The sequence below is a fragment of the Streptomyces sp. NPDC001513 genome (genome assembly GCF_042894695.1).
Taxonomy (GTDB): Bacteria; Actinomycetota; Actinomycetes; order Streptomycetales; family Streptomycetaceae; genus Streptomyces.
In genome coordinates, this window is sequence record NZ_JBIAVU010000008.1 from 227,131 (window position 1) to 342,473 (window position 115,343).

Sequence of the window (115,343 nt, forward strand, 5' to 3'; positions counted from 1 at the left end):
CGCCGATGCCGACGATCTTCTGCAGGTGCTTCGGGCCCGCGAGCGTGCCGGAGACCGAGACCTCCTGACCGTCCGACAGGGTGCCGCGCACGGTCACCACGTTGCGGTGGTCCGGGGACTCCGAGCTGGTGGTCAGGCGCACCTCGACCCCGCGCTCCTGTGCGAACAGGGGGGCGTTGACGTAGGAGACCGTCTCGTCGACGACGTCCTCGAAGACACCCTTGAGCGCGGAGAGTTCGAGCACCTTGACGTCGTGCTGGGTGATCTCGCCGCAGACCTCGACGTCGAGGCGGACCGCGACCTCGCCCGCGAGGGCGGTGAAGATGCGGCCGAGCTTCTCGGCGAGCGGCAGGCCCGGACGGACGTCCTCGGCGATGACGCCGCCCTGGACGTTGACCGCGTCCGGCACGAGCTCGCCGGCGAGGGCCAGGCGCACCGACTTGGCGACCGAGACACCGGCCTTCTCCTGGGCCTCGTCCGTGGACGCGCCGAGGTGCGGGGTGCAGACGACCTGGTCGAGCTCGAAGAGCGGGGAGTCCGTGCAGGGCTCCTTCGCGTACACGTCGAGGCCGGCGCCGGCGACGCGGCCCTCCTTGATGGCCGAGTACAGCGCGGCCTCGTCCACGATCCCGCCGCGGGCGGCGTTGACGATGCGGACGGAGGGCTTCACCTTGTGCAGGGCCTCGTCCCCGATGAGACCGAGGGTCTCGGGGGTCTTGGGGAGGTGCACGGTGATGAAGTCGGCGACTTCGAGGAGCTCGTCCAGCGTCAGCATCTTGACGCCCATCTGGGCGGCGCGCGCCGGCTGCACGTAGGGGTCGTACGCGACGATCTTCATGCCGAAGGCCGACATGCGCTGCGCGACCAGGACGCCGATGCGGCCGAGGCCGACGACACCGAGGGTCTTCTCGCTGAGCTCGACACCCGTGTACTTGTTCCGCTTCCACTCACCGTTCTTCAGGGCGGTGTTGGCCTGCGGAATGTTGCGGGCGGTGGCGACGAGCAGACCACAGGCCAGCTCGGCGGCCGTCACGATGTTCGAGGTCGGGGCGTTGACGACCATCACGCCGGCCTTGGTGGCGGCGGCGACGTCGACGTTGTCCAGACCGACGCCGGCGCGCGCGACGACCTTCAGCTTCTTGGCGACGGCGATGGCCTCGGCGTCGACCTTGGTGGCGGAGCGGACGAGGATCGCGTCGACGTCGGCGATCGCGGGCAGCAGCTCCGCGCGGTCGGCACCGTTGACGTGCCGGATCTCGAAGTCCGGACCGAGCGCGTCCACCGTGGCGGGCGACAGCTCTTCGGCGATGAGTACGACAGGTTTCGAGCTCACGTGGGTCATCCTCACAAGTCCAGTGCGGACGGCCGTCCCGACGGCCGCAGGCGGTGGAGGGGGTAGCCGCGTGGAAGACGCACGACACTGTGGGCCTGACGCGTATGTGTTGAGCAGTGTAGTGGCGCTGACGGACCGGATTTCCGCCTGTACGGAAGGATCACCCTTCCGGGGTTGGCCGTGTTGGACAAGCGACGCGCGGCGGGGCCGGGACACACCGTCCCGGCCCCGCCGTCCACGATCAGCTCTCGTCGCTGTCGACCCAGCTCATCAGCTTGCGCAGCTTCTTGCCGGTGGTCTCCAGCAGGTGCGCCTCGTCGGCCTTCTTGTACTCGTTGTACTTCGGCAGACCGGCCTTGTACTCGGCCATCCAGGTGTTGGCGAACTCGCCGTTCTGGATCTCCGCGAGGACCTGCTTCATCTCGGCCTTGGTGGCGTCCGTGATGATGCGGGGGCCCGTGATGTAGTCGCCCCACTCGGCGGTCTCGGAGACCGACCAGCGCATCTTCTCCAGGCCGCCCTCGTACATGAGGTCGACGATGAGCTTCAGCTCGTGCAGGCACTCGAAGTACGCGATCTCCGGCTGGTAGCCGGCCTCGGTCAGCGTCTCGAAACCGGCCTTGACCAGGGCGGACGCGCCACCGCAGAGGACGGCCTGCTCACCGAACAGGTCGGTCTCGGTCTCCTCGGTGAAGGTGGTCTTGATGACGCCGGCGCGGGTGCCGCCGATGCCGGCCGCGTACGAGAGCGCCAGGTCGAAGGCCTTGCCGGTGGCGTCCTGCTCGACGGCGGCGATGCACGGAACGCCGCGGCCCTCCTCGTACTGACGGCGGACCAGGTGGCCGGGGCCCTTCGGGGCGACCAGGGCGACGTCGACGTTGGTGGGGGGCTTGATGAAGCCGTACCGGACGTTGAAGCCGTGGCCGAAGAAGAGCGCGTCGCCCTCCTTGAGGTGGTCCTTGATGGACTCCTCGTAGATCTCGGCCTGCAGCGGGTCCGGGGTGAGGATCATGATGACGTTCGCCCACTCGGCGGCCTCGGCCACGGGGACGACCTTCAGGCCCTGCTCCTCGGCCTTGGCCTTGGACTTCGAGCCCTCCTTCAGGCCGACGACGACGTCGACGCCGGAGTCACGGAGCGACAGCGCGTGGGCGTGGCCCTGGCTGCCGTAACCGATGACCGCGACCTTGCGGCCCTGGATGATGGACAGGTCGGCGTCGTTCTCGTAGAACAGCTCGGCCACTGGGATATCTCCTTGGTGCGCTGGTGTTGCTCCCACCGTACGGCGGGGAACGGAATCTGCGTTTCCCGGTCTCGCCATGCGAGCCGAGCGTGTCTGAAGCGGCTTGGGTGTCCGCTGCGCCGGGCGGGTCAGGCGCTGCGGTCGAGCGCGCGCAGACTGCGGTCCGTGATGGACCGTCCGCCACGCCCTATGGCGATCGTGCCGGACTGCACGAGTTCCTTGATGCCGAAGGGTTCCAGCATCTTGAGCATCGCGCCGAGCTTGTCGGAACCGCCGGTGGCCTCGATGGTGACGGCCTCCGGGGAGACGTCGACGGTCTTGGCGCGGAACAGCTGGACGATCTCGACGATCTGCGAACGGGTCTCGTTGTCGGCGCGGACCTTCACCAGGACGAGTTCGCGCTCGATGGCGTTGTGGGACTCCAGCTCGACGATCTTGAGCACGTTGACCAGCTTGTTCAGCTGCTTGGTCACCTGCTCCAGCGGGAGGTCCTCGACGTTCACGACGATGGTGATGCGGGAGATGTCGGGGTGTTCGGTGACGCCGACCGCGAGGGAGTCGATGTTGAACCCGCGGCGGGAGAACAGGGCGGCGATCCGGGCGAGGATGCCGGGCGTGTTCTCGACCAGGACGGAGAGCGTGTGCTTGGACATGTGGGGCGTTCTCTCTCTCGGCTCTCTCGGCTCAGTCGTCTTCGTTGTCGCCGAAGTCGGGACGGACGCCCCGGGCTGCCAGGACCTCGTCGTTGGAGGTGCCGGCGGCGACCATCGGCCACACCATGGCGTCCTCGTGGACGATGAAGTCGACCACGACGGTACGGTCGTTGATCGCGTTGGCCTCGGCGATGACCTTGTCCAGGTCGGCCGGGTCCTCGCAGCGCAGCGCCACGCAGCCCATGGCCTCCGCGAGCTTGACGAAGTCCGGGACGCGCGTGCCCTTGCGGGGCGCGATGGACTCGCCGAGCTGGGAGCCGACGGTGTCGTGGCCGGTCTCGTCGGCGTGCAGGACGGTGTTGGAGTACCGCTGGTTGTAGAACAGGGTCTGCCACTGGCGGACCATGCCCAGCGCACCGTTGTTGATGATCGCGACCTTGATCGGGATGTTGTTCAGGGCGCAGGTGACCAGTTCCTGATTGGTCATCTGGAAGCAGCCGTCACCGTCGATCGCCCAGACCGTGCGCTCGGGCATGCCGACCTTGGCACCCATCGCGGCCGGGACCGCGTAGCCCATGGTTCCGGCGCCGCCGGAGTTCAGCCAGGTGCGGGGCTCCTCGTACTTGACGAAGTGCGAGGCCCACATCTGGTGCTGGCCGACGCCGGCCGCGAAGATCGTGCTCTTCGGGGCGAGCGCGCCGATCCGCTCGATGACCTGCTGGGGCGAGAGGCTGCCGTCGGCGGGCAGGTCGTAGCCGAGCGGGTACGTGTCGCGCCAGCGGCTGAGGTCGTTCCACCAGGCGGTGTAGTCCCCGGCGTTGCCCTCGGTGTGCTCGGCCTGGACGGCCTGGATCAGGTCGGCGATGACCTCGCGGGCGTCACCGACGATCGGGACGTCGACCGCGCGGTTCTTGCCGATCTCGGCCGGGTCGATGTCCGCGTGGATGATCTTGGCGAAGGGGGCGAAGCTGTCCAGCTTGCCGGTGACGCGGTCGTCGAAGCGGGTGCCGAGGGCGATCAGCAGGTCCGACTTCTGCAGCGAGGTGACGCCGGTGACGCTGCCGTGCATGCCCGGCATGCCGACGTGCAGCGGGTGGCTGTCGGGGAAGGAGCCCAGCGCCATCAGGGTGGTACAGACCGGGACGCCGGTCAGCTCGGCGAGGACCTTCAGCTCGGCGGTCGCGCCGGACTTCATGACGCCGCCGCCGACGTACAGCACCGGGCGCTTGGCCTGGCAGATGAGCTTGGCGGCCTCGCGGATCTGCTTCGCGTGCGGCTTGGTGACCGGCCGGTAACCGGGGAGGTCCTGGGCGGGCGGCCACGAGAAGGTGGTCTTCGCCTGCAGGGCGTCCTTGGCGATGTCGACCAGGACCGGGCCGGGGCGGCCGGTGGAGGCGATGTGGAAGGCCTCGGCGATCGTCCGCGGGATGTCCTCGGCCTTGGTGACCAGGAAGTTGTGCTTGGTGATCGGCATCGTGATGCCGACGATGTCCGCCTCCTGGAAGGCGTCGGTGCCGATCGCCTTGGAGGAGACCTGGCCGGTGATCGCGACGAGCGGGACCGAGTCCATGTGCGCGTCGGCGATCGGGGTGACCAGGTTGGTGGCGCCGGGGCCGGAGGTGGCCATGCAGACGCCGACCTTGCCGGTGGCCTGCGCGTAGCCGGTGGCGGCGTGGCCGGCCCCCTGCTCGTGGCGGACCAGGATGTGACGGACCTTCTTGGAGTCCATCATCGGGTCGTACGCGGGGAGGATGGCGCCGCCCGGAATCCCGAAGACGGTGTCGCACCCCACCTCTTCGAGAGAGCGGATGAGGGACTGCGCACCCGTGACGTGCTCAACTGCGGCGGACTGGTGTCCGCCGGAACGGGGCCGCGGCTGCGGATGGTGGGCCCCGGTGGCCTGCTCGGTCATCGGCATTCTCTTCTCGAAGCTGAGGGTTCTACGCGGATTCGACTCTGTGCCAGTGCAACAAAAAACCCCTCGTGCCAGGAGGCAAGCGAGGGGAGCGCGTCGGGGGTGTTGAGCAGGGACATGCAGGTCCCAGCTTCAGCCGACGCGCTTTCCAAGTACGAGAATTCGGGTGCGCATGGCATTGACCCTCCCTCTGGCGGGAGGGTGATGTCAAGTAGGTGGGACGGGCGTCTCATTATGTGAGCCTCTGCGGATGGCCATCGAGCCCCCGGGGGAGCCACCGGCCAGAGCCGGCTGAGCCGCTCCGCCCGGTACTGGGAACGTACCGCGCACCAGCGCACGGCGCAGCCTGTACTCGTCGAGGGGGCCTGAAAAGGCCATTCCCTGACCGTGCGTGCACCCCATCGCGCGCAGGGCCATGACCTGCTCGGGGAGGTCGACCCCGTCGGCCACCGAGCGCATGCCCAGGTCGTTTGCGATCCGCAAGAGACCGGCGGTGATCTTGTGCAGGCGGGCCGACTCGACCACGCCCTCCACCAGGCCCCGGTCCAGCTTGAGCATGTCCACGGGGAGCCGGCGCAGGGCGCTGATGGCCGCGTAGCCGCTGCCGAAGCCGTCCAGGGAGATACCCACCCCGAGCCGGTGCAGGGCCGTCAGGCGGCGCTCCAGGTCGTCGAAGGGCACTCTGGGGTCGGATACGGCGAGCTCCAGCACCAGGGCTCCGGAGGGCAGGCCGTGCCGGGTCAGCAGGGCCTCCACGGAGCCGAGCGGCATGGCGCGGTCCAGGAGCCGCTGGGCGGTCATCCGCACGGCCACCGGTACGTCGTGCCCGGCCCGGTGCCGGTCCGCGGCCTGCTCCACGGCCTCCTCCAGCAGCCAGCGGCCCAGCTCGGCGGTGCGCGAGGCGTCGGGGCCCGCCGCGCCGGAGCCGCCCGAGCTGCCGGGGCCGCCCGCACCGCCCTCGCTGTACTCGGCGACGCGGAGGAACTCGGCCGGGGTGAAGAGGATCCCCTGGGCGGAGCGCCAGCGGGCCTGCGCGGCGACGGCCGCGACCTCGCCGGTGGCCAGCGAGACCACGGGCTGGTGCAGCAGCGCGAACTCCCCCTCGTGCAGTGCGGTCCGCAGCCGGCCGGCGAGCTCGGCCTTCCGCACGACCTCGGCCTGCATCTGGGGGGCGTACATCTCGACGCGGTCCTTGCCGCCCGCCTTGGCCCGGTACATCGCGAGATCCGCGTTGCGCATCAGGTCCGAAGGGGTGATGCCGGGGTCGGCGAAGGCCACGCCGATGCTGGCGGCCACCCGCACCTCGCTGCCGCCGATCCGGTAGGGCTGGGAGAGGGTGGTGCGCAGCCGGTCGGCGATCTCGCGCACCTGGTACTCGCGTGCGCTGGGGTCGCGGTTGCCGTCGCCGAGGATCAGCGCGGCGAACTCGTCGCCGCCGAGCCGGGCCGCGGTGTCCCCGGCGCGGACGGAGTCCTGGAGCCTGCGCGCGGCCTCGATGAGCAGCTCGTCGCCGGCCTGGTGGCCGATGGTGTCGTTGACCGCCTTGAAGCCGTCGAGGTCGATGAAGAGCACGGCGGTGCTGTGGTCGCCCGCGCGCCGGCCGGTCAGGGCCTGGCGCACCCGCCGGGTGAAGAGGGCGCGGTTGGGCAGGTCGGTCAGCGGATCGTGCTCGGCGCTGTGCTGGAGCTGGGCCTGGAGGCGGACCCGCTCGGTGACGTCCCGGCTGTTGAGGATGAGTCCGCCCTGGTGCCGGTTGACGGTGGACTCCACGTTGAGCCATTCACCGCCGCCGGACTTGAAGCGGCACTCGATGCGGGTGGTGGGCTCCTCGGTCGGCGGTGCGGCGAGGAAGCGGCGCACCTCGTGGACCACCCGGCCGAGGTCGTCCGGGTGGATGAGCGTGGCGAGCTCGGTGCCGACCAGCTCCTCGGCCTCGCGGCCGTAGACCCCGGCGGCGGCGGGGCTGACGTAGCGCAGGGTCCCGGTGGGCGCGGCGATCATGATGACGTCGCTGGAGCCCTGGACCAGGGAGCGGAAGTGGTTCTCCTTCTGGGCCAGTTCCTGGGTGAGCGCGATGTTGTCGAGGAGCATGATGCCCTGCCGGATGACGAGGGCGAGCACGACCGTGCAGCCGGTGAAGACGACCATCCGGTCGACCTTCCGGCCGTCCACGACGTTGTAGAGGATGCCGAGGGTGCACACGGCGGCCGCGAGGTACGGGGTGAGGGCGGGCAGCGAGCCGGTGATCGGGCGGCTGTGCGGCCGGTCCCCGCGCGGGTGCCCGGCCGGCTCGGGGCCCGGGTGGAGGCGCCGGGCGCCCCAGGGTGCGTACGCGAGCAGCAGCGAGCCGGCGAACCAGCCGGCGTCGAGCAGCTGTCCGGACTGGTACTCGGCGCTCAGCAGGGGCGAGGTGAACAGCGCGTCGCTGAGCACGGTCAGGGCCAGCGCCGCGATGGCGGTGTTGACGGCGGAGCGGTTGGTCTCGCTCCGCCGGAAGTGCAGGACCAGGACCATCGAGACGAGCGCGATGTCCAGGAGCGGATAGGCGAGGGAGAGCGCGGCGCGCGGGACGCTGCCGGGGGCGCCGGACTGGGCGGTCCGCGCCGCGTGGGCCAGGGCCAGGCTCCAGGACAGGGTGAGCAGGGAGCCGCCGATGAGCCAGGAGTCGAGCCCGAGGCAGACCCAGCCGGCGCGGGTGACCGGGCGTTTGGCGAGGACGAGCAGGCCCACGATGGCGGGCGGGGCGAAGCAGAGGAAGGCGAAGTCGGCGAGCGAGGGCTTGGGCACCTCCTGGCCGAGGATCACCTCGTACCAGCCCCAGACCGCGTTGCCGCCGGCGCCCATGAGGGAGGAGAAGGCGAAGAGCAGCCAGGCGGGGCGTTCACGGCTGTCGATGGCGCGCGCGTACGTGTAGCAGGAGACGGCGGCGAGTAAGCCGGCTGCGCTCAGTCCGAAGTCGCCCATGATCTCGGCGACTTCCTCCGAGCCCCAGTTGAGGGCGGCGCCGACGGCATAACCGCCGCTGACCACCGCGAGGAGCAGCTGCATCGCCAGACCCCTGCCTCCGCCCGAGACGGACGGCCGGTTCAGGAGCGCCGCCCCCGGGGCACTCACCGGCCCCCCTCGCCGGCTGGTTCCGGTGCAGCCCAGTCTCGGCAGCGTCGCCTCCGGCGGCTGTGCCGCATCGGATCCTTCGTCCATTGGCCGTGCATCGCCCGTCGCCCCCCAAAGTGTCCGATCACTCCCCAGCGCCAGACGTTCCTGGCGCAGCCCCTTGTTCCGGACGATACACCACTTTCGTCACTCAGGGACATAGTCCCTCTACTCTCTGTTACCGATCGGGGAGTTGTGCCCACGGTGCGCGTCCGGGTGAATGCGGAGCGTGTGCACGGCCGGTCATTCGGTGATCAGTACCGTGTGCTCCAGGGGATCTCCGGCGGCGAACCGGCCGAGCTGGCGGGCCAGCAGGCGCTTGGCGCGTGGCTCGAACGCCGTGCTGCTGCCGCCGACATGAGGCGTGATCAGGACGTTCGGGGCGTGCCAGAGCGGGTGGCCGGCGGGCAGCGGTTCCGGGTCGGTGACGTCGAGCGCCGCGCGCAGCCGGCCCGATTCGACCTCCGCGAGCAGGGACTTGGTGTCGACGACGGGGCCGCGGGACACGTTCACCAGCAGGGCGCCGTCCTTCATGCGGCTCAGGAAATCGGCGCCGGCCAGGCCCCTGGTGGCGTCCGTCAGCGGCGTCACGAGGATCACCACGTCGGCCTGCGGCAGGAGGCCGGGCAGGTCGGCGAGGGCGTGCACGGGCCCGCGCCCGGTGGTCCGCGCCGTACGGGCCACGCGCGCGACCGGCCCGCATTCGAACGGTACGAGGCGGTCCTCGATGGCCGAGCCGATCGATCCGTAGCCGATGATCAGAACGGACTTGTCCGCGAGTGCGTCGTAGAAGCCGGAGCGCCACTCCTCGCGGTCCTGTCCGCGGACCATGCCGGGGATGCCGCGCAGGGAGGCGAGGGTCAGTGCGAGGGCGAGCTCGGCGGTGCTGGCCGTGTGGACCCCGGCGGCGTTGCACAGCCGGACGCCGGGGCGCAGGTCGCCGAGGCGGCCCAGCACGTCGTCGATGCCGGCGGTCAGGGTCTGGACGACCCGGACCGCGGTCATCGCGGCGAGCGGGCGCACGGTGACCTCGGCGGGCTTCATGTAGGGGGCCACGTAGAAGACGCAGTCGGCTGGATCGGCCGGGTAGGCGTCCTCGCCGTCCCACCGGCGGTACCGGAAGGAGTCGGGGAGGCCGGCGACCTCCTCGGCGGGGAAGGGGAGCCAGACGTCCTGGGGCGTAGCAGTCATGATCACGAGGCTATGCCAAGCCGTCTTGATCAAGCCGTTAGTTTGGTGGCCGGAGCGTGAGGGGGACCCAGGGGTGGAGCGCAGGTCGATCGGGGCGGGGGCGCTGACCGTGGGCGCCGTCGGCCTCGGCTGTATGCCGATGAGCTGGGCGTACGCGCCTTCGCGGCGGCGGGGGCCGGAGTCGCTGGCGGCCGTGCACGCGGCACTGGACCTGGGGTCGAACCTGCTGGACACGGCCGATGTGTACGGGCCGTTCACCAACGAGCTGCTGCTGGGGCGGGTGCTGCGGGAGCGGCGCGCCGAGGCGTTCGTCTCGGCCAAGGTGGGTCTGCGGGCGGGTGACCAGCACGTGGTCGCCGACGGGCGGCCCGGCTATCTGCGGCGGGCCTGCGACGCCTCGCTGCGGCGGCTGCGGACCGACGTCATAGACCTCTACCAGCTGCACCGGGTGGATCCGGACGTGCCCGTGGAGGAGACCTGGGGCGCCATGGCGGAGCTGGTGGGTGCGGGGAAGGTGCGCGCCCTCGGCTACTGCGCGCTGGGCGCCGGGGCCGGGCCGGGGGCGGGGCGCAGCGGGGACCGGAAGTACCGGACGACGCTGCGGCACCTGGAGCGGCTTCAGCAGGTGTTCCCGGTGAGCGCGGTGCAGGCGGAGCTGTCGGTGTGGTCGCCGGAGGCGGCGTGGCAGCTGCTGCCGTGGTGTGCGGCGCGGGGGGTGGGCTTCCTGGCGGCGATGCCGCTGGGCAGCGGGTTCCTCACCGGGACGCTCACTCCGGGTGAGGGCTTCGAGCCGCAGGACGTGCGGGCCCGGCATCCGCGGTTCACGGCGGAGGCGATGGCGTCGAACCAGGTGCTGGTGGCGGGGCTGCGGCGGGTGGCGCGGCGGCACGGGGCGGAGGTCACGGCGGCGCAGGTGGCCCTGGCGTGGGTGCTGGCGCAGGGGCCGCAGGTGGTGCCGGTACCGGGGGCCGACCGGGCGCACTGGGCGGCGGAGAACGCGCGGGCGGCGGAGGTGCGGCTCTCGGCCGGGGACCTGGCCGAGATCGCGGCCCTGCCGGTCGAGGTGGGAGCCTGGGACTGAGCGACAACCACTCGATCGAGTGTACGAGTGGTGGAACTTCGGGAACTGCCGCCGCTGTTGAGTCTGGTGAAGGGCACGATCGGAGGACCGGAAGGGAGCAGGGCGATGCGATACGGAAGTTCTCCCGGGCAGGTGGGGTACGGGGCGCCGGGCGCGCGGCACCGGAGCGTGCTGGCGGTGGCGGCTCTGGCGGGGTGCGGCGCTCTGCTGGCGGCGGGATGCTCGCCGGCCGGCGCCCCCGGATCGGGGGGCGGGAGCTCTCCACCGGGCACGGCCGCGGCGGGCTCCGGGCCGGCGGGTCCGTCGGGGAGCGCGTCCGCCTCGCCGGAGCCCAGCGGGCCGCCGGCCAAGGGCTCGGTGACGGTGACCGGCGAGGTCGCCAAGGGCCTGGAGTCGCCGTGGGGCGTGGCCGAGCTGCCGGGCGGGGACCTGCTGGTCGCCTCGCGGGACAAGGGGACGATCAGCCGGGTCGCGGTGGGCTCGGGCACGGTGACACGGATCGGTGAGGTGCCGGGGGTGGCCCCGGGCGGTGAGGGCGGGCTGCTGGGCCTCGCGCTGTCGCCTTCCTTCGCCTCGGACCGGCTGGTGTACGTGTACTTCACGACCGAGTCCGACAACCGCATCGCCCGGCTGCGGTACGACGAGCACAGATCCCCCGGCCAGCAACTGGGCGCGCCGGACACCGTGTTCCGGGGCATCCCCAAGGGCCTCGTGCACAACGGCGGCCGGATCGCCTTCGGCCCGGACAAGATGCTCTACGCGGGGACGGGCGAGACCGGTGACAAGGGGCTCGCGCAGGACAAGAAGTCGCTGGGCGGCAAGATCCTTCGGATGACCCCGGACGGGGATCCGGTGCACGGCAACCCGGAGGCGGATTCGGTCGTCTACTCCTACGGGCACCGCAATGTGCAGGGCCTCGCCTGGGACAAGGACAAGAGGCTGTGGGCGGCCGAGTTCGGCCAGAACACCTGGGACGAGCTGAACCTGATCGAGCCCGGGGCGAATTACGGCTGGCCCGAGGCCGAGGGGAAGGCGGGCAAGCCCGGCTTCCGGGATCCGGTGGCCGTGTGGAAGACCGACGAGGCCTCGCCGAGCGGGATCGCCTGGGCGGAGGGTTCGGTGTGGATGGCCGGGCTGAAGGGCAACCGGCTGTGGCGGATACCGCTGGCCGGGGCGGAGCCGGTGGCGGAGCCCGAGGCCTTCCTGGAGGGGCAGTACGGCCGGCTGCGGACGGTGGTGGCGCTCGGCGGTGACCGCTTGCTGCTGGTCACGAGCGAGACGGACGGCCGGGGGTCGCCGGAGGCGGGCGACGACAGGATCCTGACACTGACGGTGCGGTGACCGGCACGTTTCCGCACGGGGACCACAGGGACGGTGGGCACGTTGTTCAACATGATCGAGGAGCTGTTCAACCCGGGTCGCAAGCACACGAACGAGGAGAAGAAGCGGCTGGAGCTGTCCCGGACCGATGTGAATGACAACGATCCGGGACGGGGGCCGATAGACCTCGAGTCCGGCAGAGTGCTCATACGCCTTGCCGAGCAGCCTCCGGAGGAGGACTGACCGGGCCGGGTCCGCCCTGGACGGGCGGGGCGAAGAGCCGTAGCCGGTGGGCGAGGGCGGCTGCCTCGCCGCGGCCGGCGACGCCCAGCTTCGCCAGGATGTTGGAGACGTGCACGCTCGCCGTCTTCGGGGAGATGAAGAGCTCCTCGGCGATCTTGCGGTTGGTGCTGCCCGTCGCCACCAGGCGCAGGACGTCCCGTTCGCGGCTGGTCAGGCCGAGCGCCTCGACCGGGTCGCTCTGGGGGGCGGTCGGGGCCGTGGACGTGTCGGCGTCGCTCAGCGGGAGCCGGGCGCGCTGGGCGAGCAGGGCCAGATCCTCGCGCAGCGGGCGTGAACCGATCTCCTCGGCGGTGGCGTAGGCCTCGCGGAGCAGGGCGGCCGCGGGTTCCCGGTCGCCGCCGGCGGCCAGCAGGGCCTCGGCGAGCCGGTGGCGGGCCCGGGCCAGCAGGTACGGGCGCTCCAGCGGGCGGACGGCCGCCTCGACGGCGGTCCAGTCCGCGGGGGTGTCCCGGGCCTCGGCCCGGAGCAGCTCGACGCGGAGGTACTCGGCGTGGGCGGCCCACACCGGGACGGGGGTGGCGAGCGTGCGCGCGGCACCGCGCAGCACGGCCAGGGCGGCGTCCCGGCCGGCGTCGGCGGCCGGGAGCCCGCGGGCGTCCGCTTCGGCGGAGGCGGAGGCGAGCAGCAGCGGCCAGGCGTAGCGGTGCTGGCCGAGCGGGAACCCGTAGGCGACGGCGGCGGCGGTCTCGGCGCGCACGTCGGCGATCCGGCCCTCGCCCGCCGCGATGCCGATGGCGAGGCGGTACAGCGGGATCCGGTGCTGGGGCTGGGTGTCGTGGGTGCCGAAGTGGGCGTGGGCGGCGGCGAGCTGGTGGGCCGCCTCGGTCAACTCGCCACGGGCCAGGGCCAGGTGGGACAGCCGCGTGGTGGCGGAGCCGCGCGGGGCCGCGCTCTGGCCGACGCGCAGGGTGCGCCGGGCCGCCTCGGCGGCCTCGTCCCAGCGGCCGAGGCTGTAGAGGCTCTCGGCCATGTTTCCGCAGACCCAGGCCTCGCTGTCCATCAGCCGGGATTTCCGGACCAGTTCGGCCCCTTGTTCGGCCAGTTCCACGGCTTCGCGGGACCGGCCCATGCTTTCCAACTGAGAGGTGAGATTGACATGCGTACGCCCTGCCAGCCTGGTGAGTCCGAGCTTCGCGGCCCGTTCCCTGACCGCGTGCAGTTCGGCGAGGCCGCCGGAGCCGTCACCGGAGTCGGTGAGCAGGCAGCCCACCGTGATCCGGGCATTGAGCTCGGTGTCCTCGGCGCCCAGCATGCGCGCGTACTCGACGGCGCGTTCGGCGGCGGCGAGGTTATCGGGACCCGGCTTGTGGAGCATGCCCCAGCTCGCGGCCCGGACCAGGACCTCGGCGTGCACCTGGGACGGGGGCAGCCCCCGGACGAGTTCCTGCGCCTTGGCGATCTCCTCCCAGCCGTCGCCGCGGCCGAGGCTGGCGACCAGCCGCGAGCGCTCGGTCCAGAACCAGGCGGCCCGCAGCGAGTCGCACTCCTCCTCCAGCAGGCGCAGCGCCATCTTCGTGATCTTCAGGGCGCGCTCGCGCTCGCCGCCGTAGCGTGCCGCGACGGTCGCCTCGGCCAGCAGGTCGATCCGCCGGAGCGGGGGCGCGCCGGAGCCCTCGTAGCCGCACGGCGGGTACACCTCGGTGTAGTCCGCCGGGCGCAGCGCCTCGCGGACCTCCTCCGGAGCGCTGTCCCACAGGTCCATGGCCCGCTCCAGCAGGCGCAGCTGCTCGGAGTAGGCGTGCCGGCGGCGGGCCGCCACCGAGGCGGCCAGTACGGCGGGCAGCGCCTTGGCGGGGTCGTTCGCCTGGTACCAGTAGCTGGCCAGCCGGATGACCCGCTCCCCCGAGCGGATCAGCGACTCGTCGGCCTCCATGGCCTCGGCGTAGCGGCGGTTGACGCGGGCCCGCTCACCGGGCAGCAGGTCGTCGCTGACGGCCTCGCGGACCAGCGAGTGCCGGAAGCGGTAGCCGTCGCCGTCGGGGGTGGCGAGCAGGATGTTGGCCCCGACCGCGGCCCGCAGCGCTTCGATCAGCTCGTCCTCGGTGAGTCCGGCGACGGCGCGCAGCAGCGGGTACTCCACGGTGGAGCCGCCTTCGGCGACGATCCGCACCAGGCCCTGGGTCTCCTCGGGCAGTACCTCGACGCGGACGAGGAGCAGGTCGCGCAGGGATTCGGTGAGGCCGGTGCGGCAGCCGCTCTCCCGGGAGGCGACGAGCTCCTCGACGAAGAACGCGTTGCCGTCGGAGCGGTCGAAGACGGAGTCGACGAAGTCCTCGTCGGGCTGCGCGGCGAGGATGCCGGTGAGCTGGCGGCGCACCTCCGCCCGGTTGAAACGGGCCAGTTCGATGCGCTGGACGGTGCGGAGCCTGTCGAGTTCGGCGAGCAGGGGGCGCAGCGGGTGGCGGCGGTGGACGTCGTCCGCGCGGTAGGTGGCGACGACGACGAGCCGGCCGCTGCCGAGGGTACGGAAGAGGTAGGAGAGCAGGTGCCGGGTGGAGGTGTCCGCCCAGTGCAGGTCCTCCAGGACGAGGACGACGGTGCGGTCGGCGGCGAGCCGCTCCAGCATCCGGGCCGTCAGTTCGAAGAGCCGGGCGGTGCTCTCCTCGTCGTGCGGGCCGCGCGGGGTGTCGCCGAGTTCGGGGAGGATCCGGGCGAGTTCGTCCTCCTGGCCGGCGGTGGCGGCGGCCAGTTCCGCGGGGAGGAGGCGGTGCAGGGTGCGCAGGGCCGTCGAGAAGGGGGCGAAGGGAAGTCCCTCCGCCCCGATCTCCACACAGCCTCCGACGGCGACGACGGCGCCGCGGCGCTCGGCCGCGCAAATGAACTCCTCGGTGAGGCGGGTCTTTCCGACCCCGGCCTCGCCGCCGATGAGCATCGCCTGCGGCTCCCGGCCGGCGGCGCGGGTCAGTGCGTCGGTGAGTACGGCCAGTTCGTCGGCTCGGCCGACGAACACCGGGCTGACAGATCTGGTCTCCACGTCGCCGAGCATCGCACAGTCGTCCGGTGCGACGGCACTCGATATCGGTGCGCTTCTCATTGCGTGTCGGTTCAGGCGGTGCGGGGCGCGTGGCCCTCGGTGCGGGCGAAGCGGCTCCGGAGTGCTCTCACCGACCCTCGCGGTTCGAGGCTGTGCAAGGAGGCGCGGCGCGCCCCGGCGTCCCGGCCCGTGCGGTACGCGGCGGCCTCGCGGAGGAGGTCGGCGGTGCGTGCGGTGGCGGCGATCTCGTACTCGAACATCTCGTACTCCCTGGTGGCGTTTCTCGGGCACCTCGGTCGGTGTGATCCAAGATTCGCGTCCCAGGGGGTGGCGGCACATCGGTCGCATGCCGCATCTGCCGGGGGCGGGGGGCCTTAGTCCGGGCCGGGATGTGCCCGGACCAGGCCGAGTTCGCCTAAGGCAGTACCTAGCTCGCCGCCTTCGGGATGGCGAGGAGGAGGTCGAAGTACATGAGGACGAAGAGGAGTACGCCGAGGGCGCCCAGTCCGATGCCCGCCCAGGAGACGGACCGCACCCAGGTGGGGAGGACGCGCTCGGGGGTGCTGAAGGCGGGGAGGGCCAGCACGAAGGTGGCGATGATCAGGGCGAGGGCGGAGAAGACGCCGTTCACCATCGCGGTGGTGTGCCACGGGTCGACGAACTGGGCGGCGATCTGCGCGTTGGCGTCGGCGGCCTGGCTCAGCTCCAGCCGGGCGGCGATGCTGGCGCGCTCGGACACGATGCCGGCGACCCAGCTGCCGCTGAGGGCGACGATGCCGAGCCCCGCGGCGACGATCGCGGAGGCGGCGGACCCGACGTGGCTCGGCTGCGCGGCCTCCGCCTCGTCCTCGTCCCCGTCCTCGACGAAGGTCTCGTCCTCCGGGTCCGCGTCGGTGCGTACGGAGTCGGCTTCGGCCTCGGCGGGCTGGGCGGCCTCGGTCTTGTCGAGGTCGACCGGGGTGGCGTCCGCCTCGGTGGCGTTCGCGGCGGGGGTCTTCGTGGTGTCCATGCGGGGCACCGTAGGCGCCCTGTCTGAGAGTTTTCTGAGAATCCGCTGGTTGTGGCCACAAAGGGCCCCGCGGTCGGCGGGGCCCGGACCGGCGGCCGGCCGAGCGGGTCTAGGCGGAGCGGGCCGCGGACCATTCGTGGGCGAGGAGCGACCAGACCTCGGTGTCCTGGCGGACGCCGCGGTGCAGGTAGTTCTGCCGCATGACGCCTTCCCGGGTCATGCCGAGGCGCTCGGCGACGGCGAGGCTCTTCTTGTTGCCGGTGGCGGCGTGCCACTCGACGCGGTGCATGCCGCGCTCGCCGATGGCGTAGTCGATCAGGACCTGGCAGGCCTTGGTCACCAGGCCCCGGCCGGCCCCGGCGGGCTCCAGCCAGCAGCCGATCTCGCAGTTGCCGCCGTCCGCGTCGAAGGCCGGGAAGAGGACCCCGCCCACGAGGGTGCCGTCGAGCCGGATGCCGAAGAACCGGGGGCCGTCCTCCCCCGCCTTCACGGCGTACTTGGCCAGGAAGGCCCTGGCGGAGTCGAGGTCGGGCGAGCGGTCCGGGAAGCCGACGTACTGGCCGATGAACTCCCGGCCGCGTTCGATGTGGGCGAAGAACTCCTCGGCGTGCCGGGCCTCAAGCGGGAACAGCTGGGCGTCGTCGGCGAGGTCTATCGAGAACATGCGCGGTCTTCCTTGGGTCTCGGACGGCGGGTGGCCGGATCACCGGGAGGTGGTGGCGGGCTCGGCGCCGTCCTCGCTCGTGGCGGGGACCGCGGCGGGCCGCTGTGCCGGAAGTTTCGCATGCGGGCGCCGTACGGGGGGCTCGATGCTGATCCTGGGGAGCCGCCTGTCGAGCCAGGCGGGCAGCCACCAGTTGGCGCCGCCGAGCATGTGCATGAGGGCCGGCACGAGCAGGGTGCGCAGCACGAAGGCGTCGAGGGCCACGGCCGCCGCGAGCGCGATCCCGAACATCGCGATGACCCGGTCGCCGCTGAGGACGAAGGCGAGGAAGACGGAGATCATGATCACGGCGGCCGAGTTGATGACCCGGCTGGTCTCGGCGAGGCCCACGCGCACGGCCCGCCGGTTGTCGCCGGTCTCCAGCCATTCCTCGTACATCCGGCTGACGAGGAAGACCTGGTAGTCCATGGAGAGTCCGAAGAGGACGGACACCATGATCACGGGGAGGAAGGGTTCGATGGGTCCGGCGCTGCCGAGACCCAGCAGTTCGCTCCCCCAGCCCCACTGGAAGATCGCGACGACTACGCCGAAGGAGGAGGCGACGGCGGCGACGTTCATGGCGGCGGCCTTCACCGGGATGCCGATGGACCGGAAGGCCAGCAGCAGGAGCACGCAGCCGAGGGCGATGACCACGCCGACGAAGAGCGGCAGCTTGCCGATGACGACCTCGGCGAAGTCGTCGTAGGCGGCGGTCACACCGCCGACGTGGACCTCCATGGAGTTCCCGTGCCCGGCGCGCGGGATGACGTCCTGGCGGAGGGTGTCGACGAGGTCGCTCGTGGCCCGGGACTGGGGGGCGGAGTCCGGTACGACGGTCAGGACGGCGGTGTCCCCGCTGCGGTTGAGGACGGCGGGGCCGGTGGAGGCGACGCCCTCCGTCGTACGGAGCGCCTGCGCCAGGTGGTCGACGGCGACCCGGTCGCCGGCGCCGTCCAGCCGGGCGACGACGGTGAGCGGGCCGTTCGTGCCGGGCCCGAACCCGTCCGCCAGCAGGTCGTAGGCCTTGCGGGTGGTGGAGGTGGCCGGGTTGTTGCCCTGGTCGGAGGTGCCCAGGTGGAGCGAGAGGGTGGGCAGGGCCAGCACCAGCATCACCGCGGTGGCGACGAGGCCGAGCAGCTTGGGGTGGCGTTCCACGAAGACGGACCAGCGGGCGGCGAAGCCGGAGGGCTGCGCGGGCCTCGGGCCTTCGGCGGCGAGCCTGCGGCGTTCGCGGCCCGAGAGGGCGCGCGTGCCTATGGACGAGAGGAGGGCGGGCAGCAGGGTGACCGAGGCGGCGACCGTCAGCACGACCGTCACGGAGGCGGCTATCGCGACGCCGTTGAGGAAGTTCAGCCGCAGCACGAGCATGCCGAGCAGGGCGATGCAGACGGTGGCTCCGGCGAAGACGACGGCCCGGCCGGTGGTGGCGACGGCGTGCTCGGCCGCCTCCTCGACGGGGAGGCCGCGCGCGAGGCCCTTGCGGTGCCGGGTGACGATGAAGAGCGCGTAGTCGATGCCGACGCCGAGGCCGATGAGGGTGCCGAGCATCGGGGCGAAGTCGGCGACGGGCATCGCGTGCCCGAGGAGGGTGATGCCGAAATAGGCGGTGCCCACGCTGACCAGGGCGGTCGCTATGGGCAGCAGGCTCGCGGCGAGCGAGCCGAAGGCGAGGAAGAGGACCAGGGCCGCGACGGCCACGCCGATGACCTCGGCGAGGTGTGCGGTGGGGGCCTCGGTGAGCTGGATGGCGCGGCCGCCCAGTTCGACCTGGAGCCCGTCGGTCTCGGTGGCGGGGTTCTTCACCGCGTCGACCACGGCCCTGGCCTGGGCCTTGGGTACGGAGTCCGCGTGCTGCCCGAAGGTCACCACGGCATAGGCGGTGCGCCCGTCGGAGCTGATCCGTGCGGCGCTCTCGGGGCCGGGCCCGTAGGGGCCGGCGACGGAGCCGACGCCCGGGAGCGCGGCGACGGCGTCGAGTGCCCGGGTCATGCGCCGCTCGATGTCCGGGGTGCGCGCGCTCTGATGGTCCGGGGCCCGCCACACGATGGTGTCGGTGTCGCCGCCCTGGCCGTGGAAGCCCTCGCGGAGCAGGTCGTTCGCCTTGCCGGACTCGGTGCCGGGGACCTCGTAGTCGTTGGAGAACGCCGTTCCGGCGGTGACTGCGGGCGCCGCGGTCCCACCGAGTGCGAGCAGCCAGATCAGGACGGTGAGGAGACGATGGCGCATGCACCAGCGTGCGATTCCTGCCAACGGACGTGCTCCCTGATGGTTCGGATCTTCACCGGGAGGCGGCCCGTCGCAAAGAACGCATGAACTCGTGAGGACCAGGGCCGGGCCGACGGCCCGGGGGATCGCCCCGAGGGATCGGCCCAGATGGTCTACACCTACACGATCTCAGCGTTTCGTGATCGTTGGCCCGTTTCGTGTGCATCGTCACAGGAGGACCGGGAAGGCTCGTCCACCCGGTAGCCGGGGATCGAGGGCCAGCGGACGGTGAGCACCACCGCGTCCTCCTCGGCGTACCAGGAGTGGTCGACGCCGCGGCCCCAGAGCACGTAGTCCCCCTGCTCGGCGAGGACGACGGTCCGCTCCGGGAACTCCAGCCGGAAGCGCCCGCTGATGAGGACCAGCAGTGCGGTGCGCCGCTCGGCGGTCGCCCACCGCTCCCGTTCGTCGCCCTTCGGGTGGACACCCCATTTGATCTCCACGTCCTCGCTGTGACGGGGATCGGAGGGGTCCTTGAAGTGGCCCAGCAGCCAGCCTCGGTCGGCGGCGGCATCGGGGGTGGCCTTGCCGGTGTAGATGGTGGAGTCGTCGTTCACGGGGTGAGGCTAATGCAGTTGTGGTGACCGGCCGGACACTGGTGAGCTGGGACGATGACGATGGATCTTGACGAACTTCTGAAGGTGCGCGCCCGCTACGACGCCGAGGTGCGCGAGGGGGCGCAGTCGGACAGCGCCCAGGCCCGGGTGGAGCGGGCGGGGCGGGTCGTCCGGCAGAGCGCGCCCGGGCTCGGGTGGAACTGCGTGCTCTGGTCGGACCTCGACGAGGAGAGCGCGGACGCGGAGATCGCGGCGCAGGTGGCGTTCTTCGCGGGGCTCGGATGCGCCGAGTTCGAGTGGAAGCTGTACGACCACGACGGGCCGGCCGATCTCGGTGCACGGCTGCGGGCGGCCGGCTTCGTGCCGGAGCCGCCGGAGACCCTGATGGTGGGGCGGGCGGCCGAGCTCGCCCGGCTGCCGGTGGAGCCGCCCGAGGGGATCACGCTGCGGGTGGTGACGGACGAGGCCGGGGTCGACCTGATGATGGAGGTCCACGCCAGGGCCTTCGGAACCGAGCGGCCGCGGATCCGCGAGCAGCTGCTCGACCAGCTGCGCAACGAGCCGGAGGGCATCGCCGCGGTGCTGGCGATGGCGGGTGACACCCCGGTGAGCGCGGCCCGGATGGAGATGCAGCCGGGGACGGCCTTCGCGGGTCTCTGGGGCGGCGGCACGGTCCCGGAGTGGCGCGGCCGGGGCATCTACCGCCTGCTGGTGGCCCACCGCGCCCGCATCGCGGCGGAGCGCGGCATCCCGTACCTCCAGGTGGACGCGTCGGACGACAGCCGTCCGATCCTGGAGCGGCTGGGCTTCGGGGTCCTGGGCGTGACGGTGCCGTACCTGTGGACGGCCGCCGACGAGGCCTGACCCGAGGCGGGGGCCGGTCCACCGCCGGCCGGGGCGGCCCGCCGGGCAGGTGATGCTCCCGTACGGGGTTCCCCGTCCCGGGATCAACGGGCAAGATCGCCCGCATGGAACGCATCAGCCCGCCCCTGACCGGCAACGAGCGCGAGACCCTCCGGGCCTTTCTCGACTACCACCGGGCCACCCTCGCCTGGAAGTGCGAGGGCCTCACCGACGAGCAGTTGCGACGGAGCTCGATGCCCCCGTCCACGCTGTCCCTGCTGGGGCTGGTCCGGCACATGGCCGAGGTCGAGCGGCACTGGTTCCGCCGCGTCCTGAACCACGAGGAGCTGCCGCACCTGTGGTCGGACACCCACGACTTCCAGGCCGCCTACGACGCCTCCGGCTCCAGCCGCACCGAGGCCTTCACCGCCTGGCGGGACGAGGTCGGGCACGCCCGCCGGATCGAGTCCGCCGCCGAGTCCCTGGACGTGACGGCGTACGTGCCGAGCTGGGAGGAGGAAGCCTCGCTGCGCCTGGTCATGCTCCACCTCATCCACGAGTACGCCCGCCACAACGGCCACGCCGACTTCCTCCGCGAGGCGCTCGACGGCGCCACAGGCGCATAGACAGCGCCGCCGTCCGGCCCTGCCCGGGGCCCTGCTCGGGCCGGCTCAGCCGCCGGTGCCCGGCCGCCAGTAGCCGAGACCGTTCACCCGGTGCTTCGGCAGCGCGAGGTCCTTGCGCAGGTACGCCGTCAGGGCGCGCGTCGTCACCGTGTCGCAGGCCAGCCAGACGAAGGCCGACTCCGGGTCGCCGAGCAGCTCGGGGAGTTCGGCTCGGACCCGGTCGGCCAGCGCCGTGCCGCCCCGCGGTACGCGGCGGACGTCGCGCAGTTCCGCGTCCCCGCGCACCGGGAGTTCCGCGTCCGAGGCGTGCTGCGTCTCGAACCAGAGGGTCGCCGGGGTCTGCGGATAGGCGTCCATCAGCGAGTTGACCGCCGGGAGGGAGGCCGGGTCGCCGATGACGAGCAGGCGCTCGGGGGCCGGGACCGGGCCGGTGAATCCGGTGCCCTGGACGGTGGCCTCGACGGTGTCGCCCGGCCGGGCGCCGCGCGCCCAGGCGCTGGCGACCCCGTCGTGCAGGGCGAACTCGAAGCAGAAGGTGCCCGCTTCGGGATCCGGGTCGACGAGCGTGTAGGCCCGCTGGTGCGGGCGGCCCGCGCCCTCGAACCAGACCCGCACCCACATCGTCGGGTGCAGCGATTCACCGGCGGCCGCCAGCAGCCCGCCGTCGGTGAGGTACACCCGGCGGTAGTGCTCCGTGACGTCTTCCGCCCCCGTGACCGTGAACGTGAAGTCCTTGCCCCGCATGAGCTTCAGGACCACGCCCTCCCAGCCCTTGCCGACAGCCATGTCCAGCCCCTCCCCCGTGCGCGTCTATAGTTAGGGCAGCCTAACCTAATGCACCCTGGGGAAGAGTGTGAGCAGCGTGAGCAGCAGTGTCAGCAGCGAGAACGACTCGGAGACCTCCGAATCGTACGAGGTCTTCCGCGACCCCTGGGGCGTCCCCCACCTCCGCGCATCCGACGAGCTCCGACTCGCCTACGCGCAGGGCCGCGTCACCGCCTTCGACCGCGCCTGGCAGCTGGAGGTCGAACGGCACCGCGCCCAGGGCTCCAGCGCCTCCTTCCTCGGCGCGGACTCCGTCGGCTGGGACCGCTTCGCCCGCCAGTGCCGCCTCGCCGACACCGCCCGCCTCTGCCACGGGGCCCTGGAAGCCGACGATCCCGCCACCGCCGCCTGGGTCCGCGCGTACGTGGACGGCGTCAACGACGGACTCGCCGCCGGCGCCGCCCGCGACGAGCGCTTCGCCCGCACCGGCCTCACCCCCGCCCCCTGGGAGCCGTGGGTCCCGCTCGCCATCTGGGTCGCCACGCACATCCTGTTCGCCGGCTTCCCCACCAAGCTGTGGCGCGAGCGCGTCGCCCGCTCCCTCGGCGACGAGGCGGTCACCCTCTTCGCCACCGACGGCCCCGGCACCGCCGGCAGCAACGGCTGGCTGGTGCCGGGCGACCGCACCACCTCCGGCTCGGCGATCATCGCGGGCGACCCGCACCGGTTCATCGAGGACCCGGGCGTCTACCAGCAGATACGTCTCTCCTGCCCGGACTACGACGTCCTCGGCCTGGCCGTCCCCGGCGTCCCCGGCCTCGGCCACTTCGGCCACACCGGCACCGCCGCCTGGGCGATCACCAACGCGATGTCCGACTACCAGGACCTGTACGTCGAGCAGGTGCGCCGCAGTGCCGACGGCGCCGTCGAGGCCCTCGGCGCGGACGGCGTCTGGGAGCCCGTAGCCCGCCACACCGAGACCATCACCGTGGCCGGCGGCGAGGACGTCGAGGTGGAGGTCCTGGAGACCGCCCGCGGCCCCGTGATCATCCACGCGGACGGGGACACCGGGGCCGACGCGCACGCCGCGGCCCACGCCGACGGCAGCGCGCAGACCCTCTCCCTCCGCTACCCGCCCCGGGTCCGCCGGGACCTCGGCTTCGCCACCCTCCCCGCCCTCCTGCGCGCCCGTACGGTCGCCGACATCGACCGCGCCTTCGACGGCTGGGCCGAGCCGGTCAACGTCGTCCACGCCGCCGACACCGAAGGCGGCCTGCTGCACCGCGTCGCGGGCGCCGTGCCGCTGCGCCACCGCGCCAACCGGCTGCGCCCCGTGCCCGCCTGGGACCCGCAGCACGCCTGGCAGGGCTGGGCCCCGACCCCCGCCGAGCCCGTGCAGGGCTTCGCCGTGATGGCCAACGCGCGCGGGATCGCCTCCCCGCTCGGCGTGGAGTTCGCGCCCCCGCACCGCGCCAACCGCATCCGCGAGCTGCTCAGCGGCTCCGCGGACTGGACCCCGAAGGCGATGGCCGACGTACACCGCGACACGTACCTGGCCTCGGCCGCGCCCCTGCTCGCCCTGCTGCCCGCCTTCGAGGACCTGACCCCGGCGGCCCAGGCCCTGCGCGCCCGGCTGCTGGCCTGGGACCGGCACATGGCGGCCGACAGCACCGACGCCACCGTCTTCTCGGCCTTCCGCAGCGCGACCGTACGCCGCTTCGCCGCCGACCCGGTCTTCGAGGGGCTGTGGGGCGCGCCCTCCGGCCCGGCCGTCCTCCACCCGTGGCAGTACCTGGTCCCGAAGATCGGCTACGCCCTCGAAGGCCTGCTGACCACCACCCTCGTCCCCGGCCTCGACCGTGCGGCGCACGTCCGGGCCGCCCTGGAGGAGACGGCCGCGGCCGACACCCCCGACACCCCCTGGTCCGAGGTGCACCGCCTGACCCCCTGGCAGGCCGTGCCGGACCTGGAGGCCACGGAGTGGCCCGGTCTCGGCGGCGACCACGACTGCGTGAACGCCACCTCCACCGTCCCCGGTTTCACCGACCTCACCGCCCGCGCGTCGGCGGCCCGTTACGTCTGGGACCTCGCCCGCCGCGAGGACAGCCTCTGGGCCGTCCCCCTGGGCGCGGACGGCGTCACCGGCTCACCCCACCACCGCGACCAGCTCCCCCTGTGGGCCGATTGCGCACTCGTCCCCGTCGTCACCGACTGGACCCGTCTCACCAAGGAATCGATATGACCTCCGCCCCCTCCGCCCCCTCCATCGGACAGCCCGTGCACACCCAGGTCGTCGAGGGCTTCGGCACCGTCACCATCACGCCCGTCGACCCGGCCGCCGACTCCGCGCTGATCCACAGCTGGGTCACGCAGGAGCGGGCCCGCTTCTGGGGCATGGGCGAGGCCAGCCGCGAACTGGTCCAGGAGATCTACGAGGACGTCGACCGCCGTTCCACCCACCACGCCTTCATGCTCAGCCGCGACGGCGAGCAGGTCGCACTGTTCCAGACGTACGACTGCGCCGAGGACCGCATCAGCGAGTGCTACGAGGTCCGGCCCGGGGACGTCGGCATGCACCTGCTGATCGGCCCGACCGAGGGCGTCGCCGAGCGCGGCTTCACCGGGGCCCTGATGGCCGTCTTCATCGGGTTCGTGCTCTCCGACAGTGCCGCGCGGCGCGTGGTCGTCGAACCGGACGCCCGCAACACCATCGCCATCGCCCGCATGGAGCGCACCGGCTTCGTGCTCGGACCGGAGGTCGTCCTCCCGGAGATCGACCTGCCCGAGGTCTACCTCCCGGCGAAGCCGGCCCGGCTGGCGTTCTACGACGCGCCGGCAACCCGCTGACGGCTTCGCCCGCTCGGCCGGGCGTCCGGCGAACGGAACGTGCCCCACGGGCAGTTCCGCGCGCAGGGCGCCCGGCCGCGCTTCTCGCGGGGATTTCCGATTCCGATTGACCCCGCACGTATCCCCCGGGAAGCTGATGCCCTCTCAAACTGTGTTGAGGTGGGGGACATTGACCAGTCAGAACCTGCACATCGGACCGGACTCGGCGGCGGACCGGTACCGCCTGCTCCGGTCGATCGGGCGTGGCGGGGAGGCCGTGCTCTATCTCGCGGAGATCGAGCTCGCCGGCGGATCCGAGCCCGTGGTCGTCAAGGTGCTCGACTCCAAGACGACCATCACGCCCGACATCTTCGACCGCATCAGCCAGAAGTGGAACGAGCAGGCCGAACTGCTGCGCTTCGTCCACCGGCCCGGCGTCGTGGGCGTGCGCGAGCACTTCGAGGGTCCGCCGATCCACCGGCCCGGGGAGTCCTCGACCCTGACGGGGCGGGCGCTCGTCCTCGTGATGAACCACGTCGACGGCCTGGACCTGCGGGACTGGCGGGCCGAGCGGACGCTCGCCACCGCCGCCGAGCGGCGGGAGGTGATGCGCACGCTGGAGCAGCTGGCCGACGTACTGGACTGGCTGCACTCGGGGAAGGCCACCCCGTCCGGGCGCCAGGTCGTCCACGGCGACCTCTCCCCCGGCAATGTGATGGTCGATGCCCACGGGCAGGCCACGCTGGTGGACTTCGGCCTCAGCAAGCTGACCGCCGACCACCAGACGGCGGAGGTCTGGTTCACCCCGGGCTACGCGGCACCCGAGGTCTTCGACGGCAAGCGGACGCCGGGCACGGACCGGTACGCCTTCGGGGCGATCGCCTACTTCCTGCTGAGCGGGCAGTCGCCGCCGGCCACGCCGGAGCAGCTGGCGCACGCGCTGACGGCGCTGCCGCAGATCGCCGTGCTGGACGCCGAGCAGCGGGCGCGGATCGCCTCGATCTACGCGGCCGACCCGGGGAAGCGGCCGGTGAACCTGGCCGGCTGGATGAAGGACGTCCGCCACGCGGTGGTGTCCACGACCACCTCCACCTCGCAGCGGGCCGCCCCGGACACCCCGCCGCGCCCGGCCGCCCCGCCCCAGCCCGCGAGCCCGCCACCGATGGCGGCACCGCCCGCGTACACGCCGCCCGCGTACACGCCGCTCGCGCACGCGGCTCCGGCGGCGCCCCCGGAGCCCGCCCCGGTACCGGACCGGGTTCCGGCCCCGGAGACGGTGCCGGAGCCGGCGCCGGCGCCGACGGCCGTGCAGGAGCCGGTCCCGGCGGCCGTCCCCGCCGGGTACGGGCCGACGTACAACCTGAACCCGGCACCGGCCCCGGCCCCTGAGCCGGTGCGCCCGAAGAAGCGGCGGACCGGCCTGGTCCTGGGCTCGGTGGCCACGGTGCTGGTACTGGCCGCCCTCGCGGTGGCCGGCGTACAGCTCCTGGGCGACAAGGACAAGGACAAGAGCGGGGGCGTCAAGGCGGGCGGCTCCACCCCGAGCGCCGGGGGCGCCACCAGCGCTCCCGCCGATCCGACGCCGTCCGCCTCCCGCGCCACCCCGTCGGACCCGACGGACAGCGGGTCCGGCCCGTCGGGCAGTACGGGGCCGAGCGACCCCGGCACCGCGCCCGCGAGCAACGCGGCGGACCTGACCAACCTCCAGCCCATCGACGGGCTGAACGGCCTGCGGGTGGCGGCCGCCACGCTGAACACCAAGTCCTACGGCAGCTCCTTCGTCGCGGACTGCTCGCAGACCTCGTCCGCCGAGTTCAACCTCAACCGGGCCTGGTCCCAGCTGGAGTTCACGGCCGGCATCGCCGACAACTCGCCCGTCGAGCGGGGCCGCATCTCCGTCTCCATCGACGACCAGCCCGCCCTCTTCAACGAGGAGGTCGCCCTGGGCAAGCCGGTCTCCAAGACGGTGGAGGTCAAGGGCGCCCTGCGGCTGCGGATCCGGGTGGAGGACACCTGCGGCCTCAAGGACGGGTACGTCGTCCTCGCCAGCCCCACCCTGAAGCGCTGAGCCCGGGTACACGCAAGGGCGCCCCGCACCGGTACGGAACCGGTGCGGGGCGCCCTTCGTTCACTCTCAGCCCTCGGAGACGCCCAGGCGCTCCAGGATGAGCTCCTTGACGCGTGCCGCGTCGGCCTGGCCGCGGGTGGTCTTCATGACCGCGCCGACCAGGGCGCCGACGGCGGCGATCTTGCCGCCGCGGATCTTGTCCGCGATGGCCGCGTTGCCCGCGATGGCCTCGTCCACGGCCGCGCCGAGCGCGCCCTCGTCCGAGACGACCTTCAGGCCGCGCTTCTCGACGACCTCGTCCGGGGTGCCCTCGCCGGCGAGGACGCCTTCGAGGACCTTGCGGGCCAGCTTGTCGTTGAGCGAACCGTCCGCGACCAGGGCCGCGACCCGGGCCACCTGGACCGGGGTGATCGGCAGCTCGTCGACCACGACGCCCTGCTCGTTGGCGTTGCGGGCCAGCTCGCCCATCCACCACTTGCGCGCGGCGGCCGAGTCGGCACCCGCCTCGATGGTGGCGACGATGGAGTCCACGGCGCCCGCGTTGAGGATCGACTGCATGTCGTGCTCGGTGACGTCCCACTCCTCGCGGAGCCGGTTGCGGCGCACGCGCGGCATCTCGGGCAGGCCGCCGCGCAGCTCCTCGACCCAGTCGCGGGCCGGGGCCACGGGCACCAGGTCGGGCTCCGGGAAGTACCGGTAGTCCTCGGCGTTGTCCTTGATGCGGCCGGCCGTGGTGGAGCCGTCCTCCTCGTGGAAGTGCCGGGTCTCCTGCACGATCGAGCCGCCGGAGGTCAGCACGGCCGCGTGGCGCTGGATCTCGAAGCGCGCGGCGCGCTCGACGGAGCGCAGCGAGTTGACGTTCTTCGTCTCGCTGCGGGTGCCGAACTCGGACTCGGGGGTCGGGCGCAGCGACAGGTTCACGTCGCAGCGCATCTGGCCCTTGTCCATGCGGGCCTCGGAGACGCCGAGCGCCTTGATGACCTCGCGCAGCTCGGCGACGTACGCCTTGGCGACCTCGGGGGCCCGCTCGCCCGCGCCCTCGATCGGCTTGGTGACGATCTCGATGAGCGGGATGCCGGCGCGGTTGTAGTCGAGCAGGGAGTGGGACGCGCCGTGGATACGGCCGGTGGCGCCGCCGACGTGCAGCGACTTGCCGGTGTCCTCCTCCATGTGGGCGCGCTCGATCTCCACGCGGAAGATCTCCCCGTCCTCCAGCTGGACGTCCAGGAAGCCGTTGAAGGCGATGGGCTCGTCGTACTGGGAGGTCTGGAAGTTCTTCGGCATGTCCGGATAGAAGTAGTTCTTCCGGGCGAAGCGGCACCACTCGGCGATCTCGCAGTTCAGCGCGAGACCGATCTTGATGGCGGACTCGATGCCGATCGCGTTGACGACCGGGAGCGAGCCGGGCAGGCCGAGGCAGGTGGGGCACGTCTGCGAGTTGGGCTCGGCGCCCAGCTCCGTGGAGCAGCCGCAGAACATCTTCGTCTTGGTGCCGAGCTCGACATGGACCTCAAGGCCCATGACGGGGTCGAACGAGGCGAGAGCGTCCTCGTACGACAGCAGTTCGGTGAAGGTCACGGTGAAACTTTCCCTCTCAGCCCAGCAGGACGTCGTCGTCGCCCAGGCGCTTCAGCTCGCGGTACAGGATCGCGAGGCCGGTGACGATGGCGGCGGCGGACACGGCGGCGTCGATCAGCTTGAGCGTGTCGTGCTCGCTGCGGGCCTTCTTGACCTGCTTGATCACGCTCAGGGCGCCGAAGGCGGTGGTGCCGATCGACAGGTAGGTCCCGGTCTTGGACTTCTTGAAGCCCTTGGCCTTGGACAGTGCACTGGTGCTCACAGCGACGGTGCCTCCTCAAGCAGCGGGTGACCCCAACGCGCGACGAAGGCGGCCTCGACGGCGGCACCGACCTTGTAGAGCCGGTCGTCCTTCATCGCCGGGGCGATGATCTGCAGCCCGACCGGGAGACCGTCCTCCGGTGCCAGGCCGCAGGGGAGCGACATGGCGGAGTTGCCGGCCAGGTTGGTCGGGATGGTGCACAGGTCCGCGAGGTACATCGCCAGCGGGTCGTCGGTGCGCTCACCGATCGGGAAGGCGGTGGTCGGGGTCGTCGGGGAGACGATCACGTCGACCTGCTCGAAGGACTTCTCGAAGTCCTGCGAGATGAGGGTGCGGACCTTCTGGGCGGAGCCGTAGTACGCGTCGTAGTAGCCGGAGCTGAGCGCGTACGTGCCGAGGATGATGCGGCGCTTGACCTCGTCGCCGAAGCCGGCTTCGCGGGTCAGGGCGGTGACGTCCTCGGCGGACTTGGTGCCGTCGTCGCCGACGCGCAGGCCGTAGCGCATGGCGTCGAAGCGGGCCAGGTTCGAGGAGCACTCGGACGGCGCGATCAGATAGTACGCGGCCATCGCGAGGTCGAAGGACGGGCAGTCCAGCTCGACGATCTCGGCGCCGAGCTCCTTGAGGAGCTCCACCGACTCGTTGAAGCGCTGGACGACGCCGGCCTGGTAGCCCTCGCCGGCGAACTGCTTGACCACACCGACGCGCATGCCGGCGACCGAGCCGTTGCGGGCTGCCTCGACGACCGGCGGGACCGGGGCGTCGATGGAGGTGGAGTCCATCGGGTCGTGGCCCGCGATGACCTCGTGCAGGAGCGCCGCGTCCAGGACCGTACGGGCGCAGGGCCCGCCCTGGTCGAGGGAGGACGAGAAGGCGACCATGCCGTAGCGGGAGACGCCGCCGTACGTGGGCTTCACGCCGACCGTGCCGGTGACGGCGGCGGGCTGGCGGATGGAGCCGCCGGTGTCCGTGCCGATGGCCAGCGGGGCCTGGAAGGCGGCGAGGGCGGCCGCGGAGCCGCCGCCGGAGCCGCCGGGGATCCGGGTGAGGTCCCAGGGGTTGCCGGTGGGGCCGTAGGCGCTGTTCTCGGTGGAGGACCCCATGGCGAACTCGTCCATGTTGGTCTTGCCGAGGATGACGACGTCGGCTTCCTTCAGCTTGCGCGTCAGGGTGGCGTCGTAGGGCGGGATCCAGCCTTCGAGGATCTTCGAACCGACGGTGGTCGGGACCCCGACGGTGGTGAAGATGTCCTTGAGGGCGAGCGGGACGCCGGCCAGCGGGCCGAGCTTCTCGCCGCGCTCGCGCTTGGCGTCGACGGCGCGGGCCTGCGCGAGGGCGCCCTCGCGGTCCACGTGCAGGAAGGCGTTGACCTTCTCGTCGGTGGCGTCGATGCGGGCCAGGTGGGCCTCGGTCACCTCGACGGCCGTGAGCTCGCCGGAGGCGATCTTCTCGGCGGTCTCGGCGGCCGTGAGCTTGATGATGTCGACCATGGCTGTTAGTCCTCCCCCAGGATCTGCGGCACCTTGAAACGCTGCTGCTCCTGGGCGGGAGCACCGGAGAGCGCCTGCTCGGGGGTGAGCGACGGACGGACCTCGTCCGCGCGCATGACGTTCGTCAGCGGCAGCGGGTGGGAGGTCGGCGGGACGTCTTGGTCGGCGACCTCGGAAACGCGGGCGACCGCGCCGATGATGTCGCCGAGCTGTCCGGCGAAGTGATCCAGCTCGTTGCTGGACAGCTCAAGGCGCGCCAGCCGAGCGAGGTGGACGACCTCCTCGCGCGTAATGCCAGGCATGCAGCGATCCTCTGGGGGTGGGCGGATGTTTGGTTTCGGACCCAATCCTATGGGGCCCGGCGCCCGGCCTGCGAAACGGTTTGGCCCGATGCCTGCACGGGGCCGCCGCGGGTCCGCTGCCCGAGCCGCTGCGCGGAGCCTCCCGGGCGCCGCCCGACCCCTCCCCCGGACTTCGTCCGGGGGGACCCCCACTCGATCGCCGGCGCGGCTCAAAGACCGGGGCTCCGCCCCGCAGCCCGCTCCTCAAACGCCGGAGGGGCTGGATGGTGCCGGGCCGACTGCGGTCAGACCGCTTCGGCCTCGGCCGCGGCGAGTTCCGCCGAGATGTCGGCCGGGCGGCGCCAGCCGCGTTCGCCGCGGGCCAGCAGCCAGGCGGTGGCCTCCTGCGGCGGCATCGCGGCGGCGACCAGCCAGCCCTGCACCGCGTCGCAGCCCAGGTCCCGCAGCCGCTCCCACGTCTCGTCGTCCTCCACGCCCTCGGCGACGACCAGCAGGCCGAGCGAGTGCGCGAGGTCCACGGTGCAGCGGACGATCTCCGCGTCCTGGGCGTCGACCGCCAGCCGGCCCACGAAGGAGCGGTCGATCTTCAGCTCACTGACCGGCAGCCGCCGCAGGTGGACCAGCGAGGAGTAGCCGGTGCCGAAGTCGTCCAGGGACATCTTCACGCCGTGGCCGGTGAGCCCGGCCATGGTGTCGGCGGCCCGCTGGGGGTCCTCCAGCAGGACGTGTTCCGTTATCTCCAGCTGGAGCCCGCTCGCCGGGACCCCGTGGCGGGCCAGTCGCGCGGCCACCGCACCCGCGAAGCCCGGGGTGTGGACGTCGCGCGGCGAGACGTTGACGGCCACCGGGACCTTCAGTCCCTGGGCCCGCCACCGTGCCACCTGGGCGAGGGCCGTCTCCAGGACATACTCCGTCAGGTGCGGCATCAGCCCGGAGGTCTCGGCGATCGCGATGAACTCGTCCGGGGACACCCGCCCGCGTTCCGGGTGGACCCAGCGGACCAGGGCTTCGAGCCCGGCCACCTGGCCGTCGAAGCGGACCTTCGGCTGGTAGTGGAGTTCCACTTCGCCGGCGTCCAGGGCCCTGCGGAGGTCGCCGAGGAGGCCCAGGCGGTCGGGGGTGTTGCTGTCCCGCTTGGACTCGTACACCTCCACGCCCGTCCGGTCGCGCTTCGCCTGGTACATCGCCACGTCCGCGCGCCGCAGCAGGCCCTCCGCGTCCAGCGCGTGGTCGGGGAAGACGGCGAGGCCGGCGCTGGCCTCCAGGACGAGGGTGAGACCGTCCAGGTCGAGGGGGGAGCTGAGCTCCGCGACCAGGTGGCGGGCGACGCGCTGGGCGCTCGTGGTGGAGTCGGTGACGGGGAGCAGCACGGCGAACTCGTCGCCGCCGAGCCGGGCCGCCTCGGCGTCCTCGGGCAGGGCCTGGCGCAGCCGGTCGGCGATCTGGAGGAGCAGCCGGTCGCCCGCGAGGTGGCCGAGGGTGTCGTTGACCGCCCGGAAGCGGTCCAGGTCGATCAGCACGAGAGCTGCCCGGGTGCCCAAACGTTCAGCCTCGTCCAGGGCGGACCAGGCGCGCTCCAGCAGCCACTGCCGGTTCGGGAGCCCGGTCAGCGGGTCCCGCAGCTGTTCCTCGGCGCGCGCCCGGGCGATCCACAGGGTGGAGTCCAGCGCGATCAGCGGTACGGCGAACAGCGGCAGCAGGACCGGCTGGGTGACCGCGACGACGCAGATCAGGGGGGCGATGCCGAGCAGTGCGACCGCGACTAAGGCCTGCCGGAGCAGGGCGGTGCGGGCGACGGTGGGCAGGCCGCCGCCGCGCGGGGCGAGCGCGATCCAGAGCAGGACCCGGGTGACGAGCAGGTAGGCGACGGCGACGAGGACCACCTCGGGGACCGCCTCCAGCGCCCAGGTGGTCGGCAGCCAGGGGGTCTCGACGGAGGGGTCCACCCCGAAGGCGGCGAGGACGAGGGCCCCGGCGCCGATGCCGAGGATGTCCACGGAGCCGTGCAGCAGTCCCTGCCGCCAGCGGTGCCGGCGGGCGGCTCCGACCAGGGAGACCACCGCCAGCGAGACCAGGCCGGCGGGTACCCACCCGTAGAGGAGGAGCACGCCGAGGGTGAGCGCGGCGCCGGATCCGGTGCCGCCCCACCAGCGGTCCCGGCCCAGGGCGACCAGGTGGCCGACGATGATGCCGGTGAGCAGGGCCAGCGCCCAGCCGACCGTGCCGCCGGGGAACAGTGCGTGACGGCCGGTCAGCGCGGACGCGATGCCGGCGCCGAGTGCCACGACCGAGAGGCCCACGACCAGGAAGGGCAGCACGCCGCGCCGCTCCTGTCCGCCCGCGTCGGTGTCGATCGGTCGGGTCTCCGGCGTCCTGGCACCCAGGACACCGAGCCTGCCCGCCCGCATGGACGGGAGTTCCCCGCCGAATTCAGGTGACGGGTCGGCGCTTTCGGTGGGTTTCATGCCCGTACCTCTCACAGCCGGCGATGCCGATGTCACGCGATGGCCCCGATGTCATGCCACCACGGCCGGATCGCATCCTGCAGCCGTGCACGACAGGCGCACCCCTCAACAGTAGGACGCGGGAGGCTCCCAGGGGCAGCGGTCGGCAGTGGTTGCCCGAATGCGACCCAGCCATCCTCATCAGTACGGTATCCGCCGAACGGGTGAGTTTGGACCAGGACCCCCACGTCACCCATCCGATGATCCGACAGGTCACCGCCCTGCGACCAGCCTTGTACCAGCCGTTTACCACCGGCTGCCGCGCCTGGCGTGCGCCCGCCCGTACGGCCGCACGCCACGCATCCGTTCGCCTTCGCTACTCCCCCTCGGCGATTCCCCTCACGGGCTTTCCCCGGTACTACCCGGTATTACTCCCCTTCGCCCTCGCCGTCCACCGGGAGGGCGGCCTCCCGCGCCGCGTCCGGGCCCTGCTCCAGCAGCACGGCGAAACCGGCGTCGTCGAGGATGGACAGCTTCAACTGCACGGCCTTGTCGTACTTGGAGCCCGGGTTGTCGCCGACGACGACGAACGAGGTCTTCTTCGACACGGAGCCGGTGACCTTGGCGCCGCGGATCTGGAGGGCCTCTTTCGCGCCGTCCCGCGTGTGGCTCTGCAAAGTGCCGGTGACGACGACGGTCAGTCCCTCCAGCGGCCGGGGCCCCTCCTCCTCGGCGGAACCTTCCTCCTCCATCCGTACCCCGGCCTCCCGCCACTTGCGCAGGATCTCCTGGTGCCAGTCGACGGCGAACCACTCCTTGAGGGAGGCGGCGATGATCGCCCCGACCCCGTCGGTGGCGGTCAGTTCCTCCTCGGTGGCCTGCTCGATGCGCTCGATCGAGCGGAACTCGCGGGCGAGGGCCTCCGCCGCGACCGGGCCGACGTGACGGATCGACAGGCCGTTGATGACGCGGGCGAGCGGGCGCTCCTTGGCGGCGGCGATGTGCTCCAGCATCGCCAGGGCGTTCTTCTTCGGCTCGCCCTTCTGGTTGGCGAAGACCGTGACGATCTTCTCCTCGCCGGTCTTCGGGTCCCGCTTGGGCAGCCCGCTGTCCGGGTCCAGGACGTACGCCTTGATGGGCAGCAGCTGCTCGATGGTCAGGCCGAAGAGGTCGCCCTCGTCGAGCAGCGGCGGCCGGGCCGGCTCCAGCGGGGCGGTCAGCGCGGCCGCGGCCACCATGCCGAAGTTCTCGATGTCCAGGGACTGCCGGCCGCCCAGGTAGAAGAGGCGCTCGCGCAGCTGGGCGGGGCAGGTCTGGGCGTTGGGGCACCGGACGTCGATGTCCCCCTCCTTCATGGGCCGCAGCTCCGTCCCGCACGCGGGGCACTCGGCCGGCATCACGAACTCCCGCTCGCTGCCGTCCCGCAGGTCCACCACCGGCCCGAGGATCTCGGGGATGACGTCGCCCGCCTTGCGCAGCACGACGGTGTCCCCGATGAGGACGCCCTTGGCCTTGACGACCTCCTGGTTGTGCAGGGTGGCGAACTCGACCTCCGAGCCCGCCACCGTCACCGGCTCCACCTGCGCGTACGGGGTGACGCGCCCGGTGCGGCCGACGCCGACCTTGATGTCGATCAGCTTGGTGTTGACCTCTTCGGGGGCGTACTTCCAGGCGATCGCCCAGCGCGGGGCGCGCGCGGTGGAGCCGAGCCGCCCCTGGAGGGCGATCTCGTCGAGCTTGACGACCACGCCGTCGATCTCGTGCTCCACCGAGTGCCGGTTCTCGCCGAACTCCGCGATGAACGCGCGGACCTCGGCGAGGGAGGCGACCACCCTGTTGTGCCGGGCGGTCGGCAGGCCCCACTCGCGCAGCAGCTCGTACGCCTGCGACTGGCGCTCGATCTCGAAGCCCTGGCGGGCGCCGATGCCGTGGACGACCATGTGCAGCGGGCGGCTCGCGGTGACCTTCGGGTCCTTCTGCCGCAGCGAACCGGCCGCGGCGTTGCGCGGGTTGGCGAAGGGCTTGCCCTCCGCCTCCACGAGCCGGGCGTTGAGCTCCTCGAACTTCTCCATCGGGAAGTAGACCTCGCCGCGGATCTCGACGAGGGCCGGGATCCGGTCGCCCTTGAGGCGGTCCGGGATCTCGGCGATGGTGCGGACGTTGGGCGTGATGTCCTCACCGGTGCGGCCGTCGCCGCGGGTGGCGGCACGGGTGAGCCGGCCGTTCTCGTAGGTGAGGTTGACGGCGAGGCCGTCCACCTTCAGCTCGCACAGGTAGTGGTAGTCCGAGGTGTTCACGTCCCGGGCCACCCGCTCGGCCCAGGCGGCCAGTTCCTCGTCGTCGAAGGCGTTGTCGAGGGAGAGCATGCGCTCCCGGTGCTCGACGGAGGCGAAGTCCGTCTCGTACGCCCCGGCCACCTTCTGGGTGGGCGAGTCGGGCGTGCGCAGCTCGGGGTACTGCTCCTCCAGCGCCTCCAGCGAGCGCAGCAGCTTGTCGAACTCGGCGTCGCTGACGACCGGCTGGTCGTTCACGTAGTACCGGAAGCGGTGCTCCTCGATCTGCTCGGCGAGCAGCTGGTGCTGCTCACGCACCGCCGCCGGTACTGCCGTGTCCTGCTGTTCGGCTGCCATGCCGTGTCCTCCCGTGCCCCGTCTCGACCGTCACTCAGGGTTGTCGGCGAGCGACCTCGCCGCCCTGACGCAATGCGCCTGCACCGCGCGGGCGTAGGCGGGCGAGGCGCCCGCCAGACCGCACGACGGAGTGACCACCACGGACTCCGCCAGAGTCCCCGGGGCCAGCCCCAGCCTGCGCCAAAGCTTCCTGACACCCATGACGCTACCGGCAGGGTCCGACAACGGGCCGTCCGTGCCCGGCACCACTCCGGCGAAGAGTTTCGCACCGCCTTCGACGGCCTCCCCGATGGCGTCATCCTCGCGCTCGGTGAGCAGCGAGAAATCGAACGACACGCCTGCGGCCCCGGCCCGGCGCAGCAGGCCGAAGGGGACCTCGGGCGCGCAGGAGTGCACGATCACGTCCCCGTCGTGCACGGCGAAGAGTTCGCGCAGCGTGCCCTCGACGACCTGCCGGTCGACGGCGCGGTAGGTGCGGTAGCCGCTCGCGGAGCGGACCCGGCCGAGGAGCACGGCCGTCAGGGACGGCTCGTCGAACTGCAGCACGACCTCGGCGCCGGGGATCCGCTTGCGTACGTCGGCCAGGTGCTCCCGCAGCCCCTCGGCCAGGGATCCGGCCAGGTCGCGGCAGGCCCCCGGGTCCTGGAGCATGGCCTCGCCGCCGTGCAGTTCCAGGGCGCCGGCCAGCGTCCACGGCCCGACGGCCTGGACCTTGAGCTTCCCCGTGTACCCCTGGGTGAACTCCTCCAGGGCGTCGAGGTCCTCGCCGAGCCAGGACCGGGCCCGCTTCGAGTCCCGTCCGGGGCGGTCGCTGATCCGCCAGCCGCTGGGCTCGACGTGCGCGTACATGTCGACGAGCAGTCCGAGGGAACGGCCGATCATGTCGGCGCCGGGTCCCCGGGCGGGCAGCTCGGGGAGGTACGGGTACTCCTCGAAGGACCCGGTGACGGTCTTCGCGGCCTCGCGGGCGTCGCCGCCGGGCAGCGAACCGACGCCGGTGGCGCTCGCGGTCACCGGCCCGGCCTGACGCTCAGGTCGTTGACCTCGGCGTCGCGCGGCAGGTCGACGGCCATGACGATGGTGGTCGCCACCGACTCGGGGTCGATCCAGTCGGCCGGGTCGTACTCCTTGCCCTCCTGGGAGCGCACCTTGGCCTGCATGGGGCTGGCGGTCCGCCCCGGGTACACGGAGGTGACGCGGACCCCGTGGGGCTTCTCCTCCTCGCGCAGTGAGTCGGCGAGGGCCTTCAGCCCGTGCTTGGAGGCGGCGTACGCGCTCCAGTCGGCGTGGGCGGTCAGGCCGGCGCCGGAGTTCACGAAGACGATGGTGGCCTTGGAGGCGCGCAGGGTGGGCAGCAGCAGCCGGGTGACCTCGGCGGGCGCGATCAGGTTCACGTTGAGCTGCTGGTGCCAGGTCTTGGGGCGGAGCTCACCGACCGGTCCGAGGTCCACGATCCCGGCGACGTGCAGCAGGGAGTCGATGCGCTCGGGGATCGCCTGCTTGGAGAAGGCCCACGAGAGCCGATCGGGGTCGGCGAGGTCGCCCACGAGGACGCGCGCCCCGGGGTACCGCTCGACGAGCTGCTTGCCGCGGCCGGCGTCGCGGGCGAGGAGGACGAGGTCGTCGCCACGGGCGTGCAGGCGGGCCGCGACGGCCGCGCCGATGCCGGATCCGGCACCGGTGATCATGTGAGTAGCCATACCGCCCATGCTCGCACCCCTGGACCCGCCGTCGGCCCGGAGGTCAGAGACCCGTGGCCGCCGCGTGGGCCCGTTCCACGGCGGCGCGCGCGGCGGCCGCCTGCTCCGCCGTGACGGCGGGGGCGAAGCCCTGGCCGATCACGGCGTGCGGGAGCGCCGCGACGAGCCGGGCCCGTACGTCGCCCCGCGGCCCAGCCCACCGCTCCAGGGCCTGGTCGCGTACGTCGGCCAGCGCGGCGGCGCGGTCCGGCGCGGGCGGGGCGAAGCGGCCGCCGCAGGCCCGCTCGTGCTCGGCCCAGCGGTCCTCCCAGAACTCCACCGTCCAGCCGGGCCAGCGGGAGGCAGGGGTACGGCCGCGGGCGCGGGCCGTGTTCAGCCACCAGCCGACCCGGCGCCGCTCGGGATCCACGTGGATGCCGGCGTCCGCCCGCAGCCGGTGGCTCCCGTGGTCCGGGGCGTCCCGGAGCCGCTCCAGCAGGGCGGGCCCCTCCTCGACGGGGTGGTCGTTGATGTCGGCGAGCACGTGACAGCGGTCCGCGCCGATGGTGACCACGGCGACCAGCGGGTCGGCTTCGTCCAGCACCTCGTCGTCCGGCTCCAGTGCGGGACCGGGGTACACGGCGGTGTCCGCCTCTTCCGGATCGAGCCCGAGGTGGGCGCGCAGCCCGCTCTGGCCGTCGTAGAGCCAGCGCACCTCCCATCCCGGCCAGGCGCACCGCAGCAGCTCCAGGGTGGCGGCCCGGGTGCGCTGGGAGGCGATGGCCCCCTCCCGCGCGAAGACCAGCAGGAGCCGGCGGGCCTCGTCGGCGAGGACGCCCGCCTCGACCATGTCGTCGGGGTACCAGTCGTCCTCCCGAGCATGGCCGCGCAGGTACGGGAGCGCCGCCCCGGGCCCGGCCAGCAGGTCGAGGTCCAGGTCCACGGCGCCGTGGGAGGAGCGGTGACGGGGACGGCCCCGGGAGCCCGAGAGGACGAAGACGGCCCGGTTGCCCATCGTCAGAGCCCTGCGGCTGCGCGCAGGCCCGCGGCTGTCTTCGAGGCGTCGTAGTCGGCGGGGACGCCCTCGACGAGGATGACCTCGCCCGCCATGTGGCGGGTGCGCAGCGGGAGGATGGCCCGGTAGGCGTCGGAGGCGTACCAGGCGCGGGCCCGCTCGATGTCCGGGAAGCCGATCACGACGACGGTGCCGGGGAAGGGGCCCTCCAGGACCTCGACCTCCTTGCCGTGCACGAGGAAGCGGCCCTCGAAGGGGTCCATGGTCGACTGGATCCGCTCGATGTACTCGAGGATGTCCTCGTTCATCGTCTCGGGGCGGATGTGGGCGATGGCGTACGCGGTCATGGTCTGCTCCCCTGTCCACCGGCCCGTCGGTCCGGACCCGTTGATCCGATCCTGTCAGGGCGCGGCCGCCGCGGCGATTACCTCCCGGGTCATGCCTCCGCGGGCTGGAAGGTGCGCCGGTAGGCGATCGGGGAGATGCCGAGGGCGGCACGCATGTGCTGGCGCAGGGAGTTGGCGGAGCCGAAGCCGGAACGGTGGGCGACCAGGTCGACCGGCAGGTCGCTGGACTCCAGCAAGTGGCGGGCCACTTCGAGGCGTTGGGCGGTCAGCCACTGCACCGGGGTCATGCCGACCTCGTCGCGGAAGCGCCGGGTGAAGGTGCGCAGGCTCATCCGGGCGTGGGCGGCCAGTTCGGCGAGGGTGACCGGTTCGGCGAGGCGTTCCAGGGCCCAGGCGCGGGTGGCGGTGGTGGTGGCCACGGTGGGTTCGGGGACGGGCCGGTCGATGTACTGGGCCTGCCCGCCGTCGCGCCACGGCGGTACGACGCACAGGCGCGCGGCCCGGTTGGCCACGGCCGTGCCGTGGTCCTGGCGGATCATGTAGAGGCAGAGGTCGACGCCGGCGGCCACGCCCGCCGAGGTGAGGATGTCGCCGTCGTCGACGAAGAGCACCTCCTCGTCGAGCCGGACGCGCGGGAAGCCGCGCTGGAACTCGGGGGCGTGCACCCAGTGCGTGGTGGCGGGCCGGCCGTCGAGCAGCCCGGCGGCGGCGAGGACGTACGAGCCGGTGCAGAGGGAGACCAGCCGGGTGCCGGGCCTGATCGCGGCGAGGGCGTCGACCAGGGCCTGCGGCAGGGGCGAGCCGTGGGCGAGCTCGTCCATGGCGTGCGTGGGCGTGATGATCACGGTGTCGGCCGCGGCGAGGGCCTCGGCGCCCGCCGTGACGCCCACGGTGAAGCCCGCGTCGCTGGTCACGGGCCGGCCGTCGGCGGTGCAGACGGTGAGCTCGTAGAGCGGGTTCCCGGCCTCGTCGAGGGCGTTGCCGAAGACCCGGGAGGGGATCCCGAGCTCGAACGGGGGGACGCCTTCGAGGGCCAGTACGGCGATCCTGTGCATGGCCAGATCCTGTCACATGGTGGCCGTACGGCCAATACCACGAGGGTGCCGCGGAGCCGAAGCTGGTGCGGCAGCAGCACGAGAACGCACGAATCCCGTGCATCACACGAAATCACGCGAATCGCATCCGAGGAGAAACCATGCGCGCCATCGTCGTCAGCCAGTGGGGCGGGCCCGAGGTCCTGACCGAGACCGAGCTGGACCGGCCCGAGCCGGGCCTGGGCGAGATCCTGGTACGGGTCCACGCCGCCGGGGTGAACCCTGTCGACTGGAAGACCCGCGAGAGCGGCGCCCTGATCCCGTGGGGGCCGGTCCCGATGGTCGGCTGGGACGTCTCGGGCACGGTCGAGGCCGTCGGGCCGGGCGTGACCCTGTACCGGGCGGGCGACGAGGTGTACGGCATGCCCCGCTTCCCGCAGCAGGCCGGCGGGTACGCCGAGTACGTGACCGCCCCCGCCCGGCACTTCGCCCGCAAGCCGGCCTCCCTCGACCACGTGCAGGCGGCCGCGCTGCCGCTGGCGGCGCTGACCGCCTGGCAGGCGCTGGTGGACACGGCCGGGGTCGCGGCCGGGCAGCGGGTGCTCGTGCACGCGGCGGCCGGCGGGGTCGGGCACCTGGCGGTGCAGATCGCCAAGGCCCGCGGCGCGTACGTGATCGGCACGGCGAGCGCGGGCAAGCACGCGCTGCTGCGCGAGCTCGGCGCCGACGAGGTGATCGACTACCGCAGCACGGAGTTCGAGGACGTCGTCTCCGGCGTGGACGTCGTGGTCGACGCCATCGGCGGGGACTACACGCGGCGCTCCCTGAAGGTGCTCAAGCCGGGCGGGCACCTGGTGACCCTGCCGGGCCCGGACGGCATCCCCGCGGACACGGAGGGCGTGCACGCCTCCTGGGTCCTCGTGGAGCCCGACCTGCAGGGCCTGCGGGAGATCGCGGCCCTGGCCGATCAGGGCCTGCTGAAGCCGCTGGTCGACACGGTGCTGCCGCTGGAGCAGGCCGCGAAGGCCCACGAGATCGGCGAACTGGGCCGCACCACCGGCAAGATCGTCCTGACGGTCGCCTGAGCGGCACGGCCCACGGCGGGCCGGCCCGGGGCCGTACGGGGTCTAGCCGCCGGGCCGTCCGCGCAGGTGGCGCTGGAGCCGGGCGTGGCGGAACTGGTAGACGGCGCCGACCTGGCGCAGCACGCCGCGCCGGTAGGCGTCCTCGAGGAAGGCGACGGTCGCCCAGGGGAGGCGCCCGGTCAGCGGCAGCCAGATGCGGGTCAGGAGCACCCACTGGCCCCAGGCGGTGAACGCCAGGGCGTAGGAGAGCGCTCCGGCCACCCCGCCCACGGCGCCGAGCGCGAGCCCGTCGGCCATCGGCCAGGTCAGGGGGCCGACCACGCCCTGGAGCAGCTCGGTCATGAGCCGGCCGCCGAAGGCGATCACCACGGTGAGCATCGGCGCCAGGAAGAGGGCCTGGCGCACCACGATGCTGCGGTTGATGGCCAGGAGGTCCGTCGGGGTGGCGGCGCGGCCGAGGTCGATGGGGGTCTCCAGGGTCGCCACGAGCCCGAGTACGAGCCCTCCCGCGAGGGCGAACGTGAGCCCGTACATCAGGCAGTTGACGGCCGTCGCCTCGATCACCGCCGGGTTGACCGGCATCCCGCCGTACGTCAGCTGGGCACCGACGGTGTAGGCGAGCCCGCACCCGAGGCCCATCACGCAGCCGCCCAGCAGTCCGGCCGGTACGAGAGTGGCGACCCGGCGGGCGGACGGTCCGGCGGACGGCCGGCGGCGGCCCGGCAGCCGTATCCGCACCCGGGACGGCTCGAACGCCCGGATCCCGAGCACGGCCACCAGTCCGTGGACCAGCCCGAAGGCGAGGCCGACGGCGGGGCCGAACAGCAGCGCGTCCAGCAGGCCGCTGCCGAGCGCGAAGGCGGCGCCGTGGCCCGCCGCCAGGTTCTTGGCGGGGAAGACCAGCCAGTCGGCGACCGCGGTGACCAGGGAGCAGGCGAGAACGACGGCCAGGATCCGCGAGGGCAGCGGCAGTGACTCGCGCAGCTGCCACCAGGCCAGGTCCTGGCCCTCGCGCCGCCCGGGCCGGTCCAGGTGCCCGGCGAGGTGGCCCAGGTAGTGCCGGGCGCGCCGCGGGTCCCAGGTACGGGGCCCGCGCGCGCGGCGTGCGCCCGGGACGGCCGCGGGGGGCGACCCGTAGACGCTCGGCACGAATCCGGCCAGCAGGTGCTCCTCGACGGACCCCGGGGTCGGGAAGCGGTCGGAGTCCAGCAGTGCGGCCGGGTCCTGGGCCGGGGTGTCGCTGTAGACGGTCCGGGCGAGCAGGACCATCAGCGGGGTGCGGAGCACGGCCGCGAGGCGGGCGCCGGGAGCGCCGTCCGGATCCGTGCGCAGCCGCTCCAGCACGGGGTCCCAGCCGGTGGCGGCCGGGCCGTCAGGGCCGGCCGGTGCGGTGGGGCGCGCGGTGCGGGGCAGGTAGTGGACCAGGTCGTCGGCGTCCAGGTCCAGCAGCTCGATGCCCGCGGTCCGGCGGAGCACCTCGACGCCGACGGCCTCGGCGAACTGCTCGGTGCGGCTGGTCAGGAGCAGCGGCAGCGCGCTGGTGTTGAGTTCGCGCAGGGCGACGCCGAGCAGCCCGGTGGCCATCTCGTCGAACCCGTCCAGCACCGGCAGGATCCATCCGGCGTCCACCAGGGCGGCGGCGAGGGTGGCGCCGCCGGGTGCGTTCGCGTCGAGGTGCGGGTGGTCGCGCAGCAGGCGGGCGATCAGCCAGTCGCGCAGGGTGGTGCCGGTCGGGTCCCACGATCCCATGCTGAAGACCACGGGTACGGGCTCGCCGGGGGCGCGGGCGCCCAGGTGGTCGAGGACGAACCGCAGCACGAGGACGGTCTTGCCGGAGCCGGCCCGGCCGAGCACGACCAGCCGGCCGGACCGGACGCGCCGGTAGACGTCGGCGATGTCGGTGAGGCCGCCGTCGAGGGACGGCTGCCCGTCGGCCGCTGCGCCGGCTCCGGGCGCCGCGGGGGCTCCGGGTGGAGTGCCGCTGATGTTGGCCCGGTGGTCGAGCAGTTCGGCGGGCGCGGAGCGCCAGCGCACGGGCAGCGGGAAGGGGTCGCGGACGCGGCGCTGCTCCTCCTCGCGGATGCAGCGGCCGTAGACGTCGTGGGCGAGCGCCTCGGCCACCGCGGCCAGGGCGCCCCGGGACGTCGGCAGCGTGCCGGGGCGCCCCGGCCGGGCCGGTACGGGAGCCGGTACGGAGGCGGGTACGGGAGCCTGTACGGAGGCGGGTACGGGAGCCGGAGCCGCGACGGGCTCGGACGGCTGCTCGCGCACGCCCTCCTCCGCGGCCTGCCCGGCGGCGGTCCCGCTGCCCCGGTGGGCGGCCAGCAGGTCCGCCCAGAGCTCGTCCCGGTCGCGCCGCAGCTCGTCGGCGAGTGCGTGCGCGACCTGCTTCACCGTTCCCATCCGGGCGTCGGTGGGTTTGCCGGTCTCCAGCCGGTGGATGGTCCGGACCCCGAGCCGGGACCGCTCGGCCAACTGCTCCTGCGTCATCCCCGCCTCGTGCCGCAACCCGCGGAGCAACGCACCGAACCGGCTGCTCACTTGTCCGCCCTTTCCCCTGCCGACGCTCCTGCCACCTGTGTCCGATGTCCTCCGGAATCCCGGTCAAACCACGGGGCACGGCCAACCGGCCACATATGGCCGGTTGCGGGCATGGTCCGCCGACCAGCGCGAACACCACGATGAGTGCCTGTCGCCGCACTTGACGCGGCGTCGCCTCGACCCAGGGGAGTTGACCCTCATGTCCACCACGAAGCCGAACCGGCTCACCCGCCGCCTCAAGTCCGTCGTCGCGTCGACGGCGTTGCTGCTCGCCGGCGCCGTCGTCGCACCGACCGGCGCGCACGCCGCCCCGGCGAACCACTACTACATCGAGATCGGCGGCACCGGAGCGGCCGCGGAGGCGCCCGGCTGCACCACGAGCTTCGACGCCGCGAACAGGGATCTGAACGGGGGCATCGCGATTCCGGTCTGCTACGTGGCCAGCGGCGGCCCCTTCGTCGGGAGCCACAACGAGCAGCCGGCCCCCTTCGCGCCGAGCTTCGGCGACAGCGTGAACCAGGGCTACTGGAACGCCAGGGCCGCCCTGGAGGAGGCCTACCGCACCGACCCGACGGCGACCTTCACGATCGCCGGCTACTCCCAGGGCGCCTGGGTCGCCGACCTGCTGCTCCAGACGATCGCCGACAACGGCACCGAGGTGCCGCGCGAGCGGGTCGACGGCATGCTCTACTCCGACCCGATGCAGCCCGGAACCGGTTTCTGGCGCCTGGTACCGGAGGGGGCCCTCATCCCCTTCGTGGCCTACTCCCCCGGCACCGGGCCGGAGGACTTCCCGGGCGTCCCCGTCCAGCGCCACTGCATCCAGACCGACGGGGTCTGTGACGCGACGTCGCTGGCCTCCTTCCCCGGCTTCCTCCAGCAGCACCCGCGCTACTTCCAGGAGGGCGAGATCATCGCCACCACCCTCGCCCGGCACGGCGCCAACGGCACCGTCTGGTACCCGGCGGCCTGATTCCGGACAGCAGGACGCCGCGGCCCGCACGGGGGGGCCGCGGCGTCCTGCCGTGCGGGAAGCCGGTCAGACGGCGGCGGTGGCCCGGGTCGTGGTCGCGATGGTGGCGGAGCCGACCACGCGGGTGCCGTCGTAGAGCACGATCGCCTGGCCGGGGGCCACGCCGCGGACCGGCTCGGTGAAGGAGACGCGCAGCTCGCCGTCCACGACCTCGGCGAAGACCTCGGTCTCGCCGCCGTGGGCGCGCAGCTGGGCGGTGTACGTGCCCGGGGCGGCGGCCGTGGAGCCGCACCAGCGGGGGCGGATCGCGGTGAGGGCGGTGACGTCGAGGGCCTCGACCGGGCCGACGGTGACGGTGTTGTTCACCGGGGAGATGTCGAGGACGTAGCGCGGCTTGCCGTCGGGGGCGGGGTGGCCGATGCGCAGGCCCTTGCGCTGGCCGATGGTGAAGCCGAAGGCGCCCTCGTGGGTGCCGACCTTCTCGCCGGTGGCCTCGTCGACGATGTCGCCCTCGGCCTTGCCGAGGCGGCCGGCGAGGAAGCCCTGGGTGTCGCCGTCGGCGATGAAGCAGATGTCGTGGCTGTCGGGCTTCTTCGCGACGGCCAGGCCGCGCTCCTCGGCCTCGGCGCGGATCTCGTCCTTGGTGGTGAGGGTGTCGCCGAGCGGGAAGAGCGCGTGGGCGAGCTGCTTCTCGTCGAGGACGCCGAGGACGTACGACTGGTCCTTGGCCATGTCGGAGGCGCGGTGCAGCTCGCGGGAGCCGTCCTCGTTCAGCACGACGGTGGCGTAGTGGCCGGTGCAGACGGCGTCGAAGCCGAGGGCGAGGGCCTTGTCGAGCAGCGCCGCGAACTTGATCTTCTCGTTGCAGCGCAGGCACGGGTTCGGGGTGCGCCCGGCCTCGTACTCGGCGATGAAGTCCTCGACGACGTCCTCGCGGAAGCGCTCGGCCAGGTCCCAGACGTAGAACGGGATGCCGATGACGTCGGCGGCGCGGCGGGCGTCGCGGGAGTCCTCGATGGTGCAGCAGCCGCGGGCGCCGGTCCGGAAGGACTGCGGGTTCGCGGAGAGCGCCAGGTGTACGCCGGTCACGTCGTGCCCGGCTTCGACCGCGCGGGCGGCGGCGACGGCGGAGTCCACGCCGCCGGACATGGCGGCCAGGACGCGAAGGGGGCGGGCGGTGCGCGGCAGGTTCTCAGTCATAGCACCGTCCAGAGTACGGGGAACCGAGCGGGGTCACAGCGCGTTATCGGGTGCAGGGGGGTGGATCACATGACCGAGCTCGGGAACAAAAGATCGAAACCGCGGAACCGGACCCGCAGGGCGGTGCTGTTCGGCGGGCTCGGGGTGTTCGCGGCCGCGGCCGTCGCGGGCCGGGACGAGATCGGCCGGGCCTGGTGGCTGATACCGGGAGTGGCCAAGCCGCGCAAGGAGGGCGAGCTCGACCACGCGGGCGCGAGCTGGACCTCGGCCTCGCCGGCGAACTGGCGGATGGCGGACCGGCCCGACGACTACCGGGTGGACCGGATCGTCGTCCATGTCACACAGGGCAGCTTCGAGGGCTCGGTGCAGGCCTTCAAGAACCCGTTCCACCGGGCGTCGGCGCACTACATGGTGCGCGGCGACGGCCACGTGGAGCAGCTGGTGCGCGAGATGGACGTGGCCTTCCACGCGGCGAACCGCTCGATGAACGAGCGCAGCATCGGCATCGAGCACGTCGGGTTCGTGGACCGCCCGCAGGACTTCACGGACGCGATGTACGCGGCGTCGGCGCGGCTGGCGGCCGACATCTGCCGCCGGTACGACATACCGGCGGACCGCACCCACCTCGTCGGGCACTCCGAGGTCCCGGGTGCCGACCACACGGATCCGGGCCCCCACTGGGACTGGGACCGCTACATAAGCCTCGTCCGGGAAGTCCTCGCCGCGAAGCCCGGGCCCTAGGCCGTCTCTTTTGGATCTGGCCGGTTAAGCCCGCGTCGTCTGGTGCCGTGCATCGCAAGGCGGAGGGGCGCCCGAGTACTGGACGTACTTGGGCGCCCCGACAACGCGGCGAGGTGCGGTGCCAGACGACGCGGGTCAGGCCGGATCCGGAAGAGACGGCCTAGCTGAGACCTGCGGTGCGGGCGCGTTCCACGGCCGGGCCGATGGCCGCGGCCACGGCTGCGACGTCCTCCTTGGTGGAGGTGTGGCCGAGGGAGAAGCGCAGGGTGCCACGGGCCAGCTGCGGGTCGGTGCCGGTGGCCAGCAGGACGTGGCTCGGCTGGGCCACGCCGGCGGTGCAGGCGGAGCCGGTGGAGCACTCGATGCCCTGGGCGTCGAGCAGGAGCAGCAGGGAGTCGCCCTCGCAGCCGGGGAAGCTGAAGTGGGCGTTGGCCGGAAGCCGCTCCTCGGGGTCTCCCCCGAGCACGGCGTCGGGCACGGCCGCGCGGACGGCGGCGACCAGCTCGTCGCGCAGGGCGCCGACCTCGGCGGCGAACCGCTCCCGCCGCTCGGCGGCGAGGACCGCGGCCACGGCGAAGGCGGCGATGGCCGGCACGTCGAGGGTGCCGGAGCGGACGTGCCGCTCCTGGCCGCCGCCGTGCAGGACGGGTACGGGGGTCTGGTCGCGGCCGAGGAGCAGCGCGCCGATGCCGTAGGGGCCGCCGACCTTGTGGCCGCTGACGGTCATGGCCGCGAGGCCGCTGTCGGCGAAGTGGACGTCGAGCTGCCCGAAGGCCTGGACGGCGTCGGAGTGCAGCGGGATCCCGTGCTCGCGGGCGACGGCGGCCAGTTCACGGACCGGCATGACGGTGCCGATCTCGTTGTTGGCCCACATGACGGTGGCCAGGGCCACGTCGTCGGGGTTGCGCTCGACGGCTTCCCGGAAGGCGTCGGGGTGCACGCGGCCGTAGCGGTCCACGGGCAGGTACTCGACGCGGGCGCCTTCGTGTTCGGCGAGCCAGTGGACGGCGTCGAGCACGGCGTGGTGCTCGACGGGGCTGGCCAGGACCCGGGTCCTGGCCGGGTCGGCGTCGCGCCGGGCCCAGTAGAGGCCCTTGACCGCGAGGTTGTCGGCCTCCGTGCCGCCGGCGGTGAACACCACCTCGCTGGGGCGGGCGCCGACCGCCTCGGCGAAGGCCTCGCGGGCCTCCTCGACGGTACGGCGGGCCCGGCGGCCGGCGGCGTGCAGGGAGGACGCGTTCCCCGTGGCGGCGAACTGCGCGGTCATCGCCGCGGCGGCCTCCGGCAGCATCGGGGTGGTGGCGGCGTGGTCGAGGTAGGCCATGATCCCCCGATTCTACGAGCCCGCCGATGCCGGTCCGCCCGGCGGGACCCCGGGCGGCTCTGCCCCGCCGTCTCCCGGGTCCGCCCCGGGCCCCCGCGCCTCGCCGGCGGGGCTGAAAGACCTGGGGCTCCGCCCCAGACCCCGCGCCTCAAACGCCGGCGGGGCTGGATTGTGCGGCGGGCCCCCGATGGGCCCGGCGCCCACGACGGACGGAGTCCGGCGCAGCGCCGCGAAGCCCGGGAGGCCCGCCAGGGCCGAGTGGTGCGAGGGGCGCGTTCAAGAACGGAGCGCGCGGGCCAGTTGGCGGGACTGGGCCACCAGGTGGTCCGTGGAGTCCCAGACCTCGGCGTCCTCCTCCAGGAAGCCGCCGGCCAGGTTGCGGGTGGTGATGGCGACCCGGAGGGGTCCGGGGGCCGGGCGGCGGCGGACGTGCGTGGTGAGTTCCACGGTCGGGGTCCAGGCCACCAGGCCGAGGTCGAAGGCGGTCGGCGGCAGCGCGTCCACCGCGAGGAGCATGGACAGCGGGTCGGCGTCGCGGCCGTCGGCCAGCTCGAACCAGGCCCGCATCTCGCCCTTGCCCGAGGGGGCGCCGATGGCCCATCCCGCGGTCGCCGGGTCCAGCCGGAGCCGGAGCCGGTCCACGATGGCGGAGCTGCCGGGGATCGGGGCCGGGCCGGCCTCGGGGCCGATGCAGTCCTCGTAGGCGGGCATGACGGGCGGCTCGGCGACCGTGCGGACGTCGTCAGGCAGGGCCGCGAGGTCGCCGTAGGAGGCGAGGACGCGGATGCGCTCGACCTCGGCGCCGCTCTCGTCGAACTGGAACAGCGAGGCCTGTCCGGTGGAGAGGGTGCGGCCGACGCGGACCACCTGCGTGCGGATCACGGCGGGGCCGGGCACGGAGGAGGTCAGGTAGTGCGCGGAGACGGTGAAGGGGTCCGGGTGCGGGAGGGCCGCGGAGAGGGCCCGGCCGACCAGGGCCAGCAGGTAACCACCGTTGACGGCGGCGATGATCGTCCACCCGGCGGAGAGTTCCGCGTCGTACACCCCGGGCTCGTCCGCGCGTGCGGTGATGCTGGTGTCGCGGTCGAACTCACTGTCGCCGATGGATGCCTTGGCAGCTGCGTGTGACATGAAAACGACGGTACACCGGCTTGCTACTAAGCGGTAGCTTTCTATTGTTACGGCTCTTCGGCCACCGAGGAGCGCCGGTTCCAGGCCAGCGGGGCCCGCCAGTGGTAGCGCATGGCGAGGAGCCGCAGGACGAACGTGGTGACGATCGCCAGGCCGGTGGTGACGGCGTTGAGGGAGTCCAGGGCGATGGAGACGGCGACCATGGCGGCGCCGACGGTGGCGGGCACGGCGTACATCTCGCGGTCGCGCAGGAGCGAGGGAACCTCGTTGACGAGTACGTCGCGCAGTACGCCGCCGCCGACGGCCGTGGCCAGGCCGAGCGCGGCGGACGCGGTGAGGCCGAGGCCGTACTCGTAGGCCTTGGTCGTGCCCGTCACGCAGAACAGCGCGAGGCCGGCGGCGTCGAACACGTTGATGGCCTGGTTGATCCGCTGGACCTCGGGGTGCAGGAAGAAGACGAGCGCGGCGGCGACCAGCGGCGTGACGAAGAAGCTGAGCTCGCCGAAGGCGGCCGGCGGGACCGCGCCGATCACGAGGTCGCGGAAGAGGCCGCCGCCCAGGGCTGTGACCAGGGCGAGGACGGCGATGCCGAAGACGTCGAAGTTCTTGCGGACGGCGAGCAGGGCGCCGGCGGTGGCGAAGACGAAGATGCCGGCGAGGTCCAGCGCATGCTGGACCCCGGGCGGGAAGAGATCGTGGAGCACCGGGTCATTGTCACCCCTTGGCTCGCCGCCGGGGTGACGGGGCCGGGTGCGGGCCCGCGGGGGCGGTGCGGCTCAAGGACCTGGGGCTCCGCCCCAGACCCCGCGCCTCAAACGCCGGCGGGGCTGGGGTGGTGCGGCGAGGCTGGATTGCGCGGCGGAGCCGGATGGTCCGGCCCCGCCTGCCCGGTTACTCCGTCGCCTTCGCCACCGTGTCCGCCGCGCCGGGCAGGGGCTTGTCGCCCGGGGCCTGGTCGGGGGCGTTCTCCGGGTGGTGGCAGGCCACCTGGTGGCCCGTCTTCAGTGCCAGCAGCGGCGGTTCCTGCGTCGTGCAGATCTGCGTGGCCTTCCAGCACCGCGTGTGGAAGCGGCACCCGCTCGGCGGCGAGATCGGCGAGGGCACGTCGCCCTTGAGCAGGATGCGCCCGCTCTTCGCGCCCCGGCGGCGCGGGTCCGGCACCGGTACGGCCGACAGCAGCGCCTTGGTGTACGGGTGCATCGGGGTCTCGTAGAGCGCTGTCCGGTCGGCCAGTTCCACGAGCTTGCCGAGGTACATCACGGCGATGCGGTCGGACACGTGCCGGATGACCGACAGGTCGTGCGCGATGATCACGTAGGTGAGGCCGAGCTCTTCCTGGAGGTCGTCGAGCAGGTTGACCACCTGGGCCTGGATCGACACGTCCAGCGCCGAGACCGGCTCGTCCGCGATGACCAGCTTCGGGTTCAGGGCCAGGGCGCGGGCGATGCCGATGCGCTGGCGCTGGCCGCCGGAGAACTCGTGCGGGTAGCGGTTGTAGTGCTCCGGGTTGAGGCCCACCAGCGACAGCAGCCGCTGGACCTCCGCCTTGAGCCCGCCCTCCGGCTGCACGCCCTGCAGCTTGAAGGGGGCGCTGACGATCGTGCCGACCGTGTGGCGCGGGTTCAGCGAGCCGTACGGGTCCTGGAAGATCATCTGGATGTCGCGGCGCAGCGGCCGCATGGCCGAGGCCCCGAGGTGGGTGATGTCCCTGCCCTCGAACTCGATGGTCCCGCCCGTGGGCTCCAGCAGCCGGGTGAGCAGCCGGCCCATCGTGGACTTGCCGCAACCGGACTCGCCCACGACCCCGAGGGTCTCACCGCGCCGCACCTCGAAGTCGAGGCCGTCGACGGCCTGGACCGCGCCGGACTGCCGGCGCAGCAGCCCCTTGTGGATCGGGAAGTGCTTGGTCAGCCCGGACACCTTGAGCAGCGGCCCGGGCTCCTCCGCCCGCTGCGCGGGGACGCCGGGGGCGTCCGTCTTCTTCTTGTCCTCGGTCACAGCTTCGGCGCAATCTCTTCGGTCCAGATCCGGGTCCGCTGCTCCGTCGGCATGTGGCAGGCGGACCAGTGCTTGTGCCCGTCCTCGGTCAGCTCGGGCCGCCGGGTGCGGGTGATCCCGTCCTTGGGCACGTCGGCGTACGGGCAGCGCGGATTGAAGGCACAGCCGCTGGGGATGTTGATCAGGCTGGGCGGCGAGCCCTTGACCGGGATGAGCCGCTCGGTCTGGTCGCGGTCGATGCGGGGCATCGAACCGAGCAGGCCCCACGTGTACGGGTGGCGGGGTTCGTAGAAGACCTTCTCGGCGGAACCGCGCTCCACGCACCGGCCGCCGTACATCACGAGGATGTCGTCGGCCATCTCGGCGACCACGCCGAGGTCGTGGGTGATCATGATGACCGCGGAGCCGAACTCCTTCTGCAGGTCCCGGATGAGGTCGAGGATCTGCGCCTGGACGGTGACGTCGAGGGCGGTCGTCGGCTCGTCCGCGATGAGCAGTTCGGGGTTGTTCACCAGCGCCATCGCGATCATGGCGCGCTGGCGCATGCCGCCCGAGAACTCGTGCGGGTAGTTGTCCACCCGCTTGTTCGGCTCGGGGATGCCGACGCGGTCCAGCATCTCGACGGCCCGGGCGCGCGCGACCTTCTTGCTCACGTCGTGGTGGACCCGGTAGGCCTCCACGATCTGGGAGCCGATGGTGTAGTACGGGTGCATCGCGCTGAGCGGGTCCTGGAAGATCATCGCCATCTCCCGGCCGCGCAGCTTGCGCACCTCCTCCGGGTGGGCGGAGAGCAGTTCCCTGCCGTCCAGCCAGACCTCGCCCGAGAGGGCGGCGCTGGACCGGCCGCCGTTGCCGACGCGGTGCAGGCCCATGAGGGCCAGCGAGGTGACGGACTTGCCGGAGCCCGACTCGCCCACGATGCCGAGGGTCTTGCCCTTCTCCAGCTGGAAGGAGAGTCCGTCGACCGATTTCACCAGGCCGTCGTCCGTGGGGAAGTGGACGCGCAGGTCGCGGACGTCGAGGAAGGCCCCGGGCGCGCCGGGGGCCGTCGCGGTTCCGGTGCCGGCGGCGGTTCCGGTGCTGGTTCCGGTGCCCTGGCCGGCACCGCTGACGGGCTTCGTCGGGTCGGTCACGACAGCCTCACCCTCGGGTCGATGATGGCGTAGACGAGGTCGACCACCAGGTTGCACAACACGATGAAGAACGCGGCGAACAGGGTCACGCCGAGGATCTTCGGGAGGTCGTTGACCGCGATCGCCTGGTAGGCGTACTCGCCGACCCCGTGGTACGAGAAGACGGTCTCGGTGACGATGGCGCCGCCGAGGAGGAGCCCGAAGTCCATGCCGAAGATGGTGATGATCGGCGTCAGCGCGGACCTCAGTCCGTGCCGGGTGACCACGACGCGCTCGCGCAGGCCCTTGGCGCGGGCCGTACGGATGTAGTCCTCGCTCATCGTCTCCAGCATCCCGGCCCGGGTGAGGCGGGCGTAGAGCGCCGAGTAGAGGAAGGCGAGGGTGCACCAGGGCAGGACGAGCGCCTGGAACCAGCCGGCCGGGTCGTCGGAGAAGTCGACGTACACGTTGGTGAAGATCGGCCAGTTGAAGACGAACAGCGCCAGCGACAGGACGCCGGTGAAGAACATGGGCAGCGAGACGCCGGCGAGCGCCACGCCCATGGCCACGCGGTCGAAGAGCGAGCCGGGGCGCAGGGCGGAGATGACGCCGGTGGTCACGCCGGTGACCAGCCAGACGACGGCCGCGCCGAAGGCGAGGGAGGCCGTGACCGGCAGGCGCTCCAGCATCTGGGGCCAGACCTCGACGTGGTCCTTGAAGGAGTAGCCGAGGCAGGGCGCGTGGCACTGCGAGGGCTGCGGGCCGAAGTTGAACTCGCGGCCGACGAATATCCCCTTCAGGAACTCCCAGAACTGGTGGTGCAGGGGCTGGTCGAGGCCGAGGTTCTGCTTGACCGCGGCGATCGACTCCGGTGACGGGTTCTTGCCGATGTACTGAGTGGCGAGCGAGTCGACGGTGCCGCCGGCCAGCCTGGGCAGCAGGAAGAAAATCGCAAAGGTGATCGCGCTGACGACGAGCAGCAGGGCCACCGCGGCGATCATCCGCCGGACGATGTACACAAACACGAGGGTCGGCTTCGGCGTCCGCCGGCCCGTACGGCCCCCCGGTCGGGGGAGCCGCACGAGCCGGCGTGCACTGCTGCCTTCACCTGCCTTCCACGGTTCTGGCAGATCGGGCTGAAAGGTCGGGCCTTACGGGGTTGGGACTTACTTCAGGCCGACGTTGAGGTAGTCGTACTGGCCGCTCCAGGCCGGGTTCGACACCGCGTTGGTGATCTTCGGCGAGCGGTAGTGCAGCACCTTGAAGTAGGTCAGCGGCACGATGACCGCCTCGTCCATGACCTTCTTGTCGATGTCGCCGTAGACCTTCTCGCGCGCGGCGGGGTCGGTGTTGGCGATGTTGCTGTCGAGCATGCCGTTGATCTCGGTGCTGTTCAGCTGCGACAGGTTGGTGTTACCGGTCTTGCCGATCGCACCACCGTGGACGACCTGCTGGAGGAAACCGAAGCCGGTCGGCCAGTCGGCACCCCACTGCATCATCATGAGGCCGATCTTGTTGTCCTCGGTGAACTTCGGGACACCCGCGTAGTCACTGAAGTACTTGCCGGCCGGGTACTGCTGGATCTTGACGTTGATCCCGACCTTCTTCAGCGAGGCCTGGATCGCGGTGGCCATGTCGACCTCACCGGCACGGTCGTTGCGGGCCGTGATGGTGGTCTCGAAGCCGTTCGGCTGGCCGCAGGCGGTCAGCAGTTCCTTGGACTTGGCCTCGTCGCCCTTGTTGTCCGGGGTCTTGTAGGTGTCGAAGTCCACGTGGCCCGGGATGTCCGTCGGCAGCACCGTGCTGGCGATGGCGCCGCGGACCGGTCCGCCGAAGGCGGTCTGCACCGAGACCTTGTCCACCGCGTACTGGACGGCCTTGCGGCACTCCGGCTTGTCGAAGGGCGCCACCTTGGTGTTGATCGCCATGTAGACCAGGCGACCGCCCTGCGCGTTGTCGGTGTTCGGGTCCTTCGAGCTCAGCAGCTCCGACTGGGTCTGCTGGGCGACGCCGTTGCCCACGATGTCGATGTGGGAGTTGCCGGCCTTCAGGTTGGAGTCGATCGTCTCCTGGTTGACCTTCAGCTTGACGACGATCTTGTCCGGCAGCTGCTTGCGGAGCGGGTCGTTGCCGGCGTCCCAGTTGGGGTTGCGGACCAGGACGGCCTGCTTGTCCTGCTCGTAGCTCTCGAACATGTAGGAGCCGGAGGAGACGATGTGCTTGACGTAGTCCGCGCCGTCGTCCTTGGCCTTCGGCACCGGGGCCGACTGCGGGTTGGCGAGGAGGTAGTCGAACTCCGCGAAGGGCTGCTTGAGCTTGAAGACGATGGTGTGGTCGTCCGGGGTCTCGATGGACTTCAGACCCTCGTCGCTCTTGTCCTTGTACGGGCCTTCGTACTTCGGCTCGTTGTCCTTGAGGTACTGGGCCAGGTAGCTCGGGCCGTTGGAGTGGACGTCGCGGGCGAAGTTGCTCCGCTCGACAGCGTACTTGACGTCCTTCGAGGTGACCTCGGCGCCGTCGCTGTACTTCACGCCCTTGCGGAGCTTGTACGTCCAGGTGGCACCGCCGTCGCTCGCGACACCCAGGGACTCGGCGAGGTCCGGCACGACCTTGTTGCCCTCGGCGCCCGGGGCGGGGGCGAAGGTGGTCAGCGGACGCGCGTACAGGCGGCTGAAGTTGAAGACGAAGCCGTAGTACGTGTTGCCCGGGTCGAACGAGTCGGGCGTGTCGGACGCCTCGTAGACGAGCGTCCCGCCCTTCTTGTCCGAGGCGTTGACGACACCCGTGACGGCTGCGTTGGCAGCGGCGGAACCCTTGCCGTCGCCCTCGCCCGTCTTGTCCCCGCCGCTGCACGCGGAGGCGCCCATGGCGATGCTGATGGCGGCCACGAGCACCGCAGCTGATCTCGACCTGCTTTTCATGGTGGAGTTAAGCCCCCTGATTCAGAGTGGAGTGGTGATGGGGTGGGCGGTGGCCCGGCCGCGCCCGAGGAAACGGTTCAGCGGCGGCTCTTGGGGTCCAGGGCGTCCCGCAGGCCGTCGCCGAGCAGGTTGAAGGCGAGCACGGTGATGAAGATCGCCAGGCCCGGCACGACCATGTACATCGGGTCGACCTTGTAGTACCTGACGGCCTCGCTCAGCATTCCGCCCCAGGAAGCCTGCGGGGGCTGGATACCGACGCCCAGGAAGCTCAGGGACGCCTCGAAAAGGATGTTGGTGGGGATCAGCAGGGTCGCGTAGACGAGGATCGGCGCCACCAGGTTCGGGAGCAGCTCCCTGAAGACGATGAACGGGCCGCGCGCTCCCAGGGAGCGTGCCGCGTCGACGAACTCCCGCTCGCGCAGGGACAGCGTCTGGCCGCGGACGATGCGTCCGATGTACGGCCAGCCGAAGAAGCCGATCACGAACACCAGCACGCTGATGTGGAGCGGCAGACCCTCCAGCCCGAAGGCACCGCCCTGCAGCGCGGCCGAGATGGAGATCGCGAACAGCAGCAGCGGGAAGGCGAGGAAGGTGTCCATCATCCGGCTGATGACGGTGTCGGCCCAGCCTCCGTAGTAACCGGCGACGACGCCCAGCACCGAGCCGATGACCACGGACAGCAGCGTCGAACCGAAGGCCACGAGCAGCGACACCCAGGAGCCCTCCAGGATGCGGGTGGCGATGTCACGGCCGAACTTCGGTTCCACGCCCAGCGGGTGGGACCAGCTGATGCCGCCGAAGGGGCCGATGGGGGTCGCGAGCGACGGGTCGATCAGGTCCTGGTGGAGGGCGTCGGGATCGAGGCCGAAGATCGCCTGGATCGGCTGCGAGAGAACGGCCAGCACGACCAGGAGGAGGACGACGATCCCGCCGGCCATCGCGACCCGGTCCCGCTTGAGGCGGGTCCATGCGATCCGGCCGAGCGAACGACCCTCAATCGCCCCTTGCTTCGCCCCGTCCGGGCTGGCGCCGGGCTGGAGCCCCGCGGGCCCGCTGGTCTCGGTAGGTGCCGTCATCGTGGTGGGGACCCCTCTCGGCCGGCTGGTGGCCGGCCCCTGCCAGCCGCTGTGACGGCTTGGTTCACATCGTGTCGCGGTTGTCGCTGGTTGCCGGCGGTTCGTCGCTACGGAACTGCTCGCGAAATGCGGATGAAGAGTGGGCACCCGCTGGTTGGGCCCTCTCAGTGGGGGGAGTCTTCAACGGTCTCTCGATCACCCGCCAGACCCGACGGGGATGTGATGCGCAACCGTGATGTGACGTGTCGACTTCCGTTATCCGAACGGTGCACCCGCCTGAGCGGTTCAAGACCTCATGTTCGGCGCGGAACGGACATCCGTCCCAACTGCCTTTTCGTGCATGGATCTTGGGTCTATTCAGCGGATATGCCGAAGGCCGCACCGATGGGTCCGGTGCGGCCTTCGAGGGAGATGTCTCGATATGCGGAAGCGAGGGAAAAGGCAGAAAAGGCGGAAAAGGCGGATCAGTACGCCGGAGCCTGGCCCTCGCGGTCGTAGAAGGGGCGGGTCTGCGCGCGCAGCCACATCGCCACCGGGTCGTGCTCGTCCGCCAGCGCGACCGTGCACACCGGAACGCCCTCGGGTACCACCCCGACGGACTGGCGCATCATCTCCCGTACGGATTCCAGCGCGGGCGCGGAGGCGTCGTACAGGTCGAGCCCGACCGCGAGGTACGGGGACCCGAGCGCGGGCTGCACCCAGGCGCGGCGCAGCGACCGGACGGCGGGCGTGCGGTGCGCGTGCTGGGTCAGCAGCCCGTAGAACTGCGGGAGCTCGATGGCGGGCTCGGCGAGCCGCAGCGGGCCGGCCGGCATCCGGTCCAGGCCGGTGGCGATCCGGCGCAGGTCGGCCCAGGGCACGCCGAGGCCGCCGCCCGGGGCGTGCGGGTTGAGCCACAGGCCCCAGCGGTCCGGGTAGAGCGCGCGGGCGATGTCCCGCCCGGTGACCACCTCGTAGCCCCGGTTCCAGCCGCTGGCGGCCAGCTCCTGCGGGGAGGTGACGCAGGGCGCGTACCCGAGGCCGTCGACCTCCATGCCGCCGTACTGGGCGTCCGGGGAGCCCGGCTGCCCCTGCCAGAGCAGCATCCAGAGCCGCCCCTCGGACAGGGCATGCAGGAGCGCCTCGTAACTCTCATAGCGCCCGGGGGTCACCTGGCGCATCATGTGCTCGACCTGCCCGGCCGCGGCCGTGCCTGACGCACTCACCCGGTACCCCTCTTCGTCCGCCCGTCGTCCACGCGTGCCCCTCAGCTTAAGCGGCCCTACGGGAGGTAGAAGGGGCGTACGCGCTCACGAATCCAGTCCGTGACCGGGTCCTGGGCGGCGTCCAGCAGGATCAACTGCACGGGCCACGGCGGCGCGACACGCGTCAGCGCCCGTCCGAGGGCCTCCATCGGGGCCTCGCGCATCTCGGGTTCCCATCCCACCAGGCGGACACCGATGAACAGCTCCGGCGCCCCGCCCTCGACGCTGGCCAGGCAGCGGTGCGCGGCCGCGACCACGCCGGTGGCCCGGAACTCCTCGGTGGCGACGGCCAGGAAGTCCACCGGGTCCTCCTGCCAGTCGGGCTCGTAGAGCCGGACGCGACCGCCGGTCGAGGGGCCGTCGAGCGGGGTCCGGCCGGTACGGCAGAGCTCCGCGACGGCGGGCGGCGGGAGCGGGACGCCGACGGCGCCCTCGGGATTGACCGCGATGCCGAGCTGCGGGGGCAGGCCGCGGGCGAACTCCACGGCCGGGGCCACGGCGAAGTCCATGCCGGGGCCGACGCAGGCGAGGAACTGGGCCTCGGAGCTGTAGACGGGGACGTAGGCCACGCCGTCGATGTCCATCGTGGGCAGGGTGAGGTCGGCCGAATCCGGGCCGCCGCCGCCGGGCAGGGGCACCCATACCTGGCTGCGCCCGAGCACCTCCAGGATCCGCCCGCCGGCGTCCGGCTGCCCGAGCGCCGCCCCGAGCACGTGCTCCAGCTCATTCCCCGGCCAGCCGCTGCCCTGCATGTCCCGTGCCTCCGTGATCCCGCCGCGTGTCGCCCCGCAGGGTACCGGCCCGTCCGCGCCGCCGCTGCGGGGGCCCGGCCGCTGCGCCTCAAGCGCCGGAGGGGCTGGATGTGCCCCGGAAGGTCAGGCGTGGAACGCGATGCGGGTCACCGTCGCCGCGGAGGCACGGTCCAGCAGGGTGACCGAGGCGCAGCCGTGCGGGGGGCGGCCCGCTTCGGCTTCGCGCAGGAGGCGGCCCACCGCGCCCCGGTGGCGGGCGAAGGCGTAGGCCGAGACCCGCCGCCCCCGAGCGGCCTGGCCGGAGAGGGCCTCCGCGGGGCTGCTGTCGAGGAGGAGCAGGTGCAGCGCCCGCCCCCGGCGCCGCGCGGCCGCCGCGAGCAGCCCCCGCACCCAGCTCTGGGTGCCGCAGTCGTGGACGACCACGGAGGCTCCGGAGCGCAGGAGCCGCCACAGCCCCCAGTAGTGCGCGGCGCGCACGAGCGGCCGGTACACCGCGTACGGCAGGGCCGGCGGCATCCGCCGTTCCCAGCGCTCACGGGTGTCCTGGGAGTCGACGGCGCCGCCCTCGGCCGCCGCCCGCTTGATCAGGGTGCTCTTGCCGCCGCCGGGCAGGCCGGACACCACGACGATGTCGCCGTCCGCGAAGGCGAGCCGCTGCGGGCCGCGCACCTCGGGTCCGCGCAGGTCGCGTACGGAGCCGATGCCGGTGTCCGCGGCATGCTCGCGCTCGTGGTCCCGTCCGCGCGCCCCGCGCTGCGCCGGCACCGCGTCCACGGTTCCCGTCGTCGTCACCACTCCGAATCTCCGCACAGTGTTCGCCTCCCCCGAATCGGGTCACCAGGACCCTTGCCCACTGAGTGTAAAGAGACGGTAATCCGGCATCCCCGGTTCCGGTCCGTCCTCTCGGGGTACCGTACGAACTTTCGGACCCCTCCGCCCGATCACGGGCATGGCGTGCAATGATGTGCGCCATCTGGACCAACTGCATACCGGCCGCTTGAATCCGCGCGGGAGAGTCCCGGCACGCCGCAAGGCCGTGCGCGGGCGCCGAAGGAGCAAGATCCTCCCTTGAATCTCTCAGGCCCCGTACCGCGTGGATGAGGCAGATCTGAAAAGCGAGCTGTTCGACAGCTCCACCCAAGGTGCAAGCCGAGGAACTCTCGGCGAACCTCTCAGGTTCCGATGACAGATGGGGAGGACCCTCCTCGTCATGTCATGCCCTGGGACTTGGGAGCCACACCCATGAGCACTGCCCCCCGTCTGACCGCCCTCGATGCGCTGCACCGCTCGCTCGGTGCGACCATGACCGACTTCGCGGGCTGGGACATGCCGCTGCGGTACGCCAGCGAGCGCGACGAACACAACGCCGTACGCACCAAGGCCGGTCTCTTCGACCTGTCGCACATGGGCGAGATCACGCTGACCGGCCCGGAGGCCGTCAAGGCCCTCGACTACGCGCTGGTCGGCAACATCTCCACCGTCGGCGTCGGCCGCGCCCGCTACACACACATCTGTCAGGAGGACGGCGGGATCGTCGACGACCTGATCGTCTACCGCCTCGGCGAGACCGAGTTCATGGTCGTCGCCAACGCCTCCAACGCCCAGGTCGTCCTCGACGCCCTGACCGAGCGTGCCGCCGGCTTCGACACCGAGGTCCGTGACGACCGCGACGCGTACGCGCTGCTGGCGGTGCAGGGCCCGGAGTCCCCCGGCATCCTGAAGTCCCTCACGGACGCCGACCTGGACGGCCTCAAGTACTACGCCGGTCTGCCGGGCACCGTCGCGGGCGTGCCCGCGCTGATCGCGCGTACGGGCTACACCGGCGAGGACGGCTTCGAGCTGTTCGTCGCCCCCGAGCACGCCGTGGAGCTGTGGCAGGCGCTGACCAAGGCGGGCGAGGGCGTCGGCCTGGTGCCGGCCGGTCTGTCCTGCCGCGACACCCTGCGCCTGGAAGCGGGCATGCCGCTGTACGGGCACGAGCTGACCACCTCCCTCACCCCGTTCGACGCGGGGCTGGGCCGGGTCGTGAAGTTCGAGAAGGAGGGGGACTTCGTCGGCCGCGCCGCGCTGGAGGCCGCCGCCGAGCGCGCCGCCACGAACCCGCCGCGCAAGCTGGTCGGTCTGATCGCCGAGGGCCGCCGCGTCCCGCGCGCCGGTTTCCCGGTCGTCGCCGACGGTCAGGTCGTCGGCGAGGTCACCTCGGGCGCCCCGTCCCCGACGCTGGGCAAGCCGCTCGCGATGGCGTACGTGGACGCGGCGCACGCCGCGCCCGGCACCTCCGGCGTCGGCGTCGACATTCGCGGTACGCATGAGCCGTACGAGGTCGTGGCGCTGCCGTTCTACAAGCGGCAGAAGTAGTTCCGCACACGGTCCAGCCGTGCACGAGCCGTACGGGAACCCCGTCCGGCAGCGTCTCAGTACCCGAGACCACCGTTCGTATCCACTCCCCCGCATCCAGGAGAATCAGGTCATGAGCAACCCCGAGAAGCTGCGTTACACCAAGGAGCACGAGTGGCTGTCGGACGCCGTGGACGGCGTCGCGACGGTCGGCATCACCGAGTTCGCGGCCAACGCGCTCGGTGACGTCGTCTACGCCCAGCTCCCCGCGGTCGGCGAGACCGTGACCGAGGGCGAGACCTGCGGCGAGCTGGAGTCGACGAAGTCGGTCAGCGACCTGTACTCCCCCGTCTCCGGCGAGATCGTCGAGTTCAACCAGGACGTCGTGGACGACCCGGCGCTCGTGAACACCGCCCCGTTCGAGGGTGGCTGGCTCTTCAAGGTGCGCCTCTCGGAGGAGCCGAAGGACACCCTGTCCTTCGAGGAGTACGCCCAGCTCACCGCCGGTAACTGACCCCAGGGGACCCTGATGTCTGTACTGAACACCCCTCTCCACGAGCTCGACCCGGACGTCGCCGCCGCCGTCGACGCCGAGCTCGTGCGCCAGCAGTCCACCCTGGAAATGATCGCGTCGGAGAACTTCGCTCCGGTCGCCGTCATGGAGGCCCAGGGTTCGGTCCTGACCAACAAGTACGCCGAGGGCTACCCGGGCCGCCGTTACTACGGCGGCTGCGAGCACGTCGACGTGGTCGAGCAGATCGCGATCGACCGCATCAAGGCGCTGTTCGGCGCCGAGGCCGCGAACGTCCAGCCGCACTCGGGTGCGCAGGCGAACGCCGCCGCGATGTTCGCGCTGCTGAAGCCGGGCGACACGATCATGGGCCTGAACCTGGCCCACGGCGGTCACCTGACCCACGGCATGAAGATCAACTTCTCCGGCAAGCTCTACAACGTGGTCCCGTACCACGTCGACGAGACCGGCGAGGTGGACATGGCCGAGGTCGAGCGCCTCGCCAAGGAGTCCAAGCCGCAGCTGATCGTCGCCGGCTGGTCCGCGTACCCGCGCCAGCTGGACTTCGCCGCCTTCCGCCGCATCGCGGACGAGGTCGGCGCGTACCTGATGGTCGACATGGCGCACTTCGCCGGCCTGGTCGCCGCGGGCCTGCACCCGAACCCGGTGCCGCACGCCCACGTGGTCACCACCACCACGCACAAGACCCTCGGCGGTCCGCGCGGCGGTGTCATCCTGTCGACGCAGGAGCTGGCCAAGAAGATCAACTCCGCGGTCTTCCCCGGTCAGCAGGGCGGCCCGCTGGAGCACGTGATCGCGGCCAAGGCGGTCTCCTTCCTCGTGGCGGCCTCGCCCGAGTTCAAGGAGCGCCAGGAGCGCACCCTGGAGGGCGCGAAGATCCTCGCCGCCCGCCTGGTCCAGGACGACGTCAAGGCCGTGGGCGTGGACGTCCTCACCGGCGGCACCGACGTGCACCTGGTCCTGGTCGACCTGCGCAACTCCGAGCTCGACGGTCAGCAGGCCGAGGACCGCCTCCACGAGGTCGGCATCACGGTCAACCGCAACGCCATCCCGAACGACCCGCGGCCGCCGATGGTCACCTCGGGTCTGCGGATCGGTACGCCGGCGCTGGCCACCCGCGGTTTCGACGCCGCGGCCTTCACCGAGGTCGCCGAGATCATCGCGCAGGCGCTGAAGCCGACGTACGACGCCGAGGACCTGAAGGCGCGCGTCTCGGCGCTCGCCGCGAAGTTCCCGCTGTACCCGACGCTCTAGGCGACGGCTTGGGAAGGCCCGGCCTCGTCTCGCACAGGGCCGGGCCTTCCCCATGGCCCGGGGCGCGGTCCTCGACGTCGGGGCCGCGAAAGCCGCCGTACAGGTCGGCGTAACCGGCCCCCGGACGAACTGACGTACGCTGATGAACCGGGCAAGGGCGCCCACGAGGTGATCTTTGCCCGCAATCCCTGCAAAGTCCGCCCCTCCGTCGGCCGCCTCGCTACGCTGCGAGCGCGACTGGACGGTCCGTTCCCCGCCACCGCGGGGATGACCCGGGAGACCGCCAACGTGGCCATTTCCGTTTTCGATCTCTTCTCGATCGGCATCGGTCCGTCCAGCTCGCACACCGTCGGTCCGATGCGGGCCGCCCGCATGTTCGTGACGCGCCTGAAGAAGGACGGCGTGCTCGCCCAGACCGCCGCCGTCCGGGCCGAGCTCTTCGGCTCCCTCGGCGCGACCGGCCACGGACACGGCACCCCCAAGGCGGTGCTGCTGGGCCTGGAGGGGCACTCCCCCCGCTCGGTGAACGTCGAGACCGCCGACGACGAGGTCGAGCGCATCCGCAAGAGCGGCCGGCTGCGGCTGCTGGGCACGGAGATAGGCGATGTCCACGAGATCGACTTCGACGAGCCGAACCAGCTGATCCTCCACCGCCGGCGCTCCCTGCCGTACCACGCGAACGGCATGACCCTCTTCGCGTACGACGCCGCCGGCACCCCGCTGCTGGAGAAGACCTACTACTCGGTAGGCGGCGGCTTCGTCGTGGACGAGGACGCGGTCGGCGAGGACCGGATCAAGCTCGACGACACGGTGCTGAAGTACCCCTTCCGCTCCGGTGACGAGATGCTGCGCATGGCCCGGGAGAGCGGCCTGTCGATCTCCGCGATGATGCTGGAGAACGAGAAGGCCTGGCGCACGGAGGAGGAGATCCGCGAGGGCCTGCTCGAGATCTGGCGGGTCATGCAGGCCTGCGTCTCGCGCGGCATGTCGCGCGAGGGCATCCTGCCGGGCGGCCTGAAGGTCCGGCGCCGGGCCGCGAACACCGCCCGCAAGCTCCGCTCCGAGGGCGATCCGCTGGCGCTGTCGATGGAGTGGATCACCCTCTACGCGATGGCCGTGAACGAGGAGAACGCGGCCGGCGGCCGGGTGGTCACCGCCCCGACGAACGGCGCCGCGGGCATCATCCCGGCGGTCCTGCACTACTACGTGAACTTCGTGCCCGGCGCCGACGAGGAGGGCGTGGTCCGCTTCCTGCTGGCGGCGGGCGCGATCGGCCTGCTCTTCAAGGAGAACGCCTCGATCTCCGGCGCCGAGGTCGGCTGCCAGGGCGAGGTGGGCTCGGCCTGCTCGATGGCGGCCGGCGCCCTCGCCGAGGTCCTCGGCTGCACTCCGGAGCAGGTCGAGAACGCGGCCGAGATCGGCATGGAGCACAACCTGGGCCTGACCTGCGACCCTGTCGGCGGTCTGGTCCAGATCCCCTGCATCGAGCGCAACGGCATGGCCGCGGTCAAGGCCGTCACCGCCGCCAAGATGGCGATGCGCGGCGACGGCACCCACAAGGTCTCCCTCGACAAGGTCATCAAGACCATGAAGGAGACGGGCGCCGACATGAAGGTCAAGTACAAGGAGACCGCCCGCGGCGGTCTCGCGGTCAACGTCATCGAGTGCTGATCCACGGCAGGTGACGGAAGGGGCCCGGTGCGCGTGCGCGCCGGGCCCCTTCCCTTTCCGTCCGCCGTCGGGCGCTATCCGCGGCGCAGTGCCTTGAGCACCCCCCGGGCGAAATCGTCCACCGCCTTGTCGTACGCCTGCAGGCTCTCGGCGGTGGGCGGTGTGCGCGCCTCGGCCGTGACCGTCACGTCGACCATCATGTTGCTGTCGCGCATCCGCAGCGCATGGACCTGGCGCAGCTCGGTCGGCTTGTTGAAGGCGAACCGGTAGGCCTCCTTGCCGACGCCCTTCACGTCGGTGAAGCCGCTGTCCGGCATGTCCTTGGCCGTGCTCTCGCGGGCCCGGGCGAAGACGTCCTTGGAGAAGTCGACGCTCTCCGTGTAGGCGAGGTCCAGCTCCACCTTGACGCTCCCGTACTCCGCCGGGCCGGACTCGACGAGCGGCTGGACGCACTTGACGCCGGGGGCGCCCGTGCCGGACCGCTTGTCCCGGTCCGCGGCCTCCTCGCGGGCACCGAGCGGGTCGGCGAGCTTGCCGTACGGGAGCACGTTGCAGATCTCGTCCGTGGCCACCCAGCGGTAGCCGCCCTTCCCCTCCTGCGAGACCTCGCGCTCCGCGTCACCGCCGCAGGCGGTGGCCGCCAGGACGAGGGCCACGGCAACCGTTGCATGACGGGACAAGCGGTGAAGACGCATCCGGTTCTCTCCTGTCGGGCGGGCCGGGTTCGACCCAACCACCCTGCCACCAAAGGCAGTTGTGCAGCGGTGGATTGACCGAACCAGGACGGGGACGAGAGCCCGGACGAGACGGGAACCGCGGGATCCCTCCGTGGCGTCCTAAGCCGTGCCACCAGTCCCCGTCTCTCAGGAATCGAGGGGACGTCATGATCCACGCACGTCTCCGGCAGATCGTGGCCCTGGCATCCGGCGCTCTGCTCGCCGCCTGCCTCTCCTTCGCCGCACCTGCCTCGGCCGCTCCTTCCACCGCCGCCGCCCCTACCGCCGCCACCGCCACCCAGAGCCAGACCCCGCTCGTCGTCAATGCCCGCTGGGGCGGGCACGCCACGTACGACCGGATCGTCATCGACCTGCAGGGGTACGTCCCCGAGGTGACCGTCACTCCCGTCCCGCAGCTGGTCTACGACGGGTCCGGCAAGCCCGTGCCGCTGGCCGGGAAGCACTTCCTGGAGATCCGCTTCCACCCCGCCGCCGCGCACGACGACGCGGGCGGGAACGTCTACCAGGGACCCAAGCTCCAGAAGATCTATCTCAGCAAGCTCAAGGGCATCGCCCTGACCGGCGACTACGAGGGGTACGTGACCTTCGGCGCCGCCTTCGACACCGTGCCGTACTACCGCGCCTACACCCTGCACTCCCCGGAGCGGTTCGTCCTGGACATCTCGCACGTCACCCAGTGACGGGCGGACGAGCCGACAGACCGGCGGGTCCGGGGCGCCGCACGCGCCCCGGGCCCGCCGCCGGGCGGTGGTCAGCGCCGCCAGAAGAGGTGGTGCGTCACGCCGCTCGGGCTGGGCACGACGTCGAGGTGGAACCGGTCGAGGAGCTCGTCGGGTGACTCCCAGAGCCGTACCCCGGCTCCGATCTCCACCGGTGAGACCGCCACGTGCAGGGTGTCGACGAGGTCGGCGTCGAGGAACTCCCTGATGGTGGTGGCCCCGCCGCCGAGCCGGACGTCCCTGCCCCGCGCCGCTTCCCGCGCCGTGCCGAGGACCGTGGCCGGGTCGGCGGTGACGAAGTGGAAGGTGGTGTCGGAGAGCGTGAACGACGGACGCTCGTCGTGGGTCATGACGAACACCGGGGTGTGGAACGGGGGCTCGTCGCCCCACCAGCCGCGCCATTCGTGGTCGGTCCAGGGCCCGCGCTGGGGCCCGAACTTGTTGCGGCCCATGATCTCGGCGCCGATGTTGTGCGCGAAGTCCCGGGTGAAGTAGTCGTCGAGGCCCCGGCTGCCTCCGGGGTCGGTGCGGTTGGGCCAGCTCGCGGTGGCTCCGGCCCAGGCGAACAGCGCACCGGGATCGGCGTCGCCGAAGGGCCGCTCCAGGCACTGGTGCTCACCGGCGCCGAACCCGTCGCGCGAGACGCCGAAGTTCTGGACTCTCAGCAGTTGCTCCACGGCTTCCTCCAGCCTGGTCGACGAGGACGAGCCCCAGCCTGTGGACGTCCGGGCCCGGCCACCAGCCGGGGACGGCCGAACGGGGGCGGCCGGACGGGGGCGGCCGGACGGGGCGGCCGGACGGGGGTCGCCGCAAACCTAGGATGGCGCCATGTCCCTCCCGCATGCCATCCTCACCGCCCTGCTCGAGAAGCCCTCGTCCGGGCTGGAGCTGACCCGGCGGTTCGACAAGTCGATCGGGTACTTCTGGTCGGCGACGCACCAGCAGATCTACCGCGAGCTCGGGCGGCTGGAGGAGGCCGGGCTGATCCGGGCACTGCCCAGCGAGGCGCCCGTGCGCGGGCAGAAGAAGGAGTACGAGGTGCTGCCCGGCGGCAGCGCGGAGCTGGCCCGGTGGGTCGGCGAGAGCCAGGACCCGAAGCCGATGCGCGACCCGCTGCTGCTGCGGATCCGCGCGGCGGGCGTGGTGGGGCCGCAGGGGCTCGGCCCTGAGCTGCGGCGCCATCTGGACCTGCACCGGCGGCAGCTGGCGCAGTACGAGGCCATCGAGGAGAAGGACTTCCCGCCGGGGCGCGACGCCGTGGAGGACCGGCTGCGCCGGCTCGTCCTGCACGGCGGGATCGCGCTGGAGACGTTCTGGCTGCAGTGGCTGGAGGAGGCCCTCGCCGAGGTCGAGGACATGCCGTCCGGGCCGGAGGCCTGACACGCGCGCGCTCCCGCCCCGGGCCGGCCGGCGGGCCGGGTGCGCGGGGCGGGAGCGGGCGCGGAGGGACTACTTGTTCAGGGAGGCCCAGAACTCGTCGAAGCTCAGCAGGCCGTCGCCGTTCACGTCCTTGGCGGCGATCACGGCGTCCGCGACCGGGCCGGTGACGAACGGGTCGCCCATGGCCGCCATGGCCGCCTTGAACTCGTCGGCCGTGACGAAGCCGTCACCGTTCACGTCGAACTTGCCGAACGTCGTCCGTGCGCTGTCGATGTCCGCCACTGGGTCCACTCCTTCTTGATGCCTGTTGACCGGCTCAGGGTAGCGGTCCCCCCGGCCGACCCCCGCCGCGGGTCCCGTTCGGACGGCAGAAAGAAATTCAATTACCCTTCCACAACACGGAAGCGATAATTCCAGCCAACAAATCCGGCCCGCACTTGTCACGCTCCGGGGCCACGGCATAACGTAACGGCATTGCCGCCACACCAGGAGCGCAGGGCTCCCAGGGACAAGCGGCAACAAGGGCGATCACACAGGTGACGATCACAGCTGACGCATCATTCGAAGTTCTGCCCTTCACCCGCACCTGCCGCCATATCTGGGAAGACGGCGACCATGTGCTCATCGGAGTGAGTCCCGGAAACAGCTACTTCAGCTCCGAGCGCATCGCCGGCCTCGCCCAGTGGGCCACGACCCGCTTCGCGCAGGTCGACTTCGTCTACGCCGACCTCCACGTGGACCGGATGTTCGCGGCCTTCGGCTACACCCGCGAACACGCGGAAAAGCGCGCCGCGAAGGAAATCAAGGCGGTCCGGCGGCGGATCCTCAAGGGCGTGGAGGAGTCCGGACCCGGACGGGCCGATATGCGCGTGCGAGCCCTGTCCGAGTTTCAGTCGAACCCCGTTTACCAACTGCTCCACCGCCGCATCCTGCATTTCCTGGAAACCGACGATGAATTCCGCAAGGGCTGCGAGGACATGGCCCTGCACTTTGTCGGATCCAAGTTGCCGGAAGGTGAATCGATCACAGCCGGACAGTTGCAGGTCTGTTTCGATTACATGGCAGCCGAGCTGCCGTTCTTCGTGGACACCCCGAGCATTCTCGACGTGCCGTCCTCGGTGGCGGCCTACCACGTCAGGATGCCGCTGACCGATGTCCTCTTCGGACGCGGCGGGGGCCTGCGCGCGACCCGCAACCAGGCGTACGCCGTCGTACGGCCCGATCCCGCCGCGGCCAAGACCACGGCCACGGCCGCGGCCACCGCACCGGCGCAGTCCACCGCACCGACCGAAGGAGGGACCGCCGATGAGCGTCGAGCAGCTTGAGGGCCGGGAGAGCCACGAGCCGCGGCCGCTCCTCGACTTCCCGCTCTCGCGGCGCGGTGACGTGCTCCCGGAGGAGTGCGCCTGGCTGCGCGAGAAGGCCCCGGTCGCCCGGGTCCGCACCCTCACCGGTGACCCGGCCTGGCTGGTGAGCAGCTACGCGCTGGCCCGGCAGGTGCTGGAGGACGAGCGCTTCAGCCTCAAGGACACGGCGAACGCCGGCGTCCCGCGCCAGTACGCGCTGACGATCCCGCCCGAGGTCGTGAACAACATGGGCAACATCAACAGCGCCGGCCTGCGCAACACCGTGATGAAGGCGCTCAACCCGCGCCAGAAGGGGCTCCGGGACCTGCTGCGCGCCAAAGCCGGCGAGCTCATCGACCAGATCGTCGCCGAGGGCGGCCCGGCCGACCTCCGGGCGGGGTTCGCCGACCCCTTCTCGGCGGCCCTGCACTGCCAGGTGCTCGGGGTGCCCTTCGAGGACTGGCGCCGGCTGATGTCGGGGCTGGACGTCGCCTTCATGACCGCGCGCGAGCCGTTCGCCGACTCAGCCCTCAACTGGTACAAGGACGTGGGCTACTTCGCCGAGCGGCTGGGCGTCCAGCTCGCGCTGGCCCCCGAGGAGCGTACGGGGCTCCTCGGCGGGTTCGCCGGGCTGAAGGAGGCGGACCCGGAGTCGGCCCACCTGAGCGACGACATGTTCGCGACGGTCGCCGTCTCGCTCTTCGGCGCGGGCGCGGTCTCCACGTCGGCGTTCCTGACCCTCGCGGTCCTCGCGCTGCTCCAGCGGCCGGAGCTGATCGGCCACCTGCGCGAGCACCCCGAGCGGATGGGCAGGGCGGTCGACGAACTGCTGCGCTGGAACCTGTCCGTCGGCGACGGCCTGCCGCGCATCGCCCTCGCGGACGTCCGGGTCGGCGACGTGCTGGTGAGGGAGGGCGAGCTCGTCCTCGTCCTGCTGGAGGGGGCCAACTTCGACCCGGCGGCCTTCGACCGCCCGGACGAGCTGGACCTGGAGCGCGAGAGCCCGAACGCCCATCTCGCCTTCGGCGCCGGGCGGCACTTCTGCCCGGCCTCCGCGCTGGGCCGGGCCCACGCCGAGATCGCGCTGGAGGTGCTGGTCGAGCGGCTGCCCGGGCTGCGCCTCGCGGTGCCCGCCGAGAACCTCGTCTGGCGCACGGGCTTCATCAAGCGGCTTCCGGAGCGTCTTCCGGTCGCCTGGTAGTCCGTGGCCCGACGGGCCGGCGGCGGTGTCCCGGGGGTCGTGCGAGCCCCCGGGGCACCGTCGTCACGTCCTTCGGCCGCCGGGATCAACGGCTACCGGAAGATCCCGGTGTGGCCGAGCGAGTAGCGGCCGGGCTGGGGGTACACCGCGAGCCCGTGCGGGCCGCCGCCGACCGGGATCCGGGCGAGCTGCTTGCCTGTCGCGGTGTCGATCGCGTACACCTCGGAGTTGTAGCGGCCCGACAGCCACAGCACCTTGCCGTCGGCCGAGACCCCGCCCATGTCGGGGCTGCCGCCGTCCGGCAGGGTCCACTTCTTGGTGAGCTTGTTCTCGGGGAAGTTGTAGACCGAGATGGTGCCCTCGCCGCGGTTGGAGACGTACATCTCCTTGGAGTCGCGGCTCACGTACAGGCCGTGGCAGCCCTTGCCGGTGGGCAGCAGCTTGGGGGTCTCGAACTTGTCCCCGCCGAGCACCCACATGCCGTGCGCCATCATGTCCGCGACGTAGAAGGTCTTCCCGTCCGGGGAGACCTTGACGTCCTGCGGCATGGCGCCCTCGAACGGCAGTTTCTGCTGGCCGATGACCTCCATCCGCTCGGTGTCGACCTTGAGCAGTTCGCCGGAGAACTCGCAGCTCACGATGAAGTAGCGGCCGTCGGCGGAGAAGTCCGCGTGGTTGACGCCGTAGCAGGTCACCGGGACCGTCTTGACGCGGTCCATCGTGTGCGGGTCCCGGAAGACCAGCTCCTTGTCCATCGAGGCCATGACGATCGCGTACTTGCCGTTCGGGGTGAAGTACAGGTTGTACGGGTCGTGCACCTCGACGGGCTTTCCGGCCTCGCCGGTGGCCGGGTTGATCGGGGTGAGCGTGTGGCCGCGGTTGTTGTTGACCCACAGGGTCTTCATGTCCCAGGAGGGCACCACGTGCTGGGGCTGGACGCCGACCGGGATGGTGTCGATGACCTGGTAGGTCACCGGGTCGATGACGGACACCGTGTTGGAGTTGGTGTTCGGCACGTAGACGCGGGACGGGAAGTCCTTGACCACCGGGGAGAGCTTGTTCGGCCGGTCCGCCGCGTAGACGTCGTTCGGATCGAGGAGCGGCGGCATGCCGGGCAGACCGGGCGGGAGGGCCGGCACGGCCTTGACGGGCTTGGCCGGGCCCTTGGTGCCGAGCGCCTCGGCGGGCCCCTTTTCGGCTGCTCCGCAGCCGGCCAGGGCGGCGAGGACCAGACCGGCCAGCAGCACGGTGACCTTCCGGGGAAGGCGGGTGGTGGTCATTGGGTCAGCAGCTCCGTGGTGGTCACCGCGCGCAGCTTGCGGCGCGCGAGTTCTTCGAGGAGGGGAGGCATCGCGTCGACCGTGTCCGCGTAGCCGAAGTGCAGGCTCACCACCGATCCGCCTTGGATCGTCCCGGTGACGGTGCGGATGACGGCCGCGGCGCCGGGCGAGGTGAAGTCGAGGGAGTCCACGTCGTACGAGAGGACGTGCGGATAGCCGGCCCGCTGGGCCAGTTTCCGGACGAGCGGGGTCGCGTACTGGGTCTGGGAGGGCCGGAACCAGGTGCCGATGGAGCCGGTGAGCCGCTTGAGCCGCTGGGCGCAGCCGGTGATCTCGGCGTAGGCCTCCGCCTCGGGCAGGTCGTTGACGGCGAGGTGGCGCTGGGTGTGGTTGCCGAGCTCGTGGCCGCCGTCGAGGATCCGGCGGGCCATGTCCGGGTGGGCGTCGAGCCAGCTGCCGATCGCCAGTACGGTGACCCGCGCGCCCCCGCGTTCGGCCTCGGTCAGGACCGCCCGGGCGATGGCGGGGTCCCCGTTGCCGTGGAAGGTGAGGGCGACCCGGGGGCGGTCGCGCGGGCCGTGGCCGATCTCCACGGGCTGCCCGGCGAACCGGCGGGGGGCGGCGGCGACCGCCTTGGCGGGGCGGTCGGGTCTGGCCGGACCGGGGGGCGGGGCGGTGGACGCGGGGGCGGGGCGGCCCGGTCCGCAGGCGGCGGTGAGGCCGGCCGCCGCGGTCGCGGCCGCTCCGAGGCCGGCCGCACGCAGGGCCCCGCGCAGGGCCGCGCGGCGGCCTGGTTGTGAGAGCACCTGCCCATTTAAGGGGTGGATGACCCGGAAGGTAATGATTGACCCAATTCGGGACGTCTCCCAGAAGGGGCCGAACGGGTGGCCGATCCTCTATGTGATCAACGATTCACTCAGAGGTTCCGATAGTTATTCATAGATTACGAGGTGAGTGGCCCACCTCACCTAGGATTTAGCTAGAAAGTCTTATGATTTGCACACTTATGTCCAAGTATGGACTTTTGGCGTTTGGACCCTCGTCTGCCATAGTCGGAACCACGGCTTCCCCATTGACCCGAGCGAAGCCCCCACGCCGAGGATCACACCCCCTTCGATCCTCGGCGCACCCATGAAGCCCCCACACCGCCCCACCACGGCGAGCCGGGGGCTTCAGGCGTTTCTTCGGGGTTCGGGCGCGCCTTCGGGGTTCAGGCGTTCTGGCGGTCGGCGACCCGCATCTCGAACCAGGTGATCTTCCCGCGCGGCAGCAGGTCGGCGCCCCAGCGGTCGGACAGCTTGTCGACGAGGAAGAGGCCCCGGCCCGTGGTGTCGAGCTCGTGGACCGGCATCAGACAGGGGAGCCCGCGCGAGGGGTCGCGCACCTCCACCCGGATCCAGCCGCGCCGCCGCAGCATGCGTAAGCCGAAGGAGCGGGCCCCGGTGTGCCGCACCGCGTTGCCGACGAGTTCCGAGACCAGCAGGACGGCGTGCTCGGCGATCTGCGGCGAGAGTCCCCAGAGGCGGATCACCACGCACTGGGTGAGCCGGCGCGCCGTACTCGCCGACTCCGGCATGGACGGCAGTGTCACTTCCGCCTCGGCCGGATTCCCGTACAACTCCAGCGCCTTGAGACCCTGTTCGTCCTCAACAGCCGCCGTGAGCCGTACCGCCGAAGCGCTGCCGCGCTGCCGCGGCTGTTCCACACCCTCCAGGCCCGCCATGCACCCATCATGGACGGCCGACCTGCCCCTCCGGGCCGTTCCAGAGGAAAACACCCCCCGGATTCAACAAATCCAAGGGGGTGTCCTGTCATATGCGGGAGGCAACAAAGGTGCCTCAATACCCGGTTTGACCTGCGGTGACACACCGCAGGTAAGTGATCACGGTCAGTGGATCACCGATTGCGCTTAAGGCTGCCTTAAGGCCTGGCTAATCCACCCACAGGGAGGACCGGCGCCTCGCTCAGACGAACTTGGCCTTGCCCGGGCCCTCTTCGACGAAGCTGCGCATGCCGCGCTCGCGGTCCTCGGTGGCGAACAGGCCCGCGAACCAGTTGCGTTCGATGGTGAGACCGGTGTCGATGTCGGCCTCCAGGCCGGCGTCCACGCACTCCTTGGCGGCGCGCAGCGCCATCGCCGGCCCCTGCGCCAGCCTGGCGGCCCAGGCGTGCGCCTGCTCGTACACCTCGGCGGCGGGCACGACCCGGTCGACCAGGCCCAGGGTGAGCGCCTCGTCGGCCTTGACCATGCGCCCGGTGAAGATGAGGTCCTTGGCCTTCGACGGGCCGACCAGCCGCGACAGCCGCTGGGTGCCGCCCGCGCCCGGGATCAGGCCGAGCAGGATCTCGGGCTGGCCGAGCTTGGCGTTGTCGGCGGCGATCCGGTAGTCGGCGCACAGCGCGAGCTCGCAACCGCCGCCCAGCGCATAGCCGGTGACGGCCGCGACGACCGGCTTGGGGATGCGGGCGACCGCGGTGAAGGCGTCCTGGAGCGCACGGGACCGGGCGACCATCGCCGCGTGGTCCATCGTCTGCATCTCCTTGATGTCCGCGCCCGCCGCGAACACCTTCTCGCCGCCGTAGATGACGACGGCGCGGACGTCGGCCCGGTCGGTCGCCTCCACCGCGAGCTCGCGCAGCCGGTCCTGGGTGGCGATGTCCAGGGCGTTCATGGGCGGCCGGTCCAGGCGGATGGTGCCGACGCCTTCGGAGACTTCGAGAGAGATGGTCATACGGGCCAGGTTAGCCGCGGTTAACGCGAGCCGGCCCGGTGCTGTGTGTCACAGCACCGGGCCGGCTTCATCGGGTACGGGACCCGCTTACTTGATCCACTCCGCCCAGTCCATGTTCCAGCCGTTGAGGCCGTTGTCCGGGGCGATCTGCTTGTCCTTGGAGTTCTTCACGACGACCACGTCGCCGATCAGGGACTCGTTGAAGAACCAGGCGGCGGGCTGGTTGCCGTCGCCGGCGCCGCGGACGTCCTTGAGCCCGACGCAGCCGTGGCTGACGTTCTCCGAGCCGAACGTGCCGGAGGAGGCCCAGTAGTTGCCGTGGACGAAGGTGCCCGAGTTCGACAGGCGCATCGCGTGCGGGACGTCGGAGATGTCGTACTCGCCGCCGAAGCCCACGGTCGCGCCGTTCATCCGCGTGACCTTGTACTTCTCGCTGATGACCATCTGCCCGTTGTAGGTGGTGGTCGACGGGGCGCCCGCGGTGATCGGGAGGTTCTTGATGACCTGGCCGTCGCGGACGACCTGCATCTGCTTCTCGCTCGCGTCGACCGTGGAGATCTGGGAGCGGCCGATCTTGAAGGTGACCGTACGGGTCTGCTTGCCGTAGACGCCCGGGCGGCCCTCGACGCCGTCGAGGGCGAGCTTCACGGTGACCGTGGTGCCCGCGGCCCAGTACTTCTCGGGGCGGAAGTCCAGGCGGTCGTTGCCGAACCAGTGGCCCTCGACCGGCACGGCCGGCTCGGCGGTCACGGTGATGGCCTTCTCGACGGCCTCGGGGTTGGTGATCCCGCGGGTGAAGTTGATCGAGACCGGCATGCCCACGCCGACCTCCGCGCCGTCCTCCGGCGTGTAGTGGCCGACGAAGGTGTTGGTCGGCGTCAGGGTGGTGAAGGTGGTGTCCTTGGCGGACTCCCGGCCGGCCTCGTCCTTGGCGACCGCGTGCACCTTGTACTCGGTGGCGGAGGCCAGGTGACGGGCCGGCTCCCAGCTCGAACCGTCGTCGGCGAGCTTGCCCTCGACCGCGTTGCCCTTGGTGTCGGCGACGGTCACCGTCGTGAGCTTGCCGCCGCTGCTGGATATCTTCAGGACGCCGCTGGTGGCGACCTCCTTGGCCCCGTCGTCGGGCTTGACGCTGACGACGGCCTTCGAGGCCTCGGTCCCGTTCTTGGCGCCGCCCCCGGCGTTGTCGCCGCCGCTGCCGCTGCTGTCACTCCCGCCACCACCGCTGCACGCGGTGGTGAACAGCAGGGCCGCCCCCAGCAGAAGGGCCGGCAGGCCGGTGCGGGCGCGGCCGCGTATCGGCTGCAGGTTCACTCTTGTTCTCCCCATGTCCCCCGCGCACGGACAGTCGCGCGCTTGTCGACAGGAAATCACACGGGCAGATCACGATGAGCCACGGTCTTGTCACCGTTCCGTCCCAACATGCTGATCAGCGGCCGGGTCGGTCGTCGGGAGGGCAGCGGGAGGGCGGTCGGGACGGTGGTCGGGAGGGACGGTCGGAGGCAGTCGGGACGGTCGGCGGGGTCAGTCCTCGGTGCCCGGCTTGGTGCCCCACACGAACACCGCGTCGCCCTCGGTGAGCAGGTCCCAGAGGCGCTCCGCGTCCGGTTCGGCGAGGTTCACGCAGCCGGCCGAACCGCTGCTCCCGTAAAGGGAGTCGGGCGTACCGTGCAGGGCCTGGCCCCCGTCGAAGAACTGCGCGTAGGGCATGGGCGCGTCGTACAGCGTGGAGACGTGGTCCTTGCTGCGCCAGTACACCTCGTGCCAGCCCGGCCGGGTCTCCTCGTAGTCGCGGCCGGTGCGGATGGGCACGGGCGGGAAGACGACGCGGCTGCCCCGCTGCACCCACAGCAGCTGACGGTCCATGTCCACACAGGTCACCCGGTGTTCGCGGACGGGGCAGTCGCCCGCGGCGTTGGGGTCCGGGCGGGCGGTCACGACGAGCATCGTGCGGTAGGTGGCCAGGCCCGCGTAGCCGTCCGCGGGGGCGACGCCGTTCGCGTGCTGGAAGGCCCGGACCGCGGAGCAGTCCGCCGGGGACTGGACCCCGTCGACCGGCCGGCCCAGATGGTCCTCCAGCTCCCGCTGGTAGGGGCCGGTGCCCGCCGCGCACGCGCTCTCCGGTTCCGCCGGGACGGCCGCCGCCGGCGACGGGTGCAGGACCGCCAGTGCGCACAGGGCGCCGACTGCCGCCGCCCGCGCTGCCGGGCCGCTCCCCTGGCGTACGGCCATCCGGGCCTCCTCGGGCCTGCGGGCTTGACGGTCGCAGCCCAGCCAACCCGTGGGGCGGGGGTACGGCTCGCGCTGATGCGCCGGCGGGGTGAGGAACTCACTCCACCGGCGCACCGGATCACGCGTTCACGGGGCCGGTGTCAGGACCGGGGCCCCTTGGCGTCCTTCGGGTGCCCGGGGTGCTTCGGGTGCTTCGGGTGCTGGCCCTTGCCGTGACCGTGGTCCTTGCCGTGGTCGCCCTTGCCGTGGCCCCCCTTGCCCTTGCCCTTGCCGTGGCCGTCGCGCTCGTTCCGGAGCGTGACCACGAGCCGCGCCTGCGGCGTGGTGCCGTCCAGCCTGAGCGGTCCGGTCACCCGGTCCGCGGGAAGGGCGTAGCCCTCCGGGACCGCCGTCTCGACCAGGTAGTACCAGCCCTCGGGGAGCGGGCCGAAATCGCAGACCCCGCCGCGGTCCGTGGCGCAGCCGGCCGCGGCCCGGCGGTCGGCGTTGATGCCGCGCGTCTGGAGGCCGGCGGTGTTGTTGGTCTCCTGCCACACCTCGAACACCGCGCCGCGCAGCGGCCGCTCGGTCTTGGCGTCCCGCTTCACGATCCGGATGGAGCCCTCGAACGCCTCGCTCCGCGCGTTCGGGACGGCGACCTCGATGCCGTCCGCCACGTCGCCCTCGGTCAGGTCGAAGCGGGTGACCGGGTCCGCGGGCAGCTCGTAGCCGGCCGGGACGGCGGTCTCCCGCCAGTAGTACGTCTCGTCGACCGGCAGCTCGACGGTGCAGGTGCCCCGGGTGTCGGTCTCGCAGGCGACGTCCAGCCGGGTGTCGCCTCCGGGTGTGACGGGCTGGAGCCCCTCCGTGCCGTTGCTCTCCCGCCACAGCTCGAACCGCGCGCCGGGCAGGGGCCCGCCGGTGGTCGCGTCGGTCTTGCGCAGCACCACCCGTGCGCCGTCCGGCGGTTGCGGGGTCCGCTGGTTGTCCGCCTCGTACCGGACGCCGGCCGAGGCGTTCTCGGCGGTCAGCGTCACTTCGTGGACCGTCTCGGCCGGAAGGTCGTACCCGGGGGGCGCCTGCGTCTCGCGCCAGTAGTACGTGCCGAGCGTGGTGGTCTCCTCGCACAGCCCGCTCGCCGGCGTGGTGCACCCGGTGACGCGGGTGTCGGCGTCCGCACCGCCGGTGGTCTGCAGGCCGGCGGTGCGGTTGGTCTCCCGCCACAGCTCGAAGTGCGCCCCGGCGAGCGCGGCGCCAGTATCGCCGTCCTGCTTGAGGACGGAGAGCGAGCCGGTGACCGGGGCCGGGCCCGCGCAGTCGGGCAGGTCGCCGTTGAAGGGGTAGGCGTGGAACTCCTGGCCGCCGCCCCCGGCCGTCGCGCTGCCGTGGGTGACGGAGCCGGTGGTGAAGAAGCGGCCGTTGATGCCGGGCAGCGTGACCGTGGTCTCGGAGCTCGGCTGCCCCATCAGGAAGCTGCCCTGGAACTGGCCCCCGCCGGTCAGCCGTACGGTGGTGGCGTCGGGGAAGTTCCACAGCAGGCGGCCGCGGTAGGCGTTCAGCGGGTCGGTGTCCTGGATGCCGCCGCTGTAGGTGTTGATCGTGCGGTCGGCGCCCAGGACGTTCACCAGGACGGTGGCCGTGTCCGGGATCCGGGCGAAGCGGATGCCCTGCTGGCCGCCCCGGTCGCCCACCAGGTCCGCGTTCACGTTGAAGACCTGGAGCGGGGAGGTTCCGTCGCCGGTGAAGACGGTCTCGTAGCGGTTGTTGACGGCCGTTCCGGTGGCCGGGCGCGGCTGCCCGTCGACCCGGGCGTAGCACTGGCTGGCGGCGCTGAGCCGGTCGCGCAGTCCCGCGTACCGGGTGACCGCGGCGGCGTCGGGGACCAGGCGGCCGGAGACCCTGCCGGTGACCGGGCCGGCGTGCCGGACCACGCCGCCGTCGGCGAGCAGGCGCTCGTCCTGGGCGACGGCGATCCCTCCGCCGGTGGTGAGGAAGTCGGCTCCGTCCGGCGGCGGCACGAGCGATCCGGCGCCGACGATCCCGACGTTGTAGCGGCTGTCGCCGCCCGCCGCCTTGTCCTGGTCGAAGTCGCCGAGGACCACGAGGCGGCCCTCGGCCTCGGAGGCGCTGCCCCGGACCCGGAAGTCGCCGCCCACGAAGATGTTGATGCCGTTGTCCCGGCCGCGCAGCACGCCGTCGCTGTGGATGGGCGGGTACGGGTCCGGGCAGCGGCCCGGGACGCAGGGCCCCAGCCCGTCGGGCAGCGGGGCCCGCGCGGCCGCGGCCGGCCGGTGGGCGCCGGGGCCCGCGCCCGGTTCCGCGGCGAGGGCCGTGGGGGCCGCGGCGGCCAGCACGGCCCCGATCGCGAGCCCTAGGGTCCAGTTCCTTGCTGACATGACGCTCCGTCCGTTCCCGGCTGCCCTGATTGCCCTGATTGCCCTGTCAGGCTGGGGGCGGGCGCCGGCGGACCGGGCGCGGACACTCTCCGCTACGGCATTCCGATCACACGAGTCACTCGTACGGCGCTGTCGTACGCCGCTGTCGTACGGGCGCTGTCGTGCGGCGCTCAGACGATGGCGGAGCCGGCGACCCAGTCCGCCCAGGACATGTTCCAGCCGCCCAGCCCGTTGTCGGCGGCGACCGTCTTGTCCTGCGAGTTGACGACCTCCACCACGTCGCCGATCAGGGTCCGGTCGAAGAACCAGCCGGCCGGGGTGTCGGAGCCGCCGCCCTTGTCGTCGCGCAGGCCCACGCAGCCGTGGCTCACGTTGGTGGTGCCGAAGGTGTCGGGGCTGGACCAGTAGTTCCCGTGCAGGAAGGTCCCCGAGGCGGTGAGCCGCATGGCGTGCGGGACGTCGGGGATGTCGTACTCGCCGCCGAAGCCGACGGTCTGGCCGTTCATGCGGGTGACGTCGAAGAGCTCCATCACCACCATCTTCCCGTTGTACGTGGTGGTCTTGGGCGCCCCGGCGCTGATCGGCACGGTCGACAGCAGCTCCCCGTCCCGGCGGACCTCCATGGTGTGCGCGGCCGCGTCCACCCGGGAGATCTGGGAGCGGCCGACGGTGAAGGTGACGGTCTTGGACTGGATGCCGTACGAGCCGGCCGCGCCCTCGACGTCGCGCAGGTCCATCTTCACGGTGACCTTGGTGCCGGCCTTCCAGTACTCCTTGGGCCGGAAGTCGAGCCGGTCCCTGCCGAACCAGTGGCCGACGGCCTGCACGGCCGGGTCGGAGGTGACGGTGATGGCCCGCTCCACTTCCGCGCGGCGTTCGATCGAGCGGTTGAACTTGAAGGAGACGATCATGCCGGTGCCGACGGTGGAGCGGTTCTCGGGCTTGAAGTAGCCGATGAACCGCTCCTCGGGAACGTAGGTGGTGAAGGTGGTGTGCCGGGCCTGGCGGCGGTTGTGCCCGTCGAGGGCGACGGCGTCCACGGTGTACTTGGCCGCGAGCGCGAGCCGGCCGGACTCCGGGTCGGGGCTCCAGCTGAGTCCGTCGTCGGCGATGGCGCCGGGGACCTCCTCCTGCTGCGCGTCCTCCACCTTGGTGACGACGACCCGCTCCAGCCGGCCCTCGGGCACGGTGACCACCAGCCGCGCGTCGGCCTGGACCCCCTTGGCGTTGTCGTCGGGGGTGATCCGGATGGCCTCGTCCGGCGAGCGGGGTTTGCCGGGCAGCTGGACCTCGACCGCCGGTTTGCCGTCCTTGGTGCATCCGGTCAGCCCGCCCAACAGGCCTGCCCATGCCGCCACGGCGGCCAAGCCCGCCCCTGCCCGCCTCGTCAGAAGTGTCACGATCCCTCCAACGACCGGGCCCCTCGGGGGAAACGTGGGCGCGCGCCACGTTCCGGGCGGAACAGTCCGGGCAGAACAGTGTGAAGGACCAGACGGGGGCGGGCCCGGGCCGGGACGCCGGGGCCCCACTCCCCACCCCCGCAGGTACCCAGGAGCCGTGGAGGCGGGCAGTGTCGAGCGCAGCCGAGCAAGAGGCGGTGGAAGCCGTCGGCAACGCCGTCGATGCGGTGCGGGGCGGCCAGACCGCGCCCGCACCGCGGGTCGACGGACATCCGGGCGGCGGCCAGCCGAGCGCCCATCCGAACGGCCGGCCGAACGGCCATCCGGCCGGCCAGCCGAACGGCCAGGTCAAGGGGCAGGTGTTACGGGTCCAGGCCCGCCCGGGACCGGCGGTGTGGCCGGGGTCCTCGCATCCCCTGGGGGCCCGGTTCCACCAGGGACCGGACGGGACCGCGGGCACCAACTTCGCCCTGTGGGCGCAGGGCGCGGAGGCGGTGGAGCTGTGCCTGTTCGACGCCGAGGGCGGCGAGACCCGCTGCTCGCTCACCGAGCTCACGCACGAGATCTGGCACGGTTTCGTGCCGGGCGTGCGCCCCGGTCAGCGGTACGGGTTCCGGGTGCACGGGCGCTGGGACCCCTGGACGGGCGCCCGGTTCAATCCGGCGAAGCTGCTCCTGGACCCGTACGCGCGGGCCGTCGACGGGGACTTCACCCTGCCGCCGGAGGTGTACGGGCACGTCCGGGACTGGCCGCAGCAGTACATCGCGGACACCGTGCGCGACGACCGGGACTCGGCGCCGTTCGTCCCGAAGGGCGTGGTCGTCCACGATGACGACGACTGGGCGGACGACGTCCGGCCGAAGACCCCGTGGGCCGACTCGGTGATCTACGAGCTGCACGTGCGCGGCTTCACGATGCGCCATCCGGGTGTTCCCGAGGAGCTGCGCGGCACGTACGCGGGGCTCGCCCATCCGGCGGCGGTCGAGCACCTGACGAAGCTGGGCGTCACGGCGGTCGAGCTGCTGCCGGTGCACCAGTTCGCGCACGAGGACCACCTGCTGCGCCGGGGGCTGCGCAACTACTGGGGCTACAACTCGATCGGCTACTTCGCCCCGCACGCGGGGTACTCGTCGAGCGGGACGACGGGCCAGCAGGTCGGCGAGTTCAAGCGGATGGTGCGGGCCCTGCACGCGGCCGGGATCGAGGTGATCCTCGACGTGGTCTACAACCACACGGCGGAGGCCGGCGAGCTGGGTCCGACGCTGTCGCTGCGCGGGATCGACAACCGGGGCTACTACCGGCTCCAGTCCGACCAGCGCCGCTACGCCGACTACACGGGCTGCGGGAACACCCTGCACGCCGGGCGCCCGCACGTGCTGCGCCTCATCACGGACTCGCTGCGCTACTGGGTGACGGAGATGGGGGTGGACGGCTTCCGCTTCGACCTGGCGGCGGCGCTGGCCCGCTCGATGCACGACGTGGACATGCTGTCGCCGTTCCTGGCGGTGATCGCCCAGGATCCGGTGCTGCGGCGGGTGAAGCTCATCGCCGAGCCGTGGGACGTGGGTTCGGGCGGCTACCAGGTGGGCGCGTTCCCCCCGCTGTGGACGGAGTGGAACGACCGCTACCGGGATGCCGTACGGGACTTCTGGCGGGGCGCGCTGCCCGACGTACGGGATCTCGGGTACCGGCTCTCGGGGTCGAGCGACCTGTACGCCTGGGGCGGGCGGCGCCCGTACGCCTCGGTGAACTTCGTGACCGCGCACGACGGTTTCACCCTGCGCGACCTCGTGTCCTACGAGCGCAAGCACAACGAGGGCAACGGGGAGGCGAACCGGGACGGGACCAACGACAACCGCTCGTGGAACTGCGGGGCGGAGGGCGAGAGCGAGGACGCCCGGGTGGGCGTCCTGCGCCGCCGCCAGCTGCGCAACCTGCTGACCACCCTGCTGCTGTCGACGGGGGTGCCGATGCTGGTGGCGGGCGACGAGTTCGGGCGCACGCAGGACGGCAACAACAACGCCTACTGCCAGGACAACGAGACGGGGTGGGTGGACTGGTCGCTGCTGGAGGACCCGGCGTGGCGGGAGCTGTTCGCGCTGACGGAGCGGCTGATCTCGCTGCGGCAGGCCCATCCGGTGCTGCGGCGGCGGGCGTTCTTCTCGGGGCGGCCGCAGGGGGCGGACGGGCTGCGGGACCTGGCCTGGTTCACGCCGACGGGCGCGGAGATGACGGAGCGGGACTGGTACGCGCCGGCCGCCGCGCTGGGGATGTACCTGTCGGGGCGGGACATCCCGGGCCGTGACGAGCGGGGCCGGCAGGTGACGGACGACAGCTTCCTCGCGCTGCTGCACACCGGGGACCGGCCGCTGGCGTGGGTCCTGCCGGGGGCGCCGTGGGCGGAGGCGTACGAGCTGGTCCTGGACACCTCCCTGGAGAGCCAGTCCGACGCGCCGCGCACCCGTCACCGCGGCGGGGAGACCCTGACGGTCCCGGCCCGCTCGGTCCTGCTGCTGCGGGTCTGCGGGGCCCCGGCGCGGGGGCCGTCGGCATGAGGGGGCGGCGGCCCGCGGCCCCGCGCGCCGCCGCCTCCGGGCGTACGCGGACATCCGGAACGACTCCCCTGTTCGCCCTGCGATGATGTGTTCGACATCGTTCTGAGGGGGTCCCTGCATGGGCAGAGTCAACACCGCGCTGCAGGAACTGCGCGGGGCGCAGAAGTCGGCGAAGGGGGTGTCGCTGTATTCGCGGTTCGTCAACCGGCCCGCCGGGCGGTACCTGGCCGCCGGTTCGTACGCGCTCGGGCTCACCCCGAACCAGGTGACGCTGGTCAGCGCCGCCTTCAGCTTCGCCGCCGTGGCCGCGGTCGCCCTGTGCGCGCCCTCGTGGGGGCTGGGGATCGCGGTGTGGGCGGCGCTCGCCGTCGGTTTCGCCTTCGACTCCGCGGACGGGCAGCTGGCCCGGCTGCGGGGCGGCGGCAGCGCGGCCGGCGAGTGGCTGGACCACGTGGTGGACGCGGCCAAGCTCACGGCGCTGCACTCGTGCGTGCTGATCGCCTTTTACCGGTTCCCCGAGGAGTACGGGACGACGGCCGACGGCTGGCTGCTGGTGCCGCTGGGCTTCCAGTTCGCCGCGGTCGTCACCTTCTTCGGCGGGCTGCTGACGGAGAAGCTCAAGCCGAAGCCGGCCCCGGGCAGCCCGGCCGCCGCCCCGTCGACCCTGCGTGCGGTGGCCCTGCTGCCCGTGGACTACGGGGTGTTCTGCGTGGTGTTCCTGCTGCTCGGCGGCGGGAGCCTGTTCGCCTGGGCGTACGCCGGGCTGGGCGTGGTCGCCGGGCTGTTCCTGCTGGCGTTCCTCGCGAAGTGGTTCCGCGAGCTCAGCGCCGTTCCCCGGTGACCTGACCGGGGAGGGCGGCGGGTTCCGCGAGCGCGTCCAGCGCCCGGCGCAGCTGGGTGCTGGAGGTGTGCACGGTGTAGGGGAAGTAGACGACGTCGACGCCGTGGGCGGCGAAGTCCTTCTCCAGCCGGTCGCCCTTGGGCGTGCCGCGCCAGTCGTCGCCCTTGAAGATGACGTCGAAGCGGACCTGCTTCCAGGTCTCCACCTTGTCCGGGACGGTCTCCACGAAGGCGGCGTCCACGTACTTCACGCTGCGGACGATCTCCAGCCGCTCGACGAGCGGGATCATCGGGCGGCGCCCCTTGGCGAGTTCGGCCATCTCGTCGGAGACCACTCCGGCGACGAGGTAGTCGCACTGGCTCCGGGCGTGCCGAAGGATGTTCAGGTGCCCGATGTGGAACAGATCGTAGGCTCCCGGCGCGTAGCCGACTCGGTACGGTCTACGCGCTGGCGCGCCAAAGTCGGACATGTCGTGCTCCGTCATCTGTTATCCCCAGCGACCGCACCCCCCGGTGCAGCTGATTAGCAGACAATAGCGTGCACGTTCCGCAGCACGCGGGTGAACGAATAGGGTGACGTGCGCATCATCCAGGGGAAGAGGGGACGCTCGGTGTCCAGATCCGGTCAGCGGCGCATGCTGCTGGTTTCCACCAATTACGCTCCGGAGCACGCGGGGATCGGCCCGTATGCCACCCAGATCGCGGAGCACTGGGCGGATCTCGGCCACGAGACCCACGTGCTGGCGGGCATGCCGCACTACCCGGCGTGGTCCGTCGAGCCGGAGTACAAGGGGGCGCTCCAGCGCACGGAACAGCGCGCAGGCGTCACCGTGCACCGGCGCGCGCACACCGTACCGCCGCGCCAGACCGCCGTGAAGCGGGCTCTTTTTGAAGGATCGATTCTGCTGCACGGCGCCGTGGCCCCGCCCCGGATGCCCAGGCCGGACGCGGTGCTCGCCCAGATGCCCAGCCTGGCCGGCGGGGTGCTCGCCGCCCGGCTCGCGGCGCGCTGGAAGGTCCCGTACATCCCTGTCGTCCAGGACCTGATGGGCGCCGCCGCCGCGCAGAGCGGGATCAGCGGCGGGGACAAGGCCGCCGCGATCGCCGGCCGCGCCGAGGCGTACGCCCTCAAGCGGGCCACCCTCGTCGGCGTCATCCACGAGACCTTCGTGGACCGGGTCGTCGGCATGGGCGTGGACCCGGACCGGATCCGCCTCGTCCCCAACTGGTCGCACGTGGCGCTGCCCACCAAGCCGCGCGGCGAGACCCGCCGCCACCTCGGCTGGAGCCCCGGCGAGACCGTCGTCCTGCACTCCGGGAACATGGGCCTCAAGCAGGGACTGGAGGTCCTCGTGGGCGCCGCCCGGCTGGATCCGAATGTCCGCTTCGTCCTCATGGGCGACGGCAGTCAGCGGGCCGCGCTCGCCGACTTGTCGGCCGATGTACCGAATCTGGACATCATCCCCCCTGCCGCGGACGGCGAGTTCCCGGATATCCTCGCCGCGGCGGACGTACTCGCGGTCACGCAGCACGCTGCCGTGCTGGACATGAGCGTGCCGTCGAAACTCACCTCCTACTTCCAGACCGGCCGCCCCGTCGTCGCCTCCGTGGCGGCGGAGGGCGGCACCGCCCAGGAGGTGGAACGCTCGGGCGCAGGGGTGCTCGTACCGCCGGAGGACCCCGAGGCCCTGCTGAAGGCCGTACGGGCCCTGGCCGAGGACCCCGAAGGCGCGGACGCACTGGGAGCGGCCGGACCCCGCCACGTGGCGGCCCATCTGAGCCGCGAAGCGGGCCTGGCCCGCATCGACGCACTGATAGACGAAGCACTTGGGGGACCCCGGCCGTGATCGAGACGAACCGCCCTGCAGCGGCACCGGCCGACGACGAACCGGATCTCCTCAGAGACCAGTTCCGGCAGCTCCTGCGCTACCGCAGGCTCATCGGCGCGGGCATCGGCATCGGCCTGCTGGGCGGCGTCTACCTCGGCATCTCCACCGCCGACACCTACGTCGCGACCGCCGACGTCGTGCTGCGCGCGCCCACCGACGACCCGTTCAACCCGAGCCTCGCGCCCGACAAGGCGATCAACATCGGCTCCGAGCGCCAGGTCGCGCTCAGCTCCTCCATAGCCAACGAGGCGGCGAAGAAGCTCGGCGTGTCCGCCTCCGGCTTCGCCGCCCTGCGCAGCGGGCTCCAGGTCACCAACCCGCCGCAGACCATGGTGCTGCGCTTCACCTACACGGCGTCCTCCCCCAAGGAGGCCGCCAAGCGCGCCAACGCGATGACCGAGGCGTACCTGCTCAAGCGGCAGGAGTCCCTCGACGCCACCCGCGACAAGATGGTCAAGGGCTACAAGGAGCAGCGCGACCCGATCGCCAAGCAGCTGGACGAGCTCTCCAAGGAGATCGCCCGGATGCCCGCCGGCGCCGGACGCGACGCGGCCACCTCCTCGAAGACCGACCTGCAGAGCGAGGTCGGCGGCTACAACACCAAGATCACCAAGCTCGAGGCCCTCGACATGACCCCGGGCCGCGTCACCAGCGCCGCGACCGCGCCCCCCGGAGCCGACGGCCCCGGCATCCTGATGTCCCTCGCGCTCGGCGCCGCCGTGGGCCTCGCCCTCGGCCTGCTGGCCGCCTGGGTCCGGCTCGTCTTCGACCCGGCGCCCCGCTCCGAGGGCGACGTGGCACGGGCCCTGCGCGCGCCCGTGCTCGGCTACCTGCCCCGGGACCGGACGGGCGGCGGACCGCTGCTCGCCGCCGGCGAGGCCGATCCCCGCCTCGCCGAGGAGTACCGCTCGGTGGCCTTCCGGCTCGCCTACGACGCCCGCTTCGCCGACCGGCGCCGGCTGCTCGTCGTCGCCCCGCGCGGCAGCAGCGAGACCGCCGCCGCGGTGGCCGTGAACCTCGCCGCCTCCTTCGCGGAGACCGGCAAGGACGTCCTGCTCATCGAGGCCGACCTGCGCACCCCCGTACTGGCCAGCCAGCTGCCGACGGACGCCGGCGGCCGGCCCCGCTGGAGCCAGACCCCGGGCGGCCAGAAGGGCGGCGGCGGACGGCACTCCGACTCCGAGTGGCCCGACGGGCGCCAGCTCGTCGTGGACGCCGGCGAGTCCGGCTCCTTCGACCTGATCCCCGGCGAGCGGGCGCGCAACGTGCCGCGCGCGCTGACCTCCCCCCGCGCCACCCGGCTGATCTCCGAGGCCGACTCCCCCAACGCGACCGTCGTCGTGCTCGCGCCGCCCGTGCTCTCCTACGCCGACGCCCTCGCCCTCGTCGACCGCGTCGACGGCGTCCTGGTCGTCTGCAACCCGCGCGGCGTCCACCGCACCGACCTGATCCGGATCCGCGAGCTGATCAGCGGCGCCGGCGGCACCGTGCTCGGCGCGGTCCTGCACGCCCCGCTGCCCGGCGAGAAGCGCGGCCGCGGCAAGGACAAGACTCCCGCTCCCGCCCCTGCCGCCGGCTCCCCGGCGGGCGGGCCGAAGACGCCGCAGCCGATCCCGTACGAGGTCGCCGAGCCCGAGCAGCACATCCCCGGTGACGGCACCGACACCGTCGCGCTGCGCACCGTGCGCATGGGCCGCAGATGAGCCGACGCGGCCTCGCCGCCGTCGCATCGGTCCTGGACCAGGCCGCCTCCAGCGCCACGAACATCCTGGTGCTGGTGCTGGCCGCCCGGCTGTCCTCGGCGGCCGGGTTCGCCGACTTCTCGATGGTGTACGTGACCTTCAGCGTGCTCCTCGGACTGAACATGGCCTACGTCGGCCAGAGCCTCGTCCTGGAGAAGGGGGAACGGCTCGGCGCGATGTGCCGCTCCGCCGCCGGATTCACCGCGGCCGCGTCCGCCGCCGTGGGGGCGCTGCTCGTGGTGGTGGGCCTCGTGCTCCCCGCGACGCCCGGCCGGGCCTTCCTCGCGCTGGGCCTCGTACTGCCGTTGGTCCTCCTCCAGGACGGGCTGCGCTACTGCTTCTCCGCGCTGCGCGCCCCCGAGCGGGCACTGGCCGCGGACGCGCTGCGGCTGGTGTGCGTGGTCGCGGCGCTGGCCGTGCAGCCCGAAGGGGCTTCGGCGGGGCGGCTGGTGCTGGTGTGGGGCCTGTCCGCGGTGCCCGCGCTGGGGCTGGGACTGTGGCTGCTGCGGCCGTACGTCCGCGACGCGCGGGTTGACCTGCGGCCGTACCTGCGGCGGGGGCACCTCGGGCAGCGGTTCGTGGTCGAGTTCGCGGTGGGCAACGGCTCCAGCCAGCTCGCCGTCCTGGGCCTCGGCGTCTTCGCGACCCCGCTGGCCGTCGGCGCGCTGCGGGGTGCGACCACTCTCTTCGGGCCGCTGAACGTGCTGTTCAACTCCGCGAACTCCTTCGGGCCGCCGGTCCTCGGCCGGCTCGGCGGCAAGCGGGCCACCGTGCGGGCGACCGCGCTGCTGGGACTGGTGCTGGCCGCGCTCGGCGCGGGCTGGGGGGCCGTGCTGTACGCGCTGCCCGAGCGGATGGGCCGTCAGCTGCTCGGCGACACCTGGGCGGCGACGGCCGCGCTGCTGCCGGCGACGGGGGCGCAGTACGCGGTGATGGGGCTGGGCACCTGTGCGCTGCTGACCCTGCGGGTGCTGGCGCCGAAGGCGACGCTGTCCTTGCAGGTGGTCTTCTCGGTGCTGTCCGTGGGACTGCTGCTCGGCGGGTACGCGGTGGGGGGTGTGGCGGGCGCCGCGCTGGGCCTGGCGGCCGGCTCGGCACTCAAGGCCGCAGCCGCCTGGCTCCGCGTGGCCCGGCTGAAGACGCCGGTTCCGCAGGCCGACGAACCTCACCGGGCCACCGCCCCCGCGGCCTGACCCGCTGCGCGGGCCTCCTGGGGCTCCGCCCCGGACCCCGCTCCTCAAACGCCGGAGGGGCTGGATTGTGCCGGCCTCGGCCAAATCCAGCCCCGCCGGCGTTTGAGGCGATCTTTCAGCCTCGCCGGCGTTTGAGGCGCGGGCGCGGAGCGCCGTACGGGGTCTGGGGCGGAGCCCCGGCAGCGGCGGCGCGCTCAGCGCAGCGTCGTGCCGCGGTCCGTGCGGTACGTGGCGACCAGCGCAAGGCAGAGGGCGGCGATCGCCACCCGCCCCGACGCCTGGAGCAGGGGCCCGCGCAGCAGGATGAAGGAGTAGCCCGCGACCAGCGGGACGATCACCGAGATCAGGCTGCCCGGCGGCGCCCTCCGCGTGGCCCGTTTCGCGTAGCGGCGGTCGACGCGGGCGGAGGCGTACCCCATGCCCAGCAGCCCCGCGCCCATCCCCAGCGGACCGAAGTCGAGCCACAGCTCCGCCCAGATCGGGGAGGAGAGGTTGGTGTTGACCGTGCCCATCCACTGGCCGACCATCACGCCCGTGTCCCGCGGCTTGCCCGGCCACACCGCGCGCGGCACCGCGAAGAAGATCGATCCCGCGAGCTGGCGCCCGTAGTAGTGGCCGGGGCCCGACTCCGAGAAGGTGATGGTGTTCGCGAACATGCCGATCTGGTCGTAGTCCTTGAGCGCCATCGGCTCCAGGAAGGACGTGGTCTCGACCGGACGGTAGTTCTTCTCGTCGTACCGGAAGCGGTCGGCGAAGGGGAAGATCAGGAGGGCGACGACCACCGCCATCGACAGCGCCACCCGGTACATGGCCGCGCTCACCGGGAAGACGGTGAAGAGCAGCGCGAACATGACCGTCAGGAACCAGTACCGCGGGTTCGAGATGGGGTTGTTGACGATCAGGTTGAGGCCGGCGAGCGCCCCCCACGTGACGATGACCGACACCTTGCGGCGGGCGAACTTCGAGGTGATCAGCCAGCGCGTGTAGAGGAGCAGCGCGAGCAGGGCCGGTACGGTGCCGAAGCCGCGCAGCAGTGCCTGCCCGGCCTGGCCGTCACCGTTGGAGACGCCCGCCTCCTCGATACCCGCGATGATCTCCTGGCGGCTGGAGAAGAAGACCGCCGGGCCGCCCAGCTTCATGATGAAGGCGGCGCTGCACAGGAAGGAGAGGGCCGTGAGGAGCTGGAGCCGGCGCCGGTGCGCCATGACGGGCCTGGACTCCTTCTGGGAGCCGCCCGCGCGCCCGGCCGGCCGGTGACGGGCCAGCAGCACGCCGACGTCGAAGGCCGTGCAGCCGAGCAGGACGAGCCCGATGGCGGCGGTCAGGTCGGAGCGCGGGCCGACGACGGGCGTCGGGACCTGGCCGAGGACGGCCTGCGCGAGCGGGGCCACGCCCATGGCCATGTAGACGAAGAGCCAGAAGGAGCCCTGGAGCAGCTTGCGGCGGCTGGTGAGCACCATCGCGGAGAGCCGGGCGCCCGCGTACATGGTGAGCAGGAGCTGGAGCCAGAAGGCCGCGTCACGGGCGCCCGCGCCGTCCTGGACGGCGACGAACAGCGGCAGGAAGACGGTGAATCCGAGCGCGAGCGGTACGGACAGCGCGCGCGAGAGCAGGGTGCGCGGGAGGGTGGCCCGGCCCCACAGGCTCTCGTCCTCGAAGGGGGACGGGACGGGCTGCTTCGCGGGCGCCGCGGGGGGCTTGCGTATGTCCGTCGTCACTGCCGCCCCCACCCGATGTGCCTGGTCCGCGCGCAGTCTAGTCTGAGCGGGCCACGCCCTGGGAGGCGGCGGCAGAGTGTAGATGGGGGCGACAGTTGCGGGATCTTCCTTCCTTCACGCTGGCCGGATACGACAAGGGCCGCGGGCTGCTGACGCAGGCGCTCTGGTTCGCCGTGATGAACACGCTGTTCATGAGCTGGTTCTGTCCGGCGCGGCTGCGGGTGGTGCTGCTGCGGGCTTTCGGCGCGAAGATCGGCGAGGGCGTGCTGATACGCCACCGGGTGCGCGTGCTGTGGCCGTGGAAGCTCACCGTCGGGGACCACACCTGGATCGGTGAGGGCGCCTGGCTGCTGAACCTGGAGCCGCTGACGATCGGTTCGCACGTGTGCCTCTCGCAGGAGGCCCTGCTGTGCACCGGCTCGCACGACCACCGGGCCGCCGACTTCCGTTACCGCAACGCGCCCATCACCGTCGAGGACGGCGCCTGGGTGGCCGTACGGGCGACCGTGCTGGCCGGGGTCACGGTGGGCCGCTGCGCGGTCGCCGGGGCGGGCTCGGTCGTGCACAAGGACCTGCCGGAGCTGACCCTGCAGACCCAGGACGGGCAGCGCCGCCCGGTGGAGGAGCCCAAGTGAGCACCCCGATGCGCGTGCTGCACGCGGTCACCCTGCACTCCCCCTCGCACGCCTTCGGCGGGCCGGTGCGGGTCGCGCTGAACCTGGCGAAGGGGCTGCGCGCCCGGGGCCACGAGGCGCGGCTGCTCGCGCTGGGCGAGGGCTTCGACGCGTGGCCCACCTCGGTGGAGGGCGTCCCGGCGAAGCTGTTCCCGGCCCGTCGGCTGCTCCCCCTCGGCTTCAGCGGGATGACCTCGCCGGCGCTGCTGGCGTCGGCCGGCCGGCTGGTGCGCGACGCCGATGTCGTCCACGTCCACCTGGCCCGGGACCTGGTGACCCTGCCGGTGGCCCTGGCGGCGCTGCGGGCGGGCAAGCCGCTGGTGCTGCAGACCCACGGCATGGTGGACCCCAGCGAGAAGCTGCTGGCCAAGGTGCTGGACGCGGTGGCGGTACGCCGGCTGCTGCGCGGCGCGGACGCGCTGCTGTACCTGACCCCGCACGAGCGGGAGGGCCTGGACGCGGTGGTGGGCGCACCGCTGCCGAAGGCGGTCCGCCTGGTCAACGGGACCCCGGAGCAGGAGGAGCGGCCGCCGCTGTCCGGCCCGCCGCGGATCCTCTACTCGGCGCGCCTGCAGGCCCGCAAGCGGCCGGTGGACTTCGTGGACGCGGCCCCGGCGGTGCTGGCCGTGCATCCGGACGCGCACTTCGTGGTCGCCGGTCCGGACGAGGGCGAGCTGGGGGCCGTACGCGCCCGGATCGGGGCGCTGGGCCTGACGGACCGGTTCACGGTCCCGGGGGCGCTGTCCGGTGCGGAGGTCCTGGCGGAGCTGCGCCGGGCGCACGTGTACGTCCTGCCCTCGGTCGACGAGCCGTTCCCGATGTCGGTGCTGGAGGCGCTCTCGGTGGGCGTCCCCTCGGTGGTCACGCACTCCAACGGGCTGGCCCGCGACGTCGCGCGGGCCGGTGCGGGGCACGCGGTGGAACCGGGTCCGGCGGGCGTGGCCGCGGCCGTCCTGGCCCTGCTGGACCCGGCGGCCAACCGGGAGGCCTCGCTGTCGGCCCGCAAGCTGGCCGCGGACTCCTTCTCCATGGACGCGGTCCTGGACACCCTGCTCCCGGTGTACGAGGGCGCGCTGCGCCGGTGAGGGCCCGCCGCGGCGTCAGATGACGTCCCGGCGGCGTTCCTCCACCACCGGTATCGCGCCCGCGGCCCGGCGCCGCTTGTAGATGCTGGTGTACACGGCGAGGCCGATGCCGCCCACCGCCATCATGATCAGGCCGACCAGGTCGAGGTTGACGCTCTCCATCTCCCAGTCGCTGGCGAAGGTGAGGATGGCGCCCACCACGATCAAACCGATGCATCCGCCGATGCCCATGAGTCCGCCTTCCGCCGTCGTGGCTGTGACCGCGCGGATACCCGGGTCCGGAGCACGAAAACGCCCCCGGGGGCCGGGAGTCCGGTCCTCGGGGGCGTTTTCGTACGCCGGCGGCGTGCCGCGGTGTTACGCGGGGATCCAGGCGTAGCAGCCCGAGGAGTTGAACTCCGTCGTGCCCGCCGGGATCGTCGCCGTGATCTTGTCGCCCGCCTTGAGCGGGGCCTCGGGGCCCGAGGCGAGGACGGAGCCGTCCTTGCCCTTGGCCTCCCAGGTGCAGTTCGTGGCCTGGGTCAGCGCCCGGTAGGCGCCGGCCGCGGGCGACTGCTTCGGGCCCTCGGCGAAGCCCTTCTCCGCCGCGGCGAGGATCGGCTTCTGATCCGGGCACAGGTACGTGATCGCGTCCTTGGCGCCGGGGATCTCCCCGGTGATGACGGCCCCGGTCGCCGCGTCCTTGTCGTGCTTCGCGGTGCGCGCCACCCGCTGACAGGCCTCCTGGCCGGTCTGCAGGACGGCCGCCGGGTCCATCTTCTCCGGGACCCGGCCGCTCAGGTACTTCTTCTCCTGCGCCGTGAAGCTGCCCGTCTTCGGGGTGAGCTTCGTGTCGGGCAGGACCGGGCCCGTCGGCTTCGCGTCGGCCGCGGGCTCCGCCGTGGCCGGGGCGTCCGCGGGATCGGGGGCCGCCGACGACGCCGGGGGCTTCACCTTCGCCTCGGAGTCGTCACCGCCGGAACTGCAGGCGGTCAGGGTCAGGGCGGCGGTCAGCAGGACAGCGGCCGCCGCGGAGCGTCGGTACATCGGATGGCTCCCGTACTACTTACAGGGGTGGGACAGGCGAGCGGGGCCCGGCCGGTAGAGCCGGGCCCCGCACACCGTCAGGCGGTTGCCTGGGTGGTCGCTACTTCGCGCCGAAGGTCAGGACGAGCTGCGGAGTGCCCTCCGCAGCCGTGGACTCCGAGGACCAGATCCACAGCGGGTCGGTGCCCGTGCTCGTCAGGCCCAGGCTGTAGCCGCCGCCCAGCACCGCGGAGACCGCGGCGGTGTCCAGCTCGACGCTGTGGACCGCCGAGCCGTCCGGCACGCCCGCGATGGTGCCGAGCGGGGTGGTGCCGAGGGTGGGCTTGGTGTTGAAGGTGGTGCCCGCGCCGCTCCAGGTGCCGGTGACCGGGACCACGGAGACGGTGTCGGCGGTGCCGGCGCCCGCCTGCGTGGAGGTCTTGATCTGCAGCGAGGCGGACTTCAGGACCTGGCCGGCCGGGGCGGCCGGCAGGTTGAAGCGCAGGTACGTCTCGTACGCCGAGGTGCCGCGCACCGCGAGCGAGGTGGACGTGCCGTAGGCCGTGCTCGGGGCACCCTGGTTGATGTAGGTGTCCTCGGTCGCCTTGACCGCGGAGACCGAGTCGGTGGGCGCCTTGGCCAGGTCGAAGTGGTTCTTGACCTGGGCCTGGGTGAGCGCCGTCGGGTAGACGGCCGTCTCGTCGAGCTGACCGGCGAAGAAGTTGCTCGTCGGGCGGGTCGGCCAACCGGAGAGGTTGTCACCGCCGGCGTGCCAGTAGCCCGCGTAGGTGCTGTTGCTGGTGGCGTTCAGCGAGCCCTTGTTCTGGCCGTCGACGTACAGCGTGATGCCGCCGGGGCCCTGGGTGCCGACCACGTGGTGCCACTTGTTGTCGTTGTACGTCTCGAACAGACCCGTGGAGACGGTCCGCGCCGAGCCGTTGTAGACACCGAAGACCAGGCGACCGGTGTTGGTCATGTAGATGTGCCGGTCGTTCGAGCCGCTGCTGCGCGTGGTGTTGTTGCCGAAGCCGATCAGCTTGCCGCCGCGCGTGGTGTTCGTCTTGAACCAGGTCTCGACGGTGAACGTGTTGCCGACCGACTGACGGCGGTCGCCGTGCACCAGCTGGCTGGTTCCGTTGAAGCCCATCGCCGTGCTGGCGCCGGAGACCGCGCCGGGCGTCTGGCGCAGGGCCGGGGCGTTGAACTGGACACCGCTGGTGTTGCCACCGTTGGAGGAGTCGGCCACGTACGGGCTGACGGCGTCGTCGTAGCGCCAGTACAGGTTGGCGCCGTCCTGGCGGACCTGGTTCGGGTACGTCTGGACCGTGGTCGGGATCGTCACCGTGGCGACGGCCGACAGGGCGCTGGTGTTGCCCGCGTCGTCGGTCGCGGTCACGCGGTAGGTGTACGTCTGGCCGGCCTTGACCGTGGTGTCGTTCCAGGAGGCCTGCGGGCGCTCCCACTCCAGCGAGCCGGCGGTGACCGTCGCGGCCGGGGTGGCCGAACCGTTGCGGTAGATGCGGTACGTCAGCTTGCTGTCGTCCGCGTCGTAGCTGGTGCGCCAGCGGACCTGGGCCTCGCCGGGCTTGACGCTCGCGGCGCTGGCCACCGGGGTGGTCGGGGCGCCGATGTCGCCGGTGGAGGCGAAGCGGGTCAGGCCCTGCTGCGCCTTGCCGTTGATGAGGGTGAACTCACCGCCGACCCACAGGTACTTGACGTCGTTCTTGTCCGCGACGGCCATGACGCGCGGGCCGATGCCCTCGCCGAGGCCGTCGTTGGCGGTGGGGTGCCAGCCGAGCTTGCCCGGGCCGCGCACGAATCCGTCCACGGGCGCGGGGGCGGCGCCGTCGTGGTTGGTCGGCTGGGCCAGCAGGAAGTTCCGCTTGCCGTCGGGGAACTCCAGCTCGGTGGAGCAGTCGTGCGCGTGCGAGGAGCTGTAGAGCACTCCCTGGTACGGCAGGACGAACTGGGTGGCGCCGAGGCAGCGGTCGCGCCACTTCTCGGTGAAGTCGCTCAGCCGCAGGCCGATGCGGCCGTCGAAGACGCCGCCGCCGGAGCCCTCGTGGCCCGTGTAGAAGCCGGTGTCGTCGGTGGAGATGTCCTTGACGACCGAGTTCGACGGAATGTTGGTGTAGGTCTTGGTGACCGCGCCGGTGGTGGCGTTGACCACGGCGAGGGCGTGGCTGTTGGAGCCGTTGACCGTGAAGAAGTCGCCGCCCAGCAGCACGTTCTTGCCGTCGGGGGTGACCTCGACGGCGCGGCCCGGCTCGTCGACGTTGGCGACGAAAGGCTTGAGCGCACCGGTGCCGGCGTCCACGGCGGCGAACCGCTCACGGGTCTGACCGTCGACGGCGTTGAAGTCGCCGGCCGCGTACAGGGTGTCGTCGGTGACGGCGAGCCCGCGCACGGTGGCGGGGAAGCCGGGGTGGAACGATGCCTTGGGGGTGCAGCTCTCGATGTCGATCGCCGCGAGGCTGGAGACCGGGGTGCCGTTGACGGCGCCGAAGTAGCCGCCCGCGTACAGGGTCTTCTTGTCCTTGGAGACGACCAGGGTGCGCACGGTCGCCGTGCCGTCGCCGATGGTGAAGGCGAGCTTGCAGGAGGTGGGCTTGCCCGTCGCGGCGTCGAGCGCGACGAAGTTCACGGCCTCCTGCTCGGCGCCCGCGGCGCCCTCGGGCGGACGGACCGCCGAGAAGGTACCGCCGGCGAAGACGGTGCCGTTCGCCTGGGCCATCGCAAAGACGATGCCGTCCGGCTGCCAGGTGGGCAGCTCGTCGGCGGTGAATGCCACCGGCGGCGTGATGGCGGACGCCTGAGGCATCAGCACCAGGCCTATGCCGGTGCCGGCACCGGCCAGTGACAGGACGAGGGCAGCAGTCAGCCCTCTGGATCTACGCATGAGCCCCCCAGGGCAATCGCCCGGTTTGATGGCTGGAACTATCCGAACAGCCATATGTACGGGCGCAGACTAGGGCTCACGCGAGGGCCTGGTCACCCCTCTTGACCCATTGCATACCAACTTGGAATCAACGGTTCAGCATTGAGGGTGCACAACGGACATATGACAGGTTTGAACCGGTCATACCCGCAGGGAAGTGCGCGAATGACCGGGACACGGCAAATCGTAGGGGAAATATAAGGCCTCAGCGGTCGATACGGACCGTCACGCCCGCCAGTTGGTCCTCGACCTGCCGGATATCGGCGTCCACCATGATCTGCGCCAGCTCCGCCACCAGGACCGACGGCTTCCAGCCAAGCAGGTCATGGGCCTTCGAGGCGTCGCCGATGAGGGCGTCGACCTCGCTGGGGCGCTCGTACTTGGGGTCGTAGCGCACGTGCTCGGTCCAGTCGAGACCGGCGTGCGTGAAGGAGGACTCGACGAACTCGCGGACGGTCGCGGCCACGCCGGTGGCGACGACGTAGTCGGTGGGCTCGTCCTGCTGGAGCATCCGCCACATGGCGTCCACGTACTCGGGGGCGTAGCCCCAGTCGCGCACCGCGTCCAGGTTGCCGAGGTAGAGGTGGTCCTGGAGGCCGGCCTTGATGCGGGCGACCGCGCGGGTGATCTTGCGGGTCACGAAGGTCTCGCCGCGGCGCGGGGACTCGTGGTTGAAGAGGATCCCGTTGACGGCGAACATGTCGTACGCCTCGCGGTAGTTCACCGTGGTCCAGTACGCGAAGACCTTCGCGGCGCCGTACGGGCTGCGCGGGTGGAACGGGGTGCCCTCGTTCTGCGGGGGCGGGGTCGCCCCGAACATCTCCGAGGACGAGGCCTGGTAGATGCGGGTGTCGACGCCGCTGGCCCGGATGGCCTCCAGCAGCCGCAGCGCGCCGAGGCCGGTCACGTCGCCCGTGTAGAGCGGGGCGTCGAAGGAGACGCGGACGTGGGACTGGGCGCCGAGGTTGTAGACCTCGTCGGGGCGTATGTCGCGGAGCAGGTTCACGAGCGCGACGCCGTCGGAGAGGTCGGCGTGGTGCAGGACGAAGGACCGGTTGGCGGTCTGCGGGTCCTGGTAGATGTGGTCGACCCGCTCCGTGTTGAAGCTGGAGGACCGCCGAACGAGCCCGTGCACCGTGTAGCCCTTGGAGAGCAGGAGCTCGGCGAGGTACGAGCCGTCCTGCCCCGTGACGCCGGTGATCAGTGCGGTCTTGCCCATGCGGTCCCCCTGGGGATGGTTTCGGTCAGTTGTGACGAGCGGGGCGCCCCCACCCGTTCGAGGTCCCGGGGGACTGGATGCGTACCGTACACGCCCGGTCCAGCCGCCTTTGCGGCGGATTCCTCCACGCCCTTCGCACACGGCCCACACACCCCCGCCACCAGGGCCGGGGCGGGAGCGGGGCGGCGGGCCCGGGCCCGGGGGCCGGACCACTGCGACCCCCGCGGGAGCGGACTGGCATCATCGGCGGTATGACAAGTTCGCAGCCGCTCCTGCCCCCGAACGCCCGCGTCTTCGTCGCGGGCCACCGCGGCCTCGTGGGGTCCGCGGTCGCCCGGCGGCTGACCGCCGACGGCCACGAGGTGCTCACCCGGGGCCGCGCCGACCTCGACCTGCGCGACGCCGCCGCCACGGGTGCGTACCTGAAGGACGTCCGCCCGGACGCCGTCGTGCTGGCCGCCGCCAAGGTCGGCGGGATCATGGCCAACAGCAGGTACCCGGTGCAGTTCCTGGAGGAGAACCTCCAGATCCAGCTCAGCGTGATCGGCGGCGCGCACGCCGCCGGGGTGGGCCGGCTGCTGTTCCTCGGTTCGTCCTGCATCTACCCGAAGCTGGCCCCGCAGCCCATCCGCGAGGACGCCCTGCTGACCGGCCCGCTGGAGCCGACCAACGAGGCCTACGCCCTCGCGAAGATCGCCGGCATCGTGCAGGTCCAGTCGTACCGCAAGCAGTACGGGGCCTCGTACATCTCGGCGATGCCGACGAACCTCTACGGCCCGGGCGACAACTTCGACCTGGAGACCTCGCACGTGCTGCCCGCCCTCATCCGGCGGTTCCACGAGGCCGCCGCCGAGGGCCGCGAGGAGGTCACCCTGTGGGGCTCGGGCACCCCGCGGCGGGAGTTCCTGCACGTGGACGACCTGGCCGCCGCCTGCGCCGTGCTGCTCGGCGGCTACGACGGCGACGAGCCCGTCAACATCGGCTGCGGCGAGGACCTGACCATCAAGGAGCTGGCGGAGACCGTCGCCGAGGTGACGGGCTTCCGCGGCCGCCTCGCCTGGGACACGTCCAAGCCGGACGGGACCCCGCGCAAGCTGCTGGACGTCGGCCGCCTGACCTCGCTCGGCTGGAAGCCCGCCGTCCCGCTGCGGGACGGGATCGCCGCCACGTACAAGTGGTGGCGCGAGCAGAGCTGATCGCACAGGCGGCCTCGGTGCTCCGGTGCCTCAGTAGGCTCCGCGTCCGTCGACGACGGCGCGGAGCGTACGGCCCATCACGTCGACATCGCTGGTGAAGGACCAGTTGTCGACGTATTGCAGGTCAAGCTGGATGGTTTCGTCCCAGGACAGGTCGGATCGCCCGCTGATCTGCCACAGCCCCGTCATCCCGGGCCGCACGGTGAGCCGGCGCAGTTCGACCTCGTCGTACTGGGCCACCTCCTCCGGCAGCGGCGGGCGCGGGCCGACCAGCGACATGTGGCCGGTCAGTACGTTCACCAGCTGCGGGAGTTCGTCCAGCGAGGTGCGGCGCAGCAGCCGGCCCACCCGGGTCACCCGGGGGTCGCGGCGCATCTTGAACATCAGGCCGTCGTTCTCGTTCGCCCCGGACAGCTCGGCCTTGCGGGCGTCGGCATCCATGACCATCGTGCGGAACTTCCACATGACGAAGGGGACTCCGTCGCGGCCGATGCGCTGCTGCCGGTAGAAGGCCGGGCCGCGCGAGCCGAGGCGGATGGCCAGCACGATCCCGAGGAGGACCGGCGCGAGCAGCAGCAGTCCGGCCGCGGCCCCCACCCGGTCCAGGGCCGACTTGAGCAGCGTCTGCATCCCGCGGCTGACCGGCGGCGCGACCCTCAGCACGGCGAGCCCGCCCGCGGACAGGGTCTCCAGCCGCTTGACGGAGACCTCCACCAGCCCCGGGAAGACCGCCAGTTCCAGCCCGGCGTCGTGCAGGGCCCAGGCGACGCGGCGCAGCCGCTCCCCCGTGATCCGCACGCCGGGGGCCACCAGTACCAGGTCGGCGTGGTGGCTGGCAACGGCGCCGAGCACGGCGGCGGAGTCGCCTGCCGGGGCCTCGGGCATGCCCTCGTCGAGCCGGGCCGCCACGGGCACCCCGCTGGAGAGCGCGCCGGAGCCGACCGGGACCACGCCGACGACCACGTACGGGTGGTCGGTGCGGGCGGCGAGGTGCGCGATGACGTCCTCGGCCGCGTCGGGCTCGCCGACGACCAGGACCCGGCTGACGGCCTGGGCCTCGCGGCGGGCCGCCGAGAGGTGGCGATAGGTCAGTTTGTGGCAGGCGACGGTGATGAGGAGGGCCGGCAGCAGGGCGCCGAGAGCGGACAGGCGGGGGGTGGCCTCTTCGGTCACCACGCGGGCCACGGCCAGCACGCCGATGAGAATCAGCCAGTCGTGGACGACGGGCAGCACTCCGCGCGATTCCCCGAGCGCGCGGGCCGTGTACCGCCGGCGCAGCGCCTGCACCCCGGTCCACGCCACGGCGGCGGCGAGGGCGCAGTAGAGGGGGCGGACCTGCTGTGCGGCATCGAAGACGAGCCCTACGGGAACGGCGGCGCCGAAGAAGTCGGCGGCGACGGCGGCCGGGCGGTACCAGCGGGCCTTGTCCCCGTGGCGCCGGACGGAGCCCACGGACTCATGGGCCGCCCCGGCCACTCTTTGCGCAGGAAAATGGACATGCCTCATGGGCCCCCCTGGCACGTGGTCTATGACAGTGGCGGGTGTCCATGGCTTCCCCTGGCAACGGACATCTGCCGCACCGGGAAACAGTACGACAAACACCCGTACGGTAAATGCCGTTTGGGTCAACGCAGCCTCTTGTTGCGCAAGTGTTAGCAACCGGTATCAGCCGTTCCGGATGCCGGACGCCCTTCCAGGCACACAAAGGTGAATGGTCCGAATACCGGATACGTATCTTCGGACAACGAACCGTTTCCGGCCAACCTTTTGACGCGGCCCTGACATCTAGAGCCGCAAGTGGCAATCTTCGACCGTTCATCGCACCAGCCCTGTTCTGCCCGGAGGCCCACCCAGCCATCCGGAACCCCCCTTGCAGAAGGAGTCTGCGTTGAGGTCCACCCCCCAGAGGCGTGCCACCGCAGCCGGCGCGCTTGTTGCCGCGGCAGCCCTGCTCGCCGTAGGCATACAGACCGGCACCGCGACCGCCGACGCCACCGCGTCCCAGGCACCCAAGGCCGCCCAGCCCAATCCGGGCGCGGCCAACCGCGTACTCAGCGCTTCGGAGCGTGCGACGCTCCTCGCCGAGGCCAACTCGACCACCGCGCAGGCTGCCAAGGCCCTCGGCCTCGGCAGTGGTGAGAAGCTCGTCGTCCGCGATGTCGTCCAGGATGCGGACGGCACCACGCACACGACGTACGAGCGCACCTACGACGGCCTCCCCGTGCTCGGCGGTGACCTCACCGTTCACGCCAAGGGCGGTGTCACCAAGAGCGTGACCAAGGCGACCAACCACGAGATCAAGGTCGCGACCACCGAGGCCTCGGTCGCCCCGTCGGCCGCGGAGAGCCAGGCGGTCTCCGCCGCCAACGCCGAGGGCTCGAAGGACGCCAAGGCCTCCAAGAACGCCCGCAAGGTGATCTGGGCGGCCGAGGGCGCTCCGGTGCTCGCGTTCGAGACCGTCGTCGGCGGTCTCCAGCACGACGGCACGCCGAACGAGCTGCACGTGGTGACCGACGCCAGGACCGGCGCCAAGATCACCGAGTGGCAGGCCATCGAGACCGGCACCGGCAACACCATGTACAGCGGCCAGGTGACCCTCGGGACCACCCAGTCGGGCAGCACCTGGAACCTGACCGACGCCGCGCGCGGCAGCCACAAGACGTACAACCTCAACCGTGGCACCGGCTCCGGCACCGGCACGCTCTTCTCCGGCCCGGACGACATCTGGGGCAACGGCCTGCCCTCCAACCTGGAGACGGCCGGCGGTGACGCCCACTACGGCGCCGCGGTCACGTGGGACTACTACAAGAACGTGCACGGCCGCAACGGCCTGCGCAACGACGGCGTGGCCCCGTACAGCCGGGTCCACTACGGCAACGCCTACGTCAACGCGTTCTGGAGCGACTCCTGCTTCTGCATGACGTACGGCGACGGCGAGGGCAACAACAAGCCCCTCACCTCCACCGACGTGGCGGCGCACGAGATGACCCACGGTCTGACCTCGGTCACCGGCAACATGACCTACAGCGGTGAGCCCGGCGGTCTGAACGAGGCGACCTCCGACATCATGGCGGCGGCGGTCGAGTTCTACGCCAACAACCCGCAGGACGTCGGCGACTATCTGGTCGGCGAGAAGATCGACATCAACGGCGACGGCACCCCGCTGCGCTACATGGACAAGCCGAGCAAGGACGGCTCCTCCAAGGACTCCTGGTACTCGGGCCTCGGCGGCATCGACGTCCACTACTCCTCGGGCCCGGCCAACCACTGGTACTACCTGGCCTCCGAGGGCTCGGGCGCCAAGGTCGTCAACGGCGTGAGCTACGACTCGCCGACCGCCGACGGCCTGCCCGTCACCGCGATCGGCCGTGACGCCGCCTCGAAGATCTGGTTCCGCGCGCTGACCACCGGTCTGTTCAAGTCGAACACCAACTACGCGGCGGCCCGTACGGCCACCCTGCAGGCGGCGGCCGACCTGTACGGCGCCGGCTCGGCGACGTACAACAACGTGGCCCACGCCTGGGCGGCCATCGCCGTCGGATCGCGCCCCGCGCCCAGCGGTGTCTCGGTCACGGCGATCCCGAACCAGACCACCCAGATCAACACCGCTGTCAGCCTGCAGGTCCAGGCCACCAGCACCAACCCGGGTGCGCTGAGCTACGCGGCGACCGGCCTGCCGGCCGGCCTGTCGATCAACTCCTCCACCGGCCTGATCTCGGGCACGGCCACCACCGCGGGCACGTCCAACGTGACCGTCACGGTGACCGACTCGCAGAGCAAGACCGGGACGGCGTCCTTCACCTGGACGGTCGGCACCGCCCAGCAGAACGTCTTCGAGAACACGAACGACTACCAGATCGCGGACAACGCCACGGTCGAGTCCCCGCTCGCGGTGACCCGCTCGGGCAACGCCCCGAGCACGCTGAAGGTGGACGTGAACATCGTCCACACCTACGTCGGTGACCTGGTCGTCGACCTGGTCGCCCCCGACGGCAGCGTGTACAACCTGCGCAACCGCACCGGCGGCAGCGCGGACAACATCGTCCAGTCCTTCACCGTGAACGCCTCCTCCGAGGTCGCCAACGGCACCTGGAAGCTCCGCGTCAGGGACGCTGCCAGCCTGGACACCGGCTACATCAACAGCTGGAAGCTCACCTTCTGACCCCTCGGTCCGGCGTGAGCAGGAGCTGAACAGATAGACACGGGGCCGCCCGGGAGAAGACCTCCCCGGGCGGCCCTGTCCCATGGGCCCGCCGCGCGGGCCGATGCGGCTCGGCGGGGCGGCGAGCCGGTCCACGGTCCGCGCGACCACCCGGATCTCGCCGAAATGGCGGCGCTCGGGCTGCCGTTCCGGCTCGCCGGCGGCCAGGCGGGTGCCGGTCCCGTGGAGGGGGCTGCCTGACGCGGAAGCGGCCCGGCCGCCGCGTGGGCGCCGGGCCGCTTCGGGGTCAGCGGGCCGACAGGTCAGCCGAGGGCGCGGAAGACCCGCTCGAGGAGGTCCTCCTCCTCTTCCTCGTCGTCGCGGGCCTGGTCACCGCGACCCTGGTCCTCACGGGCCTGGTCCTCACGGGCCTGGTCGCCACGACCCTGGTCACCACGACCCTGGTCACCACGACCCTGGTCCTCACGGGCCTGGTCCTCACGGGCCTGGTCGTCCCGACCCTGGTCGTCCCGACCCTGGTCACCGCGGCCCTGGTCCTCACGGGCCTGGTCCTCACGAGCCTCGTCGTCACGGCCCTGGTCACCACGACCCTGGTCCTCACGGGCCTGGTCGTCGCCGGCCTGGTCGTCGCGACCCTGGTCGCCACGGCCCTGGTCGCCACGACCCTGGTCGCCGCCGTTGTTCCAGTCGCCGCGGCCGTCGTCGTTCCCGTTCACCGGCGTGAAGTAGACCGAGACGACCCGCACCCGGTTCACCCGCCCGTCCGGCCTCAGCGTCGCCACCTCCTCGCCGGAGCAGCTGCGGTTGTCGAAGAGATGGGCGCGCGACCTCGTGTTGTTCTGGACCGCGACCGCCGGCCTGTCCCGGGAGGTGCGCGTCAGCACGTAGCAGGTCTGGTTGTCCGCAGGCCTGATCTGGCCGTTCTCCTCGACGTCGTCGTCGTTGACGTACCGGTAGTTCAGCGTGCCGAGAGCGCGGTCACCGTGGTCGTCGGCCAGCGAGGGGCCGGCGGTGGGCAGGACGAGCGCGAGAGCGCCGACGAGCACGGCGGCGGTGGTGCGAAGACGCATGGGGGGGGAATCCGTTCCTCGGGTCCGCGGATGCCGGGTCCGGTGGCATCCGCGGGCAGCGTAGGAGCGGAGGAGGTCGCTGAAACGATTCGGCATGCCCAGTTTGTTCGAAGGTTCACCCGTGAGGTCCCAGGCGTGAGGTCCATCCGCATGGTCCCTCCGTACGTTCTCGGCTCCGTACGGCCTCAGTTCCGTACGGCCGGTGCCCCCGCCGGGTCCTGAGCCCCGGCGGGCTCCGTGCGGGGCCGCGGGAGCGGAGCGGCGGCGGCCGGCGTCCCACCGCGGAGCAGGAGGAAGACCGCCAGCGCACCGGCCAGCCCCATCGCGGCCGAGACCAGGAACGTCTCGCGCAGACCGCTCGCGAAGGCGGCCTCCACCAGCCCGGTCAGCGCCTCGCGGGCCGCGCCCGCGGGGGCTTCGGCGAGCACCTGACCGGCGCCACCGGAGGCCAGCGGCTCCGCCAGCCCCCGGCCGCCCTCACCGAGCCCGGAGCGCAGCCCCGCGTGGAAGACCGCGCCGAGCACGGCGATGCCGAGGGCGGTGCCCAGCTGGCGCGCGGTGTTCAGGGCGCCGCCCGCCATGCCCGCCCGGGCCGGGGCCACGGCCCCCATCGCGGTGGCGGCCAGCGCCGGGGTCGCGGCGCCCACCCCCACGCCGGTCACGAGCAGCCCGGGCACCAGGGCGGTCCAGCCGTCCCCGGCGTCGAGCATCCAGGCCTGGAGCAGCGCGCCGACGCCGATCAGCAGCAGTCCGCCGCCGATGGTCAGCCGGGGCGGGACCGCGTGCAGCAGCCGTCCGGCCACCGCGGCGACGACGAAGCCGGCCGCGCTGAGCGGCAGCAGCACCAGGCCCGCGCCGACGGGGCTCATCCCCTCGGCGGACTGCAGCCAGAGGGAGACGTACATGAGGTACGAGAACGCGGCGCCCGACAGCAGCAGTCCGGCGGCCATGACGGCGACGAAGGTGCGGCTGCGGAAGAGCGAGAGGTCCAGCATCGGGTGGGTGGAGCGCAGTTCGACGAGGACGAAGGCGGCGAAGGCGGCGACGCCCAGCCCGAGCAGGCCGAGGGTGGTGGGCGAGCCCCAGCCGTTCTCGCCCACGCGGATCACGGCGTACGTGACGGCCGCGGCGCCCGCGGTGAAGGTGGCCATACCGGGCAGGTCGAGGCGTCCGGCGTGCGGGTTGCGGGACTCGGCCACCGCCTTGAGGGTGACGTACACGGCGAGCGCGCTGACGGGCAGGTTGATGAAGAAGATCCAGCGCCAGCCGAAGTTCTCGGTGAGCAGCCCGCCGATGATCGGCCCGGCCGCGGCGGCGGCGCCGTTGACCGCGCCCCAGACGCCGAAGGCCACCCCGCGGTCGCGACCCTGGTACGAGGCGCTGAGCAGGGCCATGGTGGTGGCGAACATGGCGGCTCCGCCGATGCCCTGGACGGCGCGGAAGGCGATCAGCTCGGCCGGGCCGGTGGCCAGCCCGCAGGCGAGCGAGGCGGCGGCGAAGAGCCCGAGCCCGATGAGGTAGACGCGGCGCCGGCCGATCCGGTCGGCGAGCGAACCCGCTCCCAGCAGCAGGGCGGCCAGCGCGAGGGCGTAGACGTCCATCACCCACTGGAGGCCGGCGAAGCCGGTGTGCATGTCGGCGGACATGTCGGGCAGGGCGACGGTCACGATCGTGACGTCGACCAGGAGCATGAAAGCCCCGAGGCAGACGGCCGTCAGGGGCAGCCATTTGCGCATGGGAGTTCTCCTCGGGTTGCGGAGGGGCGGGGCGCGGGCGGGTCCGCGGTGAGCCCAAGATCCCACCGCCCTCCACCCTTCCCCCATCCAGCAGCCCGCTCCTGCCGGATTTCCGTCATCAGGGCCCCTGCCATGATGGAAACCATGAACGACACGCAGCTGGACGCACTCGACCAGTCCCTGGTGCACGCCCTCGTGATCGACGGCCGGGCCTCCTTCAGCCGGCTCGCGGAGGTGCTGGAGGTCTCCGACCAGACCGTCGTACGCCGCTACCGGCGGCTGCGGGCCACCGGTCTGGTCCGGGTGGTCGGGCTGCCGCAGGGCAGCCGCGTCGGCCTGTTCGAGTCCTGGCTGCGGGTGCAGTGCGCCCCGGACGCGGCGCTCCCGGTGGCCGAGGCGCTCGCCCGCCGCCCGGACATCGCGTGGGTGACCCTGAACTCGGGCGGCACGGAGGTCCACTGCATGACGCGGGCCCGTACCCGCAGGGACCGGGACACCCTGCTGCTGGAGAAGCTGCCGCGCACCCGCCGGGTGACCGGCATCAGCGCCCACACCATCCTGCGGAAGTTCTTCGGCGGGCCCGACTCGTGGGCGGGCGTGGACGCGCTGCGCCCGGATCAGATCGCGGCCCTGGAACGGCCCGCGGCCCCGCCCGGGCCGGACCGGTACGCCCTGGACGAGACGGAGTTCGCGCTGCTCTCGGTGCTGGGCCGGGACGGCCGCGCCGGGTATCCGGAACTGGCCCGCGCCACCGGACTGTCGGAGTCGACCGCCCGTCGGAAGGTGGAACGGATGCGCGATCTCGGGGCGCTCTTCTTCGACGTGGAGTTCGTCCCCTCGCTCTTCGGCTACGAGGCCGAGGCGACGATGGTGCTGACCGTCCCGCCGGCCCGGCTGGCGGAGGTGGGGGCCGCGCTGGCGAGCCACCGCGAGGTGCCGTTCGCGGCGGCCGTGACCGGGGCGGCCTCCCTGATGGCGGTGGTCGTGTGCCGGGACACCGACGCGCTCTACACGTACCTGACCGAGCGGATCGGCGCGGTGGACGGCGTGGGGCAGGTGGAGGTGATCCCGGCCCTGCGCAGCGTCAAACGGGCCGGGATGCTCGTGGAGGGCGAGCGGCTGGTGGATCCGCCGCCCGCCCCCTGAACCGGTACCGCGACGAACCGGTACGGCGACGAACCGGTACGGCGACGAACCGGTACCGCCACGGCGCCTACCGCAGCAGTACGCCGCCTCCCGCGTCCGTGTCCACCGGGGCCGCGACCAGGCCCAGTTCGGCCGGGGTCGCCAGCAGCGGGTGCGCCGGCAGGATCCGGACCGTGTAGCCGAAGGGCCCCGTACGGTCGAGGGCGAGCGGGCCCTCGTACAGCCAGCGCCCCTCCAGGTCGGGCCCCGCGGCCGGCTTGAGCGGGAAGGTCCGCCCGTCCCGGATCACGTCCTGCGCGTCCACCCGGCCGGCGAAGGCCTGGACCTCCACGTCCTCGGGTGCGAGGGCGTCCAGCGACACCTGCACCCGCAGGGTGAGGGTGGCCCCGAGCTCGGCGGTGCCGTTCACGGGAGCCGCGGCCAGCGCCTCCACGTGCTCGACGGAGACCCGCGGCCAGGCCGCCCGGACCCGCCCCTTCCACCATGCGAGGTCGCGTGCGGCCCCGGCGTCCAGGGCCCGGTGGGCGAGCGCGGCCGGCGTGTAGAGCCGCTCCACGTACTCGCGCACCATCCGGCCCGCGATCACCTTCGGCCCGAGCGAGACGAGCGTGCGCCGGACCATCTCGATCCACCGCACCGGGAGCCCGGTGCGCCCGGCCCGGTCGTAGAAGCGGGGTGCGACCCGGCCCTCGATCAGCTCGTAGAGGGCGCTCGCCTCCAGGTGGTCGCGCCGGTCCTCGTCCGCGCCGAGCCCGTCGGCGGTCGGGATGGCCCAGCCGAAGTCCGGCTCGAACCACTCGTCCCACCAGCCGTCCAGCACGGACAGGTTGAGGCAGCCGTTCAGCGCGGCCTTCATCCCGCTCGTCCCGCAGGCCTCCAGCGGCCGCAGCGGATTGTTGAGCCAGACGTCGCAGCCCGGGTAGAGCTTCTGCGCCATGGCCATGCCGTAGTCGGGCAGGAAGACGATCCGGTGGCGCACCCGCGGGTCGTCCGCGAACCGCACCAGTTCCTGCACGAGCCGCTTCCCGCCGTCGTCGGCCGGATGCGCCTTGCCCGCGACCACGATCTGCACCGGCCGGTCCGGGTCCAGCAGCAGCCTGCGCAGCCGGTCCGGGTCGCGCAGCATCAGCGTCAGCCGCTTGTACGAGGGCACGCGCCGGGCGAAGCCGATGGTCAGCACGTCGGGGTCGAGCACGGAGTCCACCCAGCCCAGTTCGGCGGCGGCGGCCCCGCGCTGGAGCCACGAGGCCCGCAGCCGGTCCCGTACCTCCTGCACCAGCTGCTCCCGGAGCACCCGCCGCAGGTCCCACACGTCCTGGTCGGGGATCTCGGCGACCGCGTCCCAGCGGTGGGAGCCGCCGACCGACAGGGCGTCCTCGGTGCGGCCCGCGCCGATCTGGCGGACGCCGAGCCGGACCACCTCGGGGGCCACCCAGGTCGGGGCGTGCACCCCGTTGGTGACCGAGGTGATCGGCAGTTCGGCCGGGTCGAAGCCGGGCCACAGGCCGGCGAACATCTCCCGGCTGACCGCGCCGTGCAGGGTGGACACCCCGTTGGCCCGCTGGGCCAGCCGCAGTCCCATCACGGCCATGTTGAAGACCCCGGGGTCGCCTCCGGGATAGGTCTCGGCGCCGAGCTCCAGGATCCGCTCGACGGGTACGCCGGGCAGTTCCCCGCCGTCCCCGAAGTGCCGGGCGACCAGGGCCCGCTCGAAGCGGTCGATGCCGGCCGGGACGGGGGTGTGCGTGGTGAACACGGTCCCGGCGCGCACCGCCTCGACGGCGGCGTCGAAGCCGAGCCCCTGCTCCCGTTCCAGTTCCCTTATGCGTTCGAGCCCGAGGAAGCCGGCGTGGCCCTCGTTGGTGTGGAAGACCTCGGGGGCGGGGTGGCCGCTGAGGGCGCAGTACAGCCGGACGGCGCGGACACCGCCGATGCCGAGCAGCATCTCCTGGAGCAGCCGGTGGTCGCTGCCGCCGCCGTAGAGCCGGTCGGTCACCTCGCGGGCGACGGCGTCGTTGTCCTCGACGTCGGAGTCCAGGAGCAGCAGCGGCACCCGCCCGACGCGGGCCTGCCAGATGTGCGCGTGCAGGGCGCGGCCGCCGGGCAGGGTCAGCGAGACCCGGGCGGGGGTCCCGTCCTCCTGGCGGAGCAGGCCGAGCGGGAGTTCGTTGGGATCGAGTACGGGATAGTGCTCCTGCTGCCAGCCGTCGCGGGACAGCGACTGCCGGAAGTAGCCGTGCCGGTAGAGCAGTCCCACCCCGATGAGCGGGACGCCGAGGTCACTGGCGGCCTTCAGGTGGTCCCCGGCGAGGATGCCGAGGCCGCCGGAGTACTGCGGCAGGGCGGCGGTGATTCCGAACTCGGGGGAGAAATAGGCGATGGCGGCGGGCAGTTCCGCGCCGCTCTCATGGCTCTGGTACCACCTCCCGCCGTTGACGTAGTCGTCGAGGTCGGCGGCGGCGACGGCGAGCCGGCGCAGGAAGCGGCGGTCCGCGGACAGTTCGGCGAGGCGCGCGGCGGAGACGGCGCCGAGCAGCCGGACGGGATCGCCGCCGGCGGCCTGCCAGCCCTCGGGGTCGACGGATTGGAAGAGTTCACGGGTCTCGGCATGCCATGACCAGCGCAGATTGCGCGCGAGGTCGGTGAGCGGCAGCAGGGATTCCGGGAGGACGGGGCGCACGGTGAATCGACGGATAGCCTTCACACGTTCCACCTTCGCAGGGGATTGCGGATCGGAGCGGCCGCACCACGCTGTGCACCCGCGCATCACCCCGGGAAGGCTAGCGAGGCCCGCGGGTTCCGGCCATGGCGCCTCCGGCGGCGGCCGGCCGCCCCGCCTCCCGTCCCCGGCCGTGGGTTCCGGTTCCGACGGAGCCCCCTCCACCGTCGTGCAGACGCCGTTCGCCGGGGTATCCGCGACCAGAGGCCCTGTCTCCCGGCCACTCGTTCGGGCGGTCCGGGAGGGGCCCGAGAGGTCCGTGGGACGGGTGGTGTCGGCCCTACGTCACCTAGTACCGGCCGACTTGACGGAGCCCTGCCGGGATGTCGATCCAGGGCTTGGTATTGCCCGTTCCACTACGTACGAGTAGTTAACCGAGCGCGCGGATTGGGCCGGACGAGAGTGGGAAGGGCTCCCCGGGTACACGTCGTACAGCACGAGGCACCCGCCCACAAACCCTCTCCCCGCCACCCGAGTGAACGCGGACAGGAGCGGCCATGCCCGCAGCCCAGCCGTCTTCCGAGCGGCTAGAAACAGAGCGAACAGAGCGTGCACTACCAGTCGTGACTCCGACTGGCCTGTTGTCACCGAGCCCTGCGAACTGCCCCCAGGTGATCCCATCATGATCGGTCGCATTCCCGTGCTGGACGTCCGCCCCGCCGTCGACTGCGGCGCCAGACCCGCCAAGGCGGTCGTGGACGAGGTCTTCGAGATCTCGGCCACCGTGTTCCGCGAGGGACACGACGCCGTTGCCGCACACATCGTCCTGCGTGATCCGAGCGGGCGGCTGCGGCCCCCCGTACCGCTGAGCGAGCTCGCCCCCGGCACCGACCGGTGGGGGGCCCGCGTCTCCGCCGAGGCCGAGGGGAGGTGGACGTACACCGTCGAGGCGTGGAGCGACCCGGTGGCCACCTGGCGGGCCCATGCCGCGATCAAGATCCCGGCCGGCATCGACTCCGGGCTGATGCTGCTGGAGGGTGCCGAGCTCTACGAGCGGGCCGGAGCCCGGATCACCAAGCGCGACGGCCGCGAGGCCGTGCTGGCCGCAGCCGAGATCATGCGCGACGAGGACCGGCCGGCCGCCGAACGGCACGCCGCCGCCCTCGACCCCGCCGTGGACGCGGCGCTCGCCAGGCGCCCGTACCGGGAGCTGGTCACCGCCTCCAAGCCGCTGCCGCTGCTCGTCGAGCGCAAGCGGGCCCTCTTCGGCTCCTGGTACGAGATGTTCCCGCGCTCGGAGGGGGCGGTGCTGGAGCCCGGCGAGGCTCCGGTCAGCGGTACCTTCCGGACGGCCGCGGAGCGGCTGCCCGCGATCGCCGACATGGGCTTCGACGTGGTCTACCTGCCGCCGATCCACCCGATCGGCAGCACCTTCCGCAAGGGCCCGAACAACACCCTGTCCGCAGGGAGTTGGGATCCGGGCGTGCCCTGGGCCATCGGGTCGACCGAGGGCGGCCACGACGCCGTCCACCCGGAGCTCGGCACCATCGAGGACTTCGACGCGTTCGTCGCGCGCGCCCGCGAGCTGCGCCTGGAGATCGCGCTGGACTTCGCCCTCCAGTGCTCCCCCGATCACCCGTGGGTGGAGAAGCACCCGGAGTGGTTCCGCCACCGGGCCGACGGGACGATCGCGTACGCCGAGAACCCGCCGAAGAAGTACCAGGACATCTACCCGGTCCACTTCGACACCGACATGGCCGGCATCGTCGAGGAGACCTGCCGGATCCTGCGGTACTGGATGGACCACGGGGTCCGCATCTTCCGCGTCGACAACCCGCACACCAAGCCGGTGGTCTTCTGGCAGAAGGTCATCGCGGACATCAACAAGTCCGATCCCGACGTGATCTTCCTGGCGGAGGCCTTCACCCGTCCCGCCATGATGCGCGCGCTCGCCTCGGTCGGCTTCCAGCAGTCGTACACGTACTTCACCTGGCGCAACACGAAGGCCGAGCTGACCGAGTACGTGACCGAGCTGTCCGGCACCACCTCGGCCTCCGTCATGCGGCCGAACTTCTTCGTGAACACCCCGGACATCCTCCACGAGTACCTGCAGGAGGGCGGCCGTCCCGCCTTCGAGGTGCGGGCGGTCCTCGCCGCCACCCTCTCCCCCACCTGGGGGGTCTACTCCGGCTACGAGCTCTGCGAGAACACCCCGGTGCGCCACGGCAGCGAGGAGTACCTGAACTCGGAGAAGTACGAGTTCCGGCCCCGCGACTGGGAGGCCGCCGACCGCGCGGGCCGCACCATCGCCCCGCTGATCACCGCCCTGAACCGGCTGCGCCGCCGCAACCCCGCGCTCCAGCAGCTGCGCGACATCCACTTCCACTCGACCGACAACGAACAGGTGATCGCCTATTCGAAGCACGCCGGAGCCAATTCCGTACTGGTGGTCGTCAACCTCGATCCGCACCACACCCAGGAGGCGACGGTCTCGTTGGACATGCCGGTACTCGGCCTCGACTGGCACGGGTCCCTCGCGGTGCGCGACGAGCTCACCGGCGAGACCTATCACTGGGGCAGGGCGAACTACGTGCGCCTAGAGCCGGGCCGAACGCCCGCGCACGTACTGGCCGCTCTGCGACCGTCCCCGCCCACCGGAGGGTCACCCACCACATGATGATCAACGATCCCGTCCACGACACCTTCGAGGACACCCCCGCCAAGGACCGAGACCCCGACTGGTTCAAGCGGGCCGTCTTCTACGAGGTCCTCGTCCGCTCCTTCCACGACAGCAACGGCGACGGCGTCGGGGACCTCAAGGGGCTCACCGCCAAACTGGACTATCTCCAGTGGCTCGGCGTCGACTGCCTGTGGCTGCCGCCGTTCTTCGCCTCGCCCCTGCGCGACGGGGGCTACGACGTCTCCGACTACACCTCCGTGCTGCCGGAGTTCGGCGACCTCGCCGACTTCGTGGAGTTCGTGGACGCGGCGCACACCCGCGGCATGCGGGTGATCATCGACTTCGTCATGAACCACACCAGCGACCAGCACGAGTGGTTCCAGCAGTCGCGCAAGGACCCGGACGGACCGTACGGCGACTACTACATGTGGGCCGACAACGACAAGCAGTACCAGGACGCCCGCATCATCTTCGTCGACACCGAGACCTCCAACTGGACGTACGACCCGGTGCGCAAGCAGTACTACTGGCACCGCTTCTTCTCGCACCAGCCGGACCTCAACTACGAGAACCCGGCCGTGGTCGAGGAGATCGTCTCCGCGCTGCGGTTCTGGCTGGACCTCGGCATCGACGGCTTCAGACTCGACGCCGTGCCCTACCTGTACGCCGAGGAGGGCACCAACTGCGAGAACCTCCCCCGCACCCACCACCTCCTGAAGCGGGTACGGGCCGAGATCGACGCGCACTACCCGGACACCGTGCTGCTCGCCGAGGCCAACCAGTGGCCCGAGGACGTCGTCGACTACTTCGGGGACTTCGCCAAGGGCGGGGACGAGTGCCACATGGCCTTCCACTTCCCCGTCATGCCGCGCATCTTCATGGCCGTCCGAAGAGAATCGCGCTACCCCGTCTCCGAAATCCTGGCCAAGACCCCGGCGATCCCGGACCGCTGCCAGTGGGGCATCTTCCTGCGCAACCACGACGAGCTCACCCTCGAAATGGTCACGGACGAAGAGCGCGACTACATGTACGCCGAGTACGCCAAGGATCCGCGGATGCGGGCCAACATCGGCATCCGGCGCCGGCTCGCCCCGCTCCTGGACAACGACCGCAACCAGATGGAGCTGTTCACGGCCCTGCTGCTGTCGCTGCCCGGCTCGCCAGTGCTCTACTACGGCGACGAGATCGGCATGGGCGACAACATCTGGCTGGGCGACCGCGACGGCGTCCGCACCCCGATGCAGTGGACCCCGGACCGCAACGCCGGTTTCTCCTCGTGCGATCCGGGCAGGCTGAACCTGCCGGTCATCATGGACCCGGTCCACGGGTACCAGGTCACCAATGTCGAGGCGGCCATGGCGTCGCCCTCCTCACTGCTGCACTGGACCCGCAGGCTGATCGAGATCCGCAAGGCCAACCCGGCCTTCGGACTCGGTTCGTACACCGAACTGCCTTCGTCCAACCCGGCGGTGCTCGCGTTCCTCCGCGAGTACGGGGACGACCTGGTGCTGTGCGTGCACAACTTCTCGCGTTTCGCGCAGCCCACCGAGCTGGATCTTCGGTCGTTCAACGGACGGGTCCCGGTGGAGCTCACGGGCGACGTGCGCTTCCCGCCGATCGGTGAGTGGCCGTACCTGCTGACGCTGGCGGGACACGGCTTCTACTGGTTCCGGCTGCGGACCGAGAAGCGCGGCGAGCGACGCGGCGAGCAACGCGACGGTTAGCGGGCCGGCGGGGGGCGGGCAGCTCGAATGGGTCAATCGCCCGCCCCTGTACGGACCATCCTGACCCGACACTCGCACATGCCGGAGAAGCAACTGCCGCGCATCCGGGACACTCTGCGCATTCTGTGACGGCCCGGGGAAAGGACGCGACGCCATGTCGGAGGCTGCATCCGCCCGGAGCCGGCTGACGGCCGACCGGGCCGCCGGGATCGCCCCGCTGGAACCGATGCTGAGGGCCTGGCTGCCCGCACAGCGCTGGTTCGCGGGCAAGGGCCGCACCATCAGCAGACTCAGGACCGTCTCGGCGGCCGAGCTCCTGCCGCCGGGATCCACCCCCGGGATGCTGCACCTGCTCCTCGACGTCGACGGGGACTGCTATCAACTGCTGCTGGGCATCCGCCCGTCCCTGCCGCCCGCGCTCGCGCCCACCCTGATCGGCCACGCCGAGGACGGCCCGTACGCCGGCCGGGCGGTCTACGAGGCGCTGGGCGACCCGCGGCTCGCGGCCATGCTGCTGGAGCGGCTGCGCTCCCCCGGCACCCTCGGGCCGCTGCGCTTCGACCGGGACCCGGCCACGCCGATCCCGGCGGGGCTCTCGCCCCGGCCGCTCTCCGGAGAGCAGACGAACTCCTCGTTGATCTACGGAGATTCGTTCATCCTGAAGGTGTTCCGCCGGGTCGGCCCCGGGGTCAACCCGGACCTGGAGCTGCCGCGGGCCCTGGCCGCCGCCGGCTGCGCCCGCGTCCCGGCCCCCGTCGCCTGGTACGAGGCCGAGCCGCCCGGGAGCGAGCCGCTGACCCTGGGCGTCCTCCAGCCGTACCTGCGCGGCTCCGACGACGGCTGGCAGCTCGCGCTGCGCCGGCTCGGCGCCGGGGACGACTTCACCGCCGAGGCGCACGCGCTCGGCCGGGCCACCGCCGAGGTGCACAGCGCGCTCGCCGCCGCGCTGCCCACCGTCGCGCTCGGCCCGGAGCAGACCGCCCGGCTGGCCGCCGGGATGACCGCCCGGCTGGCCGCGACCGCCCGCGAGGTGGCCGCCCTGCGGCCCTACGAGGCGGGGCTGCGGGGGGCCTTCGACGCGCTGGCCGCCTCCCGGGGGGCGGGGGTGCCCGCCCAGCGGATCCACGGGGACCTCCATCTGGGTCAGACCCTGCGCACCCTCGACGGCAGCTGGTCGTTGATCGATTTCGAGGGCGAGCCGGCCCGGCCGCTGGCCGACCGGCGCCGTCCCGAACCGGCGGTCCGCGACATCGCCGGGATACTGCGCTCCTTCGACTACGCCGCCCGCTCGCACCGGCCGTTCGCCCCCGCCTGGGCGGACGACTGCCGGGCCGCCTTCTGCGAGGGCTACGCCCGCACCACCGGCCGGGACCCCCGCGAGGATCCCGTACTGCTGCGGGCGTACGAGACCGACAAGGCGGTGTACGAGGCCCGTTACGAGTCCCGGCACCGCCCCGACTGGCTGCACGTCCCGATGGCCGCGATCCGGCGGCTCTCGGAACCCGCGCGACCCGCGCACCGCGTGCCGCCGACCCCGCCCGCCCCCGGTTCCATCTCCCCGCATCCCCACCCCCGCCCGAAGCCCCCGAGGAGGCCGCTCGCGTGAGCGCCGCACGACAGCCGTCACCGACCGTCCGCGACGAAGCCGTACCCGCCCCGGCGGCGGCGAAGAAGCCCCGCGCGCCCCGGGCCCGCCGCGCCACCCCTCCGCGCGGGGTCCGGCCGGCGCCCGCGCTCGGCGGTGACGAACGGGCGCGGCTGCTGGAGGGCCGCCACCACGATCCGCACGGGGTGCTGGGCGCCCGTACCGCGCGGGGCGGGGTGGCCTTCCGCGTGCTGCGCCCCTACGCCAAGGCGGTCACCATCGTCGCCAAGGGGCTGCGGGCCGAGCTCTTCGACGAGGGTGACGGGCTGTTCTCCGGGCTGCTGCCGCTGACCGCCGTGCCGGAGTACCGGCTCCTGGTGGCGTACGACAGCGACGAGATCGAGATCCACGACCCGTACCGGTTCCTGCCCGCTCTCGGCGATCTGGACCTGCACCTGATCGGCGAGGGCCGCCACGAGCAGCTGTGGACGGCGCTCGGCGCCCAGCCGATGGAGCACCAGGGCGTGGCCGGGACCCGGTTCACCGTGTGGGCGCCGAACGCCCAGGGCGTCCGCGTCACCGGGGACTTCTCGTACTGGGACTCCGTCGCCCACCCGATGCGCTCGCTCGGCGCGAGCGGCGTGTGGGAGCTGTTCCTGCCCGGCGTGGGCGCCGGTGCGCTCTACAAGTACGACATCACGCGCCCGGACGGCAGTCACACCCTGCGCGCCGACCCGATGGCCCGGTCCGCGGAGGTCCCGCCGGCGAACGCCTCGGTGGTCACCGCCTCCGGCCACGTGTGGCAGGACGCGGAGTGGATGGCACGGCGCGGCGAGCGGCCCCCGCACCAGGCCCCCTTCTCGGTGTACGAGCTGCACCTGGCGTCCTGGCGGCCCGGGCTCTCGTACCGGCAGCTCGCCGAGCAGCTCCCCGCGTACGTCAAGGAGCTGGGCTTCACGCACGTGGAGATGATGCCGGTCGCCGAGCACCCCTTCGGGGGCTCCTGGGGCTACCAGGTCACCGGCTTCTACGCGCCGACCTCGCGGATGGGCACCCCGGACGACTTCCGCTTCCTCGTGGACGCGCTGCACAAGGCCGGGATCGGGGTGATCGTCGACTGGGTGCCCGCGCACTTCCCGCGCGACGACTGGGCCCTCGCGGAGTTCGACGGGCGGGCCCTGTACGAGCACCAGGACCCGCGCCGGGCGGCGCACCCGGACTGGGGGACGCTGGAGTTCGACTACGGCCGCAAGGAGGTCCGCAACTTCCTCGTCGCCAACGCCGTGTACTGGTGCGAGGAGTTCCACGTGGACGGGCTGCGCGTGGACGCGGTGGCCTCCATGCTCTACCTCGACTACTCGCGCACCGAGGGCCAGTGGACGCCCAACGAGCACGGCGGGCGGGAGAACCTGGACGCGGTGGCGCTGCTCCAGGAGATGAACGCGACCGTGTACCGGCGCTGCCCGGGCGTGGTGACGATCGCGGAGGAGTCCACGGCCTGGAACGGCGTGACGCGGCCGACGGACTCCGGCGGGCTCGGTTTCGGCCTGAAGTGGAACATGGGCTGGATGCACGACACCCTGCGCTACATGTCGAAGGAGCCGGTGCACCGCAAGTACCACCA

General features: G+C 72.0%; 91 protein-coding genes and 1 riboswitch (2 of these 92 only partly in view). Of the genes, 33 read left to right on the plus strand and 58 right to left on the minus strand.

The window, feature by feature from the left end; genetic code table 11:
- From serA to ACFYZ4_RS19640, 6 genes are all read right to left on the minus strand, one after another.
- A protein-coding gene (serA, locus tag ACFYZ4_RS19615; protein ID WP_351287579.1) for a phosphoglycerate dehydrogenase crosses the window boundary here: on the minus strand, window positions 1-1,333 show its 5' portion. 257 nt of this gene lie to the left of the window's left edge; the window shows 1,333 of its 1,590 coding nt (coding positions 1-1,333); its start codon is at window positions 1,331-1,333; its stop codon lies off the left edge, out of view.
- Window positions 1,334-1,574: 241 nt separating this feature from the next.
- The gene (gene ilvC, locus ACFYZ4_RS19620) at window positions 1,575-2,576 is read right to left on the minus strand and encodes a ketol-acid reductoisomerase (protein ID WP_351287576.1); all 1,002 of its coding nucleotides are present in this window, start codon (window positions 2,574-2,576) and stop codon (window positions 1,575-1,577) included.
- Between the two features lie 128 nt (window positions 2,577-2,704).
- Window positions 2,705-3,229: an acetolactate synthase small subunit gene (gene ilvN, locus ACFYZ4_RS19625; RefSeq protein WP_030010002.1), complete on the minus strand. Its 525-nt coding sequence runs from the start codon at window positions 3,227-3,229 to the stop codon at window positions 2,705-2,707.
- A 31-nt stretch (window positions 3,230-3,260) separates the two neighbouring features.
- The gene (locus ACFYZ4_RS19630) at window positions 3,261-5,147 is read right to left on the minus strand and encodes an acetolactate synthase large subunit (RefSeq protein ID WP_351287573.1); all 1,887 of its coding nucleotides are present in this window, start codon (window positions 5,145-5,147) and stop codon (window positions 3,261-3,263) included.
- A 204-nt stretch (window positions 5,148-5,351) separates the two neighbouring features.
- The gene (locus ACFYZ4_RS19635) at window positions 5,352-8,258 is read right to left on the minus strand and encodes a putative bifunctional diguanylate cyclase/phosphodiesterase (protein ID WP_390784439.1); all 2,907 of its coding nucleotides are present in this window, start codon (window positions 8,256-8,258) and stop codon (window positions 5,352-5,354) included.
- A 282-nt stretch (window positions 8,259-8,540) separates the two neighbouring features.
- Window positions 8,541-9,488 carry a 2-hydroxyacid dehydrogenase gene (locus ACFYZ4_RS19640; protein WP_390784440.1) on the minus strand — a complete coding sequence of 316 codons (948 nt, stop codon included), beginning with the start codon at window positions 9,486-9,488 and terminating at the stop codon, window positions 8,541-8,543.
- Window positions 9,489-9,561: 73 nt separating this feature from the next.
- Here ACFYZ4_RS19640 and ACFYZ4_RS19645 point away from each other — a divergent pair, with 73 nt between their 5' ends.
- From ACFYZ4_RS19645 to ACFYZ4_RS19655, 3 genes are all read left to right on the plus strand, one after another.
- Entirely contained in the window at window positions 9,562-10,569 is a 1,008-nt protein-coding gene (locus ACFYZ4_RS19645; protein WP_351287565.1) for an aldo/keto reductase, read from the plus strand.
- A gap of 105 nt (window positions 10,570-10,674) precedes the next feature.
- Window positions 10,675-11,910: a PQQ-dependent sugar dehydrogenase gene (locus ACFYZ4_RS19650; protein WP_390784441.1), complete on the plus strand. Its 1,236-nt coding sequence runs from the start codon at window positions 10,675-10,677 to the stop codon at window positions 11,908-11,910.
- A gap of 51 nt (window positions 11,911-11,961) precedes the next feature.
- Window positions 11,962-12,132, plus strand: coding sequence for a DUF6191 domain-containing protein (locus ACFYZ4_RS19655; RefSeq protein ID WP_384341873.1), 171 nt, complete (start codon window positions 11,962-11,964; stop codon window positions 12,130-12,132).
- Here ACFYZ4_RS19655 and ACFYZ4_RS19660 read toward each other — a convergent pair.
- From ACFYZ4_RS19660 to ACFYZ4_RS19685, 6 genes are all read right to left on the minus strand, one after another.
- Complete coding sequence (locus ACFYZ4_RS19660) at window positions 12,095-15,178, minus strand: AAA family ATPase (protein WP_390784515.1); 3,084 nt, start codon at window positions 15,176-15,178, stop codon at window positions 12,095-12,097. The two genes, ACFYZ4_RS19655 and ACFYZ4_RS19660, sit on opposite strands and share 38 nt — an antisense overlap.
- Before the next feature lie 59 nt (window positions 15,179-15,237).
- Entirely contained in the window at window positions 15,238-15,426 is a 189-nt protein-coding gene (locus ACFYZ4_RS19665; protein WP_390784442.1) for a hypothetical protein, read from the minus strand.
- Window positions 15,427-15,593: 167 nt separating this feature from the next.
- Entirely contained in the window at window positions 15,594-16,175 is a 582-nt protein-coding gene (locus ACFYZ4_RS19670) for a hypothetical protein (protein WP_351287552.1), read from the minus strand.
- Between the two features lie 109 nt (window positions 16,176-16,284).
- On the minus strand, window positions 16,285-16,839 hold the full coding sequence (locus ACFYZ4_RS19675) for a GNAT family protein (protein ID WP_351287550.1): 555 nt from the start codon (window positions 16,837-16,839) through the stop codon (window positions 16,285-16,287).
- Between the two features lie 39 nt (window positions 16,840-16,878).
- Window positions 16,879-19,128, minus strand: coding sequence for an MMPL family transporter (locus ACFYZ4_RS19680; protein ID WP_390784443.1), 2,250 nt, complete (start codon window positions 19,126-19,128; stop codon window positions 16,879-16,881).
- Between the two features lie 134 nt (window positions 19,129-19,262).
- Complete coding sequence (locus ACFYZ4_RS19685) at window positions 19,263-19,700, minus strand: signal peptidase I (RefSeq protein WP_351287545.1); 438 nt, start codon at window positions 19,698-19,700, stop codon at window positions 19,263-19,265.
- Window positions 19,701-19,760: 60 nt separating this feature from the next.
- On the opposite strand from ACFYZ4_RS19685, the gene ACFYZ4_RS19690 reads away from it, so the two are divergent.
- A complete protein-coding gene (locus ACFYZ4_RS19690) occupies window positions 19,761-20,564 on the plus strand; it encodes a GNAT family N-acetyltransferase (RefSeq protein ID WP_390784516.1) in 804 nt (267 codons plus the stop codon).
- A gap of 104 nt (window positions 20,565-20,668) precedes the next feature.
- The gene (locus tag ACFYZ4_RS19695; RefSeq protein ID WP_390784444.1) at window positions 20,669-21,169 is read left to right on the plus strand and encodes a DinB family protein; all 501 of its coding nucleotides are present in this window, start codon (window positions 20,669-20,671) and stop codon (window positions 21,167-21,169) included.
- A gap of 45 nt (window positions 21,170-21,214) precedes the next feature.
- Here the strand turns inward: ACFYZ4_RS19695 and ACFYZ4_RS19700 are convergent, their stop codons facing one another.
- Window positions 21,215-21,955, minus strand: coding sequence for a siderophore-interacting protein (locus ACFYZ4_RS19700; RefSeq protein ID WP_390784445.1), 741 nt, complete (start codon window positions 21,953-21,955; stop codon window positions 21,215-21,217).
- Between the two features lie 76 nt (window positions 21,956-22,031).
- Between ACFYZ4_RS19700 and ACFYZ4_RS19705 the strand changes: the two genes are divergently transcribed.
- The 3 genes from ACFYZ4_RS19705 to ACFYZ4_RS19715 all read left to right on the plus strand — a co-directional run bounded on the left by ACFYZ4_RS19705 (window position 22,032) and on the right by ACFYZ4_RS19715 (window position 26,828).
- Window positions 22,032-24,176 (plus strand): penicillin acylase family protein, encoded by a 2,145-nt coding sequence (locus ACFYZ4_RS19705; protein WP_390784446.1) that lies wholly within the window; start codon window positions 22,032-22,034, stop codon window positions 24,174-24,176.
- Window positions 24,173-24,781 (plus strand): GNAT family N-acetyltransferase, encoded by a 609-nt coding sequence (locus tag ACFYZ4_RS19710; RefSeq protein ID WP_390784447.1) that lies wholly within the window; start codon window positions 24,173-24,175, stop codon window positions 24,779-24,781. Before ACFYZ4_RS19705 ends, ACFYZ4_RS19710 begins: the two co-directional genes overlap by 4 nt.
- A gap of 169 nt (window positions 24,782-24,950) precedes the next feature.
- Complete coding sequence (locus ACFYZ4_RS19715; protein ID WP_390784448.1) at window positions 24,951-26,828, plus strand: serine/threonine protein kinase; 1,878 nt, start codon at window positions 24,951-24,953, stop codon at window positions 26,826-26,828.
- A 66-nt stretch (window positions 26,829-26,894) separates the two neighbouring features.
- Here ACFYZ4_RS19715 and gatB read toward each other — a convergent pair whose 3' ends face one another.
- From gatB to ACFYZ4_RS19770, 11 genes are all read right to left on the minus strand, one after another.
- On the minus strand, window positions 26,895-28,406 hold the full coding sequence (gene gatB, locus ACFYZ4_RS19720) for an Asp-tRNA(Asn)/Glu-tRNA(Gln) amidotransferase subunit GatB (RefSeq protein ID WP_390784449.1): 1,512 nt from the start codon (window positions 28,404-28,406) through the stop codon (window positions 26,895-26,897).
- Window positions 28,407-28,422: 16 nt separating this feature from the next.
- Entirely contained in the window at window positions 28,423-28,668 is a 246-nt protein-coding gene (locus tag ACFYZ4_RS19725) for a hypothetical protein (RefSeq protein WP_351287529.1), read from the minus strand.
- The gene (gatA, locus tag ACFYZ4_RS19730) at window positions 28,665-30,158 is read right to left on the minus strand and encodes an Asp-tRNA(Asn)/Glu-tRNA(Gln) amidotransferase subunit GatA (protein ID WP_351287528.1); all 1,494 of its coding nucleotides are present in this window, start codon (window positions 30,156-30,158) and stop codon (window positions 28,665-28,667) included. Before gatA ends, ACFYZ4_RS19725 begins: the two co-directional genes overlap by 4 nt.
- Window positions 30,159-30,163: 5 nt before the next feature.
- Window positions 30,164-30,460 (minus strand): Asp-tRNA(Asn)/Glu-tRNA(Gln) amidotransferase subunit GatC, encoded by a 297-nt coding sequence (gene gatC, locus ACFYZ4_RS19735; protein WP_030010586.1) that lies wholly within the window; start codon window positions 30,458-30,460, stop codon window positions 30,164-30,166.
- A 284-nt stretch (window positions 30,461-30,744) separates the two neighbouring features.
- Entirely contained in the window at window positions 30,745-32,925 is a 2,181-nt protein-coding gene (locus ACFYZ4_RS19740; protein ID WP_351301577.1) for an EAL domain-containing protein, read from the minus strand.
- A 407-nt stretch (window positions 32,926-33,332) separates the two neighbouring features.
- Window positions 33,333-35,534 carry an NAD-dependent DNA ligase LigA gene (gene ligA, locus ACFYZ4_RS19745; RefSeq protein ID WP_390784450.1) on the minus strand — a complete coding sequence of 734 codons (2,202 nt, stop codon included), beginning with the start codon at window positions 35,532-35,534 and terminating at the stop codon, window positions 33,333-33,335.
- A 30-nt stretch (window positions 35,535-35,564) separates the two neighbouring features.
- The gene (locus ACFYZ4_RS19750) at window positions 35,565-36,548 is read right to left on the minus strand and encodes a methionine synthase (RefSeq protein ID WP_390784451.1); all 984 of its coding nucleotides are present in this window, start codon (window positions 36,546-36,548) and stop codon (window positions 35,565-35,567) included.
- Entirely contained in the window at window positions 36,545-37,234 is a 690-nt protein-coding gene (locus tag ACFYZ4_RS19755) for an SDR family oxidoreductase (protein WP_390784452.1), read from the minus strand. Before ACFYZ4_RS19755 ends, ACFYZ4_RS19750 begins: the two co-directional genes overlap by 4 nt.
- 43 nt (window positions 37,235-37,277) lie before the next feature.
- Window positions 37,278-38,228 (minus strand): hypothetical protein, encoded by a 951-nt coding sequence (locus ACFYZ4_RS19760; RefSeq protein ID WP_390784453.1) that lies wholly within the window; start codon window positions 38,226-38,228, stop codon window positions 37,278-37,280.
- A 2-nt stretch (window positions 38,229-38,230) separates the two neighbouring features.
- Window positions 38,231-38,575, minus strand: coding sequence for a DUF1330 domain-containing protein (locus tag ACFYZ4_RS19765; protein ID WP_351301592.1), 345 nt, complete (start codon window positions 38,573-38,575; stop codon window positions 38,231-38,233).
- An 89-nt stretch (window positions 38,576-38,664) separates the two neighbouring features.
- Window positions 38,665-39,630, minus strand: a complete 966-nt coding sequence (locus ACFYZ4_RS19770) for a helix-turn-helix domain-containing protein (RefSeq protein WP_351301595.1) — start codon at window positions 39,628-39,630, stop codon at window positions 38,665-38,667.
- A gap of 140 nt (window positions 39,631-39,770) precedes the next feature.
- On the opposite strand from ACFYZ4_RS19770, the gene ACFYZ4_RS19775 reads away from it, so the two are divergent.
- Complete coding sequence (locus ACFYZ4_RS19775; RefSeq protein ID WP_351301598.1) at window positions 39,771-40,694, plus strand: NADP-dependent oxidoreductase; 924 nt, start codon at window positions 39,771-39,773, stop codon at window positions 40,692-40,694.
- 42 nt (window positions 40,695-40,736) lie between these two features.
- On the opposite strand, the gene ACFYZ4_RS19780 is transcribed toward ACFYZ4_RS19775, so the two are convergent.
- On the minus strand, window positions 40,737-43,235 hold the full coding sequence (locus ACFYZ4_RS19780; RefSeq protein ID WP_390784454.1) for a helix-turn-helix domain-containing protein: 2,499 nt from the start codon (window positions 43,233-43,235) through the stop codon (window positions 40,737-40,739).
- 199 nt (window positions 43,236-43,434) lie between these two features.
- Here ACFYZ4_RS19780 and ACFYZ4_RS19785 point away from each other — a divergent pair, with 199 nt between their 5' ends.
- Window positions 43,435-44,208, plus strand: coding sequence for a PE-PPE domain-containing protein (locus ACFYZ4_RS19785; protein ID WP_390784455.1), 774 nt, complete (start codon window positions 43,435-43,437; stop codon window positions 44,206-44,208).
- Between the two features lie 66 nt (window positions 44,209-44,274).
- Here ACFYZ4_RS19785 and mnmA read toward each other — a convergent pair whose 3' ends face one another.
- The gene (gene mnmA / locus ACFYZ4_RS19790) at window positions 44,275-45,408 is read right to left on the minus strand and encodes a tRNA 2-thiouridine(34) synthase MnmA (protein ID WP_351301606.1); all 1,134 of its coding nucleotides are present in this window, start codon (window positions 45,406-45,408) and stop codon (window positions 44,275-44,277) included.
- A 69-nt stretch (window positions 45,409-45,477) separates the two neighbouring features.
- Here mnmA and ACFYZ4_RS19795 point away from each other — a divergent pair, with 69 nt between their 5' ends.
- Window positions 45,478-46,149, plus strand: a complete 672-nt coding sequence (locus ACFYZ4_RS19795) for an N-acetylmuramoyl-L-alanine amidase (protein WP_390784456.1) — start codon at window positions 45,478-45,480, stop codon at window positions 46,147-46,149.
- 160 nt (window positions 46,150-46,309) lie between these two features.
- Here ACFYZ4_RS19795 and ACFYZ4_RS19800 read toward each other — a convergent pair whose 3' ends face one another.
- The 11 genes from ACFYZ4_RS19800 to ACFYZ4_RS19850 all read right to left on the minus strand — a co-directional run bounded on the left by ACFYZ4_RS19800 (window position 46,310) and on the right by ACFYZ4_RS19850 (window position 58,499).
- Complete coding sequence (locus ACFYZ4_RS19800; RefSeq protein WP_351301612.1) at window positions 46,310-47,473, minus strand: cysteine desulfurase family protein; 1,164 nt, start codon at window positions 47,471-47,473, stop codon at window positions 46,310-46,312.
- Window positions 47,474-47,749: 276 nt separating this feature from the next.
- The gene (locus ACFYZ4_RS19805; RefSeq protein ID WP_384341899.1) at window positions 47,750-48,604 is read right to left on the minus strand and encodes a thioesterase family protein; all 855 of its coding nucleotides are present in this window, start codon (window positions 48,602-48,604) and stop codon (window positions 47,750-47,752) included.
- A 47-nt stretch (window positions 48,605-48,651) separates the two neighbouring features.
- Entirely contained in the window at window positions 48,652-49,308 is a 657-nt protein-coding gene (locus ACFYZ4_RS19810; protein ID WP_351304939.1) for a trimeric intracellular cation channel family protein, read from the minus strand.
- 187 nt (window positions 49,309-49,495) lie between these two features.
- Window positions 49,496-50,602 carry an ABC transporter ATP-binding protein gene (locus tag ACFYZ4_RS19815; protein ID WP_390784457.1) on the minus strand — a complete coding sequence of 369 codons (1,107 nt, stop codon included), beginning with the start codon at window positions 50,600-50,602 and terminating at the stop codon, window positions 49,496-49,498.
- Window positions 50,599-51,735 (minus strand): ABC transporter ATP-binding protein, encoded by a 1,137-nt coding sequence (locus tag ACFYZ4_RS19820; RefSeq protein WP_390784458.1) that lies wholly within the window; start codon window positions 51,733-51,735, stop codon window positions 50,599-50,601. The genes ACFYZ4_RS19815 and ACFYZ4_RS19820 overlap by 4 nt, the downstream gene beginning before the upstream one ends.
- Window positions 51,732-52,739 (minus strand): ABC transporter permease, encoded by a 1,008-nt coding sequence (locus ACFYZ4_RS19825; RefSeq protein WP_351295002.1) that lies wholly within the window; start codon window positions 52,737-52,739, stop codon window positions 51,732-51,734. The genes ACFYZ4_RS19820 and ACFYZ4_RS19825 overlap by 4 nt, the downstream gene beginning before the upstream one ends.
- A 141-nt stretch (window positions 52,740-52,880) precedes the next feature.
- On the minus strand, window positions 52,881-54,581 hold the full coding sequence (locus tag ACFYZ4_RS19830; protein WP_351295023.1) for an ABC transporter substrate-binding protein: 1,701 nt from the start codon (window positions 54,579-54,581) through the stop codon (window positions 52,881-52,883).
- 131 nt (window positions 54,582-54,712) lie between these two features.
- Complete coding sequence (locus ACFYZ4_RS19835; RefSeq protein WP_351294999.1) at window positions 54,713-55,711, minus strand: ABC transporter permease; 999 nt, start codon at window positions 55,709-55,711, stop codon at window positions 54,713-54,715.
- Between the two features lie 464 nt (window positions 55,712-56,175).
- Window positions 56,176-56,916: an enhanced serine sensitivity protein SseB C-terminal domain-containing protein gene (locus ACFYZ4_RS19840; RefSeq protein ID WP_351294996.1), complete on the minus strand. Its 741-nt coding sequence runs from the start codon at window positions 56,914-56,916 to the stop codon at window positions 56,176-56,178.
- 56 nt (window positions 56,917-56,972) lie between these two features.
- Window positions 56,973-57,707 carry an enhanced serine sensitivity protein SseB gene (locus ACFYZ4_RS19845; RefSeq protein ID WP_351294993.1) on the minus strand — a complete coding sequence of 245 codons (735 nt, stop codon included), beginning with the start codon at window positions 57,705-57,707 and terminating at the stop codon, window positions 56,973-56,975.
- Window positions 57,708-57,830: 123 nt separating this feature from the next.
- On the minus strand, window positions 57,831-58,499 hold the full coding sequence (locus tag ACFYZ4_RS19850; protein ID WP_390784459.1) for an AAA family ATPase: 669 nt from the start codon (window positions 58,497-58,499) through the stop codon (window positions 57,831-57,833).
- A gap of 206 nt (window positions 58,500-58,705) precedes the next feature.
- A riboswitch (glycine riboswitch) is annotated at window positions 58,706-58,809 on the plus strand.
- Window positions 58,810-58,949: 140 nt separating this feature from the next.
- Here ACFYZ4_RS19850 and gcvT point away from each other — a divergent pair.
- From gcvT to ACFYZ4_RS19870, 4 genes are all read left to right on the plus strand, one after another.
- Window positions 58,950-60,065: a glycine cleavage system aminomethyltransferase GcvT gene (gcvT, locus tag ACFYZ4_RS19855; RefSeq protein WP_351294990.1), complete on the plus strand. Its 1,116-nt coding sequence runs from the start codon at window positions 58,950-58,952 to the stop codon at window positions 60,063-60,065.
- Window positions 60,066-60,177: 112 nt separating this feature from the next.
- Complete coding sequence (gcvH, locus tag ACFYZ4_RS19860) at window positions 60,178-60,558, plus strand: glycine cleavage system protein GcvH (protein WP_351294987.1); 381 nt, start codon at window positions 60,178-60,180, stop codon at window positions 60,556-60,558.
- A gap of 15 nt (window positions 60,559-60,573) precedes the next feature.
- Complete coding sequence (glyA, locus tag ACFYZ4_RS19865; protein WP_390784460.1) at window positions 60,574-61,830, plus strand: serine hydroxymethyltransferase; 1,257 nt, start codon at window positions 60,574-60,576, stop codon at window positions 61,828-61,830.
- 288 nt (window positions 61,831-62,118) lie between these two features.
- Window positions 62,119-63,501, plus strand: a complete 1,383-nt coding sequence (locus ACFYZ4_RS19870; protein WP_351294981.1) for an L-serine ammonia-lyase — start codon at window positions 62,119-62,121, stop codon at window positions 63,499-63,501.
- A 74-nt stretch (window positions 63,502-63,575) separates the two neighbouring features.
- Here the strand turns inward: ACFYZ4_RS19870 and ACFYZ4_RS19875 are convergent, their stop codons facing one another.
- Window positions 63,576-64,196 carry a hypothetical protein gene (locus tag ACFYZ4_RS19875; RefSeq protein ID WP_351294978.1) on the minus strand — a complete coding sequence of 207 codons (621 nt, stop codon included), beginning with the start codon at window positions 64,194-64,196 and terminating at the stop codon, window positions 63,576-63,578.
- 188 nt (window positions 64,197-64,384) lie between these two features.
- Between ACFYZ4_RS19875 and ACFYZ4_RS19880 the strand changes: the two genes are divergently transcribed.
- A complete protein-coding gene (locus ACFYZ4_RS19880) occupies window positions 64,385-64,918 on the plus strand; it encodes a hypothetical protein (protein WP_351294975.1) in 534 nt (177 codons plus the stop codon).
- Window positions 64,919-64,989: 71 nt separating this feature from the next.
- Here the strand turns inward: ACFYZ4_RS19880 and ACFYZ4_RS19885 are convergent, their stop codons facing one another.
- Complete coding sequence (locus ACFYZ4_RS19885) at window positions 64,990-65,634, minus strand: dihydrofolate reductase family protein (RefSeq protein ID WP_390784461.1); 645 nt, start codon at window positions 65,632-65,634, stop codon at window positions 64,990-64,992.
- A gap of 151 nt (window positions 65,635-65,785) precedes the next feature.
- Here ACFYZ4_RS19885 and ACFYZ4_RS19890 point away from each other — a divergent pair, with 151 nt between their 5' ends.
- Window positions 65,786-66,337, plus strand: a complete 552-nt coding sequence (locus ACFYZ4_RS19890; RefSeq protein WP_351294970.1) for a PadR family transcriptional regulator — start codon at window positions 65,786-65,788, stop codon at window positions 66,335-66,337.
- A gap of 69 nt (window positions 66,338-66,406) precedes the next feature.
- Here ACFYZ4_RS19890 and ACFYZ4_RS19895 read toward each other — a convergent pair whose 3' ends face one another.
- Window positions 66,407-66,619, minus strand: a complete 213-nt coding sequence (locus ACFYZ4_RS19895; protein WP_351294968.1) for an EF-hand domain-containing protein — start codon at window positions 66,617-66,619, stop codon at window positions 66,407-66,409.
- Between the two features lie 254 nt (window positions 66,620-66,873).
- On the opposite strand from ACFYZ4_RS19895, the gene ACFYZ4_RS19900 reads away from it, so the two are divergent.
- Window positions 66,874-67,662 (plus strand): tRNA-dependent cyclodipeptide synthase, encoded by a 789-nt coding sequence (locus ACFYZ4_RS19900; protein ID WP_390784462.1) that lies wholly within the window; start codon window positions 66,874-66,876, stop codon window positions 67,660-67,662.
- On the plus strand, window positions 67,643-68,884 hold the full coding sequence (locus tag ACFYZ4_RS19905) for a cytochrome P450 (protein WP_390784463.1): 1,242 nt from the start codon (window positions 67,643-67,645) through the stop codon (window positions 68,882-68,884). The genes ACFYZ4_RS19900 and ACFYZ4_RS19905 overlap by 20 nt, the downstream gene beginning before the upstream one ends.
- A 92-nt stretch (window positions 68,885-68,976) precedes the next feature.
- Here ACFYZ4_RS19905 and ACFYZ4_RS19910 read toward each other — a convergent pair whose 3' ends face one another.
- The 8 genes from ACFYZ4_RS19910 to ACFYZ4_RS19945 all read right to left on the minus strand — a co-directional run bounded on the left by ACFYZ4_RS19910 (window position 68,977) and on the right by ACFYZ4_RS19945 (window position 78,861).
- On the minus strand, window positions 68,977-70,164 hold the full coding sequence (locus tag ACFYZ4_RS19910) for a YncE family protein (RefSeq protein WP_351294959.1): 1,188 nt from the start codon (window positions 70,162-70,164) through the stop codon (window positions 68,977-68,979).
- Entirely contained in the window at window positions 70,161-70,970 is an 810-nt protein-coding gene (locus tag ACFYZ4_RS19915; protein ID WP_390784464.1) for a polysaccharide deacetylase family protein, read from the minus strand. The genes ACFYZ4_RS19910 and ACFYZ4_RS19915 overlap by 4 nt, the downstream gene beginning before the upstream one ends.
- A gap of 404 nt (window positions 70,971-71,374) precedes the next feature.
- Window positions 71,375-71,887 carry an ATP-binding protein gene (locus ACFYZ4_RS19920; protein WP_202199635.1) on the minus strand — a complete coding sequence of 171 codons (513 nt, stop codon included), beginning with the start codon at window positions 71,885-71,887 and terminating at the stop codon, window positions 71,375-71,377.
- Window positions 71,888-72,128: 241 nt separating this feature from the next.
- Window positions 72,129-72,896, minus strand: coding sequence for an enoyl-CoA hydratase-related protein (locus ACFYZ4_RS19925; RefSeq protein ID WP_351294952.1), 768 nt, complete (start codon window positions 72,894-72,896; stop codon window positions 72,129-72,131).
- A gap of 87 nt (window positions 72,897-72,983) precedes the next feature.
- Window positions 72,984-74,225, minus strand: coding sequence for an Ig-like domain-containing protein (locus ACFYZ4_RS19930; protein ID WP_390784465.1), 1,242 nt, complete (start codon window positions 74,223-74,225; stop codon window positions 72,984-72,986).
- A 195-nt stretch (window positions 74,226-74,420) separates the two neighbouring features.
- Complete coding sequence (locus ACFYZ4_RS19935) at window positions 74,421-75,128, minus strand: L,D-transpeptidase family protein (protein ID WP_390784466.1); 708 nt, start codon at window positions 75,126-75,128, stop codon at window positions 74,421-74,423.
- A 140-nt stretch (window positions 75,129-75,268) separates the two neighbouring features.
- Window positions 75,269-77,503 (minus strand): choice-of-anchor A family protein, encoded by a 2,235-nt coding sequence (locus tag ACFYZ4_RS19940; RefSeq protein WP_390784467.1) that lies wholly within the window; start codon window positions 77,501-77,503, stop codon window positions 75,269-75,271.
- A 170-nt stretch (window positions 77,504-77,673) separates the two neighbouring features.
- Window positions 77,674-78,861 (minus strand): Ig-like domain-containing protein, encoded by a 1,188-nt coding sequence (locus ACFYZ4_RS19945; protein ID WP_390784468.1) that lies wholly within the window; start codon window positions 78,859-78,861, stop codon window positions 77,674-77,676.
- 212 nt (window positions 78,862-79,073) lie between these two features.
- Between ACFYZ4_RS19945 and glgX the strand changes: the two genes are divergently transcribed.
- Both glgX and ACFYZ4_RS19955 read left to right on the plus strand, forming a co-directional pair.
- The gene (gene glgX / locus ACFYZ4_RS19950; protein WP_390784469.1) at window positions 79,074-81,458 is read left to right on the plus strand and encodes a glycogen debranching protein GlgX; all 2,385 of its coding nucleotides are present in this window, start codon (window positions 79,074-79,076) and stop codon (window positions 81,456-81,458) included.
- Between the two features lie 118 nt (window positions 81,459-81,576).
- Window positions 81,577-82,299: a CDP-alcohol phosphatidyltransferase family protein gene (locus tag ACFYZ4_RS19955; protein WP_390784470.1), complete on the plus strand. Its 723-nt coding sequence runs from the start codon at window positions 81,577-81,579 to the stop codon at window positions 82,297-82,299.
- Here the strand turns inward: ACFYZ4_RS19955 and ACFYZ4_RS19960 are convergent.
- Entirely contained in the window at window positions 82,280-82,768 is a 489-nt protein-coding gene (locus ACFYZ4_RS19960; protein WP_351294940.1) for an adenylyltransferase/cytidyltransferase family protein, read from the minus strand. The two genes, ACFYZ4_RS19955 and ACFYZ4_RS19960, sit on opposite strands and share 20 nt — an antisense overlap.
- Before the next feature lie 165 nt (window positions 82,769-82,933).
- Here ACFYZ4_RS19960 and ACFYZ4_RS19965 point away from each other — a divergent pair, with 165 nt between their 5' ends.
- From ACFYZ4_RS19965 to ACFYZ4_RS19975, 3 genes are read left to right on the plus strand one after another with little or no spacing between them, the layout of a single operon-like run.
- The gene (locus tag ACFYZ4_RS19965) at window positions 82,934-84,145 is read left to right on the plus strand and encodes a glycosyltransferase (RefSeq protein ID WP_351295010.1); all 1,212 of its coding nucleotides are present in this window, start codon (window positions 82,934-82,936) and stop codon (window positions 84,143-84,145) included.
- Window positions 84,142-85,890, plus strand: a complete 1,749-nt coding sequence (locus tag ACFYZ4_RS19970; protein WP_390784471.1) for a lipopolysaccharide biosynthesis protein — start codon at window positions 84,142-84,144, stop codon at window positions 85,888-85,890. Before ACFYZ4_RS19965 ends, ACFYZ4_RS19970 begins: the two co-directional genes overlap by 4 nt.
- Window positions 85,887-87,122: a hypothetical protein gene (locus ACFYZ4_RS19975; protein WP_351294934.1), complete on the plus strand. Its 1,236-nt coding sequence runs from the start codon at window positions 85,887-85,889 to the stop codon at window positions 87,120-87,122. Before ACFYZ4_RS19970 ends, ACFYZ4_RS19975 begins: the two co-directional genes overlap by 4 nt.
- 194 nt (window positions 87,123-87,316) lie before the next feature.
- Here ACFYZ4_RS19975 and ACFYZ4_RS19980 read toward each other — a convergent pair whose 3' ends face one another.
- Window positions 87,317-88,840 (minus strand): hypothetical protein, encoded by a 1,524-nt coding sequence (locus ACFYZ4_RS19980; protein ID WP_351296534.1) that lies wholly within the window; start codon window positions 88,838-88,840, stop codon window positions 87,317-87,319.
- Between the two features lie 95 nt (window positions 88,841-88,935).
- Between ACFYZ4_RS19980 and ACFYZ4_RS19985 the strand changes: the two genes are divergently transcribed.
- Window positions 88,936-89,475 carry a WcaF family extracellular polysaccharide biosynthesis acetyltransferase gene (locus tag ACFYZ4_RS19985; RefSeq protein ID WP_351296531.1) on the plus strand — a complete coding sequence of 180 codons (540 nt, stop codon included), beginning with the start codon at window positions 88,936-88,938 and terminating at the stop codon, window positions 89,473-89,475.
- An 8-nt stretch (window positions 89,476-89,483) separates the two neighbouring features.
- Window positions 89,484-90,599, plus strand: a complete 1,116-nt coding sequence (locus tag ACFYZ4_RS19990; RefSeq protein WP_351296537.1) for a glycosyltransferase — start codon at window positions 89,484-89,486, stop codon at window positions 90,597-90,599.
- A gap of 15 nt (window positions 90,600-90,614) precedes the next feature.
- Here ACFYZ4_RS19990 and ACFYZ4_RS19995 read toward each other — a convergent pair whose 3' ends face one another.
- The 4 genes from ACFYZ4_RS19995 to gmd all read right to left on the minus strand — a co-directional run bounded on the left by ACFYZ4_RS19995 (window position 90,615) and on the right by gmd (window position 95,761).
- A complete protein-coding gene (locus ACFYZ4_RS19995) occupies window positions 90,615-90,830 on the minus strand; it encodes a DUF6458 family protein (RefSeq protein WP_030655766.1) in 216 nt (71 codons plus the stop codon).
- 126 nt (window positions 90,831-90,956) lie between these two features.
- Window positions 90,957-91,625, minus strand: coding sequence for a hypothetical protein (locus tag ACFYZ4_RS20000; protein ID WP_384347055.1), 669 nt, complete (start codon window positions 91,623-91,625; stop codon window positions 90,957-90,959).
- Window positions 91,626-91,725: 100 nt separating this feature from the next.
- Window positions 91,726-94,503 (minus strand): DNRLRE domain-containing protein, encoded by a 2,778-nt coding sequence (locus tag ACFYZ4_RS20005; RefSeq protein WP_390784472.1) that lies wholly within the window; start codon window positions 94,501-94,503, stop codon window positions 91,726-91,728.
- A gap of 244 nt (window positions 94,504-94,747) precedes the next feature.
- Window positions 94,748-95,761, minus strand: a complete 1,014-nt coding sequence (gene gmd / locus ACFYZ4_RS20010) for a GDP-mannose 4,6-dehydratase (RefSeq protein WP_351296522.1) — start codon at window positions 95,759-95,761, stop codon at window positions 94,748-94,750.
- Window positions 95,762-96,012: 251 nt separating this feature from the next.
- Between gmd and ACFYZ4_RS20015 the strand changes: the two genes are divergently transcribed.
- Window positions 96,013-96,957: a GDP-L-fucose synthase gene (locus tag ACFYZ4_RS20015; protein ID WP_351296519.1), complete on the plus strand. Its 945-nt coding sequence runs from the start codon at window positions 96,013-96,015 to the stop codon at window positions 96,955-96,957.
- Window positions 96,958-96,987: 30 nt separating this feature from the next.
- Here the strand turns inward: ACFYZ4_RS20015 and ACFYZ4_RS20020 are convergent, their stop codons facing one another.
- Complete coding sequence (locus ACFYZ4_RS20020; RefSeq protein ID WP_351296516.1) at window positions 96,988-98,463, minus strand: sugar transferase; 1,476 nt, start codon at window positions 98,461-98,463, stop codon at window positions 96,988-96,990.
- A gap of 382 nt (window positions 98,464-98,845) precedes the next feature.
- Between ACFYZ4_RS20020 and ACFYZ4_RS20025 the strand changes: the two genes are divergently transcribed.
- Window positions 98,846-101,119, plus strand: a complete 2,274-nt coding sequence (locus ACFYZ4_RS20025; protein WP_351296513.1) for a M4 family metallopeptidase — start codon at window positions 98,846-98,848, stop codon at window positions 101,117-101,119.
- 302 nt (window positions 101,120-101,421) lie between these two features.
- Here the strand turns inward: ACFYZ4_RS20025 and ACFYZ4_RS20030 are convergent, their stop codons facing one another.
- On the minus strand, window positions 101,422-102,189 hold the full coding sequence (locus ACFYZ4_RS20030; RefSeq protein ID WP_390784473.1) for a hypothetical protein: 768 nt from the start codon (window positions 102,187-102,189) through the stop codon (window positions 101,422-101,424).
- Window positions 102,190-102,374: 185 nt separating this feature from the next.
- Window positions 102,375-103,925, minus strand: a complete 1,551-nt coding sequence (locus tag ACFYZ4_RS20035) for a DHA2 family efflux MFS transporter permease subunit (protein WP_390784474.1) — start codon at window positions 103,923-103,925, stop codon at window positions 102,375-102,377.
- Window positions 103,926-104,069: 144 nt separating this feature from the next.
- Here ACFYZ4_RS20035 and ACFYZ4_RS20040 point away from each other — a divergent pair, with 144 nt between their 5' ends.
- The gene (locus tag ACFYZ4_RS20040) at window positions 104,070-105,071 is read left to right on the plus strand and encodes an AsnC family transcriptional regulator (protein WP_351296504.1); all 1,002 of its coding nucleotides are present in this window, start codon (window positions 104,070-104,072) and stop codon (window positions 105,069-105,071) included.
- 67 nt (window positions 105,072-105,138) lie between these two features.
- Here ACFYZ4_RS20040 and glgP read toward each other — a convergent pair whose 3' ends face one another.
- Window positions 105,139-107,775 (minus strand): alpha-glucan family phosphorylase, encoded by a 2,637-nt coding sequence (gene glgP, locus ACFYZ4_RS20045; RefSeq protein WP_351296501.1) that lies wholly within the window; start codon window positions 107,773-107,775, stop codon window positions 105,139-105,141.
- A 637-nt stretch (window positions 107,776-108,412) separates the two neighbouring features.
- On the opposite strand from glgP, the gene ACFYZ4_RS20050 reads away from it, so the two are divergent.
- From ACFYZ4_RS20050 to glgB, 4 genes are all read left to right on the plus strand, one after another.
- Window positions 108,413-110,407, plus strand: a complete 1,995-nt coding sequence (locus ACFYZ4_RS20050) for an alpha-1,4-glucan--maltose-1-phosphate maltosyltransferase (protein ID WP_351296498.1) — start codon at window positions 108,413-108,415, stop codon at window positions 110,405-110,407.
- The gene (treS, locus tag ACFYZ4_RS20055) at window positions 110,404-112,134 is read left to right on the plus strand and encodes a maltose alpha-D-glucosyltransferase (protein ID WP_390784475.1); all 1,731 of its coding nucleotides are present in this window, start codon (window positions 110,404-110,406) and stop codon (window positions 112,132-112,134) included. The genes ACFYZ4_RS20050 and treS overlap by 4 nt, the downstream gene beginning before the upstream one ends.
- Before the next feature lie 154 nt (window positions 112,135-112,288).
- A complete protein-coding gene (locus tag ACFYZ4_RS20060; RefSeq protein ID WP_351296492.1) occupies window positions 112,289-113,740 on the plus strand; it encodes a maltokinase in 1,452 nt (483 codons plus the stop codon).
- Window positions 113,737-115,343: the 5' portion of a 1,4-alpha-glucan branching enzyme gene (gene glgB / locus ACFYZ4_RS20065; protein ID WP_351296489.1), read on the plus strand. The gene runs 682 nt beyond the window's last position; only the first 1,607 of its 2,289 coding nucleotides appear in the window; it begins with the start codon at window positions 113,737-113,739; the stop codon falls past the right edge of the window. Before ACFYZ4_RS20060 ends, glgB begins: the two co-directional genes overlap by 4 nt.

Coding starts and splice junctions, on each gene's coding strand:
- ACFYZ4_RS19845 (WP_351294993.1), bottom strand. CDS start 57,707: ATGCAGGGCAGCGGCTGGCCGGGGAATGAGCTGGAGCACGTGCTCGGG.
- gcvH (WP_351294987.1), top strand. CDS start 60,178: ATGAGCAACCCCGAGAAGCTGCGTTACACCAAGGAGCACGAGTGGCTG.
- ACFYZ4_RS19690 (WP_390784516.1), top strand. CDS start 19,761: ATGGATCTTGACGAACTTCTGAAGGTGCGCGCCCGCTACGACGCCGAG.
- ACFYZ4_RS19875 (WP_351294978.1), bottom strand. CDS start 64,196: ATGCGTCTTCACCGCTTGTCCCGTCATGCAACGGTTGCCGTGGCCCTC.
- ACFYZ4_RS20005 (WP_390784472.1), bottom strand. CDS start 94,503: ATGCGTAGATCCAGAGGGCTGACTGCTGCCCTCGTCCTGTCACTGGCC.
- ACFYZ4_RS19650 (WP_390784441.1), top strand. CDS start 10,675: ATGCGATACGGAAGTTCTCCCGGGCAGGTGGGGTACGGGGCGCCGGGC.
- ACFYZ4_RS19695 (WP_390784444.1), top strand. CDS start 20,669: ATGGAACGCATCAGCCCGCCCCTGACCGGCAACGAGCGCGAGACCCTC.
- ligA (WP_390784450.1), bottom strand. CDS start 35,534: ATGGCAGCCGAACAGCAGGACACGGCAGTACCGGCGGCGGTGCGTGAG.
- ACFYZ4_RS19630 (WP_351287573.1), bottom strand. CDS start 5,147: ATGCCGATGACCGAGCAGGCCACCGGGGCCCACCATCCGCAGCCGCGG.
- ACFYZ4_RS20020 (WP_351296516.1), bottom strand. CDS start 98,463: ATGAGGCATGTCCATTTTCCTGCGCAAAGAGTGGCCGGGGCGGCCCAT.
- ACFYZ4_RS19905 (WP_390784463.1), top strand. CDS start 67,643: ATGAGCGTCGAGCAGCTTGAGGGCCGGGAGAGCCACGAGCCGCGGCCG.
- treS (WP_390784475.1), top strand. CDS start 110,404: ATGATGATCAACGATCCCGTCCACGACACCTTCGAGGACACCCCCGCC.
- ACFYZ4_RS19920 (WP_202199635.1), bottom strand. CDS start 71,887: ATGGCGGGCCTGGAGGGTGTGGAACAGCCGCGGCAGCGCGGCAGCGCT.
- ACFYZ4_RS19640 (WP_390784440.1), bottom strand. CDS start 9,488: ATGACTGCTACGCCCCAGGACGTCTGGCTCCCCTTCCCCGCCGAGGAG.
- ACFYZ4_RS19805 (WP_384341899.1), bottom strand. CDS start 48,604: ATGTCACACGCAGCTGCCAAGGCATCCATCGGCGACAGTGAGTTCGAC.
- ACFYZ4_RS19760 (WP_390784453.1), bottom strand. CDS start 38,228: ATGGGCAACCGGGCCGTCTTCGTCCTCTCGGGCTCCCGGGGCCGTCCC.
- mnmA (WP_351301606.1), bottom strand. CDS start 45,408: ATGACTGAGAACCTGCCGCGCACCGCCCGCCCCCTTCGCGTCCTGGCC.
- ACFYZ4_RS19740 (WP_351301577.1), bottom strand. CDS start 32,925: ATGAAACCCACCGAAAGCGCCGACCCGTCACCTGAATTCGGCGGGGAA.
- gatA (WP_351287528.1), bottom strand. CDS start 30,158: ATGGTCGACATCATCAAGCTCACGGCCGCCGAGACCGCCGAGAAGATC.
- ACFYZ4_RS19655 (WP_384341873.1), top strand. CDS start 11,962: ATGATCGAGGAGCTGTTCAACCCGGGTCGCAAGCACACGAACGAGGAG.
- ACFYZ4_RS19955 (WP_390784470.1), top strand. CDS start 81,577: ATGGGCAGAGTCAACACCGCGCTGCAGGAACTGCGCGGGGCGCAGAAG.
- ACFYZ4_RS19965 (WP_351295010.1), top strand. CDS start 82,934: ATGCTGCTGGTTTCCACCAATTACGCTCCGGAGCACGCGGGGATCGGC.
- glyA (WP_390784460.1), top strand. CDS start 60,574: ATGTCTGTACTGAACACCCCTCTCCACGAGCTCGACCCGGACGTCGCC.
- gcvT (WP_351294990.1), top strand. CDS start 58,950: ATGAGCACTGCCCCCCGTCTGACCGCCCTCGATGCGCTGCACCGCTCG.
- ACFYZ4_RS19990 (WP_351296537.1), top strand. CDS start 89,484: ATGCGCGTGCTGCACGCGGTCACCCTGCACTCCCCCTCGCACGCCTTC.
- ACFYZ4_RS19940 (WP_390784467.1), bottom strand. CDS start 77,503: ATGTCAGCAAGGAACTGGACCCTAGGGCTCGCGATCGGGGCCGTGCTG.
- ACFYZ4_RS19830 (WP_351295023.1), bottom strand. CDS start 54,581: ATGGGCGCCTCCGCGTGCAGCGGCGGGGACAAGACGGGCGAGGGCGAC.
- ACFYZ4_RS19785 (WP_390784455.1), top strand. CDS start 43,435: ATGTCCACCACGAAGCCGAACCGGCTCACCCGCCGCCTCAAGTCCGTC.
- ACFYZ4_RS19765 (WP_351301592.1), bottom strand. CDS start 38,575: ATGACCGCGTACGCCATCGCCCACATCCGCCCCGAGACGATGAACGAG.
- ACFYZ4_RS19800 (WP_351301612.1), bottom strand. CDS start 47,473: ATGGCCTACCTCGACCACGCCGCCACCACCCCGATGCTGCCGGAGGCC.
- ACFYZ4_RS19710 (WP_390784447.1), top strand. CDS start 24,173: ATGACCTCCGCCCCCTCCGCCCCCTCCATCGGACAGCCCGTGCACACC.
- ACFYZ4_RS20015 (WP_351296519.1), top strand. CDS start 96,013: ATGACAAGTTCGCAGCCGCTCCTGCCCCCGAACGCCCGCGTCTTCGTC.
- ACFYZ4_RS19660 (WP_390784515.1), bottom strand. CDS start 15,178: ATGCTCGGCGACGTGGAGACCAGATCTGTCAGCCCGGTGTTCGTCGGC.
- ACFYZ4_RS20050 (WP_351296498.1), top strand. CDS start 108,413: ATGATCGGTCGCATTCCCGTGCTGGACGTCCGCCCCGCCGTCGACTGC.
- ACFYZ4_RS20000 (WP_384347055.1), bottom strand. CDS start 91,625: ATGTACCGACGCTCCGCGGCGGCCGCTGTCCTGCTGACCGCCGCCCTG.
- gmd (WP_351296522.1), bottom strand. CDS start 95,761: ATGGGCAAGACCGCACTGATCACCGGCGTCACGGGGCAGGACGGCTCG.
- ACFYZ4_RS20040 (WP_351296504.1), top strand. CDS start 104,070: ATGAACGACACGCAGCTGGACGCACTCGACCAGTCCCTGGTGCACGCC.
- ACFYZ4_RS19960 (WP_351294940.1), bottom strand. CDS start 82,768: ATGTCCGACTTTGGCGCGCCAGCGCGTAGACCGTACCGAGTCGGCTAC.
- ACFYZ4_RS19770 (WP_351301595.1), bottom strand. CDS start 39,630: ATGCACAGGATCGCCGTACTGGCCCTCGAAGGCGTCCCCCCGTTCGAG.
- ACFYZ4_RS19890 (WP_351294970.1), top strand. CDS start 65,786: ATGTCCCTCCCGCATGCCATCCTCACCGCCCTGCTCGAGAAGCCCTCG.
- ACFYZ4_RS19795 (WP_390784456.1), top strand. CDS start 45,478: ATGACCGAGCTCGGGAACAAAAGATCGAAACCGCGGAACCGGACCCGC.
- ACFYZ4_RS20030 (WP_390784473.1), bottom strand. CDS start 102,189: ATGCGTCTTCGCACCACCGCCGCCGTGCTCGTCGGCGCTCTCGCGCTC.
- ACFYZ4_RS19670 (WP_351287552.1), bottom strand. CDS start 16,175: ATGGACACCACGAAGACCCCCGCCGCGAACGCCACCGAGGCGGACGCC.
- ACFYZ4_RS19700 (WP_390784445.1), bottom strand. CDS start 21,955: ATGGCTGTCGGCAAGGGCTGGGAGGGCGTGGTCCTGAAGCTCATGCGG.
- ACFYZ4_RS19675 (WP_351287550.1), bottom strand. CDS start 16,839: ATGTTCTCGATAGACCTCGCCGACGACGCCCAGCTGTTCCCGCTTGAG.
- ACFYZ4_RS19755 (WP_390784452.1), bottom strand. CDS start 37,234: ATGGCTACTCACATGATCACCGGTGCCGGATCCGGCATCGGCGCGGCC.
- gatC (WP_030010586.1), bottom strand. CDS start 30,460: ATGCCTGGCATTACGCGCGAGGAGGTCGTCCACCTCGCTCGGCTGGCG.
- ACFYZ4_RS19930 (WP_390784465.1), bottom strand. CDS start 74,225: ATGGGGAGAACAAGAGTGAACCTGCAGCCGATACGCGGCCGCGCCCGC.
- ACFYZ4_RS20060 (WP_351296492.1), top strand. CDS start 112,289: ATGTCGGAGGCTGCATCCGCCCGGAGCCGGCTGACGGCCGACCGGGCC.
- ACFYZ4_RS19775 (WP_351301598.1), top strand. CDS start 39,771: ATGCGCGCCATCGTCGTCAGCCAGTGGGGCGGGCCCGAGGTCCTGACC.
- ACFYZ4_RS19880 (WP_351294975.1), top strand. CDS start 64,385: ATGATCCACGCACGTCTCCGGCAGATCGTGGCCCTGGCATCCGGCGCT.
- ACFYZ4_RS19910 (WP_351294959.1), bottom strand. CDS start 70,164: ATGACCACCACCCGCCTTCCCCGGAAGGTCACCGTGCTGCTGGCCGGT.
- ACFYZ4_RS19995 (WP_030655766.1), bottom strand. CDS start 90,830: ATGGGCATCGGCGGATGCATCGGTTTGATCGTGGTGGGCGCCATCCTC.
- ilvN (WP_030010002.1), bottom strand. CDS start 3,229: ATGTCCAAGCACACGCTCTCCGTCCTGGTCGAGAACACGCCCGGCATC.
- ACFYZ4_RS19835 (WP_351294999.1), bottom strand. CDS start 55,711: ATGACGGCACCTACCGAGACCAGCGGGCCCGCGGGGCTCCAGCCCGGC.
- ACFYZ4_RS20035 (WP_390784474.1), bottom strand. CDS start 103,925: ATGCGCAAATGGCTGCCCCTGACGGCCGTCTGCCTCGGGGCTTTCATG.
- ACFYZ4_RS19925 (WP_351294952.1), bottom strand. CDS start 72,896: ATGACCATCTCTCTCGAAGTCTCCGAAGGCGTCGGCACCATCCGCCTG.
- ACFYZ4_RS19975 (WP_351294934.1), top strand. CDS start 85,887: ATGAGCCGACGCGGCCTCGCCGCCGTCGCATCGGTCCTGGACCAGGCC.
- ACFYZ4_RS19935 (WP_390784466.1), bottom strand. CDS start 75,128: ATGGCCGTACGCCAGGGGAGCGGCCCGGCAGCGCGGGCGGCGGCAGTC.
- ACFYZ4_RS19665 (WP_390784442.1), bottom strand. CDS start 15,426: ATGTTCGAGTACGAGATCGCCGCCACCGCACGCACCGCCGACCTCCTC.